Origin of the sequence: Streptomyces sp. NPDC091972, assembly GCF_044756385.1 — a bacterium.
GTDB lineage: Bacteria > Actinomycetota > Actinomycetes > Streptomycetales > Streptomycetaceae > Streptomyces.
In genome coordinates this window covers 1-97,630 of sequence record NZ_JBIVSV010000020.1, presented here as the reverse complement: position 1 = coordinate 97,630, position 97,630 = coordinate 1, and the positions used below count along the sequence as shown (strand labels likewise).

Annotated in this window: 88 protein-coding genes, 11 tRNA genes, 1 other RNA gene and 1 riboswitch; of the genes, 54 read left to right on the top strand and 46 right to left on the bottom strand. The window is 71.2% G+C overall.

The window, feature by feature from the left end:
- Positions 1 to 406: 406 nt before the first annotated feature.
- The 8 genes from ACIQJT_RS39435 to ACIQJT_RS39400 all read right to left on the bottom strand — a co-directional run bounded on the left by ACIQJT_RS39435 (position 407) and on the right by ACIQJT_RS39400 (position 4,891).
- Positions 407 to 1,300: an RNA polymerase sigma factor SigF gene (locus tag ACIQJT_RS39435; protein WP_365464405.1), complete on the bottom strand. Its 894-nt coding sequence runs from the start codon at positions 1,298 to 1,300 to the stop codon at positions 407 to 409.
- A gap of 327 nt (positions 1,301 to 1,627) precedes the next feature.
- Positions 1,628 to 2,458: an RNA polymerase sigma factor SigF gene (locus tag ACIQJT_RS39430; protein WP_365464579.1), complete on the bottom strand. Its 831-nt coding sequence runs from the start codon at positions 2,456 to 2,458 to the stop codon at positions 1,628 to 1,630.
- A gap of 169 nt (positions 2,459 to 2,627) precedes the next feature.
- Entirely contained in the window at positions 2,628 to 2,921 is a 294-nt protein-coding gene (locus ACIQJT_RS39425) for a Dabb family protein (protein WP_053852518.1), read from the bottom strand.
- 12 nt (positions 2,922 to 2,933) lie between these two features.
- Positions 2,934 to 3,104 carry a hypothetical protein gene (locus ACIQJT_RS39420; protein ID WP_365464594.1) on the bottom strand — a complete coding sequence of 57 codons (171 nt, stop codon included), beginning with the start codon at positions 3,102 to 3,104 and terminating at the stop codon, positions 2,934 to 2,936.
- A 111-nt stretch (positions 3,105 to 3,215) separates the two neighbouring features.
- Positions 3,216 to 3,300 (bottom strand) — tRNA-Ser (locus ACIQJT_RS39415).
- Between the two features lie 45 nt (positions 3,301 to 3,345).
- The gene (gene tadA, locus ACIQJT_RS39410) at positions 3,346 to 3,771 is read right to left on the bottom strand and encodes a tRNA adenosine(34) deaminase TadA (RefSeq protein ID WP_402650336.1); all 426 of its coding nucleotides are present in this window, start codon (positions 3,769 to 3,771) and stop codon (positions 3,346 to 3,348) included.
- Positions 3,772 to 3,830: 59 nt separating this feature from the next.
- Positions 3,831 to 4,376 carry a hypothetical protein gene (locus ACIQJT_RS39405; protein WP_365464582.1) on the bottom strand — a complete coding sequence of 182 codons (546 nt, stop codon included), beginning with the start codon at positions 4,374 to 4,376 and terminating at the stop codon, positions 3,831 to 3,833.
- A 332-nt stretch (positions 4,377 to 4,708) separates the two neighbouring features.
- Positions 4,709 to 4,891 (bottom strand): hypothetical protein, encoded by a 183-nt coding sequence (locus tag ACIQJT_RS39400; RefSeq protein WP_053850793.1) that lies wholly within the window; start codon positions 4,889 to 4,891, stop codon positions 4,709 to 4,711.
- A 96-nt stretch (positions 4,892 to 4,987) separates the two neighbouring features.
- Between ACIQJT_RS39400 and upp the strand changes: the two genes are divergently transcribed.
- Positions 4,988 to 5,623 (top strand): uracil phosphoribosyltransferase, encoded by a 636-nt coding sequence (gene upp / locus ACIQJT_RS39395; RefSeq protein ID WP_053850800.1) that lies wholly within the window; start codon positions 4,988 to 4,990, stop codon positions 5,621 to 5,623.
- A gap of 343 nt (positions 5,624 to 5,966) precedes the next feature.
- Here upp and ACIQJT_RS39390 read toward each other — a convergent pair whose 3' ends face one another.
- The gene (locus ACIQJT_RS39390; protein ID WP_402650335.1) at positions 5,967 to 6,608 is read right to left on the bottom strand and encodes a LytR C-terminal domain-containing protein; all 642 of its coding nucleotides are present in this window, start codon (positions 6,606 to 6,608) and stop codon (positions 5,967 to 5,969) included.
- Between the two features lie 99 nt (positions 6,609 to 6,707).
- A complete protein-coding gene (locus tag ACIQJT_RS39385; protein ID WP_003999914.1) occupies positions 6,708 to 7,004 on the bottom strand; it encodes a type II toxin-antitoxin system VapB family antitoxin in 297 nt (98 codons plus the stop codon).
- A gap of 170 nt (positions 7,005 to 7,174) precedes the next feature.
- Here ACIQJT_RS39385 and ACIQJT_RS39380 point away from each other — a divergent pair, with 170 nt between their 5' ends.
- Entirely contained in the window at positions 7,175 to 8,728 is a 1,554-nt protein-coding gene (locus ACIQJT_RS39380; protein ID WP_402650341.1) for a helicase HerA-like domain-containing protein, read from the top strand.
- Between the two features lie 197 nt (positions 8,729 to 8,925).
- Here the strand turns inward: ACIQJT_RS39380 and ACIQJT_RS39375 are convergent, their stop codons facing one another.
- The 5 genes from ACIQJT_RS39375 to ACIQJT_RS39355 all read right to left on the bottom strand — a co-directional run bounded on the left by ACIQJT_RS39375 (position 8,926) and on the right by ACIQJT_RS39355 (position 11,628).
- The gene (locus ACIQJT_RS39375; protein ID WP_365464414.1) at positions 8,926 to 9,243 is read right to left on the bottom strand and encodes a hypothetical protein; all 318 of its coding nucleotides are present in this window, start codon (positions 9,241 to 9,243) and stop codon (positions 8,926 to 8,928) included.
- Positions 9,244 to 9,354: 111 nt separating this feature from the next.
- Positions 9,355 to 10,017: an HdeD family acid-resistance protein gene (locus ACIQJT_RS39370; protein WP_365464417.1), complete on the bottom strand. Its 663-nt coding sequence runs from the start codon at positions 10,015 to 10,017 to the stop codon at positions 9,355 to 9,357.
- Positions 10,018 to 10,075: 58 nt separating this feature from the next.
- Positions 10,076 to 10,672, bottom strand: coding sequence for an HhH-GPD-type base excision DNA repair protein (locus ACIQJT_RS39365; RefSeq protein ID WP_402650334.1), 597 nt, complete (start codon positions 10,670 to 10,672; stop codon positions 10,076 to 10,078).
- Positions 10,673 to 10,697: 25 nt separating this feature from the next.
- Complete coding sequence (locus tag ACIQJT_RS39360; RefSeq protein ID WP_402650333.1) at positions 10,698 to 10,871, bottom strand: hypothetical protein; 174 nt, start codon at positions 10,869 to 10,871, stop codon at positions 10,698 to 10,700.
- A 37-nt stretch (positions 10,872 to 10,908) separates the two neighbouring features.
- Positions 10,909 to 11,628, bottom strand: coding sequence for a siderophore-interacting protein (locus ACIQJT_RS39355; RefSeq protein ID WP_402650332.1), 720 nt, complete (start codon positions 11,626 to 11,628; stop codon positions 10,909 to 10,911).
- 77 nt (positions 11,629 to 11,705) lie between these two features.
- On the opposite strand from ACIQJT_RS39355, the gene ACIQJT_RS39350 reads away from it, so the two are divergent.
- From ACIQJT_RS39350 to ACIQJT_RS39330, 5 genes are all read left to right on the top strand, one after another.
- Complete coding sequence (locus ACIQJT_RS39350) at positions 11,706 to 13,847, top strand: penicillin acylase family protein (RefSeq protein ID WP_402650331.1); 2,142 nt, start codon at positions 11,706 to 11,708, stop codon at positions 13,845 to 13,847.
- An 8-nt stretch (positions 13,848 to 13,855) separates the two neighbouring features.
- Positions 13,856 to 14,467 (top strand): GNAT family N-acetyltransferase, encoded by a 612-nt coding sequence (locus ACIQJT_RS39345; RefSeq protein ID WP_402650330.1) that lies wholly within the window; start codon positions 13,856 to 13,858, stop codon positions 14,465 to 14,467.
- Complete coding sequence (locus ACIQJT_RS39340) at positions 14,457 to 14,924, top strand: cupin domain-containing protein (RefSeq protein WP_365464432.1); 468 nt, start codon at positions 14,457 to 14,459, stop codon at positions 14,922 to 14,924. The genes ACIQJT_RS39345 and ACIQJT_RS39340 overlap by 11 nt, the downstream gene beginning before the upstream one ends.
- Positions 14,921 to 15,673, top strand: coding sequence for an SDR family NAD(P)-dependent oxidoreductase (locus ACIQJT_RS39335; protein ID WP_402650329.1), 753 nt, complete (start codon positions 14,921 to 14,923; stop codon positions 15,671 to 15,673). Before ACIQJT_RS39340 ends, ACIQJT_RS39335 begins: the two co-directional genes overlap by 4 nt.
- Before the next feature lie 123 nt (positions 15,674 to 15,796).
- Complete coding sequence (locus ACIQJT_RS39330) at positions 15,797 to 17,758, top strand: copper resistance protein CopC (protein ID WP_402650328.1); 1,962 nt, start codon at positions 15,797 to 15,799, stop codon at positions 17,756 to 17,758.
- Here ACIQJT_RS39330 and ACIQJT_RS39325 read toward each other — a convergent pair.
- A complete protein-coding gene (locus ACIQJT_RS39325) occupies positions 17,742 to 18,566 on the bottom strand; it encodes a DUF72 domain-containing protein (protein WP_402650327.1) in 825 nt (274 codons plus the stop codon). The two genes, ACIQJT_RS39330 and ACIQJT_RS39325, sit on opposite strands and share 17 nt — an antisense overlap.
- 31 nt (positions 18,567 to 18,597) lie before the next feature.
- Between ACIQJT_RS39325 and ACIQJT_RS39320 the strand changes: the two genes are divergently transcribed.
- The 6 genes from ACIQJT_RS39320 (at position 18,598) to ACIQJT_RS39295 (ending at position 22,619) form a co-directional block, all read left to right on the top strand.
- Positions 18,598 to 19,377 (top strand): SDR family NAD(P)-dependent oxidoreductase, encoded by a 780-nt coding sequence (locus ACIQJT_RS39320; protein ID WP_402650326.1) that lies wholly within the window; start codon positions 18,598 to 18,600, stop codon positions 19,375 to 19,377.
- Positions 19,378 to 19,501: 124 nt separating this feature from the next.
- On the top strand, positions 19,502 to 19,720 hold the full coding sequence (locus tag ACIQJT_RS39315) for a hypothetical protein (RefSeq protein ID WP_402650342.1): 219 nt from the start codon (positions 19,502 to 19,504) through the stop codon (positions 19,718 to 19,720).
- Entirely contained in the window at positions 19,717 to 19,893 is a 177-nt protein-coding gene (locus ACIQJT_RS39310; RefSeq protein ID WP_402650340.1) for a LuxR C-terminal-related transcriptional regulator, read from the top strand. Before ACIQJT_RS39315 ends, ACIQJT_RS39310 begins: the two co-directional genes overlap by 4 nt.
- Positions 19,894 to 19,989: 96 nt before the next feature.
- The gene (locus ACIQJT_RS39305) at positions 19,990 to 20,421 is read left to right on the top strand and encodes a hypothetical protein (RefSeq protein WP_365464450.1); all 432 of its coding nucleotides are present in this window, start codon (positions 19,990 to 19,992) and stop codon (positions 20,419 to 20,421) included.
- Positions 20,422 to 20,731: 310 nt separating this feature from the next.
- Positions 20,732 to 21,061, top strand: coding sequence for a hypothetical protein (locus ACIQJT_RS39300; protein ID WP_402650325.1), 330 nt, complete (start codon positions 20,732 to 20,734; stop codon positions 21,059 to 21,061).
- A 226-nt stretch (positions 21,062 to 21,287) separates the two neighbouring features.
- The gene (locus tag ACIQJT_RS39295; RefSeq protein WP_402650324.1) at positions 21,288 to 22,619 is read left to right on the top strand and encodes a hypothetical protein; all 1,332 of its coding nucleotides are present in this window, start codon (positions 21,288 to 21,290) and stop codon (positions 22,617 to 22,619) included.
- 342 nt (positions 22,620 to 22,961) lie between these two features.
- Here ACIQJT_RS39295 and ACIQJT_RS39290 read toward each other — a convergent pair whose 3' ends face one another.
- From ACIQJT_RS39290 to ACIQJT_RS39280, 3 genes are read right to left on the bottom strand one after another with little or no spacing between them, the layout of a single operon-like run.
- Positions 22,962 to 23,360: a hypothetical protein gene (locus tag ACIQJT_RS39290; protein WP_402650339.1), complete on the bottom strand. Its 399-nt coding sequence runs from the start codon at positions 23,358 to 23,360 to the stop codon at positions 22,962 to 22,964.
- Positions 23,360 to 23,788, bottom strand: a complete 429-nt coding sequence (locus ACIQJT_RS39285; protein ID WP_402650323.1) for an ATP-binding protein — start codon at positions 23,786 to 23,788, stop codon at positions 23,360 to 23,362. Before ACIQJT_RS39285 ends, ACIQJT_RS39290 begins: the two co-directional genes overlap by 1 nt.
- Before the next feature lie 46 nt (positions 23,789 to 23,834).
- Positions 23,835 to 24,242, bottom strand: a complete 408-nt coding sequence (locus ACIQJT_RS39280) for an NUDIX hydrolase (RefSeq protein WP_366635005.1) — start codon at positions 24,240 to 24,242, stop codon at positions 23,835 to 23,837.
- A gap of 109 nt (positions 24,243 to 24,351) precedes the next feature.
- Here ACIQJT_RS39280 and ACIQJT_RS39275 point away from each other — a divergent pair, with 109 nt between their 5' ends.
- From ACIQJT_RS39275 to ACIQJT_RS39230, 10 genes are all read left to right on the top strand, one after another.
- Positions 24,352 to 25,143 (top strand): GntR family transcriptional regulator, encoded by a 792-nt coding sequence (locus tag ACIQJT_RS39275; RefSeq protein WP_402650322.1) that lies wholly within the window; start codon positions 24,352 to 24,354, stop codon positions 25,141 to 25,143.
- A 170-nt stretch (positions 25,144 to 25,313) separates the two neighbouring features.
- On the top strand, positions 25,314 to 25,670 hold the full coding sequence (locus tag ACIQJT_RS39270; RefSeq protein ID WP_402650321.1) for a hypothetical protein: 357 nt from the start codon (positions 25,314 to 25,316) through the stop codon (positions 25,668 to 25,670).
- On the top strand, positions 25,670 to 27,046 hold the full coding sequence (locus ACIQJT_RS39265; RefSeq protein WP_402650320.1) for an FtsK/SpoIIIE domain-containing protein: 1,377 nt from the start codon (positions 25,670 to 25,672) through the stop codon (positions 27,044 to 27,046). Before ACIQJT_RS39270 ends, ACIQJT_RS39265 begins: the two co-directional genes overlap by 1 nt.
- Before the next feature lie 82 nt (positions 27,047 to 27,128).
- Positions 27,129 to 27,758 (top strand): DUF2637 domain-containing protein, encoded by a 630-nt coding sequence (locus tag ACIQJT_RS39260; protein ID WP_402650338.1) that lies wholly within the window; start codon positions 27,129 to 27,131, stop codon positions 27,756 to 27,758.
- Positions 27,759 to 27,770: 12 nt separating this feature from the next.
- Positions 27,771 to 27,962: a mobile element transfer protein gene (locus ACIQJT_RS39255; RefSeq protein WP_402650319.1), complete on the top strand. Its 192-nt coding sequence runs from the start codon at positions 27,771 to 27,773 to the stop codon at positions 27,960 to 27,962.
- Between the two features lie 16 nt (positions 27,963 to 27,978).
- Positions 27,979 to 28,164, top strand: coding sequence for a hypothetical protein (locus ACIQJT_RS39250; RefSeq protein ID WP_062025415.1), 186 nt, complete (start codon positions 27,979 to 27,981; stop codon positions 28,162 to 28,164).
- 34 nt (positions 28,165 to 28,198) lie between these two features.
- The gene (locus ACIQJT_RS39245; protein ID WP_402650318.1) at positions 28,199 to 28,447 is read left to right on the top strand and encodes a SpdD protein; all 249 of its coding nucleotides are present in this window, start codon (positions 28,199 to 28,201) and stop codon (positions 28,445 to 28,447) included.
- A 120-nt stretch (positions 28,448 to 28,567) separates the two neighbouring features.
- The gene (locus ACIQJT_RS39240) at positions 28,568 to 29,908 is read left to right on the top strand and encodes a replication initiator (protein ID WP_402650317.1); all 1,341 of its coding nucleotides are present in this window, start codon (positions 28,568 to 28,570) and stop codon (positions 29,906 to 29,908) included.
- Entirely contained in the window at positions 29,901 to 30,134 is a 234-nt protein-coding gene (locus ACIQJT_RS39235; RefSeq protein WP_311720449.1) for an excisionase family DNA-binding protein, read from the top strand. Before ACIQJT_RS39240 ends, ACIQJT_RS39235 begins: the two co-directional genes overlap by 8 nt.
- A gap of 11 nt (positions 30,135 to 30,145) precedes the next feature.
- Positions 30,146 to 31,387: a tyrosine-type recombinase/integrase gene (locus ACIQJT_RS39230; protein WP_402650315.1), complete on the top strand. Its 1,242-nt coding sequence runs from the start codon at positions 30,146 to 30,148 to the stop codon at positions 31,385 to 31,387.
- 90 nt (positions 31,388 to 31,477) lie between these two features.
- Here the strand turns inward: ACIQJT_RS39230 and ACIQJT_RS39225 are convergent.
- Positions 31,478 to 31,565: transfer RNA gene (locus ACIQJT_RS39225), tRNA-Ser, on the bottom strand.
- 72 nt (positions 31,566 to 31,637) lie between these two features.
- On the opposite strand from ACIQJT_RS39225, the gene ffs reads away from it, so the two are divergent.
- The 6 genes from ffs to ACIQJT_RS39195 all read left to right on the top strand — a co-directional run bounded on the left by ffs (position 31,638) and on the right by ACIQJT_RS39195 (position 40,870).
- Positions 31,638 to 31,736: signal recognition particle sRNA small type (gene ffs / locus ACIQJT_RS39220), an RNA gene on the top strand.
- 121 nt (positions 31,737 to 31,857) lie between these two features.
- Positions 31,858 to 34,227 (top strand): DNA polymerase III subunit gamma and tau, encoded by a 2,370-nt coding sequence (locus tag ACIQJT_RS39215; protein WP_402650314.1) that lies wholly within the window; start codon positions 31,858 to 31,860, stop codon positions 34,225 to 34,227.
- Between the two features lie 160 nt (positions 34,228 to 34,387).
- Positions 34,388 to 35,641 carry a phosphoribosylamine--glycine ligase gene (gene purD / locus ACIQJT_RS39210; protein ID WP_402650313.1) on the top strand — a complete coding sequence of 418 codons (1,254 nt, stop codon included), beginning with the start codon at positions 34,388 to 34,390 and terminating at the stop codon, positions 35,639 to 35,641.
- A 302-nt stretch (positions 35,642 to 35,943) separates the two neighbouring features.
- Entirely contained in the window at positions 35,944 to 37,950 is a 2,007-nt protein-coding gene (locus ACIQJT_RS39205; RefSeq protein ID WP_402650312.1) for a hypothetical protein, read from the top strand.
- 372 nt (positions 37,951 to 38,322) lie between these two features.
- The gene (locus ACIQJT_RS39200) at positions 38,323 to 39,843 is read left to right on the top strand and encodes a N,N-dimethylformamidase beta subunit family domain-containing protein (RefSeq protein WP_365464470.1); all 1,521 of its coding nucleotides are present in this window, start codon (positions 38,323 to 38,325) and stop codon (positions 39,841 to 39,843) included.
- A gap of 127 nt (positions 39,844 to 39,970) precedes the next feature.
- Complete coding sequence (locus tag ACIQJT_RS39195; protein ID WP_365464473.1) at positions 39,971 to 40,870, top strand: phosphoribosylaminoimidazolesuccinocarboxamide synthase; 900 nt, start codon at positions 39,971 to 39,973, stop codon at positions 40,868 to 40,870.
- A gap of 42 nt (positions 40,871 to 40,912) precedes the next feature.
- On the opposite strand, the gene ACIQJT_RS39190 is transcribed toward ACIQJT_RS39195, so the two are convergent.
- The 8 genes from ACIQJT_RS39190 to ACIQJT_RS39155 form a co-directional block, all read right to left on the bottom strand.
- Positions 40,913 to 40,985, bottom strand: a tRNA-Gly gene (locus tag ACIQJT_RS39190).
- Between the two features lie 22 nt (positions 40,986 to 41,007).
- A complete protein-coding gene (locus tag ACIQJT_RS39185; protein WP_402650311.1) occupies positions 41,008 to 41,616 on the bottom strand; it encodes a response regulator in 609 nt (202 codons plus the stop codon).
- Positions 41,613 to 42,827, bottom strand: coding sequence for a sensor histidine kinase (locus tag ACIQJT_RS39180; RefSeq protein WP_402650337.1), 1,215 nt, complete (start codon positions 42,825 to 42,827; stop codon positions 41,613 to 41,615). The genes ACIQJT_RS39185 and ACIQJT_RS39180 overlap by 4 nt, the downstream gene beginning before the upstream one ends.
- A 14-nt stretch (positions 42,828 to 42,841) precedes the next feature.
- On the bottom strand, positions 42,842 to 43,615 hold the full coding sequence (locus tag ACIQJT_RS39175) for an ABC transporter permease (RefSeq protein WP_365464479.1): 774 nt from the start codon (positions 43,613 to 43,615) through the stop codon (positions 42,842 to 42,844).
- Positions 43,612 to 44,550 (bottom strand): ABC transporter ATP-binding protein, encoded by a 939-nt coding sequence (locus ACIQJT_RS39170; RefSeq protein ID WP_402650310.1) that lies wholly within the window; start codon positions 44,548 to 44,550, stop codon positions 43,612 to 43,614. The genes ACIQJT_RS39175 and ACIQJT_RS39170 overlap by 4 nt, the downstream gene beginning before the upstream one ends.
- A 127-nt stretch (positions 44,551 to 44,677) precedes the next feature.
- Positions 44,678 to 44,750 (bottom strand) — tRNA-Gly (locus ACIQJT_RS39165).
- A 79-nt stretch (positions 44,751 to 44,829) separates the two neighbouring features.
- Positions 44,830 to 44,901 (bottom strand) — tRNA-Gly (locus tag ACIQJT_RS39160).
- Between the two features lie 125 nt (positions 44,902 to 45,026).
- On the bottom strand, positions 45,027 to 45,344 hold the full coding sequence (locus ACIQJT_RS39155; RefSeq protein WP_053849474.1) for an Lsr2 family protein: 318 nt from the start codon (positions 45,342 to 45,344) through the stop codon (positions 45,027 to 45,029).
- A gap of 324 nt (positions 45,345 to 45,668) precedes the next feature.
- On the opposite strand from ACIQJT_RS39155, the gene purS reads away from it, so the two are divergent.
- The 7 genes from purS (at position 45,669) to purM (ending at position 53,313) form a co-directional block, all read left to right on the top strand.
- A complete protein-coding gene (gene purS / locus ACIQJT_RS39150) occupies positions 45,669 to 45,932 on the top strand; it encodes a phosphoribosylformylglycinamidine synthase subunit PurS (protein ID WP_003999970.1) in 264 nt (87 codons plus the stop codon).
- A complete protein-coding gene (purQ, locus tag ACIQJT_RS39145) occupies positions 45,929 to 46,609 on the top strand; it encodes a phosphoribosylformylglycinamidine synthase subunit PurQ (protein ID WP_365464486.1) in 681 nt (226 codons plus the stop codon). Before purS ends, purQ begins: the two co-directional genes overlap by 4 nt.
- Positions 46,606 to 48,864: a phosphoribosylformylglycinamidine synthase subunit PurL gene (gene purL / locus ACIQJT_RS39140; protein WP_402650309.1), complete on the top strand. Its 2,259-nt coding sequence runs from the start codon at positions 46,606 to 46,608 to the stop codon at positions 48,862 to 48,864. The genes purQ and purL overlap by 4 nt, the downstream gene beginning before the upstream one ends.
- Positions 48,865 to 48,986: 122 nt before the next feature.
- On the top strand, positions 48,987 to 49,781 hold the full coding sequence (locus tag ACIQJT_RS39135) for a sterol carrier family protein (protein WP_402650308.1): 795 nt from the start codon (positions 48,987 to 48,989) through the stop codon (positions 49,779 to 49,781).
- A gap of 31 nt (positions 49,782 to 49,812) precedes the next feature.
- Entirely contained in the window at positions 49,813 to 50,619 is an 807-nt protein-coding gene (locus tag ACIQJT_RS39130; RefSeq protein ID WP_402650307.1) for an META domain-containing protein, read from the top strand.
- 57 nt (positions 50,620 to 50,676) lie between these two features.
- A complete protein-coding gene (gene purF / locus ACIQJT_RS39125; protein ID WP_402650306.1) occupies positions 50,677 to 52,203 on the top strand; it encodes an amidophosphoribosyltransferase in 1,527 nt (508 codons plus the stop codon).
- A 45-nt stretch (positions 52,204 to 52,248) separates the two neighbouring features.
- The gene (gene purM, locus ACIQJT_RS39120) at positions 52,249 to 53,313 is read left to right on the top strand and encodes a phosphoribosylformylglycinamidine cyclo-ligase (protein WP_365464500.1); all 1,065 of its coding nucleotides are present in this window, start codon (positions 52,249 to 52,251) and stop codon (positions 53,311 to 53,313) included.
- An 89-nt stretch (positions 53,314 to 53,402) separates the two neighbouring features.
- Here the strand turns inward: purM and ACIQJT_RS39115 are convergent, their stop codons facing one another.
- Both ACIQJT_RS39115 and ACIQJT_RS39110 read right to left on the bottom strand, forming a co-directional pair.
- Positions 53,403 to 53,651 carry a DUF3073 domain-containing protein gene (locus tag ACIQJT_RS39115; protein WP_053849467.1) on the bottom strand — a complete coding sequence of 83 codons (249 nt, stop codon included), beginning with the start codon at positions 53,649 to 53,651 and terminating at the stop codon, positions 53,403 to 53,405.
- 281 nt (positions 53,652 to 53,932) lie between these two features.
- The gene (locus ACIQJT_RS39110) at positions 53,933 to 55,036 is read right to left on the bottom strand and encodes a Leu/Phe/Val dehydrogenase (RefSeq protein WP_402650305.1); all 1,104 of its coding nucleotides are present in this window, start codon (positions 55,034 to 55,036) and stop codon (positions 53,933 to 53,935) included.
- Between the two features lie 222 nt (positions 55,037 to 55,258).
- Between ACIQJT_RS39110 and ACIQJT_RS39105 the strand changes: the two genes are divergently transcribed.
- Positions 55,259 to 56,101 (top strand): hypothetical protein, encoded by an 843-nt coding sequence (locus ACIQJT_RS39105; RefSeq protein WP_365464506.1) that lies wholly within the window; start codon positions 55,259 to 55,261, stop codon positions 56,099 to 56,101.
- Positions 56,102 to 56,615: 514 nt separating this feature from the next.
- Positions 56,616 to 56,822 carry a developmental transcriptional regulator BldC gene (bldC, locus tag ACIQJT_RS39100; RefSeq protein ID WP_003949541.1) on the top strand — a complete coding sequence of 69 codons (207 nt, stop codon included), beginning with the start codon at positions 56,616 to 56,618 and terminating at the stop codon, positions 56,820 to 56,822.
- Between the two features lie 391 nt (positions 56,823 to 57,213).
- Here bldC and ACIQJT_RS39095 read toward each other — a convergent pair whose 3' ends face one another.
- The 7 genes from ACIQJT_RS39095 to ACIQJT_RS39065 form a co-directional block, all read right to left on the bottom strand.
- Positions 57,214 to 57,405, bottom strand: a complete 192-nt coding sequence (locus ACIQJT_RS39095; protein ID WP_365464509.1) for a DUF6274 family protein — start codon at positions 57,403 to 57,405, stop codon at positions 57,214 to 57,216.
- 322 nt (positions 57,406 to 57,727) lie between these two features.
- Positions 57,728 to 57,802: transfer RNA gene (locus ACIQJT_RS39090), tRNA-Asp, on the bottom strand.
- 94 nt (positions 57,803 to 57,896) lie between these two features.
- Positions 57,897 to 61,862 (bottom strand): ATP-dependent RNA helicase HrpA, encoded by a 3,966-nt coding sequence (hrpA, locus tag ACIQJT_RS39085; protein WP_365464512.1) that lies wholly within the window; start codon positions 61,860 to 61,862, stop codon positions 57,897 to 57,899.
- Positions 61,863 to 61,957: 95 nt separating this feature from the next.
- Positions 61,958 to 62,031, bottom strand: a tRNA-Phe gene (locus tag ACIQJT_RS39080).
- A 24-nt stretch (positions 62,032 to 62,055) separates the two neighbouring features.
- Positions 62,056 to 62,130, bottom strand: a tRNA-Asp gene (locus tag ACIQJT_RS39075).
- 38 nt (positions 62,131 to 62,168) lie between these two features.
- A tRNA-Glu gene (locus tag ACIQJT_RS39070) sits at positions 62,169 to 62,241 on the bottom strand.
- Between the two features lie 80 nt (positions 62,242 to 62,321).
- Positions 62,322 to 63,917: a metallophosphoesterase gene (locus ACIQJT_RS39065; protein WP_402650304.1), complete on the bottom strand. Its 1,596-nt coding sequence runs from the start codon at positions 63,915 to 63,917 to the stop codon at positions 62,322 to 62,324.
- Positions 63,918 to 64,002: 85 nt separating this feature from the next.
- Here ACIQJT_RS39065 and ACIQJT_RS39060 point away from each other — a divergent pair, with 85 nt between their 5' ends.
- From ACIQJT_RS39060 to ACIQJT_RS39035, 6 genes are all read left to right on the top strand, one after another.
- Positions 64,003 to 64,353, top strand: coding sequence for a metallopeptidase family protein (locus ACIQJT_RS39060; protein WP_041819691.1), 351 nt, complete (start codon positions 64,003 to 64,005; stop codon positions 64,351 to 64,353).
- Positions 64,354 to 64,443: 90 nt separating this feature from the next.
- Positions 64,444 to 64,965: a hypothetical protein gene (locus ACIQJT_RS39055; RefSeq protein ID WP_365464518.1), complete on the top strand. Its 522-nt coding sequence runs from the start codon at positions 64,444 to 64,446 to the stop codon at positions 64,963 to 64,965.
- Positions 64,966 to 65,209: 244 nt separating this feature from the next.
- Entirely contained in the window at positions 65,210 to 67,300 is a 2,091-nt protein-coding gene (locus ACIQJT_RS39050) for a DEAD/DEAH box helicase (protein WP_402650303.1), read from the top strand.
- Positions 67,301 to 67,494: 194 nt separating this feature from the next.
- Positions 67,495 to 69,612, top strand: a complete 2,118-nt coding sequence (locus ACIQJT_RS39045; protein ID WP_402650302.1) for an FG-GAP-like repeat-containing protein — start codon at positions 67,495 to 67,497, stop codon at positions 69,610 to 69,612.
- A 63-nt stretch (positions 69,613 to 69,675) separates the two neighbouring features.
- The gene (locus ACIQJT_RS39040) at positions 69,676 to 71,211 is read left to right on the top strand and encodes an amino acid permease (protein ID WP_365464527.1); all 1,536 of its coding nucleotides are present in this window, start codon (positions 69,676 to 69,678) and stop codon (positions 71,209 to 71,211) included.
- A gap of 98 nt (positions 71,212 to 71,309) precedes the next feature.
- Positions 71,310 to 71,382, top strand: a tRNA-Lys gene (locus ACIQJT_RS39035).
- Between the two features lie 82 nt (positions 71,383 to 71,464).
- Here ACIQJT_RS39035 and ACIQJT_RS39030 read toward each other — a convergent pair.
- A complete protein-coding gene (locus tag ACIQJT_RS39030; protein WP_402650300.1) occupies positions 71,465 to 72,592 on the bottom strand; it encodes a dihydrofolate reductase family protein in 1,128 nt (375 codons plus the stop codon).
- 70 nt (positions 72,593 to 72,662) lie between these two features.
- Here ACIQJT_RS39030 and ACIQJT_RS39025 point away from each other — a divergent pair, with 70 nt between their 5' ends.
- Both ACIQJT_RS39025 and ribA read left to right on the top strand, forming a co-directional pair.
- Positions 72,663 to 73,172, top strand: a complete 510-nt coding sequence (locus ACIQJT_RS39025; RefSeq protein ID WP_365464533.1) for a MarR family transcriptional regulator — start codon at positions 72,663 to 72,665, stop codon at positions 73,170 to 73,172.
- 119 nt (positions 73,173 to 73,291) lie between these two features.
- On the top strand, positions 73,292 to 73,933 hold the full coding sequence (gene ribA, locus ACIQJT_RS39020) for a GTP cyclohydrolase II (protein WP_365464536.1): 642 nt from the start codon (positions 73,292 to 73,294) through the stop codon (positions 73,931 to 73,933).
- A gap of 19 nt (positions 73,934 to 73,952) precedes the next feature.
- Here ribA and ACIQJT_RS39015 read toward each other — a convergent pair whose 3' ends face one another.
- Positions 73,953 to 74,213, bottom strand: a complete 261-nt coding sequence (locus ACIQJT_RS39015; RefSeq protein WP_365464539.1) for a hypothetical protein — start codon at positions 74,211 to 74,213, stop codon at positions 73,953 to 73,955.
- Positions 74,214 to 74,332: 119 nt separating this feature from the next.
- Here ACIQJT_RS39015 and ACIQJT_RS39010 point away from each other — a divergent pair.
- From ACIQJT_RS39010 to ACIQJT_RS39000, 3 genes are all read left to right on the top strand, one after another.
- A tRNA-Met gene (locus ACIQJT_RS39010) sits at positions 74,333 to 74,406 on the top strand.
- Positions 74,407 to 74,724: 318 nt separating this feature from the next.
- A riboswitch (cyclic di-AMP (ydaO/yuaA leader) is annotated at positions 74,725 to 74,882 on the top strand.
- An 11-nt stretch (positions 74,883 to 74,893) separates the two neighbouring features.
- Positions 74,894 to 75,919 (top strand): M23 family metallopeptidase, encoded by a 1,026-nt coding sequence (locus tag ACIQJT_RS39005; protein ID WP_365464542.1) that lies wholly within the window; start codon positions 74,894 to 74,896, stop codon positions 75,917 to 75,919.
- Between the two features lie 146 nt (positions 75,920 to 76,065).
- Positions 76,066 to 77,010 carry an aldo/keto reductase gene (locus ACIQJT_RS39000; RefSeq protein ID WP_365464545.1) on the top strand — a complete coding sequence of 315 codons (945 nt, stop codon included), beginning with the start codon at positions 76,066 to 76,068 and terminating at the stop codon, positions 77,008 to 77,010.
- Between the two features lie 12 nt (positions 77,011 to 77,022).
- Here ACIQJT_RS39000 and ACIQJT_RS38995 read toward each other — a convergent pair whose 3' ends face one another.
- From ACIQJT_RS38995 to ACIQJT_RS38980, 4 genes are all read right to left on the bottom strand, one after another.
- Entirely contained in the window at positions 77,023 to 78,381 is a 1,359-nt protein-coding gene (locus tag ACIQJT_RS38995) for a PrsW family intramembrane metalloprotease (RefSeq protein ID WP_402650299.1), read from the bottom strand.
- A gap of 49 nt (positions 78,382 to 78,430) precedes the next feature.
- Entirely contained in the window at positions 78,431 to 79,303 is an 873-nt protein-coding gene (trmB, locus tag ACIQJT_RS38990; protein ID WP_402650298.1) for a tRNA (guanosine(46)-N7)-methyltransferase TrmB, read from the bottom strand.
- A gap of 177 nt (positions 79,304 to 79,480) precedes the next feature.
- Positions 79,481 to 80,701, bottom strand: coding sequence for an L-2-hydroxyglutarate oxidase (gene lhgO / locus ACIQJT_RS38985; RefSeq protein WP_365464553.1), 1,221 nt, complete (start codon positions 80,699 to 80,701; stop codon positions 79,481 to 79,483).
- 73 nt (positions 80,702 to 80,774) lie between these two features.
- Complete coding sequence (locus tag ACIQJT_RS38980) at positions 80,775 to 82,199, bottom strand: hypothetical protein (RefSeq protein ID WP_053852608.1); 1,425 nt, start codon at positions 82,197 to 82,199, stop codon at positions 80,775 to 80,777.
- Positions 82,200 to 82,881: 682 nt separating this feature from the next.
- Between ACIQJT_RS38980 and ACIQJT_RS38975 the strand changes: the two genes are divergently transcribed.
- Both ACIQJT_RS38975 and ACIQJT_RS38970 read left to right on the top strand, forming a co-directional pair.
- Positions 82,882 to 84,969 carry an asparagine synthase-related protein gene (locus tag ACIQJT_RS38975; RefSeq protein ID WP_365464556.1) on the top strand — a complete coding sequence of 696 codons (2,088 nt, stop codon included), beginning with the start codon at positions 82,882 to 82,884 and terminating at the stop codon, positions 84,967 to 84,969.
- Between the two features lie 406 nt (positions 84,970 to 85,375).
- Complete coding sequence (locus ACIQJT_RS38970; RefSeq protein WP_402650297.1) at positions 85,376 to 88,642, top strand: BTAD domain-containing putative transcriptional regulator; 3,267 nt, start codon at positions 85,376 to 85,378, stop codon at positions 88,640 to 88,642.
- Here the strand turns inward: ACIQJT_RS38970 and ACIQJT_RS38965 are convergent.
- Positions 88,629 to 90,575, bottom strand: coding sequence for a sigma-70 family RNA polymerase sigma factor (locus ACIQJT_RS38965; RefSeq protein ID WP_402650296.1), 1,947 nt, complete (start codon positions 90,573 to 90,575; stop codon positions 88,629 to 88,631). The two genes, ACIQJT_RS38970 and ACIQJT_RS38965, sit on opposite strands and share 14 nt — an antisense overlap.
- A gap of 258 nt (positions 90,576 to 90,833) precedes the next feature.
- The gene (locus ACIQJT_RS38960) at positions 90,834 to 91,616 is read right to left on the bottom strand and encodes a TetR/AcrR family transcriptional regulator (RefSeq protein ID WP_402650295.1); all 783 of its coding nucleotides are present in this window, start codon (positions 91,614 to 91,616) and stop codon (positions 90,834 to 90,836) included.
- A 374-nt stretch (positions 91,617 to 91,990) separates the two neighbouring features.
- On the opposite strand from ACIQJT_RS38960, the gene ACIQJT_RS38955 reads away from it, so the two are divergent.
- Positions 91,991 to 93,370: an NAD(P)/FAD-dependent oxidoreductase gene (locus ACIQJT_RS38955; RefSeq protein WP_402650294.1), complete on the top strand. Its 1,380-nt coding sequence runs from the start codon at positions 91,991 to 91,993 to the stop codon at positions 93,368 to 93,370.
- 221 nt (positions 93,371 to 93,591) lie between these two features.
- The gene (locus ACIQJT_RS38950; protein ID WP_365464571.1) at positions 93,592 to 95,229 is read left to right on the top strand and encodes a SpoIIE family protein phosphatase; all 1,638 of its coding nucleotides are present in this window, start codon (positions 93,592 to 93,594) and stop codon (positions 95,227 to 95,229) included.
- A gap of 77 nt (positions 95,230 to 95,306) precedes the next feature.
- Here the strand turns inward: ACIQJT_RS38950 and ACIQJT_RS38945 are convergent, their stop codons facing one another.
- A complete protein-coding gene (locus ACIQJT_RS38945; protein WP_402650293.1) occupies positions 95,307 to 96,563 on the bottom strand; it encodes an MFS transporter in 1,257 nt (418 codons plus the stop codon).
- Between the two features lie 134 nt (positions 96,564 to 96,697).
- On the opposite strand from ACIQJT_RS38945, the gene ACIQJT_RS38940 reads away from it, so the two are divergent.
- On the top strand, positions 96,698 to 97,246 hold the full coding sequence (locus ACIQJT_RS38940; protein WP_365464576.1) for a MarR family transcriptional regulator: 549 nt from the start codon (positions 96,698 to 96,700) through the stop codon (positions 97,244 to 97,246).
- The last annotated feature ends 384 nt before the right edge of the window (positions 97,247 to 97,630 follow it).

Sequence of the window (97,630 nt, the reverse complement as noted above, 5' to 3'; positions counted from 1 at the left end):
CCGGGGGGGGGGGGGGGGGGGGGGTGTTGGGGGGTGGGGTGGGGGGGGGGGGGGGGGGGGGGGGGGGGGGGGTGTCCGTCCTCGGTCCGGCGGCTCGGCCCCTTGAGTAGTGCTCGGTAACGGACGCCGGCCGCTGCGGGCGGACACCCCCCACCCCGTCCCCTGACCGCCGTACGCGTCTGCACGAGCGTCCACATGACCCACTTAGGGGCGCGGGGAACTGCGCGACCGGCCACGACCGGCCCGCAGCCGTCAGGCGGCCGGTGGATGAGTTGGTTGGCCAACGGTCCGTCGTGGCTTGGGTGACTGTGCCTACTCAGGGGCGCGGGGAACTGCGCGACCGGCCCCCACCGGCCCGCAGCCGTCCCACTACCGAACCCGGCGCCCCTATGGGCGACCGGAGTTCTCAGTCCGAGATGAGGCCATCGCGGAGCTGGGCCAGTGTGCGGGTCAGCAGGCGGGAGACGTGCATCTGGGAGATGCCGACCTCCTCGCCGATCTGCGACTGGGTCATGTTGGCGAAGAAGCGCAGCATGATGATCTGGCGCTCCCGGGGCGGGAGTTTGGCCAGCAGCGGCTTCAGCGACTCCCGGTACTCGACGCCCTCCAGAGCCGTGTCCTCGTAGCCGAGGCGGTCCGCGAGGGAGCCTTCGCCGCCGTCGTCCTCCGGGGCCGGGGAGTCCAGCGAGGACGCGGTGTACGCGTTGCCGACCGCGAGGCCGTCGACGACGTCCTCCTCGGACACGCCCAGCACGGAGGCGAGTTCGGCGACCGTCGGGGAGCGGTCCAGCTTCTGGGAGAGCTCGTCGCTGGCCTTGGTGAGGGCCAGGCGCAGCTCTTGCAGGCGGCGCGGGACACGGACGGACCATGACGTGTCGCGGAAGAACCGCTTGATCTCGCCCACGACCGTCGGCATCGCGAACGTCGGGAACTCCACGCCCCGTTCGCAGTCGAAGCGGTCGATCGCCTTGATCAGGCCGATGGTGCCGACCTGGACGATGTCCTCCATCGGCTCGTTGCGCGAGCGGAAACGGGCCGCCGCGTAGCGCACCAGCGGGAGGTTGAGCTCGATGAGGGTGTCCCGGACGTAAGCGCGCTCGGGGCTGTTCTCGTCGAGTGCGGCGAGCCGCAGGAAGAGGGAGCGGGACAGGGTGCGGGTGTCGATGGCTCCGGACACCACCGGGGGTGCCGGGAGGGCCGGGACCGGCGCGGCCTCGACGGCCGTGACGTCGTCGAGCACGGGCTCAGCCTCGCTCTTCGTGAGCGTGAGCACCTTCGAGCTGCCCTGATCTGCGGACATGCCACCCCCTTTGGGTCGCGGGACGGTCGCGGCGAACGCCCCGTGGTGGAACGTCAGCCTTCACCTGAATACCGGAGCCGAAGCCTCGGCAAACGCGCTTCCGGCAGAATGTCACATGTCGGCAACACGCTGTAGTGACATGTCGACACGTGAGACTCTAATCCGCCCTGGATAAAGGGGGTCTGACGGTTTTTCGGCACAGAAGTGTCAGGAACGGCGCCGGTGAGCGATTCGCTCGCGCCGGTTACGCCTCGACAGGGCTTGCGAACTGCGGTGTTCCGGAACGTGCGACCGTGCGCCCCTTATGCATCCGCTATCCGGCGCGAACTATGCGTCGATCCGATTGGCGGATCGCAGCCGCTGGAAGCTACGCGCGAGTAGCCTCGAAACGTGCATCTGCGAGACGCCGAGTTCCGCGCTGATTTGCGACTGGGTGAGATTGCTGTAGTAGCGCAGCAGCAGGATTCGCTGTTCCCGTTCCGGGAGTTGGACGAGGAGATGGCGGACCAGGTCGCGGTGTTCCACGCCGTCCAGCGCCGGGTCCTCGTAGCCGAGCCGGTCGAGCAGTCCCGGCAGCCCGTCGCCCTCCTGGGCCGCCTCCAAAGAGGTGGCGTGGTAGGACCGTCCGGCCTCGATGCAGGACAGCACCTCGTCCTCACTGATGCGCAGCCGCTCGGCGATTTCGGCGGTCGTCGGAGTGCGCCCGAAGGCCGTCGTCAGGTCCTCGGTCGCGCCGTTGACCTGCACCCACAGCTCGTGCAGCCGGCGCGGTACGTGGACGGTGCGGACGTTGTCGCGGAAGTACCGCTTGATCTCGCCGACGACGGTGGGCATCGCGAAGGTCGGGAACTGCACGCCCCGGTCCGGGTCGAAGCGGTCGATGGCGTTGATGAGCCCGATGGTGCCGACCTGGATCACGTCCTCCATCGGCTCGTTGCGGGAGCGGAAGCGGGCGGCCGCGTAGCGCACGAGCGGGAGGTTGGCCTCGATGAGCGCCGCGCGCACCCGGCTGTGCTCCGGCGTGCCCGGCTGGAGCTCCTTCAACTGGCCGAAGAGCACCTGGGTGAGCGCCCGGGTGTCGGCGCCGCGACTGCGTGGGGCGGCCTCCTGGGGGGCCTCCTGGGGAGGCGCGGTACTGGCCGCCACGGTCAACGCCACCTCTTCGTTGGTCAACTCATCCGTCAAAAGCGGTCATAGCATCACAAGACATGTGCACTGTGTGCAAGCACCGCATAACGTTGGGTTACGCCGTGTTGAGGGGCAACTTGCGCTGGAGGACGCAGAAAAGCCTCCCGCCGTTCCCGGCAGGAGGCTTCGCGGGTCGGACTCAGTACGCGTAGTCCGCGATCACCCAGGTGGCGAACTCCTTCCACAGCGCCACGCCCGCCTGGTGCTCCGGGTGCTCGACGTACGCCCGCAGCGCGGCCTCGTCCTCGAACCCGGAGTTGATGGCGAAGTCGTAGGCGATGGGGCGGTCGCTGAGGTTCCAGCCGAGTTCCCAGAAGCGGATCTCGGGGATCTTGCCGTCCAGGGCGCGGAAGGCCTCGACGCCCGCGACGACGCGCGGGTCGTCGCGCTCGACACCCTCGTCGAGCTTGAAGAGGACGAGGTGACGGATCATCTGAGCTCCCAGCTAGTGCGCGCCGTCGGCCAGCCACGTGAAGAAGTCGCCCACGGCTTTGGCGGCGTCCGATATGCCCTGGAACCCTATCTGCACGTAGTCGGCGGCCTTCTCCGGGTCCGTGATGATCACGTACAGCACGAAGACCACGATCACATAGACGGCGAGTCTCTTGCCGTTCACCGCCACCGCGGCCTCCCCCGCTTGGTACCTCTGTTGCTTCTGGGGCGCGAGTGTAACGGGGGTGATCAGTGAGCACGAAGGGCCCCGTCTCTCGACGGGGCCCTTCTCAAGCGGTAGCGGAGGGATTTGAACCCTCGGTGACTTGCGCCACACTCGCTTTCGAGGCGAGCTCCTTCGGCCGCTCGGACACGCTACCGAGGGAGACCCTACAGCAAGGTGGGGCGTGCTTTGAAATCGGTATTCAGCGGCCCCGGAAGAACTCCGTGAGGAGTCCCGCGCACTCGTCCGCGAGGACGCCCTCGATCACCTCGGGACGGTGGTTGAGGCGCCGGTCGCGGACGACGTCCCACAGGGAGCCGGCCGCGCCCGCCTTCTCGTCCCGGGCGCCGTAGACGACCCGGTCCACCCGGGACTGCACGATCGCGCCCGCGCACATCGTGCAGGGCTCCAGCGTGACGACGAGCGTGCAGCCGGTCAGCCGCCACTCGCCGAGCTCCGCCGCCGCCCGCCTGATCGCGAGGACCTCCGCGTGCGCGGTCGGATCCCCGACCGCCTCGCGTTCGTTGTGACCGGCCGCGAGCACGGTCGTACCGTCCGGGGACAGTACGACGGCGCCCACCGGCACGTCCGGGCCCGCCCGGCCGGCCTCGTCCAGGGCGAGCCGCATCGCGGCCCGCCAGCGGTCCCGTACCGGGTCCGGGACGCCCTCCTTCTCGGTCCCTGCGCTCAGCGGACGGTCTCCAGGACCTCCGAGGCGCCCAGGGACTCGGCGATCTCGGTGAGAGCGTCCTCCGACAGGGCCTTCAGTTCCTTCTCGCTGACGCCCAGGTCGTCGAGGACCTGCGCGTCACCGACCGGGCCGTGCGGCACGGCCTCTTTGGAGCCGCCCGCCTCGGCGGTGACGTCCTCGTCGTCCTCGTCCTCGTCCTCGCCGTCCTCGGTGCCGTCGAGGTCGAGGGCGTCGAGGTCGGGGCCGTCGTCGCCGGGCTCCCTTCCGAGCAGTTCGTCGGTGAGCAGGATCTCGCCGTACGAGCTGCGGGCAGCGGCGGCGGCGTCCGAGACATAGATACGAGGGTCGTCCTCGCCGTCGATGCGGACGACGCCGAACCAGGCGTCCTCCTGTTCGATCAGCACGAGCACCGTGTCGTCCTCGGCCGCGGCTTCCCGGGCGAGGTCGGCCAGATCCGACAGCGTCTCCACATTGTCGAGGAGCTCCGTGTCGCTCGCTTCCCACCCGTCTTCGGTGCGCGCGAGCAGTGCGGCGAAGTACACCGTGACTCTCCCACTGGTCATAGGCGTGCCGGTTGGGGGTCCCCCCGGCGGAGGTTGGGCGGGGAGAGCTCGGCTCCGAGCCCCACCCACTCGGAATCGTGGCAGAAACAAGGCGTTCAGGGGACGTCTTCGGCACCCTGTGTCCGGTGGTTTTGATCGCACGCGCGTCGGCACGTCGGTGAAGTACTCACCAGCGCACTCGTCGCCGCCACGAGCGGGATCGTACGCGGCTTTCCCAAGGCCCCACGCACGGGCACCTGTTCAGCACGCCCCGCGTCCGCCTCCAGTGCGTCTTCCGTGCGTCCCGGGCGCCCCGGGGCGCGTGATCTTTCTTACCAACGGAAGGTCCGCATGCGCATCGCGTGCCGCAGCCGGGCCACCTTCGCGCGGCGCGGCTGGACCCGGTCGCGCAGCTCCCGGGCCTCCGCGAGGTCGCGCAGGAACTGCGCGCGTCGGCGCCGGCGCTCGGCGTCGGTCTCCTGTGACGACGGTTCGTTCTCAGGCAGGTCAGGCATCGGTTCACCACCCCAGTCCGTCCCTCCCACTTTCCCCCGGTCGGGCGGTTTGACGCCAGCGCGAGGGGTTCCGTGGACCCGGCTACTGTTGTGGCCATGCGTCTCCACGTCGTCGACCACCCTCTGGTCGCCCACAAGCTCACCACGCTGCGCGACCAGCGCACCGACTCCGCGACCTTCCGCCGCCTCGCCGACGAGCTGGTCACCCTGCTCGCCTACGAGGCCACGCGCGACGTGCGCACCGAGGCGGTCGACATCCGGACCCCGGTGGCCGCCACGACCGGTGTGAAGCTGTCCTACCCCCGGCCGCTGGTGGTGCCGATCCTGCGGGCCGGGCTCGGCATGCTCGACGGCATGGTCCGGCTGCTGCCCACCGCCGAGGTGGGGTTCCTCGGCATGATCCGCAACGAGGAGACGCTTCAGGCGACCACGTACGCCGCGCGCATGCCGGAGGATCTCTCCGGGCGTCAGGTGTACGTCCTCGACCCGATGCTCGCGACCGGTGGCACGCTGGTGGCGGCGATCCGTGAGCTCATCAAGCGCGGTGCGGACGATGTGACGGCGGTGGTGCTGCTGGCCGCGCCGGAGGGTGTCGAGATCATGGAGCGCGAGCTGGCGGGGACGCCGGTCACGGTCGTCACGGCTGCGGTCGACGACCACCTGAACGAACACGGCTACATCGTGCCGGGTCTCGGTGACGCGGGGGATCGGTTGTACGGGTCGGCGGAGTAGGTGCGGGTGCGGGTTCGGTGGGGGCGGGCGTTTTTGCGCAGTTCCCCGCGCCCCTGAGATGCCTGCGGCGGCCTGCCGCTGTCCGGTGGGGGCTGGTGTAGCGCATACGGCCCGGTGGGTGGGTCGGTGCCGGGGTGGGGGATGTCCGTCCTCGGTCCGGCGGCTCGGTCCATCGAAAAAGGGGCCCGGTAACGGACGCCGGCCGCTGCGGGCGGACACCCCCCACCCCGTCCCCTCACCGCCGTACGCGTCTGCACGAGCGTCCACATGACCCACTCAGGGGCGCGGGGAACTGCGCGACCAGCCACGACGGGCCCGCACCCGTCAGGCGGGCGGGCACGAGTCAGCAGGTCTTCTTGGTTCCCGTGGTCGTCGGCGCGGGGGCGGCCAGTGCGGCCAGGGCCTTGTCGGCTACGGGCTTGCTGCTCAGGGTCTTGAAGCCGTTTCCGATGATCAGGTCGACCTCGGCACCCTTGCGGGTGTCCGTACGGGTCTCCGCGGAGGCGACCTGCGTGCCCAGGACCGGCAGTGAGGTCTTGAGGGCGGACGACGGGCCGAGCAGTACCGCCGTGCCCTTGACCTTCTTGTCGTAGGCCGCCGTCGCGTTGCCCACGTCGCCGATCCGGAAGCCCCGCTTCTTCAGCTCGTCCGCCGTCTTCTTGGCGAGCCCGCCGCGAGGCGTGGCGTTCAGGACGTTGACGGTGATCTGGCCCGGCTTGGGGAGAGGCACCGCGGAGGGGGACGGGGAAGCGCCGGACTTCTTCGCGCAGTCCGTGCCGGAGCCGGCCGCGGAGGCCTTGTCGCCACCGCCCGTGAAGACGTCGATGAGCTGGAGCGTGCCCCAGCCGACCAGGCTCAGCGCGGCGACGGAGGCCACCACCCCGAGCACGAGCCTGCCGCGCCGCCGGGGCCGACGCATCCGGGGGTACTTGTCGCCCGTGATCCGGTACTTACCGCCCATGCCGGGGGGCGTCAGCATGCTCATGGGCGCAGCGTAGTGCGCGCGGGCGGTGATTCCTACTAGATGATCATTGACCGCCGCACAGGAGAACCCGAAAGGGCCAAACCTTTACAGCGCCGTCACTCAGTCCAGCTCGAGCACGCGCGCGTGCAGCACCTGCCGCTGCTGGAGCGCCGCCCGCACCGCGCGGTGCAGACCGTCCTCCAGGTACAGGTCGCCCTGCCATTTCACGACGTGCGCGAACAGGTCGCCGTAGAACGTCGAGTCCTCGGCGAGCAGGGTCTCCAGGTCGAGTTGGCCCTTGGTCGTCACGAGCTGATCGAGGCGGACCGGGCGCGGTGCGACGTCCGCCCACTGCCGGGTGCTTTCCCGGCCGTGGTCGGGGTACGGCCGGCCGTTTCCGATGCGCTTGAAGATCACACGGAAAGCCTACCGGTCAAGACCTTCCGGGCGCAGCCATGGCGAGCGAGTGCGACGCTGGAAAAAGGTGAAGAAAAGGGGCGTAACGGGAGCAGGGGTTTGGTATGAACGAGCGAAAGACCCCGCCGCGGGGCGAGACGGGGGCCGCCTCGGCAACCGCCGGCCGGTCCATGCCGGAGGCACAGTCCCGCTCCGCCGCGCTGCCGCAACAGGCCCTGGAGATCGCCGCCGGCTACGCCTTCACCGGACCCGCGCTCGATCTCGGCGCACTGCTGTGGGACGGCGTCTGCCTCCCCGACGCGCAGGTCAGGATCCCCCTGTCGATGCTCAACCGGCACGGACTCGTCGCCGGCGCCACCGGCACCGGCAAGACCAAGACGCTCCAGCTCGTCGCCGAGCAGTTGTCGGCGCAGGGGGTCCCGGTCTTCCTCGCCGACATCAAGGGCGATGTGTCCGGCATCTGCGAGCCCGGCGCGCGGAACGAGAAGGTGCAGGCCAGGGCCGCGGAAGTGCACCAGCAATGGGAACCCACCGGCTTTCCCGCGGAGTTCTACGCCCTCGGCGGCATCGGGCACGGCATCCCGGTCCGGGCCACCGTCACCAGCTTCGGGCCGCTGCTGCTGTCCAAGGTGCTCCAGCTCAACCAGACCCAGGAACAGTCCCTCGGCCTGATCTTCCACTACGCCGACCGGAAGGGGCTGGAACTGGTCGACCTCAAGGACCTGCGGGCCGTCGTCGCATTCCTCACCTCCGACGAGGGCAAGGCCGAGCTGAAGAACATCGGGGGCCTGTCCACCGCCACGGCCGGGGTCATCCTGCGGTCCCTCACCGCGTTCGAGGCGCAGGGCATGGCCGACTTCTTCGGGGAGCCGGAGTTCGACACCGCCGAGCTGCTGCGCACCACGGACGACGGGCGCGGGCTGGTCTCCGTGCTGGAGCTGGCCGCCGTACAGGACCGGCCGCGGCTCTTCTCGACCTTCCTGATGTGGCTGCTCGCCGATCTGTTCCACGACCTCCCGGAGGTCGGGGACGTGGACCGGCCGAAGCTCGTGTTCTTCTTCGACGAGGCGCATCTGCTCTTCAACGGGGCCTCGAAGGCGTTCCTCGACTCCCTCACGCAGACCGTGCGGCTGATTCGCTCGAAAGGAGTCGGCGTCTTCTTCGTGACGCAGACCGCCAAGGACGTGCCCGCCGACGTCCTGGCCCAGCTCGGCAACCGGGTCCAGCACGCGCTGCGGGCCTTCACCCCGGACGACCAGAAGGCGCTGAAGGCGACCGTGCGGACCTTCCCCGACTCCGCTTACGACCTGGAGGAGCTGCTCACCGGCCTGGGGACCGGAGAGGCCGTGGTGACGGTGCTCAGCGAGAAGGGGGCGCCGACGCCTGTCGCCGCGACCCGCCTGCGGGCTCCCGAGTCCCTGATGGGACCGGTCGACGCCGGTGCGCTGGACGCGGCGGTCAGGGCCTCCGAGCTGTACGGGCGTTACGCACAGGCTGTGGACAGGGAGTCGGCGTACGAGAAGCTCGGCTCCCGCGGCGCCAAGGGCCCGGACGAGACGAAGGCCCCGCCGACCCCGGCCCCGGCCCGCGCGGACGACCCCTCCGTCGTCGAACAGGTCGTCGGCAGCGGCATGTTCAAGTCGCTGGCGCGGTCGCTGGGCACGCAGATCGGGCGGGAGATCACCCGCTCGCTCTTCGGTACGGCCCGGAGGAGGCGGCGGTAGCCCGCGGCCTCCTCCAGGGACTCAGCCGCGCTTCTCCTCTCTCGCCGGCGGCTGCTTCTTCGGGATCTGCGGCTTCGGCGCGCTGCGTGCGGCCTCCGCGCGCAGCAGGGCGCGCAGGACCGCGTACGGGTCGACGGGCATGGCGGTGTTCCTTGTCCTTGCGTGAGTGCTGAGCGGGCCTGGGGAAACCGGCTCTGTCAGCAGCGCAGGACCACGGAACGCAGGACGGGCAGCGCGTACGGCGGCCTCGGGGGCGCGGGCAGGGGCCGCTCCGCCGGCACGCCGTGCACCGTCTCCGGCCACGGCACGGGCCGCAGGGGCACGACCGCACGGTGGACGGCCCGGGCCGGCGGTCGCAGCGCCGTGTCGAGGACGTCGTACTCGACGAGCTCCCCGGCGGGCACGGGCGGCATCGCGTGCGCCTGGAGATGCGCACCGGGCACCAGCAGCGCGAGCAGCAGCACGAGGACCCGCAGCCAGTCACGGCTGCCCGGGGGACGTCGTACGGAACTCACACAGGTCGTCTCCCCCTCCGGCACGCGCGTTTCATCGCTTCGGCCCCGCAGTTCACCCGACCGGAGGGGCGGGCGTGGGGGTCCCGGCGGCGGTGCGCGCGGGCGGTGGGGTCACACCGTGTGCGGGACCCGGTGGGCTCGGCCGCGGAGGCTCAGGGCCGTGACGATCTCGACCGCTCCCACGACGACCAGCCAGATGCCGCCGACCAGGGTGAGGACGGCGACCGACTCGAAGGGGGAGTCGATCAGCACGATCCCGGCGACGAAGGTGAGCACGCCGAGGAGGATCTGCCAGCCGCGGGCCGGCATCGAGCGGTCGGAGGCGGCGGCCAGGGTCTGGGTGATGCCGCGGATCAGCCAGCCGATGCCGATCCACAGGGCGAGCAGCAGGACCGACCGCATCGGCCCGCGCAGGCAGAACAGGCCCAGCAGGATCGACAGGGAGCCGCTGACGAAGGCGAGGACGCGCAGTGCGGTGGTCTTGTGCGTGCCGAAGGCCGCGACCAGCTGGAAGACACCGCTGACCAGGAGGTAGACGCCGAAGAGGACACCGGCCGCGAGCAGGGAGGCGCCGGGCCAGACGAGGACCAGGACGCCGAGGACCAGGGAGGCGGCACCGGTGAGCAGGACGACCTGCCAGGCCGCCTGGGCGAGGGTGTGCAGGGGGCCGTCGAGGGGCGGCTCGGGCGCGTGCGGGGAGGTGCCCGGCGGGTGGCCCGCGTGGACCTTGCGGTCGTCGAAACGGTCGGCGAAGCGGTCGTCGAACTCGGTCATGGTCCATGCTGGGACCGCCGCGCCCACCCCGGCCACCGGGGACGGGCCACCCGGCTGACTAGGACTTCCCGCCCGCTTTCGCCGCCTTCGCCGCCGCCTTCATCTCCTGCTTGTGCGCGCGGACCTTCGTCAGCGACTCGGGGCCGGTGATGTCGGCGACGGACCGGAAGGACTCGGGCTCGCCGTAGGCGCCCGCGGCCTCCCGCCAGCCCCGTGGCCGGACGCCGAGCTGCTTGCCCAGCAGTGCCAGGAAGATCTGCGCCTTCTGCTTCCCGAACCCCGGCAGCTCCTCCAGCCGGCGCAGCAGCTCGCGGCCGTCGTCCACGCCCTTCCAGACCAGCTCGGCCTCACCGTCGTAGTGCTCGACGAGGTAATGGCAGAGCTGCTGGATCCGCTTGGCCATCGAGCCCGGGTAGCGGTGCACGGCCGGCTTCTCGGAGAGCAGCGCGACGAAGGCCTCCGGGTCCTGCGCGGCGATGTCGTGCGCGTCGAGGTCGCTGGCGCCGAGCCGGTCCGCGATGGTGCGGGGGCCCTTGAACGCCCACTCCATCGGGACCTGCTGGTCCAGCAGCATCCCGACCAGCGCGGCGAGCGGGGAGCGGCCGAGGAGCTCGTCGGCCTCGGGGTCCTGGGCGAGGTGAAGGGTGACGTCCATGACTCCGATCATGCCCCCGCCGCGGTCACAGCTCCACGTGAGGGCTGGTCAGCGCCGCTCCGAAGCAGCCCTTGACGCCCTCGACGGGGATGCCGGCGCTCTTTCCGCACAGGTTCACCGAGCCCTTGAGGACCGGCCCCGAGGCCGAGCCGCGGGCGATCCACAGGCAGCCGTCGGTGTTCTCGGTGGGCGCGGCCACGACCGTCAAGGGTTGTGCGCCCGGCGCGGGTGTCCTCTCAGGGCCGCCAGTAGCCCAGTGCGTCGACCCGCTCCTTGGGCACGCCCAGCTCCTTGCGGACGTACGACGACAGGGTCCGGGTCGTGGCCGTGTCGCAGGCGATCCAGACGTACGCGTCCGGGTGGTCCTTCAGCAGTGCGGGCAGGTCCGCCTTCGCCTGGGCGACCAGGTGCGCCCCGGAGTCGAGGCGGAGCACCCGGCGGACCTCGTGGCGGGACGGGTCGGTGCGGAACGGGAGGTCCTCGTCGCCGCCCTCGAACCAGACGGTCGCGGGGGAGGAGTCCAGGGCGCCGAGGAGGGAGTTGAGGGCGGGCAGGGAGGCCGGGTCGCCGAAGGCGAAGACGTGCGTGGGCTCGGGGTCGGGGCGGTCGAAACCGGTGCCGTGGACGGTGGCCTCGATGGTGTCGCCGGGCTTCGCGGTACGGGCCCAGTCGCTGGCGACGCCGTCGTGCAGCGCGAACTCCAGGGCGAACGTGCCCTTCTCGGGGTCCGGGTCGACCAGCGTGTAGGCGCGCTGGTGCGGCTTGCCCGCGGCGGAGAACCACAGGCGCACCCACATCGTCGGGTGGACGCCGGTGGCCGCCAGCATCCCGCCGTCGGTGAGACGCACCCGCCGGTACGCCTCGGTGACGTCCTCGGCGCCGGTCACGGTGAACACGAAGTCCTTCGCCCGCAGCAGTCGGAGGACCGCGCCCTCCCAGCCGTGCCCCTGCCCCATGGTCCTTCACCCTTCAAGTACGATTCCCTCACCAATTAACTTAGGTAAGCCTAACTTAAACGGAAGCGAGTGCGAGGGTGAGTACCGAGATCTACCGCGACGCCTGGGGGATACCCCACCTCCGCGCGGGCAGCGCGCGTGAACTCGCCCGCGCCCAGGGCCGGGTCACCGCCCGTGACCGCGCCTGGCAGCTGGAGGTCGAACGGCACCGCGCGCAGGGCACCTCGGCCGCCTTCCTCGGCGCGGCGGCCCTGTCCTGGGACACCCTCGCGAGACGGGCCCGCCTGGACGACACGGCCAGACGCTGTTTCGCAGCGCTGGAGAGACAGGACCCGGAGACGGCCGACTGGGTGCGGGCGTACGTCGACGGCGTCAACGAGGAACTGCCGTCCGCCTCGGCCCCCGAATTCGCCCGCGTCGGCCTCGCCCCCGGCCGCTGGGAGCCCTGGACGCCGCTCGGCGTCTGGCTCGGCACGCACATCCTGTTCGCCGGCTTCCCGGCCAAGCTGTGGCGGGACGAGGCGATACGGCACCTGGGCCCGGACGCGGTCGGTCTCTTCGCCACCGACGGCCCGGGCACCTCCGGCAGCAACGGCTGGCTGGTCGCCGGCGACCGCACCACCACCGGCCACGCCGTGCTCGCGGGCGACCCGCACCGCTACATCGAGGACCCCGGCGTCTACCAGCAGATCCGCCTGGCCTGCCCCGAGTTCGACGTCGTCGGCCTCGCGGTGCCCGGCGTCCCCGGCATCGCCCACTTCGGCCACACCGGCACGGTCGCCTGGTCCATCACCAACGCCATGGCCGACTACCAGGACCTCTACCGCGAACGGCTGCGCCGCACGGGGGCCGGCGTGGAGGCCCTCGGCCCGGACGGCGTCTGGCACCGCGCCACCCGGCACACGGAGACCGTCGAGGTGGCCGGCGAGGCCCCGGTCGAGATCGAGGTGATCGAGACGGAACGCGGCCCGGTGGTGGCGGGCGGCCCGGAGGGACTGGAGGGCGGAGGAGTCCTGGAGGAGGCCGCCCCGCTACCGCCGGTGGCTTCGGCCGCGGACGCCTCCCGGTCCGGCGCCACCCCCACGGCCGCCCCCGTCGCCCTGTCCCTGCGCTACCCGCCCCGCGTCACCGGGGACCTCGGCTTCAGCGCCCTCCTCCCTCTCCTGCGCGCCCGCCGGACCGCCGACGTGGACCGCGCCTTCGACCTGTGGGTCGAGCCCGTGAACGTCGTGCAGGCCGCCGACACCGAGGGCGGGCTGCTGCACCGGGTCGCCGGGTGGGTGCCGGTGCGGGCGGAGGCCAACCGGCTGCGGCCCGTCCCCGCCTGGGAGCCCGGGCACGAGTGGCAGGGCCGGCACGACATGCCCCGCGCCGGCCTCACCGACGGCATCGCCGTGATGGCCAACCAGCGCAGCCCCGCCACCCCGCTCGGCGTCGAGTTCGCCCCGCCCCACCGGGCGGACCGCATCGCCGCCCTGCTGCGGGAGAAGGAGCACTGGTCGGCCGCCGACATGCCCGTGATCCACATGGACACCCATCTCGCCTCCGCGCAGCCCCTGCTGGACCACATGGCGGCCCTGGACGGTCTCAGCCCCGCGGCCGCGGCCACGAGGGAAACGCTTCTGCGCTGGGACCGCCGCATGACCGCGAGCAGCACGGAGGCCGCCCTGTACGCCGCCGTGCGCAGCGCGGTCGTACGACGGCTCGCCGCCCACCCCGCGTTCGCGGCCCTGACCGAGCCGCCCGCCTACCCCGACGTCCTCCTCCCCTGGCTCGGCCTCGTGCCCCGGGTCGCCTTCGCACTCGAACACCTGCTGCGCGCCGAGGAGTTGTACGGCGTCGACCGGGCCGGGACCGTGCGGGCCGCCCTGGAGGAGGTGGCCGCCGAACCACCGCGGGGCACCTGGGGCGACACCCACCGCCTCGCCCCCTGGCAGGCGCTCCCCGAGCACGACCGGGACGCCCCGGCCCTCTCCGGCGACCACGACTGCGTCCTGTGCACCTCCGCGGTGCCCGGACTCACGGACCTCGCCGCGCGCGGCCCGGCCGCCCGTTACGTCTGGGACCTGGCCCGCCGCGAGGACAGCCTCTGGGTGGTCCCGCTCGGCGCCTGTGGCCTGCCCGGGTCACCCCATCACCGCGACCAGCTCCCGCTGTGGCTGCGGGGAGATCTCGTACCGGTCGTCACCGACTGGCAGCACCTGACGAAGGAAGACTGAGGAGACCGATGTCCGACACCACCACCCGTGAAGCGGTCCACACCCAGACCGTGGACGGCTTCGGCACCGTCCGCATCCTGCGCCTCGACCCGCACGCCGACGCGGCGACCGTGCACGCCTGGGTCAGCGAGGAACGCGCCGCGTTCTGGGGCATGAACGGCCTCACCCCGCAGCAGGTCGCCGAGATCTACGCCCACCTGGACACCCTCGACACCCACCACGCCTATCTGCTGGAGAAGGACGGCGAACCGGCCGGGCTCCTGCAGACCTACGAGCCGGAGGCCGACCGCGTCAGCGAGTGCTACACGGTCGAACCCGGGGACATCGGCATCCACCTGCTGCTCCCGCCCATCGGCCCGCACGGCACCCGGCCGGGCTGGACCTCGGCGCTGCTGTCCGCCGTGGCCAGGTACGTGCTGCTGGTCCTGGACAAGCGGCGGGTCGTGATCGACCCCGACGTGCGCAACGAGAAGGCCATCGCGCGCTTCCTCAAGCAGGGCTTCGTGGCCGGGGACGCGGTCGTGCTGCCGGAGATCGACCTCCCCGACGTGCACCTGCCCGAGAAGCACGCCCAACTGGCTTTCCTGACAAGGGAGGTAGCCTTTCCGGGTGACGCCTGACGACCTCGTCGCCCACTACGGCCTGGAACCCATCCCCCGCGAGGGCGGACTGTTCCGGCAGACCTGGGCCGGAGCCGAGCGTGCCGACGGACGGCCGCACGGCACGGCGATAGTGGCCCTGCTGACCTCGGACGACTACTCCGCCCTGCACCGCCTGCCCAGCGACGAGATCTGGCACCACTACCTCGGCGATCCCCTCGACCTCCTGCTCCTCGCTCCGGACGGCACGGCACGCACCGCCGTCCTGGGCCCGGACGTACTCGGCGGCCAGCACCCGCAGTTCACCGTGCCCGCGGGCACCTGGATGGGGGCCGTGACCCGCGGCGCCTGGACCTTCTTCGGCTGCACCATGGCGCCCGGCTTCACCTACGAGGGCTACGAACACGGCGACGCGGCCGAACTGACGGCGCGTTACCCGGCGGAGGCGGAGCGGATCGCGCGACTGTGCCGCCCATGAGACTCCTTCGAGGACAGGTCGCCCTGGTCACGGGCGCGGGCGGCGGCATCGGGCGGGGCATCGCCCTGCGGTTCGCCGAGCAGGGCGCGGCGGTCGCCCTCCATTGCCGTACGTCCGGGGCGGCGGCCCGTGAGACGGCCGCCCGGATCGAGGACTCGGGCGCCCGGGCCGTCGTACTGGAGGCGGACCTGCGGGACGAGGACGGGTGCCGGCGGCTGGTGCGGGAGGCCGCCGCGTGGGGCGGGGGACTGACCGCACTGGTCAACAACGCGGGCGTGCAGCCCGTCCAGGCCCTGCCCGGGATGACGGCCGCGCAGTGGCGGGACGTCGTGGACACCAACCTGACCGGCGTCTTCGCCTGCACGCAGGCGGCCGCGGAGCTCATGGGGCCGGGCGGGTCCGTCACCCACGTCGCGTCCGTCGAGGCGGGCCACCCCGCTCCCGGGCACGCCCACTACGCCGCCTCCAAGGCTGCGATCGTGACGCACGCGCGGTCGGCGGCCCTGGAGTACGGGCCGCACGGCCTCCGCGTCAACACGGTCTCGCCCGGGCTGATCGACCGCGAAGGGCTGGCGGAGACCTGGCCCGACGGGGTGGAGCGGTGGCTGCGGAAGGCACCCCTGGGCAGGCTCGGGCGCCCCGAGGACGTGGCCGACGTGTGCGTGTTCCTCGCCTCCCCGCTGGCGTCCTGGGTCACCGGGCACGACTTGGTGGTGGACGGCGGGGTGTCCGCCCGGTCCACGTGGTGAGCGCTCGGCGGCCCGCGTCCGTACGTATCCGGGAGACCGCGAACCCAGGTACGGAGCAGTGACGTGAGGTGTGAGCGTGCGCGCAGCAGCACAGGCCGGCGAAGGCGAGGACTTCAGGGTCTGGTGCTGCTGGGAACCGTGCTGGTCCTGCTCCTGTTCGGCGGTGCGGGAGCGGCGTCCGCCCACGCCGCCCTCCGGGCCACCGACCCCGAGGACGGGACCGTCCTCAAGTCCGCCCCCCGTGACATCACCCTGACCTTCACCGAGTCCGTCGGTCTGCTCGACGACTCCTTCCGGGTGCTGGACCCCGACGGCAAGCGCCTGAGGGTCGGGGACGCCGGACACGGACCGGGCGGCTCGGACACGGCCCGGGTCACGCTGCCTGCCGGGCTCGCCCAGGGCACCTACACGGTGGCCTGGCGGGTGGTCTCGGCCGACAGCCACCCGGTCTCCGGCGCCTTCACCTTCTCCGTCGGCAAGCCCTCCCCGGCCGTGGTGGTCGCGGACACCGGCCCGACCGAGGACCCGGCCACGGAGAGCCTGTTCAACATGGGCCGCTACCTGGCCTACCTCGCCGCGGCCCTGCTCATCGGCACCGCCGTCTTCCTCGCCGTCTGCCGCCCCCCGGAACCGTCCCGGCTGCGCCGACTGCTGTGGGCGGGCTGGGGCACCCTGCTCGGCTCGACCCTGTTCCTGCTGGTGCTGCGCGCCCCGTACGAGAGCGGCGCGGGCCCGTCCGCCGCGTTCTCCCTCAAGGCCCTCGAACGCACCCTGGGCACCCGCCCCGGCGAGGCCCTCCTGGTCCGCCTGGCCCTGCTGCTGGTCGCGTACTTCTTCGTCGTACGACTGCTGCGGCCCGGCGCGTCCAGGCTGCCCCGCGGGTGGCAGGCGGCGGGCGGCGCGCTCTCCGTGGGTCTCGCGCTGACCTGGGCCGCCGCCGAGCACGCGTCCGCCGGGATCCAGGTGCCGGTGGCGATGACGTCCGCGGTGCTGCACGTCCTCGCGATGGCGGTCTGGCTGGGCGGTCTCGCGGCCCTGCTCGCCACGCTGTACCGGGCCGAGGCACAGCTCCCGGCCGCCGTCGTCGCCCGCTTCTCCCGGCTGGCCTTCGCCTCCGTGACCGTCCTCGTCGCCACCGGCGTCTACCAGTCCTGGCGCGGCCTCGGCTCCTGGGACGCGGTCACCGGCACCACGTACGGCCATCTGCTCGTCCTCAAACTGCTCGCGGTGACGCTGCTGCTGGCGGCGGCGAGGCTGTCGCGGCGGTGGACGGGCCGGCTGGTGACGGTCGCGGCCCAGGCGGAGGCCGAGGCGGCGGCGGTCGTACGGGAGAAGGTGGCCGAGCGGGTGGGCGGCGGCCCGGCGTCGGCGGAGGCGCGGGGGGAGGCGGAGGCGGTCGTTCGGGCGAAGGTGGGCGGCGGCCCGGTGTCGGCGGAGGCGCGGGGGGAGGCGGAGGCGGTCGTTCGGGCGAAGGTGGGCGGCGGCCCGGTGTCGGCCCAGGGGCGGGGCGAGGCGGAGGCGGTCTTACGGGAGAAGGTGGCCGAGCCGGTGGGCGGGCCGCCGTCGGACGCCGGACCGGCGCCTTCCGCGGCCCGGTCCGCCGCGCCGGCGCACCGGCACGGTCTGCGCCGGTCCGTCCTCGCCGAAGTGGCCGTCGGGGTCGTGGTCCTGGTGCTGAGCACCGTGCTGAGCGGCACGCTGCCCGGCCGGGCGCAGGCCGAGGCGGGCCCGGCCACGGCAGGACTGCCCGCCGCGTCCCTGACCACCGTCCCCTTCGCGGTCGGCGGTGCCACCGGCAGCGTGCAGGTCACCCTTGACCCGGGCCGCACCGGCGACAACTCGGTCCAGGCCATCGTCTACGCGGCTGACGGCGGCCTCGCCACCGTTCCCGAACTCCGGCTGTCCTTCACCCTCCCGGCCCAGCGGATCGGCCCGATCGACGCCCGACTCGAGAACAAGGGCGGCTACTGGGGCACGAACGACCTGACCCTGCCCCTCGCCGGCGACTGGCGGATGAAGGCGACGATCAGGGTCTCCGACGTCGACCAGATCAGCGTCACGAAGACGGTCAGGATCGTGGGCTGAGCAGCTCGGCCATGGTCTCGGCGGCGTGCACGGCGGCGGCTCCGCAGCAGTTGTTGAACAGCACGTGGAGTTCGTCGGACCGTTCGGCCAGGGTCCGCAACCGCGGTACCCACTCTGCCAGTTCGGCGCGTGCGTAGTCGTACCGGAAGCGCTCCTCCTTGCTGCCCCGGCCCCAGGAGGAGCTGCGCCCGTGGAAGCGCACGACGGACAGCCGGGGCAAGGTGACGGGCGTGACCGGCGGCAGGGAGGCGGGCAGCCCCTGGCGCATGTCCACGGCGACGGCGGCGAAGTCGTACTTGCCGAGCAGCGCGCAGGTGAGGTCGTGCTGGTCCTCCTCCCACCAGGACGGGTGCCGGAACTCCACGTGGACGGGCCAGCCGGCGGTCCGTTCCGCGGTCTCCTCCAGGAACCGCTCCGCCCGCGCCCCCGGCCGCAGCCACGGCGGGAACTGGAACAACACCCCGCCCAGCCGCCCGGCCTGACGCAACGGCTCGATCCCGTCCGCGAACCGCGCCCACACCTCGTCCAACGGGACGTCGGCGAGAGCGGCCTGCTTCGCGGGATGCCCGGTCAGCGGCGCGTACGCCTTCACGTCGAACACGAAGGACTCGGGCGTGCGCTCCACCCACAGACGGCTGTTGCGCTCGCTGGGCAGCGCGTAGAACGTGCCGTCCACCTCCACCACCGGGAACCGCTCGGCGTAGTACCGCAACCGTCCTTCGGCGTCCCGCCGCCCCGGCGGGTACCAGCCGCTGCGGACGAGCGCGGGATCGGTCCAGGAGCACGTGCCGACGAGAATACGGGTCATGGGAGACCGGGTACCGACTTAGGGTGCGGGCATGACTTCCCAGGCGTATCTCTCCCGACTCTTCTCGCTGGACGGCCGGATCGCCCTGGTGACCGGCGGGAGTTCGGGCATCGGCAGGGCGATCGCGGGGGCGTTGGCGCGGGCGGGCGCGAGCGTGGTGGTCGTGGCCCGCAGAAGGGCGGAACTGGCGGCCACCGTCGAGGAGTTGACGTCGGACGGCTGCCGGGCGGCCTGGGTGAGCGGCGACTTGAGCACGAGGGACGGTGTCCGTACGGCGGCTCAGGAGGCCGCCGACGTGTTCGGCGAACCGGACATCCTGGTCAACTCCGCGGGGATCAACCTGCGTCCACCGATGAACGAGCTCACCGACGAGGTGTGGGACACCACCATGGCGGTCAACCTGGAGGCGCCCTACCTCCTGGGCCAGCGCTTCGGCCCGGGCATGGCCGAGCGCGGCTTCGGCCGGATCATCCACATCACGTCCCAGCAGGCCCACCGCGCCTTCGTGCAGAGCGGCGCCTACGGCGTCTCCAAGGGCGGTCTGGAGTCCCTGGCCCGCTCACAGGCCGAGGCCTGGTCCCCGCACGGCGTCACCTGCAACACCCTCGTCCCCGGCTTCGTACTGACCCCCCTCAACGCCCGCCTCGCCGACGACCCGGAACAGGTCGCGTCCCTGGCCGCCCGCACGATGACCGGCCGCAACGGCCTCCCCGAGGACTTCGCGGGCGCCGCCGTCTTCCTGGCGAGCGAGGCCTCGGCCTACGTCACGGGCCAGTCGGTCTTCGTGGACGGAGGCTTGTCGGTGCACTGACCGAACGGCCAGCCCCGGGCACGTCGGTCACCCGGCGGGGCGGGGAGCGTCCTTCCGGGTCGTGTGCGGTCATCCGGGCGGGGCGGGGACCGGACCCGACCAGGTTCCGGCGGTGCACGCGTGCGTGGACGAGGTCGCCGCCCGGTTGCCGGCCGTCGAGGCGGGGCTCGACACCCACCAGTCCCGCCCACGGCTCCACCTCGCGGACGGCCTGTGGCTCACCCTGAGCGTGGCCCGCGTCGGCGGCGTCCTGCCCTCGGACCGCCGCCACGGCATCGCCGTCACCCTGGAGGAGACGTCCCGGCGGAACGGCTCTCCCTCTTCGCCAGGTGCTTCGCCCTGACCCCGCGCGAGGCGGACGTACTCGGCAACCTGGCCAAGGGCGGCGACAACCGCACGGCGGCCCACCGCATGTCCCTCGCCGAACACACCGTCCAGGACCACCTCAAGTCGATCTTCGCCGAGACGGCGACGAACAACCGCGTGATGTTGCCGGCTCGGGTGGTGGGGGCGTGAGGGGGCGCACCGTGCCGGGGGCTGCGGTCGCGGTGCCGAGGGATCGCGGTGATCCTGTCAGTGGAGCGAGGCCGCGTCGTCAGGAAGGTGACAGACATGGCAACGACGCCGAGCGAGACCCGGCGAGGGTACGGAAGGCCGGGCGACAACGAAGGACTCAGCGGTGCGTCCGTGTTCGCCGGAGCCGTGATGTTGCTCAGCGGACCGCTCAGCATCCTCATGGGGGCGTCCGGCATCGCGAGCGACAACCTGTTCGCCGCGTCCCAGTACGCCTATCGGTTCGACCTGACCGCCTGGGGCTGGATCCACATCGTGGTGGGACTGGCGCTCACCGTCGCCGGCCTGGGAGTGGTGACCAACCAGAGCTGGAGTCGTGGGGCCGGTGCGGCGGCGGCGGGGATCAGCCTGATCACCCAGTTCATGTTCGTCCCGTACTACCCGCTGTGGGCCATCCCCGTGATGGCACTCGACCTCTTGATCATCTTCGCCCTGACAAGGCTCCAGGCCGGATCGGGCGCGGCCCGCTGAAACAGATGGCCAACGACGAAGGGCCCCGCTGCGAACAACGGCGCCCTTCGACATCGTGCCCGGTGAGGCACTGGCGGAGGATACGAGATTCGAACTCGTGAGGGGTTGCCCCCAACACGCTTTCCAACTGTGTTGGTAGGTGAAGAGGCTTCGGACGGTGCCGTTCACCTGTGTTCATGGCCGTCCGGCCGTGGGAGCGGCTACCGCCTTCGGTCTCGCCTGAACGGCTGTGAACGGCGCTGAATGAGACGGAAACTGAGACGGACGGCGGGCCGGGCTCGCTAGCATCGTCGCTGCTGAAGGGGGTGTCATGGCTCTGGTCCGCAAGGGATCACGACGGATCGTTGTCGACGGCACGGCCTACCGCTGGCGGCTGCGAGGCAGGCCGACGTACTTTCAGGGCATGACCTGGTCGCCGTGCACGTTCGCGGTCGAGCACGCGGACACCCCGGGCATGACGCTCGTGGTCACCACGAACCAGCCGCATCCGAGCAACTGGTTCGGACGCGAGGCCACGCCTGTACTGCCGTTCGATGTTGCCCAGGCCATTCAGCTTGCTCTTCGTGAGTGCTGGGCGCCGACGGCTTCGGGCTCCCCGTTCTACTTCGACCAATCCGACGGCTTCGCACCATCGAACTGACCGGGTCTGAGGGCTTGTTGGTGCTCGTACCTCAGACGCCGACAGTCAGCCACGATGGGGGGTGCGCCGACCGGTAAGGCGCGCATGTGCCTCGCCGTAACCCGACCGGCCTCAGCCACGCTGTTGCGACGCCGTCAACCAGAACAAGCCGCGTCGGCCGGGCTGTAGACGGGGAAGACGAGCAAACGGGTGGCGTCGGCCCTTTAACGGCCTCACACTATTCTTCATGTTGAAGCTCTCAGTGTGGCGTTCAGTCGTTGACTCGCAGCAATCGGGTAAATTCGATGCGATCGAACGTTCGATTCCCAGTGAGTATGTAAGGGTTTTGAGTTCGTCACGTGAGGCGATGGCCCTCGCACTCGGCTTGAGTTCTGCGGATGGGGGCGCTCGGCTCCCAGATAGATTTGGGCGAGCCAGCGCGATCGTAAAGGCAGAGATTTACAATTTCGAGGGAGTCATCTATGTGCTCTCGCTCCGCAGAAGGAGCGGCGTATGGGTCACCGTCGATGATGAGGAAGCACTGAAGGAACAGGCGGGCATCTTTTTTCTGCACGTTCTTTCATCATCGCGCTTCAAGCCGGATGTTTCTGCGTTCCTTCAAGTCGTCAAGGAGCAGAGCGGTGCCGAGTTGAGGGAGTGGGAAGTTCGGCCAAAGAGATTTGTGGAGCTGAAGCAAGAGGGGCGCCAGGAATCTCTATCAATTACGACAGAGAAGTCTAATGCCGCTCGCCTCCTCTCCAATAAAGAGCCGCGAATCCTTGCCACCGCTATCAAATCCGCACCTGGCGGCCTGATCCTTTCTGATGTCGAAAGGCAGTTGAAGAGAGGTAAAGTTGAAGACATTGACGCAACCCTGCTGGAATTGCATGAAGTCGGACTTATAGGCTCAGAGTACGTAGTGGTTTGCGCTAAGCATCAGCACGAGGTCTCTAGATTTTCCGACGCTTCAGTGCTCGAAGAGATGTCCAAATTCGGTGTGCGCTGCGGGTGTGGGCGAAAGATCAGCGACGAACGGCTTGAGGAGGCAGTGGCCATTACGGACCTAGGGCGAGAGCTGCTCGATAAAAGCACCTGGATGTCCATCATGCTAATGGAGGAGTTGCGTGAGCTGGGAGTTCCAGACGATCGAATCATGATCGAATATTCTTCCGGCGGAGATGAAATGGACTGCGTGGCCGACATTAACGGGCAGCTGATCCTTTTCGAACTAAAAGACAAAGAATTCAGCCTGCGTGAAGCGTATTCGTTTGCTGCGAAAATTGGCCTCGTCCGCCCTCACTATCCGGTAATCGTGACAACTGAAAAGGTGGGGGGTGACGCCAGGGATCACTTTGAAAAGGCGGAGATTGCTGGAAGGCGGGGGCAGGTTGGTGCCGATCCTGACGACGCTAAGCCGATCAGGTTTATCGAAGGGCTAGAGAATCTGCGTAGTCAGCTCGATGATCTGGCTTCCACGGTTTATCGAAACGAAGCGACCAAGGTGCTGCGCGAAATCATGCCAATGGGTGCGGTTTCGCCGAATCATCTGCTTGATGGTCTGGCTGCAGGCGGTCGCTGAGGTTGGTGGAGCGGCTTTGGGGTGGCGCTGCTTTGGCGCGAGTGATCATGGCCCCGTAAGCTTCCGGCGCGTCGGGCAGTCTGTGGACCTGCCCGGTAAAGCACGACGTTGGGGCCATGATCTTCGAGGCTCGCGCCAAAGTGGCTCCGTAAAGCCGTGGAGCCGACCGCCCCAGCCACGACGTACCCCTTCTCTGGCATCAGGCGGCTGACTGCTTTGAGCGCGGCACGGGCGCCGGCCGGGCTGGAGCGGGGCGGAGACAGGAGCGCAGGCCCGGCCGGGGGCCGGGCCGCGCGCGGGGAGCGGAGCGAGCCGCCTTGAACCAGTAGAGAAAGTTGTAACTCAGTCGGCCTGCTGGGGTGTGTGAGGCTCTGTGTGCGGTTTGAAGCCCTGAGCGCAGGATGGAAGTTCGGTCTCTTGACGGTGGGCCAGCGGTAGGAAGATCACGGGTCGGATCGTCCAGTTGATGCGAGTACGGGCCTGGGTGAGCGTCACCGTGCAGGGCTCGGCGCGTAGGAGTGCCTTCCTCGTGGTGATGCGGCCGTCGTACAGCCACTCCCACGCCTCCTGAGACGCGTCGGGATCCAGTGCCGGTGAGATCGTGCGCAGTGCAACCGCTACCCATCTGTCGGCCTGTGGTGCCGAGTACGCATCGAAGGATGCCCGGAGGGTCGGCAGTGTCTCGGCGGTGAGGTCTTCGGTCCAGCACTCGCACCAGTAGCCGCGCTGCGGCTTGTCCATCAGCACGGGTGGCCTCCCACAGGCGGGCCCGTGAAGAGCTCCGCGGTGACCGTGTGCCCGCCGTCGCTCTCGTGGACCACGACCCGGTGGGCGATCATGCTGACCATGCCCATGCCCCGGCCGTGCTCGGCGTCCTGGTCTTGGCGCTCGATCTTCGGGGCGGTGCCGGCGCCTCCGTCGTCCGTGACTGACAACGCGATGGCCTGCGCCGATACCGCCAGGGCCAGGTGGAAGCTGCCTGAGTCCTGGCCGCTGGCTGTGTGGAGGATTGCGTTCGCGCTCAGTTCGCTCACGATCAGTTCGGCGTCCTCGGCCAGCGGCGATCCGCGCAGGATGTCGCGGGTCCAGCGGCGGGCCCGGCTGACCTCTTCCGGGAAACCTGGGCAAGTCAGTCCCCAGACCCGGGCTGTACTCGTATACTCGTGCATACAAGTTCCTTCGTGCTGGTAGGCCGCCATGTGCAGCGGGTTCGGGCTAGACGAGTTTCACGCCGTCGTGGGCGCGGATAGCAGGTGGAGACACCGCGTCCATCGCGTCCAGGACGCGGATGGCGTAAGCCTCGTCGGCAAGCTCGGAAACTTCTTCGCGGGTGGCCCAGCGCAGTGCGCGGGTCTCGTCGCCGGTGGTGGGCGTGCCGTCGGCCGCCTGGCAGCGGAAGACCAGGGAGACGATCAGGCCCGTCATGTTCTTGTAGACGCCGGTCAGGGTCGCCGGAAGGGCGATCTTGATGCCGGTTTCTTCGAGGACTTCGCGTTGCAGGGCCTCGGGGATGGTTTCCTCGCGTTCGAGGACGCCGCCCGGGGGTTCCCACTTGCCGTTGTCGCGGCGCTGGATCAGGAGGGCCCGGCCCAGGTCGTCGATGACGACTCCGGCCACGCTCACGGAGTGCGGGCGTTCTGTGCTCACGTTCCTCGGCCCTCTCGGATGGCTAGGCTCTCCACCGTAGCAACAACACTCGCCCACACGTCTAGATACCTAAAGGAGTGCACTCGTGACCCCTGCTCTTCCCTCCGGCCAGCTCGGTGATCTCGACCCCACGAGCGATCGTGCGGTCTTCCGGCAGATCGCCGACCAGCTGCGCGAGGCCATTGACCGTGGGCGATTCAGGGAGGGCGAGAAGCTGCCCTCCGAGGCGGAGCTTGTGGACCACTACGGGGTATCCCGGATGACGGTCCGCAACTCCTTCTCCATCCTCCAGGGGGAAGGACTCGTCCATGCCGAGCACGGCAAGGGTGTCTTCGTCCGGCCTCGTCCGCCCGTGCGGCGGCTCGCCTCGGACCGGTTCGCCCGCCGGCACCGGGAGCAGGGCAAGTCCGCGTTCATCGTCGAGGCGGACACGGTCGGCAGCCATCCTCAGGTCGACAGTCTTGAGGTCAAGGAAGAGAAGGCCAGTCAGGACATCTCTACGCGCCTCGGCTCTGTCCGGCGGGTGCTCGCCCGGCGCCGGCGGTACCTCCTCGACGGACGGCCGGTGGAGTTCGCGACCTCCTACCTGCCCCTCGATATCGCCCGCGGTACGCAGATCGCCGAACCCAACCCCGGCCCCGGCGGCATCTACGCCCGCCTCGAAGAACTCGGTCACCGCCTCGACCACTTCGAGGAGGAGATCCGCGCCCGGATGCCCTCCCCGGACGAGGTCAAGACGCTCCGGCTGGCCTCCGGCGTGCCCGTCATCCACCTCATCCGAACTGCCTTCGACTCCGAGGGACGAGCCGTCGAGGTCTGCGACACGGTCATGGCGGCAGACGCCTACGTCCTGTCGTATCAGCTTCCGGCGACCTGATCGTCATGGTTTGCGGTGGTGCGCGGGGACGCTCTCCCGAACTCGTACAACTCAGCATGCATACTCGTATAGACGAGTGGGCAAGTTGTGTGGCAGGGTGATCGTCGTGAGCCCGAAAGATCGGGTTTCCAGATCGCTACATGTATAGACGAGTAGATAGGAAAACTGCCTTGCGTACCATCCGCGTTGAGACCTCCGCCGCCACGATCCTCCTCACCGAGGCACCTGAACCCAAGGTCCGCGACCGTCAGACCGGCGAGATCGCCAAGGACGCCGTGAGTGGTGAGGCGCTGATGACGCTCGGCGTCGTCTACATCGAGGACGGCGAGTCCTCGCTGATCAAGGTCACCGTGCCCGAGGGCGGTGTCTCCGAGGGACTGAACCTGGGCGCTCCGGTCTCGCTGCCGGGGCTCGTCGCCCGGCCGTGGGAGTCGGTGTTCAACGGCCAGCAGCGTCACGGCATCGCCTTCCGGGCCGCTGCCGTCACCCCGGCCGCGTTCTCGGCCGCCATGGGGGCCACCGCCTGATGGCCGACCTGACGACGCTCCTGGAGGTGGGTGGTGCCCTCGCAGCGCTCGGCGGTGGGGCCGCCTACACCCGGGCCAAGTACCCGGCCGTCTACTGGTCCGCCGTCGGCGGCCCGATATCCACCGCCCGCCTGCTCAGCTCGTACAGCTCCGTCATGGACGCGTGCGGCCTGACCGTCGCTCCGTCCCGGCTGCGGGTCCTCGCCGTCAAGGCCACCACCCGGCGGGAGGTCCGGCCGGTCCCGCCCCGCCGGGGCATCATCCGGCCCACCTCGACCGGGCTGCGCCTCCGGCTGCGGCTCGCCCCCGGTCAGGAACCCGCCGACGTCGCCGCCTCGGTCGAACGGCTGCGGCACGCCTGGGGAGTTCACGCTGTCTACGTCACCACCGTCAAGCCCGGTGTCGTCGAACTGCGGCTCGTCGGCTACGACGTGCTGCGGCGGGTGCGCATGCCTCGCAAGACCGAATCCGGGTTCCTCAAGGTGCCGGTCGCCCTGCGGGAGGATGCCACTCCCTTCGTACGGGACTACCGGACCGTTCCTCACCAACTCACCCTGGGCGCGACCCTGTCTGGCAAGTCCATGTACCTGCGCCACCTCGTTGCCGGACTCGCCCGTCAGCCCGTCGCCCTCGTCGGAATCGACTGCAAGCGAGGCGTCGAACTCGCGCCCTTCGCCGCCCGCCTGTCCGCCCTCGCTACCGACCCGGACGAAGCCGCAGAGCTGCTGCCCGTCCTGGTCAAGGAAATGGAGGATCGATACGACCTGATCAAGGCCAGACAGGGCATCGCGCCCGATACCCCGGACGAGGAGATCACCTCCGACGTCTGGGGCCTGCCCGAGAGCGAACGGCCCACCCCTCTTGCCCTGTTCGTTGACGAGGTGGCCGAACTCTTCCTCACCGCCACCCGCAAGGACGAGGAACGCCGCGACGAGATGGTCACCCAGCTCATCCGCCTCGCCCAACTCGGCCGCGCGGCCGGCATCTACCTGGAGGTGTGCGGCCAGCGCTTCGGCGCCGAACTCGGCAAGGGCGCCACCATGCTCCGCGCTCAGTTGACCGGTCGTGTGTGCCACCGCGTCAACGACGAGGCCTCCGCCAAGATGGCACTCGGCGACATCGCCCCGGAAGCGGTCTCCGCCGCCTGCGCCATCGCCCCCGAAACGCCCGGCCTCGCCGTCGCGGGCGACACCTCCGGCGGCTGGTCCCGCATCCGCACCCCGTACCTCTCCCTCGGCGACGCCGCCGAGATCTGCCGCGAATCGGCGCACCTGGTGCCCGACCTGCCCGCGCTCAAGCCCTTCCAACCCGACGTCCCCGTACGCCCCGCCGAGACCCCGGCCCCGGCAGTCCTGCCGCACCCGGCGACCGACTGACGCTCCCCTCCACCCGGTCGGCGTGACCGCCTCGCGCCATGTCCATACCCCTGCCATGCCCGAAACCGAAAGGAACCGGACCGTGCGCCCCCATCTGGCCCGTGTCGACGCAGCGTTGGTCCAGGCGCTCATCGCCGCCGCACTGTCCTTCGCCCACATCCACGACATCGCCATGGCAGCCGGACAGGACGGATGGAAAGCGTGGGCCTACCCGATCAGCGTTGACCTCCTGCTCGTCGCCACATGGCGTCGACTCCGCTCCGGGACGGCCAAAGCGGCCTGGTGCTGGTTCGTCATCGCCCTCACCGCCTCCCTCGGCGCCAACGTCGCCACCGCCGGACTCCTGGACATGACCGACGTGCCGGCCTGGCTGCGCATCCTGGTCGCGGGCTGGCCCGCGGTCGCCTTCCTCGGCGGAACCCTCCTCGCGCACTCGGCGCCGAAAACGGCCACCGACGAGATAGGCACGGAACTCATCGAGGGCCAGGAGGACGAGCCCGAAACCACCCCCGAAACGCCCGCCCAACCCGCCGCCGTCGAACCAACCCCGTCCACCCCGCCCGTTCCGGTGCCGACCGCCCTGGTCAACCACGCTCGCAAGGTCGCCGCCGAACACCGCACCCGCACCGGAGCACCAATCGACACCCCAACTCTTCGCGCCCGCCTCGGTGTCCCGGCGCCACTCGCCGAAGCCGTCGCCGCTCAACTCTGAAAGGAGACCCGCATGACCGCCAACCGCCGCTTCCGCAACGTCACCCGCATCGGCCCCGTCCAGGTCGCCACCTCATACGACGGCAGGGGCCGAGAAAAGCACACCGCCGCCTGCACCGCCCCGCGCTGCAACTTCTCCGCCGACTACGACAGCCGCGCCGCCGCCGAACTGGCCGCCCGCACCCACCGCTGCCCCGCCCGCTGAAAGGACCCACCACCCCGTGACCGTCAGCCTCCCGCTCGTCGTCGTCCTCGGCTTCTTCGCCTGGGGAGCGGTCAAGTTCCTCGGCGTCCGCACCTGGATCGTCGTCCTGATCGCCCTCTTCGGCTTCTGGCTCTCCCACACCTTCCTGGCCCCCGCCATCGAGTCCGGCACCCGCTCTGGCGTGACCGTCATAAACGGCTAACACATCTAGACGAGTAGATAAGGAGTCTCCGGCCGTGTTCCTGCCCAAGTACCCCGACAACCCGACCCCGCCGCCCGCACACACCCACACCACGACGACCGACCCGACACCGGCCCGCCGCGCGCTGCCCTCGGTGTCCATCGACCAGAAAACGGTCGCCGCCCTGGTCGTCGGCGGAGTCGTCCTCACCGCGCTCCTGGCCGCCGTCGCCGTCACGGCCATCTCGGTAGCCGTGGCCGCCGTGGTCCTGCGCTCCCTGCTCCGCGACCAGCACCGCCGCTAGACCCCACCCGGCCTCCGGGGCGACGGCACACGACCAAGCATTACGCCGCCCCGGGGCCTTCCTCCCGACCGAGCCAGTCAGAAGGGAAACGCCATCTTCACCCGCACCACCCCGGCCCCCGTGCCGGAACTCGCGAACCTGGCCGCCCAGGGCACCCTCCCCGGTATCCTCCGCCAGCTCTCCGGCCTCGGCGGCTGCACCCACCCCATCCGCCTCGACGGCCACCGCACCGAATACGACCTCGACATCACCACCGGCGAGATCGGCCGCGTCCTCCAGCACCTCGACTCGACCAACCTCCCCGCCGGCCAACTCCTCGTCCGCTGCAACAACCGGCGCACCACCCGCTGCCCGGCCTGCGCGGAGGTCTACCGCCGCGACACCTTCCACCTGATCACCGCCGGACTGCGCGGCGGCAAAGGCACCCCCGAACAAGTCGGCACCCACCCCCGCGTGTTCGCCACCTTCACCGCCCCCGGCTTCGGCCCGGTCCACAACCGCCGCACCGACGGCCGCCCCTGCCGCTGCGGCCACCACCACGACCAGGACGACGACACACTCGGCACCCCACTCAACCCCGACACCTACGACTACGAAGCCGCCGTCCTCTGGAACGCCCACGCAGGTCACCTCTGGCGCCGCTTCTCGATCTACCTCCGCCGCGTAGTCGCCAAGCGAGCGGGCCTGAGCCAACGGCGCCTCCGCGACCACGCGCGCGTTTCCTTCGCCAAGGTCGCCGAATACCAAAAGCGCGGAGCCGTCCACTTCCACGCAGTCATCCGCATCGACGGCCCCGAAGGCGGCAACACCCCGCCGCCCGCATGGGCCACAGCCGAACTCCTCACCGACGCCATCGAAACCGCCGCGAGCAAGGTCCGTGTCGACGGTCCGGTCATCGACGGCCGCCCTCACACCTTCACCTTCGGCCGCCAACTCGACGTCCGCACCATCCGATCCGCCGACTTCAACGACGGCCAGGAGCTGACAGAACGAGCCGTCGCCGCCTACATCGCCAAGTACGCCACCAAGGGCGCCGAAACAGCGACTGGCGCCCTCGACCGGCCGCTGAAGTTCATCGCCGAACTCGCCCAGCTCGACATCAGCGACCACGCCCGCCAGCTCATCCGAACCGCCTGGACCCTCGGCGCCCGTAAGAGTCTCGAACACCTCCGCCTGCGCGCCTGGGCCCACATGCTCGGCTTCCGCGGCCACTTCTCCACGAAATCCCGCCGCTACTCCACCACCCTCGGCGCCCTCCGAGACGCCCGCGCCGAATGGCGACGCGCACAGGCGACAACAGCTGCTGATGACCCAACCACCTACGGAAATCCGGAGGTGACCACGACCTTGGTCGTCGCCCACTGGGTCTTCGCCGGAACCGGCCTCTCCGACACCGAAGCCTGGCTGTCCGCATCCCTCGAACCCGCCCCCGGAACGGAAGGAGAACCAACTCGTGGCTGAGCCCCGAGTCCCCGCCAGCAGGCCCGAGCAGCCTGACCCCTCCCTCGTCCTCCTGACCGTCGAGGAAGCGGCCCGGCGCCTCCGCATCGGCCGTACGACATGCTTCCGCCTCGTCCTCGCCGGAGAGATCGAGTCGGTCACAGTCGGAAGACTCCGCCGAGTCCCCGCCGACGCCGTGCCCGCCTACGTCACCAAGCTCCGCCACCGACCCGCCCAAGCGGCCTGAGGAGGGACGACATGGCAGAGAAGAAGACACGCACCCGACAGCCCAACGGCGCCTCCTCCATCTACCTGGGAAAAGACGGCAAGTGGCACGGACGAGTGACAGTGGGCGTCCGCGATGACGGCAAGCCGGACCGCCGCCACATCGAGCGCAAGACCAAGGCGGAGGTGACCAAGGCCGTCCGCGAAATGGAGCGGGCGCGGGACGACAAGAAGCTCAGGAAGCCGGGCCAGGGCTGGACGTTGCAAGCCTGGCTTGAGCACTGGGTCGAGAACATCGCCAAGCCGTACGTCTCCGAGAACACATACGACGGCTACGAGGTCGACGTACGCGTACACCTCGTCCCCGGCCTGGGCGCTCACAAGCTCGACAAGCTGGAGCCCGAACACCTGGAGCGCTTCTACCGACGGATGCAGGAGTCTGGGAGTTCCGCTGGCACCGCCCACCACGCTCATCGCACGATCCGAGTCGCCCTGAATGAGGCCAAGCGACGCGGTCACGTCGCCACCAACGTGGCCGAGATCGCCAAGGCCCCGCGTCTCGAAGAGGAGGACATCGAGCCGTTCACGATCGAGGAGGTTCAGAGCCTCCTCGTCGAGGCCGCCAAGCTCCGCAACAGCACGAGGTGGGTCGTCGCCTTGGCACTCGGCCTCCGCCAAGGGGAAGCCCTCGGCCTTCACTGGGAAGACGTCGACCTGGACACGGGATACGTCCGCATCCGCAAGAACCGCCTCCGTCCCAAGTACGCCCACGGCTGTGGAGACAAGCCATGCGGCCGGAAGGCTGGCTACTGCCCCCAGAAACAGCAGACCCGCCGAGAGCACAAGTCCACCAAGTCCCGCGCCGGACGCCGAACGATCGGCCTCCCCGACCCCCTGATCAAGCTCCTCCGCCAGCACCAGGAGCAGCAGGAGAAGGAGCGGATAGAGGCTGGCGTCGACTGGGAGGACAAGGGATACGTCTTCGCCTCCCCGACCGGCGGCCCCCTCAGCCCGAACACCGACTTCCACACCTGGAAGCGGCTACTGCGAGACGCGAGCGTTCGAGACGGCCGCCTCCATGACGCTCGCCACACCGCCGCCACCGTCCTCCTGATCCTCGGCGTCCCCGACGTCGTGGTCGACGCGATCATGGGCTGGGAGCCCGGGGGAGCGGCACGCATGCGCGCCCGCTACATGCACGTCACCGGAACGCTCCTGCGCAAGGTTGCTCAACAAGTCGGCGACGCCCTCTGGGAGCCGCCGAAGACCGGCTGAAGCCCAACTGAGACGGAAACTGAGACGGACAACGACGAAGGGCCCCACCGCGAACGGTGGGGCCCTTCGACATCGTGCCCGGTGAGGCACTGGCGGAGGATACGAGATTCGAACTCGTGAGGGGTTGCCCCCAACACGCTTTCCAAGCGTGCGCCCTAGGCCTCTAGGCGAATCCTCCGCGGCAAACAATACAAGACGTTGAGGAGTGCTCGCGAACTCGTTCCCACCCCCTGCCATCGGGTACTGTTTGGGCAGCCCCTCACGCGGCGCTATCTGACTGAACTCCCCCAGGGCCGGAAGGCAGCAAGGGTAGGTCGGCTCTGGCGGGTGCGTGGGGGGCGTTCGCGTTCCCGGGCGGAGGCCCTGGGCGGAGAGCCGGGCTGAGTGCCGGGGCCGAGGGGCAGGGCTGAGGGCCAGGGTGAGTGTCCGCGCGGGTCGGGTTGTCAGTGGGCGCCTATAACCTCGTATGCGTGTCGTCTCTCGCGCTGTACCGCCGCTATCGCCCGGAGTCGTTCGCCGAGGTCATCGGGCAGGAGCATGTCACCGACCCGTTGCAGCAGGCGCTGCGGAACAACCGGGTCAATCACGCGTACCTGTTCAGCGGTCCGCGCGGATGCGGCAAGACGACCAGCGCCCGCATCCTCGCAAGGTGCCTGAACTGCGAGAAGGGACCCACGCCCACCCCCTGCGGCGAGTGCCAGTCCTGCCGGGACCTCGCGAGGAACGGCCCGGGTTCCATCGACGTCATCGAGATCGACGCGGCGTCCCACGGCGGCGTGGACGACGCCCGTGAGCTGCGGGAGAAGGCGTTCTTCGGGCCGGCCGGCAGCCGTTACAAGATCTACATCATCGACGAGGCCCACATGGTCACGTCGGCCGGGTTCAACGCCCTGCTGAAGGTGGTCGAGGAGCCCCCGGAGCACCTGAAGTTCATCTTCGCCACCACCGAGCCCGAGAAGGTCATCGGGACGATCCGGTCGCGGACCCACCACTACCCCTTCCGCCTCGTACCGCCCGGCACCCTGCGGGAGTACCTCGGCGAGGTGTGCGGCAAGGAGAACATCCCCGTCGAGGACGGGGTGCTCCCGCTCGTCGTGCGGGCCGGTCAGGGGTCCGTCCGTGACTCCATGTCCGTCATGGACCAGCTCCTCGCCGGCGCGCGCGAGGAGGGTGTGACGTACGCCATGGCCACCTCCCTCCTCGGCTACACCGACGGGTCCCTGCTCGACTCCGTCGTCGAGGCCTTCGCCACCGGTGACGGCGCCGCCGCCTTCGAGGTCGTCGACCGTGTCATCGAGGGGGGCAACGACCCGCGCCGCTTCGTCGCCGACCTGCTGGAGCGCCTGCGGGACCTGGTCATCCTCGCCGCCGTTCCGGACGCCGCCGAGAAGGGGCTCATCGACGCCCCCGCCGACGTCATCGAACGCATGCAGGCCCAGGCCGGCACCTTCGGCGCGGCCGAGCTCAGCCGTGCCGCCGACCTCGTCAACGAGGGCCTCACGGAGATGCGCGGCGCCAACTCGCCCCGTCTCCAGCTCGAACTCATCTGCGCGCGCGTGCTGCTCCCCGCGGCCTACGGGGACGAGCGCTCGGTCATGGCCCGCCTCGACCGCATCGAGCGGGGCGTCAACTTCTCGGCCGGCGGCGGCGCTCCCGCGATGGGCTACGTACCGGGCCCGGAGGCGCACGGGGGAGCCGTCCCGGGCCCCTCGACGGCCGCCGTCCCGCCCTCGGCCCCGGTGCCGCCCGGCGGCGGTCCGGCCGCGGCCCGGGCGGCGGTCCGCGCGCAGGGAGGGGCAGGAGGCTCGGGCGGTCCGGGTGGATTCCCCGGTGCCGCGGCGGACCCGGCGCCCCCCGCTCCGGCCGCCCCCGTCGGCCCGCCCACGGGTCCCTCAGGCCCCTCCGCCGGCCCGGCGCACGCCTCTCCCGCGGGGCAGGTCCCCGCGGCTCTGGCCGGCCCGTCCCCCGCCGCGTCCCCGGAACAGCAACCCCGCCAGCAGCCCCCACAGCCCCACCAGCCCTCAACCCCGGCCCCCGGCGCCTGGCCCACCGCCGCCCCCGCCGGCGGCGGCCGGCGTCCCGGTGGCTGGCCCACCGCTGCCCCCGCGGGCGGCGGTCAGCCTCAGGCTCCCGCGGCGCCCCGCCCCGCGGCCGCCCCGGCACCGGCCCAGCCCGCCCCTGCGGCCCCCGCGGCCTCCGGCCCCGGCCCGGCCGCCTACGCCCCGCCGACCGGCGGTCTCGACCCCCGTCAGCTCTGGCCCAACATCCTGGAAGCGGTCAAGAACCGCCGCCGCTTCACCTGGATCCTGCTCAGCCAGAACGCCCAGGTGGCCGGCTTCGACGGCACCACGCTCCAGCTCGGCTTCGTCAACGCCGGCGCGCGCGACAACTTCGCCAGCAGCGGCAGCGAAGAAGTGCTGCGGCAGGCGTTGTTCGAGCAGTTCAGCGTGCAGTGGAAGATCGAGGCCGTTCTCGACCCCTCGGGCGGCGGCGCGGCACCCCCGGCGTCCGGCGGCTTCAACGGCGGCGGTGGTGGCTACGGCGGAGGCGGCAACTCCGGCGGCTACGGCACCGGCGGCAGCGGAGGCTACGGCGCCCCCGCCCCCCAGGCCCCGCCGTCCCCCCAGTCGGCGTCCACCCCGGCCGCACCGCCCGCCCCGACGCCCGCCCCGTCCGCACCCGCCCCGCAGCGGTCCGCTCCGGAACCCCCGCCGGTTTCCATCGAGGACGACATCCCCGAGGACGACGACCCGGACCTCAACGAGTCGGCCCTCTCCGGCCGCGAACTGATCGTTCGGGAACTCGGGGCGACCGTGGTCGAGGAGATCACCAACGAGTAGGGACGGCCGAGGCGCGACCCGGCCGACGTGACCGGCGTGACCGGCGCGTGCGCCGAGGCCGTGGCGGCGCGAGCCGGACCGCTCGTCTTGGAGGAACCCACGACTCCTCAGCCTCCACCCCTTAGGAACGTGGCACAAAAACCCCGTTAGGCTGACCCCCGTGAAGGTCCTCGTCATCGGTAACGGCGCCCGCGAACACGCCCTGTGCCGCTCCCTGTCCCTCGACCCCGACGTCAGCGCACTGCACTGCGCGCCCGGCAACGCCGGCATCGCCGAGGTCGCCGAGCTGCACCCCGTCGACGCCCTCGACGGCGAGGCGGTGGCCACGCTCGCGCGGCGACTCGGCGTCGACCTGGTCGTCGTGGGCCCGGAGGCCCCGCTCGTCGCGGGGGTCGCCGACGCCGTGCGCGAGGCGGGCATCGCGGTCTTCGGCCCGTCCGGGGAGGCCGCGCAGCTCGAGGGCTCGAAGGCCTTCGCCAAGGACGTCATGGCCGCGGCCGGCGTCCCCACCGCCCGCTCCTACGTCTGCACGAACCCCGAGGAGGTCGCCGAGGCCCTCGACGCCTTCGGCGCCCCGTACGTCGTCAAGGACGACGGTCTCGCCGCGGGCAAGGGCGTCGTCGTGACCAGCGACCTCGAGGCCGCGAAGGCCCACGCCAACGCCTGCGAGCGGGTCGTCATCGAGGAGTTCCTCGACGGCCCCGAGGTCTCCCTGTTCGCCGTCACCGACGGCGACACCGTCCTCCCGCTCCAGCCCGCCCAGGACTTCAAGCGCGCCCTCGACGGCGACGAGGGCCCCAACACCGGCGGCATGGGCGCGTACTCCCCGCTGCCCTGGGCCGACCCGAAGCTGGTGGACGAGGTCCTGGAGACGGTCCTGCAGCCGACCGTCGACGAGATGCGCCGCCGCGGCACCCCCTTCTCCGGACTGCTGTACGCCGGTCTCGCGATCACCTCCCGCGGTGTGCGGGTCATCGAGTTCAACGCCCGGTTCGGCGACCCCGAGACGCAGGTCGTCCTGGCCCGCCTGAAGACCCCGCTGGCCGGAGTCCTGCTCGCCGCCGCGAGCGGCAACCTCGAGGACCTGCCGCCCCTGCGGTGGAGCGAGGAGGCCGCGGTCACCGTGGTCGTCGCCTCGCACAACTACCCGGCCACCCCCCGCACCGGCGACCCCATCACCGGGCTCGACGAGGTGGCCGAGCAGGACGCCCCGCACGCGTGGGTCCTGCACGCGGGTACCAAGCGGGACGGTGACGCCGTCGTCAGCGCCGGCGGCCGCGTCCTGTCGGTCACGGCGTCCGGCAAGGACCTCACCGAGGCCCGCGAGCGCGCGTACCGGGCCGTGGGCCGTATCCGGCTCGACGGTTCCCAGCACCGGACGGACATCGCGGCGAAGGCGGCGTCCGAAGCCTGACAGGCCCGGAAACCGGGGCGAAACCCCCGCCCCCGAACAACCCGACAGGCCCCGGATCCGTCTTAGGATCCGGGGCCTGATCTTTGCTGTCCGTCATCCACCTTTCCCCAAAGCCATTCCATCGAGTGACCGCGACCGCATACGGCTGACGGGGGCCCAGGGCCCAACTAGGGTGCCGCGCAAGCGTTCCGGCACTTGGCCCACCGGCATTGCGATGTCAGTGGCGGGTGCCACAGTGGGGGAGTGAGCAACACCAGGACAGCTCGGCATCCAGGACGGCAGGGAGGGGGTGAGGTCCGGTCATGACCGGTATCGGTGTGGAGGCGGGCGCGCAGGCCGCGCGCTCCCGGGCCCTCGCCGTGCTGCGCATCCGCAGCCGTGCGCTGGCCGTGGCGCTGCTGCCCGCGGCGGTGGCCGTGGTGCTGCTCGCCGGAGGTTCCACCGGCCATCTCGTGGGCGGCGCCTGGGACACCGCCCGCCTGGTCATGAGCGTGCTCGGGACCGTGGTGCTGCTGGCCGCCGGGGCCGTGGCCCTGGTCGTCGCCCGTGCCCGCCCCGCCGTCAGCCCGACCGTCGCGATCGCCGAGGAGTCCGCGCCCGACCTGTACCGCATGGTGCGCGACCTCGCCGACCGCCTGGACGTCCCCGCTCCCTCCGCCATAGCGCTCACCCCGGACTGCGACAGCTGGCTGGAGGACCGCACCCATCCCGCCCACGGCCCGCCCCCGCAGCAGGGCCGGGAGGACGAGATCACAGGCGTCCGCGGCTCCCACCGCGGCGCCCCGGCCGCACCGGTGCTGGTCATCGGCTCGCCGTTCCTGTGGTGGATGCGCGTGGCCGAACTGCGCGCGGTCCTCGCCCCCGTCGTCGCCGGTACGGGCCCCTCGGCCCACCCCGACATAGCGGCGGCCCGCCGTTTCGTACGGGGACTGGACGCCGCGGTGGCCGTCGGTTCCGTCCCCGGCCGCTGTCCGCTCACCCGCGGGATGTGCGCGGGCGTCGCCTGGGTGGCCCGTCTGCTCCTGCGGAGCTGCCGGGAGCACGCGACCCAGATGGAGCGCGGGGTCGCCGCCGCGGCCGCAGAGCGTGCACAGGCCGTGGACTACGGCCTCAGGATCGTGGCCCAGGAACAGGTGGGCCTGGCGTACGCGGGCTGGGACCGGCTGCTGACCCGGGTCGCGCTTCCCGCCTGGCGGATGGGCCGCTGGCCCTCCCGGCTGGACGCGGGAGTGGTGGCCGCCCTCACCGAGCTGTCGCGCCGGGACCGTCTGGCCGAGGGCTTCGCCTCCCGGCTGGGCGAGCGCCCCGCCTGTGACCTGCTCGAGGAGCCCGGCGCGGTCGACGAGGCCGCCTCCCTGCTCGCGGCCCGCCTCTTCCACGGCGGCCCCGCCGAGACCGGCCCGGACTGGTCCCCGGTCGACTGGCAGGAGTACCCGGAAGAGGTCGTGGACCGAAAGTGGCGCCTGGACGCGGCCCGCCTCCACCGAGTCCTCGACGCCCAGGGCGTCCGCCGCACGCCGGAGGCCACCGCGCCGGAAGCCGAGGCCCCCACCCTCTCCCGCGTCCTGGCCCACCTGTCCTCCCCCCAGCCGACGGGCCCCACGGCACAGCCCAAGGGTGCGGAGGAGGCCACCGGTCCGGCAGGGCGGGCGGTCACCGATCCGACGGCACAGCCCACGGCGGCCGACCGACCCGCAGAACCGGCCGTACAGCTCCCGGTCGCGGCCACGGCGACCACGCCTACGGCACCGTCCGCCGCCCCGGCGTCCCCGTCGACGGCGCCGGCCCCGCCGACCGACGTCACAGCCGCGGAGGACACCGATTCCGCACCTCACGGTGCGACCGCCCCCGAGCTCGAGTCCCAGCCCGCCCCCGCTCCCGCCCCCGACGACCACGGCACCCACCGCACCGCCGCCGCCACAGAAGGCGAAGCCGAAACGCTCGCCGCGGCGCTCACCGCCGAACTCGCCCGCGAGGAAGCCGCCGTGCCCCATTCCGGCACCGCTCCCGACGCCGCCCCCTGGGACGACACCGCCCTCCCGCTCTTCCCGCTCCAGCCCCCTCGCAGCGCCCGCGAGCTCCTCACCGACCACGTCACCGCGATGGTCTGCTGCGCCGCGATCGACACCGCCGGCGCCGCCCCGGGCCTGGACTGGCTCGACGGCCCGTCTCTCCTGATCAACGGCGAGCGGGCGGCCGACCTCGCCCCGCGCGTCCTGAGCCTCGTGGAGGACGGCGACCCGGCCCCGCTGCGTGCCTGGCTGGTCAAGTCGGGGATACGCCCCGAGAAGCCGGTCCGCCTCGTCTGACACGGGCGGAAGACCCGCTTCCACTTTCGGCCAATTCGCAACGAGTAGTGACAGGCCAAGTGCGGAATGTGATGTGCTGGGACCGATCGCGCACATGGCAAGGTCGTTCGCCATAGGACAGGCGCACGACACACGCGCAACCACGAGCGACACGCCCGCACCACCGCGCACCGCAGCGCGGCACACTGCGTCACGCCACACCGCACCGCACCGCACCGCACCGCGACAACACAGCACCACACTCAGCACAGCACGACCATGAACACGCACGACCACCAGCACCGCACGACCACCCGCACCGCACCACCGACACCACCAACACCACCGCACCGCGCGGCACGAACGACGGGGGCACGAGGGAGGGGAGCGACCATGGGGCCAGGCCCAGGACCGGGACCGGAGCACATCCGCCGCTGGGAGTCGGGAGCACTCGCGCACGCCGTGACGGACCCCTTCGGCCAGGGCCCCGTCCCCTGGCTGCGCGGCAGTGAGACGTACTTCGACGACACCGGCCAGGTCGTCCCCTGGTACGTCGAGACGGACCCCGCCCACGCCCCGAAGGAAGGCGCCCCCCGCGTCCCCTCCCCCCGCAGCGCCCCCGGGGGCGGCCCCCGCTCCGCCGACGACGTCCGCCGCCAGATCAAGGGCTTCACCTCGACCGGCGCGGTGGCCCCCGGGCAGGCCGTCGACTTCCACATCACCGTCGACCCGCCGCAGGAGTTCGGCGTCGACATCTACCGCATCGGCCACTACGGCGGCGACGGCGCGGCGAAGATCACCACCAGCCCCCGGCTCTCCGGCATCGTCCAGCCCCCGCCGCTGACCGCGGACCGCACGGTCTCCTGCCACCACTGGTGGCTGTCCTGGCGGCTCCAGATCCCGTCGTACTGGAGCATCGGGGCGTATGTGGCCGTCCTCACCACCGCCGACGGCTACCGCTCCCACATCCCCTTCACGGTCCGCGACAACCACCCCGCGGACCTGTTGCTGCTGCTGCCCGACGTGACCTGGCAGGCGTACAACCTCTACCCGGAGGACGGCCGCACCGGGGCCAGCCTCTACCACGCCTGGGACGAGCAGGGCCGGCTCCTCGGCGAGGCCGACGCCGCGACCACGGTCTCCTTCGACCGGCCGTACGCGGGCGCGGGCCTGCCGATGCACGTGGGCCACGCCTACGACTTCATCCGCTTCGCCGAGCGCTACGGCTACGACCTCGCCTACGCCGACGCCCGCGACCTGCACGCCGGCCGGCTCGACCCCACCCGCTACCGGGGCCTGGTCTTCCCCGGCCACGACGAGTACTGGTCGTCGGCCATGCGCCGCACGGTCGAGCGCGCCCGGGACAGCGGCACCTCCCTGGTCTTCCTGTCCGCCAACACCATGTACTGGCAGGTCGAGCTGGGCCCCTCGCCGTCCGGTGTCCCCGACCGCCTGCTCACCTGCCGCAAGCGCAGGGGGCCGGGCAAACCGGCGCTGTGGCGCGAAGTGGACCGCCCGGAGCAGCAGTTGGTCGGCATCCAGTACGCGGGACGGGTACCCGAGCCGCACCCCCTGATCGTCCGCAACGCCGGGCACTGGCTGTGGGAGGCGACCGGCGCCCAGGAGGGCGACGAGATCGCCGGCCTGGTCGCGGGCGAGGCCGACCGCTACTTCCCGCGCGCCCCGCTCCCCGACCACGACGACCGCATCCTGCTCGCCCACTCGCCCTACGCCGACAGCGAGGGCGTCCTCCGCCACCAAGAGACGTCCCTCTACCGCGCCCCCTCCGGCGCCCTGGTGTTCGCCGCCGGCACCTTCGCCTGGTCGCCCGCGCTGGACCGCCCGGGCCATGTCGACCCCCGTGTCCAGCGCGCCACCGCCAACCTCCTGGACCGCATCTGCAAGCGTGACTGAGCCCGGGCGGAGCACCCGCCCAAGGCCGGGGCGGTGCACCCGCCCAGGGCCCCAGCACACCCCAAGTCCAAGGTCAGCCGCCTGTACGGGACAATCGACCCGTTGGACATACCCACGGGGAGGAACCGTGTCCGGATTCGTAGAAAAGCCCGAGCCGCTTCAGGTTCCGGGTCTGGTGCACCTGCACACCGGCAAGGTGCGCGAGCTGTACCAGAACGAGGCGGGCGACCTCGTGATGGTCGCCAGTGACCGCATCTCCGCCTTCGACTGGGTGCTGCCGACCGAGATCCCCGACAAGGGCCGCGTCCTCACCCAGTTGTCGCTGTGGTGGTTCGACCAGATCGCCGACCTGCTGCCGAACCACGTGCTGAGCACGGACGTCCCACAGGGCGCCCCCGCCGACTGGGCGGGCCGCACCCTGGTCTGCAAGTCGCTCCAGATGGTCCCCGTGGAGGCGGTCGCCCGCGGCTATCTCACCGGCTCCGGGCTGCTGGAGTACAACGACTCCCGCACGGTCTGCGGCCTCGCGCTCCCCGAGGGCCTGGTCGACGGCAGCGAGCTGCCCGCGCCGATCTTCACCCCGGCGACCAAGGCGGCCGTCGGCGACCACGACGAGAACGTCTCCTACGAGGAGGTGGCCCGCCGGGTCGGCGCGGACACCGCCGCCCGCCTGCGCCAGGCGACCCTCGCCGTGTACGCGCGGGGCCGGGACATCGCCCGGGACCGCGGGATCATCCTCGCGGACACCAAGTTCGAGTTCGGCTTCGACGGTCAGAACCTGGTCATCGCGGACGAGGTCCTCACCCCGGACTCCTCCCGCTTCTGGCCAGCCGACCAGTGGCAGCCGGGCCGCCCGCAGCCGTCGTACGACAAGCAGTTCGTGCGCGACTGGCTGACCTCGGCCGAGTCCGGCTGGGACAGGAAGAGCGAGCAGCCTCCGCCGCCGCTGCCGCAGGAGGTCGTGGACCGCACCCGCGCCAAGTACATCGAGGCGTTCGAGCGGCTGACGGGCACGAGCTGGTCGTAACGCGAAAGGCCCCCGGGGAACCGGGGGCCTTTGCCTGAACGGAGCGAACGACGAGGTTCGAACTCGCGACCTCAACCTTGGCAAGGTTGCGCTCTACCAACTGAGCTACGTTCGCATGCGCCGTGGCGCGAGAACCACTATACCCAACCTCGCTCCCGTGCGAGCCGCACGGCCGCGTGACGGTTCTCGACCCCGAGCTTGGAGACGGCCGACGAGAGGTAGTTCCGGACGGTCCCCTGCGACAGCGCGGCCCGTTCCGCGATCTCCGCGACGGGTGCCCCGTCGGCGGCCAGTTCCAGCACCTCGGCCTCCCGCGCGGTCAGCGGGGAGTCCCCGGCGGAGATCGCGTCGGCGGCCAACTCGGGGTCGACGTAACGGTTTCCCGCGTGCACCGTGCGGATGATCTCCGCGAGCCGCTGCGCACTCACGGTCTTCGGGACGAACCCCCGCACCCCGGCCTCCAGAGCCCGCTTGAGATGCCCCGGCCGTCCGTGACTCGTGACGATCAGCACCTTGCACGAGGGCAGCTCGGTCCGCAGGAATGTGGCGACCTTCACACCGTCCGCGCCGGGCATCTGGAGATCCAGTACGGCGACGTCGGGCCCGTGCGCCCGGGCCATCGCCAGCGCCTCGGGGCCGGTGGCCGCCTCCGCCACGACCGCCAGGTCGTCCTCCAGCGAGAGCAGCGCGGCGAGCGCGCCCCGGATCAGATGTTCGTCGTCGGCGAGCAGTACGCGCAGGGTCATGCGACGCCCCCCGCAGCCCCCACCGGCACCCGGGCCACCAACCGGAACGCCCCTTCACCCGTGGGTCCCGCCTCCAGCGTCCCGGCCACCGCCGCGAGCCGCTCCCGCAGCCCGGCGAGCCCGGACCCGCCGGTGCCCGACGATCTCAGGGCCCCGTCGTTCTCCACGGTCAGCACCACCCGGTCCTCCTCCCTGTCCACGGCCACCGTGCACCGCCTGGCGTCCCCGTGCCGGAGCACGTTCGTGGTGGCCTCCCGGACCACCCAGCCGAGCGCCGACTGCACCTCGGCGGGCAGCCCGCCCGGGTCCCCGGTGACCTCGCAGTCGATGCCGGCGGCGGTCAGCACCCCTCGCGCTCCCGTGAGTTCGACCCCGAGATCGGCCTCCCGGTAGCCCCGTACGACATCCCGCACCTCGCGCTGGGTCTCGCTCGCGATCCGCTGCACCTCGGTCATCTGGTCCACGGCCTCCTCCCGCCCGCGCCGCGCCAGCTGTACGGCCAGCTCGCTCTTCAGCGCGATCACGGCGAGGTTGCGCCCCATCACGTCGTGCAGGTCCCGCCCGAACCGCAGCCGTTCCTCGGCCACGGCGAGCCGGGCGCGGGTCTCGCGGGCCTCGTCGAGCTCGTAGACGGCGTTGAGCAGCCACACCGAGAAGACGGAGGTGAAGGCGAGGAACCCGGCACCGAGCAGCACGGCCACCATCGTCGCCAGGGTCGCCGCACCGGGCAGCCCCAGCGGGAAGGCGATGACCCCCGCGCCCGCCGCGAACCCGCCGACGAGGGCGAAGACCCGTCTCCGGTCGCGCACCCCCAGCGCGATCACCCCGGCCCCGAAGATCAGCACTACCGCGAAGATCCCGCCGGCCGCGGTCTCGACGTCCTCCCCGCCCGGCCCGTGCTCCGTGATCGCGACAGCCGCCACGGCGACCACCGCGGTGACCGTGCCGAGTGTCCACAGCATGGGGACGGGCTGCTCGCGGCTGCCGCGCGTCCAGTCCAACGCCCGGGACGCGACCACGGCACAGGTCCCCGCGTGCCCGACCAGCATCACCAGCAGCAAGGCGGCCAGCCAGCCCGGCATCGCACCGAACAGCGGCACCCCGACCGCGGCGACCTCGGTCACCGCGAAGAAGTGGAACGACCACCGCGTGTACGTCTCGACCTTCGCCGGCGTGCTCTTCCGCCGCCACCAGCCCCCCGGCTCGCGCATCTTCTCCCCGTACGTCAGCGTCTCGGCTCCCACCGGAACCACCGCTGTACAGCAAACACGGCCAGGACCGTCCAGGCCAGCGCGGTACCGAGGGCGCCCAGGGCCTCGTAGGCGGAGAGCGTGCCCGCCCAGCCGCCGCGGACCAGGGTGATCACGGGGGACAGGGGCAGCAGCTCGCACACCGACGCGAACGTGCCGGGCAGCAGCTCCAGGGGCACGGCGACGCCCGAGAGGACCATCGAGACCATCACGAACGGCAGGGTGGTGACCTGCGCGCTCTCCACGGTCCGGGTCACGGCCGCCGTGACGGCCGCGAGCGCCGCACACATCACCAGTCCCAACAGCAGCCCCAGGGCGGCGAGATGGGGCGCGCGCGGCGCGGGCACGTCGAGCAGTGCGGCGCTCGCGCCCACCAGCACCAGGGACTGAGTGAGCCCGGTCGCGGAGATCGGCAGCGCGGTCCCGCACAGGATCTCGGCATCCCGCAGCTCGCCGGTGCGCAGCCGCTTCAGCACCAGTTCCTCGCGCCGGGCGGTGTAGGTCCCGACGAGGGCGCCGTACACGCCGAACAACAGGGTGAAGCCGACCGCGGCCGGCAAGAGCACCAGGCCGACACTCAACCCGGCCTCCTGGACGTCCATGTCGTCCACGACGGGCCGCAGGCTGAACGGCAGCGCGAGCGGCACCAGGACGGCCGCGACGAGGGTGGCCCTGCTGCGTCCGAGCAGCGTGAACTCGGCGCGGGCCAGGGCGCCCAGCCGGCTCGCGGGGGTGGTGACCGTGCTCATGCCGACACCTCCTCGCGGGCCGCGATCCCCAGGAACGCCTCCTCCAGCGAGGCGGACCGCACATCGAGCCGGCGCAGTTCGACCCCGGCCCGCTCGGCCCACACCAGCAGCCCGGTGGCCGCCCGCTGCAACTCCCGCGTCCGCAGCCGGACGGCGTTCCCGTCGACCTCGTGCCCGCACACCCCCAGCTCCGCGAGCGCGGGCAGGTCTCCCAGGAAGTACCCGTCCGGCAGCTCGAAGGAGATCCGCGCCGGCTGGGCGGCCGTCACCTCGGCCGGGGTCCCGGTGACCGCGATCCGCCCCTCGTGGAGGATCGCCAGCCGCCCGGCGAGGTCCTCGGCCTCCTCCAGGTAGTGCGTGGTCAGCAGCACGGTCGTGCCCCGGTCGCGCAGTGCCCGCACCAACTCCCAGGTGTCCCGGCGCCCTTCGGCGTCGAGGCCGGTCGTCGGCTCGTCCAGGAACAGCACCTCCGGGTCGCCGAGCAGGGCGAGCGCCAGGTCGAGGCGCCGCCGCTCGCCCCCGGACAACTGCTTGACCCGTACGCCGGTCCGCCGGGCGAGCCCGACGAGTTCCAGCACCTCCAGCGGCGGCCGGGCCCCGCTGACGCAGCCGGCCCACATCCGCGCGGTCTCGCCGACGGTCAGCTCGGAGGGGAAGCCGCCCTCCTGGAGCATCACCCCGGTGCGCGGACGCACGGCGGCCCGCTCGGTGTACGGGTCGTGTCCGAGGACGCGGATGCGTCCGCCGGTCGGCCGGGCGAGTCCCTCCAGCAGTTCGACGGTGGAGGTCTTGCCGGCGCCGTTGGTGCCGAGCAGGGCGAAGACCTCTCCGCGGGCCACGGAGAAGCTGATTCCGCGTACGGCCTCGAACCCGCCCCCGTACACACGCCGCAGGTCGGTGACCTCAATCACGTGTTCGTGTTCGTCGGTGTTCATGCAGACAGCGTCCCGGCGGAGCGGAGGCGGCAGCAGTGCGCGCTGTCACCACTCCGTATGACAAATGTCAGTCGGCGCGGAGGGCAAGAAAAAACCCCGGTCCAGGGGACCAGGGTCTTCACTCGAGAGCGGACGACGAGGCTCGAACTCGCGACCTCAACCTTGGCAAGGTTGCGCTCTACCAACTGAGCTACGTCCGCATTGCATCCGACCGGCTCTCACCGATCGGCGCGAGCACCAGCCTACCTGATCCTCAAGGGAACCAGACCGGCGGTGCAGAGCGGGTGACAGGAATTGCACACTGCGCCTTCCCCCTGGAAGGGGGATGTTCTACTACTGAACTACACCCGCGTGTACTCCGTGAGCTGGGCCTTTCCGGCCTCGCCCCTCGGCGTGCTCCAGACTCTAGCTGACCAGGTGGGGTGCAACGCAAGTCGGTTGTCCCGAGGGGCGGGTGACCCGGTGTCGACGGGCTCCTACTGGGCCTCGGCGAACGCCTCGTAGACCTTCTTGGGGATGCGTCCGCGGGCGGGGACGTCCATCTTGTTGGCCTGGGCCCAGGCCCGGACCGCCGCCGGGTCGGGAGCGACCTCGGTCTGCTTGTACGCCTTGCCCGACCTGGACCGCTTGCGGCCGGCCTCCACGTAGGGCTCGAGCGCCTTGCGCAGTTTCTCGGCATTGGCTTGATTCAGGTCGATCTCGTACGACTTGCCGTCGAGTCCGAAGGCGATCGTTTCCGCCGCTTCCGAGCCGTCGATGTCGTCAAAGAGAGTGACCACGACCTTCTGCGCCACGAATATCGGTCCCTTCGTACGGCACGTTGCCAATTCATTTGTACCGTGCCCGACAATGCATTGTGAAGCTCGACTAAATCCTTCCGCGTGTCCAAAAGCAAGAGGGAGCGGAAGCGACTTCGATTGAGGGTGGTGGCGGGAGACGGGCGGGCGCAATAGGTATCGGGTGTCGATCTGGGATCTTTCCCCGAAATTTTCGCGACCGGCCACGTCCGCGATGGTCAGTGATGGCCGTCACGTAGATTCCTACAACTCAACGCGCGTAGAAATTTTGTGCGGGTAGTCTGAAGGAACCTGCTCAGCACCACACCACCGGGAGTGCCAGTGGCACGCGTCGTAGTCGACGTCATGCTCAAGCCGGAGATCCTCGACCCCCAGGGCCAGGCGGTGCAGCGCGCACTGCCGCGACTGGGTTTCGAAGGCATCTCCGACGTACGTCAGGGAAAGCGATTCGAACTGGAAGTTGACGGCCCGGTCGACGAGGCCGCGCTCGCCCGCATCCACGATCTTGCGGAATCCTTCCTCGCCAACACCGTGATCGAGGACTTCACCGTCAAGGTGGAGGAAGTCGCGGAGGCCGTGAAGTGACCGCTCGTATTGGCGTCGTCACTTTCCCCGGCAGCCTCGACGACCGGGACACCCAGCGCGCGATCCGCCTCGCGGGCGCCGAACCGGTCGCCCTCTGGCACAAGGACAAGAACCTCCACCAGGTCGACGCCGTGGTGCTGTGCGGAGGCTTCTCCTACGGCGACTATCTGCGCGCCGGTGCCATCGCCCGCTTCTCGCCGGTGATGGAACCCCTCATCGAGCAGGCGAAGGCGGGCCTGCCGGTCCTCGGCATCTGCAACGGCTTCCAGATCCTCACCGAGGCGCACCTGCTGCCCGGCACGATGCTGCGCAACGACCACCTGCACTTCATCTGCCGCGACCAGAAGCTGCGGGTGGAGAACGCCGAGACCGCCTGGACCACCGACTACGCGGCCGGCCAGGAGATCCACATCCCGCTGAAGAACAACGACGGGCAGTACGTCGCCGACGAGCACACGCTCGACGAGCTGGAGGCCGAGGGGCGGGTCGCCTTCCGGTACCTCGACTTCAACCCCAACGGCTCGCAGCGGGACATCGCCGGCGTCACGAACGAGGCCGGCAACGTCGTGGGGCTGATGCCGCACCCGGAGCACGCCGTGGAGCCGCTCGTCGGCACCGGCCGCACCGACGGCCTCCCCTTCTTCACCTCGATCCTCAAGAAGCTGGTCAACGCATGAGCCGGACGCCTCTGGACACGGTCGAGCACGCGGCCGCGACCCCCGACGTCGAGCTGCCCTGGGCCGAACTCGGCCTGAAGAAGGACGAGTACGAGAGGGTCGTCGAGATCCTCGGGCGCCGGCCCACCGGTGCCGAGCTCGCCATGTACTCGGTCATGTGGTCCGAGCACTGCTCGTACAAGTCGTCGAAGGTGCACCTGCGCCAGTTCGGCGAGAAGGCCCCGCAGTCCGACGCGATGCTCGTCGGCATCGGTGAGAACGCGGGCGTGGTGGACGTCGGCCAGGGCTACGCCGTGACCTTCAAGGTCGAGTCGCACAACCACCCGTCGTACGTCGAGCCCTACCAGGGCGCGGCCACCGGTGTGGGCGGCATCGTCCGCGACATCATCGCGATGGGCGCCCGCCCGGTGGCGGTGGTCGACCCCCTGCGCTTCGGCGCGGCCGACCACCCCGACACCAAGCGCGTCCTGCCGGGTGTCGTCGCCGGCATCGGCGGCTACGGCAACTGCCTGGGACTGCCCAACATCGGCGGCGAGGTCGTCTTCGACGCCTGCTACCAGGGCAACCCGCTGGTCAACGCCGGTGCCATCGGTGTGATGCGGCACGAGGACATCCACCTCGCGAAGGCGTCCGGCGCGGGCAACAAGGTCATCCTGTACGGGGCCCGGACCGGCGGCGACGGCATCGGCGGCGCCTCGATCCTGGCCTCCGAGACCTTCGACGACGCCAAGCCGTCGAAGCGTCCCGCGGTGCAGGTCGGCGACCCCTTCCAGGAGAAGCTGCTCATCGAGTGCACCCTGGAGGCGTTCAAGGAGAAGCTGGTCGTCGGCATCCAGGACCTCGGCGCGGCCGGCCTGTCCTGCGCCACCTCCGAGCTCGCCTCCAACGGCTCCGGCGGCATGCGCGTGGACCTGGACGACGTACCCCTGCGCGACTCGACGCTCTCGCCCGAGGAGATCCTCATGAGCGAGTCGCAGGAGCGCATGTGTGCGGTCGTGGAGCCGGAGAAGGTCGACCGGTTCCTGGAGATCTGCGACAAGTGGGACGTCATCGCCACCGTCATCGGTGAGGTCACCGACGGCGACCGGCTGGAGATCTACTGGCACGGCGGCAAGATCGTCGACGTCGACCCGCGCACGGTCGCGCACGACGGCCCGGTCTACGAGCGCCCGTACGCCCGCCCGTCCTGGCAGGACGAGCTCCAGGCGGACGACGCGAACAAGCTGCCCCGGCCCGCCTCGGGCGAGGAACTGCGGGACCAGGTCCTGAAGTTGGTGTCCTCCCCGAACCAGGCCTCCAAGAAGTGGATCACCTCGCAGTACGACCGCTTCGTGCAGGGCAACACCGTGCTGGCCCAGCCGGAGGACTCCGGCATGATCCGCATCGACGAGGAGACCGGCCTCGGTGTCGCCATCGCGACCGACGGCAACGGCCGCTACGCCAAGCTCGACCCGTACGCGGGCGCCCAGTTGGCGCTCTCGGAGGCGTACCGCAATGTCGCCACCACCGGCGCCAGGCCGCTCGCCGTCTCCGACTGCCTGAACTTCGGCTCGCCCGAGGACCCGGCCGTCATGTGGCAGTTCGCGGAGGCCGTCCGCGGACTCGCGGACGCCTGCCAGCAGTTGGGCACCCCGGTCACCGGCGGCAACGTCTCCCTCTACAACCAGACCGGCGAGGTGGCCATCCACCCGACCCCGGTCGTGGCCGTGCTGGGCGTCATCGACGACGTGGCCCGCCGCACCCCGGTCGCCTTCCAGGAGGAGGGCCAGCTCCTGTACCTCCTCGGCGACACCCGTGAGGAGTTCGGCGGTTCGGCCTGGTCCCAGGTCGTCCACGACCACCTCGGCGGTCTGCCGCCCAAGGTCGACCTGGAGCGCGAGCGGCTGCTGGCCGAGATCCTGATCTCCGCCAGCCGCGACGGCATGATCGACTCCGCGCACGACCTCTCCGACGGCGGCCTGATCCAGGCGGTCGTGGAGTCGGCCCTGCTCGGCGGCAAGGGCGCCCGGCTGATCGTCCCGGACGGTCTGGACGCGTTCACCCTGCTGTTCTCGGAGTCGGCCGGCCGCGCGGTCGTGGCCGTCCCCCGCTCCGAGGAGGTCCGCTTCAACGACATGTGCGGCGCGCGGGGCCTGCCCGTCACCCGCATCGGTGTCGTCGACGGCGACTCGGTCGAGCTCCAGGGCGAGTTCGAGCTGCCCCTGGAGGAACTGCGGACGGCTCACGAGGAGACGATCCCGGCCCTGCTGAAGTAGCCGGCAGCCGTACGACTCCGCAGGCCCCGCCCGCCGCTGCGCCGGGCGGGGCCTGCGCCATGCCGTCCCCGCCGACCACCACGCCCGGCGCCTCGCCTGCCGCGCCGACTAGGCTCACCGCCATGCCTCCGGCCAAGAAGCGCGCCCGCGCGTACGACTCCGTCAAGATCCGCGCGGCTCTGAAGAACCAGTTCGGACACGTACGGGAGGCCGTGGGCACCCTCACCCCCGAGCAGCTCGCCCTGGGGACCCGGCTCGGGGACTGGACCGTGCGGGACCTGGCCGCGCACATCACCATGGCCGTGGAGACGGTCAGCCGGAACCTCGCCCGCGACGAACCGCCGGCCCCCGAACTCACGCTGCTGGAGTGGCCCTTCGCCACCGCCGCCCGTGCCGGTGACATCGCCGACGGCACCCGGGACCTGGCCGCCGCCCACCCGGACCTCGACGCGCTGTACGCCCGTACCGAGGAGCGGTTCCTCGCAGCGCTGACCGCTCCCGGCTCGCGTGTCCTCGCCGCCCGCACCGGGGCCATGACCCTGTCCGACTACCTGGTCACCCGGACCGTCGAGCTCGTCGTCCACACCGACGACCTGAACGCCGCCGTTCCCGGCCTCGACGTCCCCTACGACCGCCAGGCGCTCGCCGCCTGCACCCGTCTCCTCGCCGACGCCCTCGCCTCCAGGGCGCCCGGCGGTTCCACCGAGGTGCGGGTCCCGCCGTTCGCCGTCGTGCAGTGCGTCGAGGGGCCGAAGCACACCCGGGGCACCCCGCCGAACGTCGTCGAGACCGATCCGCTGACCTGGATCCGGCTCGCCACCGGGCGGCTGACCTGGGAGGAGGCGCTCCACGCGGCCAAGGTCAGCGCGAGCGGGGAACGGGCGGACCTGGGCGGGCTGCTGCCCCTGATGAAGTGAACCCTTCACGCCCCTCGTGCGTCCAAGGGTCATGAAGCGGACGACACGTGTGAAATGCGCCGCCACCCTGGCCGCCGTGGGCACCGCGCTGCTGGCCGCCTGCGGCACGGAATCCGGCGCCGGAGGCGACTCGGTGAAGAGTGCCGCCGACATCGCGGGCATCGACTGGCTGCCGCAGAAGGTGACCGTGGACGGCAAGGAGTACGTCCTGCCGAAGGACGCCGAGACCGTCCAGGACGCCCGCATCGTCTTCAAGCCCGACGCCGGCGCCTCCCGTGAGGACGGCGGCGAGTCCGGCGGCTCGGTCGGCTGCAACAGCATCGGCTCCGACGCAGAGATCGACGGCGACACCGTGCGGATCACCGACCTGGTCCAGACGCTCATCGGCTGCCCCGACCCGCTCGGGGAGTTCGAGGAGCGGTTCGTCGCTGTCTTCCAAGGCACCCACAAGGCCAGGGTCACGGAGCGGAACGGCGTCAGCGCCCTGACCCTGACCAGCCCCGGCGGCGACAGCATCACCTTCCGCGAGAAGGAGCCCCTCGCCCTGAAGGGCACCCGTTGGTCCCTCGGCGAGAACGCCTACCTCACCCTCACCAAGGACGACACGGTCACCGGCAGCCTCGGCTGCAACACCTTCCACGGCAGGGCCACCGTCAAGGACGGCACCATCGAGTTCGGGCGTCTGGCGACCACGCGCATGATGTGTGCGGGCCCGGTGATGAAGACCGAGCGCGAACTCGCCGGAATCCTCTCCGGGAAGGTCTCCTACCAGCAGGAACACGATTCCCTGAAGATCACCAAGGCCCCCGGCAGGAGCGTTACGGCCCGGGCGGAGTAAGAAAGCCCACTCTCCACGAATTCGGACCAGTGGTCGATCTCGCCTACACTCGGAGCCGTGCCACGTGGTGACGGTCGACTCAGTCATGATCTGCTCCCCGGCGAGAAAGGTCCTCAGGACGCCTGCGGCGTCTTCGGGGTCTGGGCTCCCGGTGAAGAGGTCGCCAAGCTCACTTACTTCGGGCTCTACGCCCTCCAGCATCGGGGTCAGGAATCCGCGGGAATCGCGGTCAGCAACGGCTCCCAGATCCTCGTCTTCAAGGACATGGGCCTCGTGTCCCAGGTCTTCGACGAGACCTCTCTCGGTTCGCTCCAGGGTCACATCGCGGTCGGTCACGCCCGCTACTCGACCACCGGCGCCTCCGTGTGGGAGAACGCCCAGCCGACGTTCCGCGCCACCGCGCACGGTTCCATCGCGCTCGGCCACAACGGCAACCTGGTCAACACGGCCCAGCTCGCCGAGATGGTCGCCGACCTGCCCAAGCAGGAGGGGCGCAGCCCCCGGGTGGCCGCCACCAACGACACCGACCTGCTCACCGCGCTCCTCGCGGCCCAGGTCGACGAGGACGGCAAGCCCCTGACCATCGAGGAGGCGGCCCACTCCGTCCTCCCGAAGGTGCGCGGCGCGTTCTCGCTCGTCTTCATGGACGAGCACACCCTCTACGCCGCCCGCGACCCGCAGGGCATCCGCCCGCTGGTCCTCGGCCGCCTGGAGCGCGGCTGGGTTGTCGCCTCCGAGTCCGCCGCCCTCGACATCTGCGGCGCCAGCTACGTCCGCGAGATCGAGCCGGGCGAGTTCGTCGCCATCGACGAGAACGGCCTGCGCACCTCCCGGTTCGCGGAAGCGAAGCCCAAGGGCTGTGTCTTCGAGTACGTCTATCTGGCGCGCCCCGACACCGACATCGCCGGCCGGAACGTCTACCTCTCCCGCGTGGAGATGGGCCGCAAGCTCGCCAAGGAAGCGCCCGTCGAGGCCGACCTCGTCATAGCGACCCCGGAGTCCGGCACCCCGGCGGCCATCGGCTACGCCGAGGCGTCCGGGATCCCCTTCGGCGCGGGCCTGGTGAAGAACGCCTATGTCGGCCGTACGTTCATCCAGCCCTCGCAGACCATTCGCCAGCTCGGCATCCGCCTGAAGCTGAACCCGCTCAAGGAAGTCATCAAGGGCAAGCGGCTGGTCGTCGTCGACGACTCGATCGTGCGCGGCAACACCCAGCGCGCCCTGGTCCGCATGCTCCGCGAGGCGGGCGCCGCCGAGGTCCACATCCGGATCTCCTCGCCCCCCGTGAAGTGGCCCTGCTTCTTCGGCATCGACTTCGCCACGCGCGCGGAGCTCATCGCCAACGGCATGACGATCGACGAGATCGGCACCAGCCTGGGCGCCGACTCCCTGGCGTACATCTCCATCGACGGCATGATCGAGGCGACCACCATCGCCAAGCCGAACCTCTGCCGCGCCTGCTTCGACGGCGAGTACCCGATGGAGCTCCCGGACCCCGAGCTGCTCGGCAAGCAGCTCCTGGAGACCGAGCTGGCCGCCGGGCCCGCCGCCACGGCCGCCGCCGACGCGATCCGCCGCCCGTAGGCAGCCCGCCATACCTGCCGTACGACACGAAAGTTCTCTACTGCCATGTCTGAGACAACTGGTGCCAGCTACGCAGCCGCGGGCGTCGACATCGAGGCGGGCGACCGCGCCGTAGAACTCATGAAGGAGTGGGTGAAGAAGACCCAGCGTCCCGAGGTCCTCGGCGGCCTCGGCGGTTTCGCCGGTCTCTTCGACGCCTCCGCCCTCAAGCGCTACGAGCGCCCGCTGCTCGCCTCCGCCACCGATGGTGTGGGCACCAAGGTCGACATCGCGCGCCAGTTGGGCGTCTACGACACGATCGGCCACGACCTGGTCGCGATGGTCATGGACGACATCGTGGTGTGCGGCGCCGAGCCGCTGTTCATGACCGACTACATCTGCGTCGGCAAGGTCCACCCCGAGCGGGTCGCCGCGATCGTCAAGGGCATCGCCGAGGGCTGTGTGCTCGCCGGCTGCGCCCTGGTGGGCGGTGAGACGGCCGAGCACCCCGGTCTGCTGGGCCCGGACGACTTCGACGTCGCCGGCGCCGGTACGGGCGTCGTGGAGGCCGACCGGCTGCTCGGCGCGGATCGCATCCGTAAGGGTGACGCGGTCATCGCCATGGCGGCCTCGGGTCTTCACTCGAACGGGTACTCGCTCGTACGGCATGTGCTCCTGAACCAGGCGGGCCTCGCCCTGGACGCTCGGATCGACGAGCTGGGCCGCACCCTCGGCGAGGAGCTCCTGGAGCCCACCAAGATCTACTCGCTGGACTGCCTGGCCCTGATCCGCACGGCCGAGGTGCACGCCTTCTCGCACGTCACCGGCGGCGGCCTGGCGGCCAACCTGGCCCGGGTCATCCCGGACGGCCTGCACGCCGTCGTGGATCGCACCACCTGGACCCCGGCCCCGATCTTCGACCTCGTCGGGAAGACGGGGCAGGTCGAGCGCCTGGAGCTGGAGAAGACCCTGAACATGGGCGTCGGCATGATCGCGATCGTCCCCGAGGAGTCGGCGGACGTCGCCCTGGCCACCCTGGCCGACCGCGGGGTCGAGGCCTGGGTCGCGGGCGAGATCACGGACCGCGGCGACCACGCCACGGGCGCCGAGCTCGTGGGCGACTACGCCTAGGACCGACAGCGCCGGGGAGCCGACAGGCAGCGCAAAACCCGGTCCGGTGGTGTGGACCACCCCGGACCGGGTTACGCACAGCTAGGTCGTCAAGCTCCGCGGCGTTGAGACGCAGGACCGGACTCGTCGTCCTCGTCCTCGTCGTCGTTGTAGAGATCCGCGTACTGGGCGTACGGGTCGTCTTCCTCGTCGTCCTCGAACGGCTCGCCATTCGGCGGCTGGCTCGAAGTCGAAGCGCCCAGCTCATTGGCCAGACGCGACAGATCAGTCCCGCCGCTGCTGTACTTCAGCTGGCGGGCGACCTTCGTCTGCTTGGCCTTTGCCCGGCCGCGCCCCATGGCTCGACCCCCTCGGATACGGGGCTCGGTGGCCCCAGAGTCTTGACACGCGTTCATGATCTGGAACGGGCTCTCCGCAGAGAGACCGGTCCGTAGGGCTTCCACGGTACCTGAGCCCACGCCCATACGGTACGTCGCCCGCACCACGGGCCCGGCCCCAGGACCCTCGGAGAGCCCCGTCCCCGCTGGTCAACCGCGATTTTAACCACTTCTTCGCGGCCGACCCGCCGACGAACGTGAGAGTTCTCTCTAAGTGTGCGCCGACGGGTACCGGTCAAACGTCAGTGCGCCCTCTTCATGGCCGCCTCGTGCATCCGCTGCTCGGCGATCCGGTCGGCCGCGGCGGCCGGCGGAATCCCGTCTTCCTTCGCACGTGCGAATATGGCGAGCGTGGTGTCGTAGATCTTCGCGGCCTTCGCCTTGCACCGCTCGAAGTCGAACCCGTGCAGTTCGTCGGCGACCTGGATCACCCCGCCGGCGTTCACGACGTAGTCCGGCGCGTAGAGGATCCCGCGGTCGGCGAGGTCCTTCTCGACGCCCGGGTGCGCGAGCTGGTTGTTGGCGGCGCCGCACACGATCCGCGCGGTCAGCGCGGGCACGGTGTCGTCGTTGAGGGCCCCGCCGAGCGCGCAGGGGGCGTAGATGTCGAGGCCCTCGGCGCGGATGAGGGTGGCGGTGTCCGCGACGGCCGTGACGCCCGTCGGGTGCGCGGCGAGGATGCGGCCCACGGCCTCCTCGCGCACGTCCGTGACCAGGACCTCGGCGCCCTCGGCCCGCAGGTGCTCGACCAGGTGGTGCCCGACCTTGCCGACGCCCGCGACGCCGACCCTGCGGCCGGCGAGCGAGGGGTCGCCCCACAGGTGCGCGGCGCTGGCCCGCATGCCCTGGTAGACGCCGAAGGCGGTGAGGACGGAGGAGTCGCCGGCGCCGCCGTTCTCCGGGGAGCGGCCGGTCGTCCAGCGGCACTCCCGGGCGACGACGTCCATGTCGGCGACGTACGTGCCGACATCGCAGGCGGTGACGTAGCGGCCGCCGAGCGAGGCGACGAAACGGCCGTACGCGAGGAGCAGTTCCTCGCTCTTGTCGCGCTCGGGGTCGCCGATGATCACGGCCTTGCCGCCGCCGTGGTCGAGCCCGGCCATGGCGTTCTTGTACGACATCCCGCGCGCGAGGTTCAGCGCGTCGGCGACGGCCTCCTGCTCGCTCGCGTACGGGTAGAAGCGCGTCCCGCCGAGGGCGGGGCCGAGCGCGGTGGAGTGGAGGGCGATGACGGCCTTGAGGCCGCTCCTGCGGTCCTGGCAGAGCACGACCTGCTCATGACCGCCCTGGTCCGAGTGGAAGAGGGTGTGCAGCACATCGGCTGGGGCGCCGGTTACGTCGGTCACTGTGGTGACTCCTGGGTCCAATGCGGCGATGGGACACAGGCGCCCGTAAGGGTGGCGGGGCCTGTGGGCACGAGATTAGAGCCTGTGGCGGCCCCTGACCGTGCAGTGCTCAGGATCACTCTCCCCGGGGGTGCCGGCGTGCGACGATTTGCATAGTTTTCCCGCGCGTTTGTGTGCGGGTTTCGCAGGTTTTCCCGGCAGGCGGCGGGGGAGAGAGCAGGCGTGCCCAAGGTGTCCTCGGTGATCGTCCCGTACGCGACCTATCTGCGCGTGTACGAACCGCTGGCCGCCTTCCCCGAGCCCGAGCGCACCCACTGGGCCCGCTACGCCCGCCGTCCGGACCGGCCCTCGTACCAGGACGAGCTGCGCCGCTCCCTGGCCGACCTGCTGCCCACCCCGCCCGTCCCGGTTCCGGTGCACGAGAGCGGTGACGCGTTCGTGCTCGAGGCGGACGGCGTGGTGTGCGTGTGCCCCTGGCGGACCCGGCTGCGCGGCTGGCTGGCCCTGGAGGAGCTCGGGGAGGAACTGCCGGGGCCGGTCCTGGACGCGGTGCTGCCCGAGGTCGTACGCCGCCAGACCGCCCAGGACTACGAGCGCTGGCTCGCCCGCAACCCGGACGCCCGGCCCTGGATCCGCACCGCGACCTGGCAGGTGCCGCTGAACTGGTTCGTGCTCGTCTCCGACGAGGAGCGGCGGTTCGACAAGGGGTCCGGAGAGATCCCGCCGATGCTGCGCTACCGCACGCCCATGGTGCAGGCCCGGCGGCGCGTGGCGCGGGCGCTGCGGGCGCTCAAGGACGCCATCGACGAGGGGCCGCTCATCGACGGCCTGATCGATGTCGGGCGCTGGCTGGAGGAGTTCCACCCGCGCTCGCTGGTCGAGCTCGACTACGGCGGTCTGGTGCATGTGCTGCCGCCGGGCGAGCTGGAGGACGACCACTCGGCGGCCGACGTGGCCGAGGGCATCGAGGCGCTCCGGCACGGTGACGGGGTCGCGGCGGGCGAGGCCTACGGGCGGCTCGTGGAGCGCTGGCGGGCCGTCAGGGACCGTCGCTCGGCGAACTGAGCGTGCGCCATGTCACGAACAGGCGTTTGACCTGACGCCCGTTTTGGGGTTTCGTCCTCGCTCAAGGTGTTCAACATCCCCTGATGTCTCACCGACAAGGGACGTAGGTTCCGATCCGGGCGTACGCCTCACGGAGTGTCAAGCGTGACGGACCGCACGTACCCGGCTCTTGCATCTCTTGCCCCTCCTCATGCCAAAATAGGACAAGGGGCCCGGGGGAGGTTCCGCTTTGGGGGGTCTGGTGACTCCTGATCGCCCTGTGACTGATCGTCACAGTGGCGTGACTGTCCGCTATGGCATGGTCCATCGGCTTCCGTCGCCGATGAACACCTGGGGGGCAATTCCATCGGTTTGGCCGACGCGGCTGGACAGATGGTGTAGTTGTAGTGCCGAGGACAAGCCGTTCGTCCTATAACCGACTCGACCCGCATCCGCCATTTCGGGCAACGCGGGTCAAGGTGCAGAATTTAGAGGAAAGAACCGAGAAGGTTCGGTTCTCCCGAGGAGGCCGCTCATGACCGCTCGCACCCCTGATGCCGAGCCGCTGCTGACCCCGGCTGAGGTCGCCACGATGTTCCGCGTGGACCCGAAGACGGTCACGCGGTGGGCGAAGGCCGGCAAGCTCACGTCGATCCGCACGCTCGGCGGGCACCGCCGTTACCGCGAGGCTGAGGTCCGCGCTCTGCTCGCGGGCATCCCGCAGCAGCGCAGCGAGGCCTGACAACTGAATAACCGGGCAAACCGGTCGGCCCCCCAGTCGGCCGCGACGCCCGAACCCTGGCTCCAAGCGACGCGGGTCCTGCCCCAACAGGGCCCATTCTCAACCTCGTCGTCGATCGCGCTGGACTCCGCCGAGTCCAGCGCGATCTTTTTTGTGCGCGGACTGTGGGCGGCCGGTGGCCCCTGTGAGCGGGCTTGTCGGAGTCTGGGGAGGGGTGTCGGATCTCCTGTGCGGCAGCCCCTGGCCGACGTGCTGTCAGGGGTGCAATTGCACATATTAAATTGACCTGTTGTAGGACAGGGGTAAGTTCCACGGTTTCAAAAACTCATGCGGTGACTCCCGTCACATGCCAGAGTCCTTGTTACCGTCGCTCCCGGTGCGCTAGAGAGCGTCAGGCCGGAGAAGGGGTCTCGTCCTCCACGGTCTCCTCCGGGGGTGCGCCGGCCGCCGGGGCGGAGTCCATCGCCAGCCGCAACAGGCGGTGGCAGATCGGGCAGTGGCGGGTCACATGCCGATACGACGACGCGGCCGACAGATGCGCGCGGAGCAGCGCCCGCGTCTCGTGCCTGACCGATGCCGTCATACGCCACCTCCGGGCTCCGTTGGGAACGGGGGCCTGGTTTCTGGGTACCGGTGCTTCGAGACGCCGTCAAGACGGCGTGAGGCCCCGTGGAGCCCCCGCACCCCGCCTGACCACCCGTCACGCCTCACGCGCCACCTGGGCCCCGTGGATGCGCCGGGGTGGCCTCTGAGAGCACGGGGGCACGCTGCCCGACCACTTGGACCCCCGGACGCGGCGGCGCGTCCACCGAGTGCAGGGGGCAGATCCATGACGGACCCCTTGGCCGCGACAGCACGAAGAAGGCCCGCTCCCCGTTGCCGGGATGCGGGCCTTCTTGACTGTGCGGTCCTGACGGGATTTGAACCCGCGGCCTCCACCTTGACAGGGTGGCGAGCACTCCAAACTGCTCCACAGGACCAGGTTTCGCGGCGCTTATTGCTGCGTTGCGCTGCGAGAAGGACTGTACAGGAGCAGGGAGGTCCTGGTCGAACTCACCCTCCGTGCAGGAGTCGTCACGGCGCCAGGGTGTCGATCGCCTTCACGATCCGCTTGTCGGAGATGGGGTACGCCGTGCCCAGCGCGTGGGCGAAATAGCTGACCCTGAGCTCCTCGATCATCCAGCGGACGTCCAGGACCTGCTGGGGCACGGGCCGGCCCTGCGGGAGCTGCTCCAGGAGCCAGGCGTACTCGTCCTGCATCTCGTGGACCTTCTCCATACGGGTCGTGTCCCGCTGGACGTTCGTCGGCATCTGCTGGATCCGGCGGTCCGCGGCGACCAGGTAGCGCATGAGGTCCGGGAGGCGGCGCAGCCCCGTCGCCGTCACGAACCCCGGCTTCACCAGCGCGTCCAACTGCGCCCGTACGTCCGCCAGGTTCGCCAGCAGCGCGGGGCTCCGTACGGCCTTCAGGCGCCGTTCACAGGCCTGCCAGGCGGCGAGCACCTGCTGCACCTGTCCGACCGTACGGACCGTGGTGTCGACGATCTCGGCGCGCACCTTGTCGTACAGCTTCCGGTACGACTCCTCGTCCCACGCCGGTCCGCCGAAGTCCCCGATCAGCTTGTCCGCGGCCGCCGTCGCGCAGTCCTCGAACAGCGCCTGGATCGAGCCGTGCGGGTTCGCCGACAGGGCCAGCTTCTGGGGGTTGGTCAGCTTCTCGGATGCGAACTTCGCCGGGCTCACCGGGATGTTGCGCACGATCAGCCGCCGTGTGCCCTTCCACATCGCCTCGGCCTGCTCGGCCTCGGTGTCGAAGAGGCGGACGGAGACGGTGTCGCCGTCGTCGACCAGCGCCGGGTACGCCTTCACCGGCTGGCCCGCGCGGCGGGTCTCGAAGACGCGCGTGAGCGTGCCGATCGTCCAGTCCGTGAGGCCCTTGCGCTCCAGGGACTCGCCGCCCTCGCGGGACGCGGTCGCTGCCGCCGCCTGCGAGAGGGCCTGGCGCGCCTTCGGCCTCAGTTTCAGGCGCAGCGCCTCCAGGTCCTTGTCCTCGGCCAGCTTGCGGCGCCGCTCGTCTACGATCCGGAAGGTGATCCGCAGGTGCTCCGGGATCCTCGACCAGTCGAAGTCGTCGGCCTCGAAGGGGACCCCGACCATGCGCTTGAGCTCGCGGGCCATGGTCGTCGTCAGCGGCTCCTGCAAGGGGACGGCCGTGTCCAGGAACCGCTTCGCGAAGTTCGGGGCCGGCACGTAGTTGCGGCGGATCGGCTTGGGCAGGGAACGGATCAGCTCCGTCACCAACTCCTCGCGCAGGCCCGGGATCTGCCAGTCGAAGCCCTCGTCCTTCACCTGGTTCAGGACCTGGAGCGGGATGTGGACCGTCACACCGTCCGCGTCCGCGCCCGGCTCGAACTGGTAGGTCACCCGGAACTTCAGCGGCCCCTGGCGCCACGAGTCGGGGTAGTCGGCCTTGGTGACCGCCTCCGCCGACTCCCGGATGAGCATCTCCCGCTCGAAGTCCAGGAACTCCGGCTCCTCGTGCCGCTTCCGCTTCCACCACGAGTCGAAGTGGGCGCCGGACACCACGTGTTCGGGCACCCGCTGGTCGTAGAAGTCGAAGAGGGTGTCGTCGTCGACCACGATGTCCCGGCGTCGGGCGCGGTGTTCGAGCTCCTCGACCTCGCTCAGCAGCTTGCGGTTGTCGGCGAAGAACTTGTGGTGGGTGCGCCAGTCGCCCTCGACGAGGGCGTTGCGGATGAAAAGCTCGCGGCTCGACTCGGGGTCGATACGGCCGTAGTTGACCTTCCGCTGGGCGACGATCGGCACGCCGTACAGCGTGACCTTCTCGTACGCCATCACCGCGGCCTGGTCCTTCTCCCAGTGGGGTTCGGAGTACGTCCGCTTCAGCAGGTGCTCGGCGAGTGGCTCGACCCACTCCGGCTCGATCTTCGCGTTGACGCGGGCCCACAGGCGCGAGGTCTCCACGAGCTCCGCCGACATGACGAACCGCGGCTGCTTCTTGAAGAGCGCCGAGCCCGGGAAGATCGCGAACTTGGCGTTGCGGGCGCCGAGGTACTCGTTCTTGTTGCCGTCCTTCACGTCCTTCATGCCGATGTGCGAGAGCAGACCGGCGAGGAGGGAGACGTGGACGGACTGGTCGGGCGCGTCGTCCTCGTTGAGGTGGATGCCCATCTGTTTGGCGACGGTCCGCAACTGCGTGTAGATGTCCTGCCATTCGCGGATGCGCAGGAAGTTCAGGTACTCCTGCTTGCACATCCGGCGGAAGGACGACGAGCCGCGCTCCTTCTGCTGTTCGCGGATGTACCGCCAGAGATTCAGGTAGGCGAGGAAGTCGCTGGTCTCGTCCTTGAAGCGGGCGTGCTGCTGGTCGGCCTGGGTCTGCTTGTCGGCCGGCCGCTCGCGCGGGTCCTGGATGGAGAGCGCGGCGGCTATGACCATGACCTCGCGGACACAGCCGTTCTTGTCGGCCTCCAGGACCATGCGCGCGAGCCGCGGGTCGACGGGCAGCTGGGCGAGCTTGCGGCCGGTGTCCGTGAGCCGCTTGCGTACGTCCTTCTGGGCCGGGTCCAACGCGCCCAGTTCCTGGAGGAGCTGGACGCCGTCACGGATGTTGCGGTGGTCCGGCGGGTCGATGAAGGGGAACTTCTCGATGTCGCCGAGGCCGGCCGCGGTCATCTGGAGGATGACGGAGGCGAGGTTCGTCCGCAGGATCTCGGCGTCCGTGAACTCCGGGCGGGCGTTGAAGTCCTCTTCGCTGTACAGCCGGATGCAGATGCCGTCGGAGGTACGGCCGCAGCGGCCCTTGCGCTGGTTGGCGCTGGCCTGCGAGACCGGCTCGATGGGCAGCCGCTGCACCTTGGTGCGGTGGCTGTAGCGGGAGATGCGGGCGAAGCCGGGGTCGATGACGTACTTGATGCCGGGGACGGTCAGCGAGGTCTCGGCGACGTTGGTCGCCAGAACGATCCTGCGCCCGGTGTGCGGCTGGAACACGCGGTGCTGCTCGGCGTGCGAGAGCCGGGCGTAGAGGGGGAGGACCTCGGTGAAGCGGTAGTTCTTCTTCACCAGCGCGTCCGCGGTGTCGCGGATCTCCCGCTCGCCGGAGAGGAAGACGAGGATGTCGCCCTTGCCCTCGCCCTGGAGCTCCTCGACGGCGTCGCAGATCGCGGTGATCTGGTCGCGGTCGGAGTCGTCCGAGTCCTCTTCGAGGAGCGGCCGGTAGCGGACCTCCACGGGATACGTACGGCCGCTGACCTCGACGATCGGGGCGTCCCCGAAGTGCCGGGAGAAGCGCTCGGGGTCGATGGTGGCCGAGGTGATGACGACCTTGAGGTCGGGACGCTTCGGCAGCAGCTGGGCCAGGTACCCGAGCAGGAAGTCGATGTTGAGGGACCGCTCGTGGGCCTCGTCGATGATGATCGTGTCGTAGGCGCGCAGCTCGCGGTCGGTCTGGATCTCGGCGAGCAGGATGCCGTCCGTCATCAGCTTCACGAAGGTCGCGTCCGGGTTCACCTGGTCGGTGAAGCGCACCTTCCAGCCGACGGCCTCGCCCAGCGGGGTGTCCAGCTCCTCGGCGACCCGCTCGGCGACGGTACGGGCGGCGATCCGGCGGGGCTGGGTGTGCCCGATCATGCCCTTGACGCCCCGGCCGAGCTCCAGGCAGATCTTCGGGATCTGGGTGGTCTTGCCGGACCCGGTCTCACCGGCGACGATCACGACCTGGTGATCGCGGATGGCGGCCGCGATCTCGTCCTTCTTCTGGCTGACCGGGAGCTGCTCGGGATACGACACGGCGGGCACCCGCGCCCGGCGCGCGCCCACCCGCTCCTCGCCCTTGCCGATCTCCGTCTCGATCTCGGCCAGCACGGCGGCCCGGGCCTCCGGCTTGCGGATCTTGCGCGCGCCTTCGAGCCTGCGCCCGAGCCGGTGCGCGTCGCGCAGGGAGAGCTCGGTCAGGCGGGCGGCGAGGTCCCCGAAGGCCGGGGCCGGGGTGCCGGGGGCGGGGGCAGGGTGCGTAGACATACGCGATCCAGGATCTCATCCCCGGGAAATTACTGGCGAACGGTTTTGTCCCGGCATACAACAAGACCCCGATCCGGGGATCGGGGTCTGTGCTGTGGCTGGGGCCGGGGTCGAACCGGCGACCTACCGCTTTTCAGGCGGTCGCTCGTACCAACTGAGCTACCCAGCCGAGAGGCTTCCGGGGAAACCTCAGCGGTCCTGACGGGATTTGAACCCGCGGCCTCCACCTTGACAGGGTGGCGAGCACTCCAAACTGCTCCACAGGACCAAGCTTTGTGCACGAACAGTGTCGCACACGGTGTTGCGTGCCCCCAACGGGATTCGAACCCGTGCTACCGCCTTGAAAGGGCGGCGTCCTAGGCCGCTAGACGATGAGGGCTATCGGCCCGCCTGGGCGCTTCTCAGCGCGTCGGGGACGTGAGAAGCATATGGGATGCCGGGAGGTATCGCCAAAACAGTTCAGGGGCCGCCCGTGGGCGAGGCCGTGGCGGAACCCGTGTCCGGGGCCGTGGGGGAGGGCGTGGCTCCCGGCTGGTTGTCCTCGGGGAGGTGGCGGCTGACCTCCGCGGTCGTGAGGCCGAGGCCGCCGAGCTTGATCTCGTCCCAGGCCTGGAGGCGGCGGGTGCCGCGGTCCATGTAGAGGATCGAGGCCTCGATGGGGTCGGGGTACTTGCCCTCGACGGCCCGCAGTCCGCTGCCGCCCGTCGAGCCCTCGACGCGCAGCCGTGTGCCCTTCTCCATGACCTCCATCTCCTGGTGGTGGAGGTGGCCGGAAAGGATCATCGGGACCTCGCCGTCGACCTCGCGGGCTGCCGAGGGCTCGTGGGCGATCGCGAGGTCCACCGGGGTGCCGGCGGCCCGCTGCGCCCGCAGGGCCGCGGCCAGCCGGGCGCCCGCCGCCTCCTGCGACTCGTCGGCCCCGGGGTTGGTGGAGCGGTCGGGGGTGAACTGGGGGTCGCCGATGCCCGCGAACCGCAGCCCGGCGATCGTCCGCGCCTCGCCGTTGTCGAGGACGTGGACGCCCTTGAGGCCCTCCATGTACCGCTGGGTGGTCAGGGAGTCGTGGTTGCCGCGGACCCACACGTAGGGCGCGCCGAGGTCGGGGATCGGGTCGAGGAAACCGTTCTCCGCGGCCGTGCCGTGGTCCATGGTGTCGCCGGAGTCGACGATCACATCGACCTTGTACTGCTTGACCAGCGAGGCGATGATCTTCCAGCTCGCGGGGTTGAGATGGATGTCGGAGACGTGCAGGACCCGGATGGTGGTGGGGTCCGGCCGGTAGGCGGGGAGGGTGGACGTGACGTCGTAGAGCTTCGTCACGTTCGTCACCAGGCGGGCCAACTCCTTCTGGTAGACGTCGAACTCGGTGACGATGCTGCGCGCGTTGCCGACCAGGGAGGGGGCGGAGGAGAGCAGGCCCGAGAACTTCGGCTCCAGGACCGACTCCGGGTTCCAGGTGGCGTACGCCGTGCCGCCGGAGGCCGCCAGGAGGGTGAGGGCGAGGCCGCCGGCCGCGAGGGCGCGGCGGGGGCGGCGGTAGACCGCGAGGCCGAGTGCGGTGGCGCCCACCACCACGGCGACGCAGGAGCGCAGGGCGAGGTCGAGGGTGCCGTGCTCGACGTCCGCGGCGACCTCGTCCTGGAGGCCGGAGAGGCGCTCGGGGTGGTCGACCAGGGCCTGGGAGCGTTCCGGGTCCAGCTGGTCGACGTTGACGTCGAGGCGGACGGGGGCCTGGTGGCTGTCGAGCTGGAGCGCGCCGAGCGGGGAGATGTTGATCTTCGTGCCGCCGGTCAGGGACGGGCGCAGGGTCATCGTCGTGTTCATGGGGCCTACCGGGACCCGTACGTTCCCGACGATCAGCAGACCGAGCCAGGCACCCAGAAGGACGACGGCCACCAGGCCCAGTGCGCGGGCCCAGGGGTGCGGCTGGTGGACGAGCTCGACGGACGGGTGGGAGCGACGCCTGCCGTAGTGGCGGGCGAGGGCTCGCGGGGGCTTGCGTAGGGCGTTCAGGATGCTCCGGGCGTTCAGGACTGCGGCGGGGACGCGGGCCATTGGTCCCGTATGCCCAAGTCCGACCGCGGATATGCGGACGTGCTCATGCCTCTCGTACGGCGGGGTCGTACCGGAGAATGGGCGTGTGCTGGAGATGACGCGCGAGGAGTTCGAGGAACTGGTCGCCGAGGCGCTGGACCGGATTCCGCCGGAGTTGACGCGGCTGATGGACAACGTCGCGGTGTTCGTCGAGGACGAACCGCCCGCGGACGATCCCGAGCTGCTCGGGCTGTACGAGGGCACGCCGTTGACCGACCGGGGCGAGTGGTACGCCGGGGTACTGCCGGACCGCATCACGATCTACCGGGGGCCGACGCTGCGGATGTGCGATTCCCGCGAGGACGTGGTCGCGGAGACCGAGGTGACGGTCGTTCACGAGATCGCCCACCACTTCGGGATCGACGACGCGCGGCTGCACGCGCTCGGGTACGGGTGAGTGGGTTTCGAACGGGGCGCGTGTCCTCTTGTGGGCGGCGGGAGTTGGGCACGTTGACTCTTTGACGACCGCCCTCGGAGGTGGCTGCTCGTGCGCCCCTTGTACGTACCCGTCCGTCTGGCCGCCACGGTCATGGCCGTCGCCGCCGCAGCGGGCTGCATGAGCGTGGGCGGGGACGAGGGAGGCGGCGGCGCCAGGCCCTCGCACTCCGCCGGTGAGCGCGGTGGGGAGGCGCCGGACGGGGGTTCGGCGGGCTCGGGCGGTTCCGTGGGGCTCGGCGGCACCGGCTCGGACGGCAAGCACGGCAAGCACGGCAAGGGCAAGCACGGGAAGGAGTCCGCCTCGCCCTCGGCGTCCGCCTCCGCGGGAGCCGGTGCGTCGGCCTCGCCCGGAGCGAAGCCGGGACATTCGGTGAAGCCGGTGCCCTCGGCGCCGGGGACCGACCCGGCGCCCACCCGTACGCCCGACCCGGAGCCGCCGGCCCCGAGCGAGCCGCCCGCCTCGCCCACGCCGTCGCCGCCGCCCGCCGAGCCGTCCTCGTCCGCGCAGCCGGAGACCGGCACCCAGCTCAGCCAGCGCGAACCCGCGCCCACGGCCGGGTCGCCGGTGTGACGGGGCGGGGCCCGAGCAGGTCCCCGAGTGACCTCGGATACATGCGGGGGACTTGGTTTGCCTTCGAGGGTGGGGGGTGCGTATGGTGGTAGATCGTTTGATCCCATTGCCCGGCGCCATTGCAGAGAGCGCCGTGTGGCGCGTTCTCTCCCTTGCCGTGGCTGACCGCATCGAGGCGGTCGTATTGCGAATCACGGAGTTGACGGGCGCGTGCCGACGAGACTCCGGAAGGTTTCGCTTACGCATGTCCATTTCCAGTACTGATCACGTCGTCGTGCCCGAGAACGAGGGCACCGAGGACACCGTCGAGGTCACCTTCGCGGACCTCGGTCTCCCCGAGGGCGTCGTGCGCAAGCTCGCCCAGAACGGCGTGACCACCCCCTTCCCGATCCAGGCCGCGACCATCCCGGACGCCCTGGCCGGCAAGGACATCCTCGGCCGTGGCCGCACCGGCTCCGGCAAGACCCTCTCCTTCGGTCTGCCGACCCTGGCGCGTCTCGCCGGCGGCCGCACCGAGAAGCACAAGCCGCGCGCCGTCATCCTCACGCCGACCCGTGAGCTCGCGATGCAGGTCGCGGACGCCCTCCAGCCCTACGGCGACGTCCTCGGCCTCAAGATGAAGGTCGTCTGCGGCGGTACGTCGATGGGCAACCAGATCTACGCCCTGGAGCGCGGCGTCGACGTCCTCGTCGCCACCCCGGGCCGCCTGCGCGACATCATCAACCGCGGCGCCTGCTCCCTGGAGAACGTCGAGGTCGCTGTCCTCGACGAGGCCGACCAGATGTCCGACCTGGGCTTCCTGCCCGAGGTCACCGAGCTGCTCGACCAGGTCCCGGCCGGCGGCCAGCGGATGCTGTTCTCCGCGACCATGGAGAACGAGATCTCCACGCTGGTCAAGCGCTACCTGAGCGAGCCGGTCACCCACGAGGTCGACAGCGCCCAGGGCAACGTCACGACGATGTCCCACCACATCCTGATCGTGAAGCCCAAGGACAAGGCGCCGGTCACCGCGGCCATCGCCTCCCGCAAGGGCCGCACCATCATCTTCGTCCGCACCCAGCTCGGCGCGGACCGCATCGCCGAGCAGCTGCGCGAGGCCGGCGTGAAGGCCGACGCGCTGCACGGCGGCATGACCCAGGGCGCGCGCACCCGCACGCTGGCCGACTTCAAGGACGGTTACGTCAACGCGCTCGTCGCCACCGACGTCGCCGCCCGCGGCATCCACGTCGACGGCATCGACCTCGTGCTCAACGTCGACCCGGCCGGCGACCACAAGGACTACCTGCACCGCGCGGGCCGTACCGCCCGGGCGGGCCGCACCGGCACGGTCGTGTCCCTGTCCCTGCCGCACCAGCGCCGCCAGATCTTCCGGCTGATGGAGGACGCGGGCGTCGACGCCGGGCGTCACATCATCAACTCCGGTACGGCCTTCGAGCCCGAGGTCGCCGAGATCACCGGCGCCCGCTCGATGACCGAGGTCCAGTCCGAGTCCGCGGCCAACGCGGCTCAGCAGGCCGAGCGCGAGGTCGCCCAGCTCACCAAGCAGCTCGAGCGGGCGCAGCGCCGTGCGACCGAGCTGCGCGAGGAGGCCGACCGCCTGGTCGCCCGTGCCGCCCGCGAGCGCGGTGAGGACCCGGAGACGGCGGTCGCCGAGGCGCAGGCCGCGGTGGCCGAGGCCGCGTCCGTGCCAGAGCAGCCGGTCGCCCAGGACGTCGACAAGGCGGACGCGCCGTCGTACGAGCGCCGTGACGACCGCGGTGGCCGCAGCTACGAGCGCCGTGACAACGACCGTGGTGGCTTCCGCCGTGACGACCGTCGTGACGACCGCGGTGGCCGCACCTTCGAGCGCCGTGACAACGACCGTGGCGGTTTCCGTCGCGACAACGAGCGCCGTGACGACCGTGGCGGCTTCCGCCGCGACGACCGTCGTGACGACCGTGGCGGCCGCACCTTCGAGCGCCGTGACAACGACCGTGGTGGCTTCCGCCGCGACGACCGTCGTGACGACCGTGGCGGCCGTTCCTTCGAGCGCCGTGACGACCGTGGCGGCCGCACCTTCGAGCGCCGCGACAACGACCGTGGCGGCTTCCGCCGCGACGACCGTCCGGCCGGCCGTTCCTTCGAGCGCCGCGACGAGCGGGGCGGCCACCGCGGCAGCGACCGCCCGTTCAACCGTGACCGTCAGGGCGACCGCCCGGGCTTCCGCTCCGGCGGCCACGACCGCCCGAGCCACGACCGCCCCTACGGCCGTCGTGACGACCACCGCGGCACCGGCACCGGCACCGGCTCCTTCGGCCGCCGCGACGACAAGCCGCGCTGGAAGCGCAACGGCTGACGCACGCTGATCCCCCAGGGATCCGGAAGGGCCCGTACGACTTCGGTCGTGCGGGCCCTTTTCGCATGTCCAATCGACTACCGAAGCCTGTGTGACGGTTGTTAACATCCGTTGCATCGCGTGGCGGAGTGTGGCCCAGGGGGACCGACAAGGCCTGCCGGCACGCCTTTTCTGACTTCCCTGGGGAGGGACCCTTGACCCGGCGTGCCCGGATCGCACTCGCTCTTGCCTCGCTGGCCGCTCTGAGCGCCGGCACCCTGACGTCCGCGGGCCCGGCGGCCGCGGACACCAGCCCGACGCCGATCGCCACGGACGGCGTGTGGGGCATCGACTACGCGGGCGGTTATCTGACCAGCGTCGAACACCGGCCCGACGGTGAGCAGTACGTGGTCGGCCGACAGCTCTCGCCGGACGGCACCACCGTGCTGGAGCAGGCCACCCGCGGCTTCGCCGGCACCTATGCGAACGGCACCCACCTTCAGCGGGTGCCGTGCGACGCGGGCGGGTGCGTACCGCTGCGGTCCCTCAGCACGCAGAGCGTCGGCTACTTCCGGGTCGACGCCTCCGGCAAGGAGCGCGCCCAGATCTGGGTGGAGCCGAACGGCTACCGCTCGGACGAACCGGATGTCACCGGGGGCCGTTTCGTGGACGCCACCGGCCGCTACTACGTCTACAACGCGGCCTCCACCGGCAAGCAGTACGTCGACGCCGTGAACCGGTACCGCTCCGAGGACGTCCGGCTGACCCGTTCCGTCACCGCCGCCTCCGTGTGGGGCTCGGCGCTGTGGACACCGGGTTCGGGCAACGGCGTGGTCACCCAGTACGACCTGGAGGGGAAGAAGACGGTCGCGACCGTCTCCACCGGAGCCCCCTGCACGGTCAAGGAGCTCCAGGTCGTGGGCCGCTGGATCTACTGGAACTGCGGCCCGACGGGCGCCGCGGGCGTGTACGACCGCACGGCGAAGAAGAACATCACGGTGCCCTCGGGCCCCGCGCTCGTCGGCGACGGCTACCTCGTCCAGCACGACCGCAACGCCGGAAAGCTGAAGCTGACGGACTATCACGCCGGTACGGCCGCCGCCGCGCGCGAGATCGCCGACCTGCCGGCCGGGAACACCGCCGACCAGCGGCGGCTGACCTGGTCGGTGGACAAGCTCGGCGGGGGCATCGCCTACGTGGGGACGGACCACGCGATCCGGATCGTGCCGAGCGGGGTGCCCACCCAGTCCCTCGGGAAGACCGAGTCGGACCTGGACGACGAGCTCTTCGACGCGGCCGGCCGCAACAGCGGCAACATGGAGTGGAACAGCACCTTCCAGCTGAACAAGCCCGCCGACTGGACCTTCACGGTCAAGAACGCCCAGGGCCGTATCGACCGCACCCTCAAGGGCAGCGGTGCGGCGGTCACCGTCGCCTGGGACGGGAAGACGGCGTCCGGCGCGTACGCGTACAACGGTCCGAAGACCTGGACCCTGACCGCCACCGCCGCCGACGGCGGGGGGACGTACACGACCAGCGGCAAGTTCTCGCTCACCGGCGGCCGCCAGGGCCACCACGACCAGGGCGGGTACGCGTACGGGGAGCTGGTGACCCTCAACTCCTCGGGCAACCTGGCCCTCCAGTACACCGACGGCGGCGGCACGTTCGACCGGAAGCAGAACGGGACCGGCTGGCCCGCAGGCACGGTCGCCGTCCCCTTCGGCGACATGGGCAAGGACCGCTGCGCCGAGATGCTGGTCCGCATGCCCAACGGCGAGCTGCGGCGCTACGCGGGCAAGTGCGGGGAGGCGTCGTACGCCCCGGCGAGCAGCCACACCTCCCTCGGCACCGGCTGGAACGCGTACAACGTCCTGACCGCCCCCGGCGACCTGACCGGCGACGGCCGTACCGATCTGCTCGCCCGCAAGGCCTCGACCGGTGACGTCTACCTGTTCGCCAACGACGGCGCGAGCAAGCTCAAGCCGGGCGTGAAGATCCGCAGCTGGGCGACGTACAAGAAGATCGTCGGCGCCGGTGACCTCAACGGCGACGGCTTCGGTGACGTCCTCGTGCAGGACAGCGCAGGGACGCTGTGGCGCTACGACGGCACCGGGTCCGGCCAGGTCAAGGAGCGGGTGAAGGTCTTCTCCAACTGGGGGACCTCCTACAACGTGGTCGTCGGCGTCGGTGACATCACCGGGGACGGGAAGAACGACCTGGTCTCGCGGGACACCGCGGGCAACCTCTACCGCAACAACGGCGACGGCAAGGGGTCGTTCGGGGCGCGCACGAGGATCGCCACCGGCTGGCAGGGCTACAAGGGCCTTTTCTAGAGGGGCACTTCTCGGCCAAGTTGTGACGTGTGTCACGCCCCCGGTGTGGGAATCGCTGGGGGCATGACAGATGACGACACAGCGAGTGGGCTCTCCGACGAAGAACGGCTTGCCCAGCTCGGCTACACGCAGGTCCTCGCCCGCCGCATGTCGGCGTTCTCCAACTACGCGGTCTCCTTCACGATCATCTCGGTCCTGTCGGGCTGTCTGACCCTCTACCTCTTCGGCATGAACACGGGCGGCCCGGCCGTGATCACCTGGGGCTGGATCGCCGTGGGTCTCATGACGCTGTTCGTCGGCCTGTCGATGGCCGAGATCTGCTCGGCGTACCCGACCTCCGCGGGCCTGTACTTCTGGGCCCACCGCCTGGCCCCGGCCCGGACCGCGGCCGCCTGGGCGTGGTTCACGGGCTGGTTCAACGTGCTGGGCCAGGTGGCGGTGACGGCGGGCATCGACTTCGGCGCCGCGTCCTTCCTCGGGGCCTATCTGAACCTGCAGTTCGACTTCGAGGTGACGGCCGGCCGGACCGTGCTGCTGTTCGCGGCGATCCTCGTCCTGCACGGCCTGCTGAACACCTTCGGCGTGCGGATCGTCGCGCTGCTGAACAGCGTGAGCGTGTGGTGGCACGTGGTGGGCGTGGCGGTGATCGTCGGCGCCCTTACCTTCGCCCCCGACAAGCACCAGTCGGCGTCCTTCGTCTTCGGCGAGTTCGTGAACAACACGGGCTGGGGCAGCGGTGTCTACGTGGTCCTGCTCGGCCTGCTGATGGCCCAGTACACCTTCACCGGCTACGACGCCTCGGCCCACATGACCGAGGAGACCCACGACGCGTCCACGGCCGGCCCCAAGGGCATCGTGCAGTCGATCTGGACGTCGTGGATAGCGGGCTTCGTCCTGCTCCTGGGCTTCACGTTCGCGATCCAGTCCTACGACGGCGCCCTCAACTCCCCGACGGGCGCGCCCCCGGCCCAGATCCTCCTCGACGCGCTCGGCGCCACCGCCGGCAAGCTCCTGCTGCTGGTCGTGATCGGCGCCCAGTTGTTCTGCGGAATGGCCTCGGTGACCGCCAACAGCCGCATGATCTACGCCTTCTCGCGCGACGGTGCGCTGCCCTTCTCGCACGTCTGGCACACGGTGAGCCCGCGCACCCGCACCCCGGTCGCGGCGGTGTGGCTGGCGGCGGGCGGAGCGCTGGTGCTGGGCCTGCCGTACCTGATCAACGTGACCGCGTACGCGGCGGTGACGTCCATCGCCGTCATCGGCCTCTACATCGCCTACGTCATCCCGACCCTGCTGCGGCTGCGCAAGGGCGACGCCTTCGACCGGGGGCCCTGGCACCTGGGCCGCTGGTCCCGCGCGATCGGCGTGGTCTCGGTGACGTGGGTCGCGGTGATCACGGTCCTCTTCATGCTCCCGCAGGTCTCCCCGGTCACCTGGGAGACGTTCAACTACGCCCCGGTCGCGGTCCTGGTGGTCCTCGGCTTCGCCTGGACGTGGTGGGCGGTCTCGGCCCGGCACTGGTTCCTCAACCCGGAGCACGAGCGCACCAAGGCCCGCGAGGCGGCCCGCGCGAACGCGCCCGAACCGGTCGATCCCTGATCTTCCCGCCCGTTCCGTCCGTCCGACGCGGCCGTGTCCCCGATACCCGATCGGAGACACGGCCACGTCCGGCTATGCTCGGGGAGGCAACATCGCCTGGGCCCTTAGCTCAATTGGCAGAGCAGTGGACTTTTAATCCATTGGTTGTGGGTTCGAGTCCCACAGGGCCTACCGGTGGCAGGTGGCGTCCGGGTCGGCTTCGGTCGGTTCGGGCGCCGCTTCGTTTCCGGGGACCCGCACCGCGGTCCCCGCGTCACGCCAGGTGGCGGTTGGGGGCCTTCGCCCGCTCCTCGTGCTCGTCCAGCACCAGCACGTCCACGCCCTTTCCCGTGAGCAGGCCCGTTCCGTCGGCCCCCGCGACGAAGGTGTCCGGTTCCCGCCAGGCCGTCACCACCCGGCGCACTCCCGCGTCCAGGATCAGCCGGGCGCAGGGGGCCGGCCGGGAGGCGCGGTGGGTGCAGGGCTCCAGACTGGTGTAGACGGTGGCCGCGGCCAGCCGGGGATCGGCCGGATCGATCTTCGCCAGCGCCGCCTCCTCCGCGTGGACGACCGGGTCGCCGCCCTCCCTGGAGTGGCCGCGCGCCAGCTCCGTGCCGTCGGCGGCCACCACCACCGCGCCCACGCTGAACGCCGTCCGCGAGGGCGGGCACTGAGCCGCCAACTCGCAGGCCAGCGCGAGCCAGTGGTGGTCCGCGGCGACCGGGACCAGGCCGGTGCCGGGGGCCGTGGGCTCGTAGCGCATCAGCACCACGTCCTCGATCCGGCGGGTCTCCACCAGGCGCAGCCGGCCGGGCTGGTAGGTGCCCGGGCCGAAGAGGCGGGGGGCCTGCGGGCTGCCGACGAAGAGGGGGGCCAGGACGAGCTGCACCTCGTCCGCGAGGCCCTGCTGGAGGAGCTGGGTGTGGATCCGGCCGCCGCCCTCCACCATCAGCCGCTCCACACCGCGCTCCCCGCGCAGGTGCTCCAGCAGGCGGCGCCAGTCCAGGGCGGGGCCGAGGGAGACCACGTCGGCCGCCAGGCCCAGGGCGCGCGCCCGTGCCGCGCCCTCGTCCGTCGTGAAGACGAGCTTGTCGCCGCCGGTGTGCCAGAAGTTGGCGGCCGGGTCCAGCTCGCCCGAGCCGCTGACCGTGACCTTCAGGGGGTACGGCGGCTTCCCGGCGGCGACCCGGGCCGCGCGGCGGGTCTCGGAGTTCACCAGCAGGCGGGGGTTGTCGGCGCGGATCGTGCCGGCGCCGACGAGGATCGCGTCCACGGAGGCGCGGACCTCGTCGACTCGGTCGAAGTCGGCCGGGCTGGACAGGAGGAGGCGGTCGGGGCCGGTGTCGTCGAGGTAGCCGTCGAGGGAGACCGCGGCGGAGAGGAGGACGTAGGGGTGGGGCATGAAGGGGCTCCCCGGCGTGTCGAGAAACATCGGTCTTGGTTCAAGTTTGAAGCAAACCTACACTGGGAGCATGACGACCCGCTGGCTCAGCCCCGACGAGCAGCGAGCCTGGCGTGCCTACATCGCCGCCTCGCTCCTCCTGGAGGACACCATCGACCGGCAGCTCCAGCAGGAGGCCGGCATGCCCCACCTGTACTACTCCATCCTTGCCAACCTCTCCGAGACCCCGGAGCGCCGGCTGCGGATGACCGAACTCGCCGAGGGGCTGAAGATCACCCGGCCCCGGCTGACGTACGCGGTCGCCCGGCTGGAGAAGGACGGGCTGGTGCGGCGCGAGAGCTGCCCCTCGGACAAGCGGGGCAGCGTCGCGGTCCTCACGGACGAGGGTATGGCGGTGCTGGAGCGGGCGGCGCCGGGACACGTGGAGACGGTCCGTGGCGCGCTGTTCGACCGGCTCACCCCGGAACAGGTGGGGCAGTTGGAGGAGATCTTCACGAGTGTCACCGCGGGACTCCAGGGGGAGGGCGGACCCGCCGAGGAGGTTCCGTGGCGCCGGCGGTCCTCCCCGTCCTGCTCCTGAGGGTGCGTGTGACGAGTGCCATAAAGGCGTTGCTTCAAATTTAAAGCATGAGGTAGGGTCTCGATCAGTAGGACTGCTTCAAAACTGAAGCAGATATGCCCACGGAGCGGAGTACCCGCATGCCCGACCTGCCCGCCGCCACCCAGCGCTCCCGCGTCCACGTCCCGCTGCGCTTCGGGGACGGCTACCGCGTCGACGCCGAGCTCGTCACCTTCCACGGCCTGGCCGACGGGCGGGAGCACCTCGCCGTCGTCCTCGGCGACCCCGCCCCCGGCACCGTCCCGCTGGTGCGGCTGCACTCCGAGTGCCTCACCGGTGACGTCTTCGGCTCCGCCCGCTGCGACTGCGGCCCGCAACTGCGCGAGGCGGTCGAGCGCATAGCCGAGCGCGGCGGCGTCCTGCTCTACCTCCGCCAGGAGGGCCGCGGCATCGGCCTCTACAACAAGCTCGACGCGTACGCCCTCCAGGACCAGGGTCTCGACACCTACGCCGCGAACACCGCGCTGGGCCTGCCCGAGGACGCCCGCGACTACACGGCGGCCGCGCAGATGCTGACCGCCCTGGGCATCGGCGAACTCGACCTGCTCTCCAACAACCCCGACAAGGCGGGTCAGTTGAGGGACCTCGGGATCGGCGTCCACGACCGCGTCCCGACCGGCGTCTTCACCACCGCCCACAACGTCCGCTACCTCCGCGCGAAGGTCCTCCAGACCCAGCACACGCTGCCGCTGGGCGAGTTGACGGAGCTCGGGGTCGGCTGACGGCCGCCCGGGCGGGTGCTCACTCGCCGGAGCCGCCCGCACCGCCCTCGTGGTCCCGCACCCAGTTCCGGTGGGCGCCCGAGCCCTCGCGGCCGGGCGAGAGCCTCAGCACGGTCCCGTCGTCGATCTGCTCCAGGCTCGTCACCACGTAGCGGGAGCCCGTGTGCACCGCCAGCCTGATGCTGCCGTTGCCGAACTCCGTCACCCGCAGCGTCCGGCCGCCGGAGAGCGGGATGTCCCGCTTCCCGATCTCCGCCGGCCGCCCGTCGGCTGCCGTCATGTCCCCTCCTCGTTCCTGTGAGGAGCGCCACGGTACGCCGCTCCGCGCGGCCACCGGGGCCCCTGGAACAACCCTGGCGCGAACCACCTCGCGGATGACGTATGCTGGTCACACAACGACGCGGGGTGGAGCAGCTCGGTAGCTCGCTGGGCTCATAACCCAGAGGTCGCAGGTTCAAATCCTGTCCCCGCTACTGAAGGCTCAGGGCCGGAATCCAGTGAATGGGTTCCGGCCCTGAGTGTTTGTGCGTCCGCGCCCGGCCGGAGGGTTCGCAGCGGCCTTCGTCACGCCGGGTGAGCGGATGGGCGCCCTCCGCATAGCGACTGACACACCGTCAACACCCCTGTGCCGTCTGAGTCGTGGTCAACTCGCCCGTTTTTCACCGTTCATGGGCCGTAAGTCCAGCGGGATTTCGTTAATGATCAAGCGGAACAGCTTGGAATCGGGCCCCCGGGTCTATTAACGTTCGATAACGCAGCGCGGTCGTCCCAGCCGTCACAAGAGACGGCTCCGTGCTCACGCGCCGAATTCCGCAAGGGAACCGGGGAACCACCACCTTGGGGTGAATCGCTCGTAGTCCGCCGTGGCAGCACGGTGGATATACGCGCGTAGGAGACCTTCCTGCTCCGAACCCGTCAGCTAACCCGGTAGGCGAGAAGGAAGGAAAGGAGTGCGCCCACGTGGCGTCCAACCCGCCTGCCCCCGAGGCGCCGTACGTTCCGAGCGACACCCTCGTGTACGGCGGCTACCGTGCCGACGACGAGGCTCCGCTCGGCGAGTGGAACCCGACCGCGGACTCCCTCGCTCCCGTACGAGGCCGGCATCGCGTAGCAAAGCAGCGTGGCGGCGGATTCGCCCGTAGCTCCACCGTCCTGGGCGTCGGCGTCATAGCCGCGGTCAGCGCGGGCGGGATGGCCAGCGCCAACACCGGCAAGCCGCCGGTCTCCATCTCGATGCCGGACCTGCCCAACGTGGGCTCGCTCATCTCGGACGACTCCGACCCGGCCGCCGCCGACACGAGCGCCTTCAGCAGCGTCGGCGCCACCACCGCCGGCACCGCCGAGGGCGCCTCGGACGCCGGTGAGGCACTGCGCTCGCGCATCCTGGCCCAGGCCGAGGTGCAGCAGGACCAGATCGACACCAAGGCCGCCCAGGCCGTCGCGGACGCCGCCCAGAAGGAGGCCGACGCGGCCGCCGCCAAGGCGGAGAAGGAAGCCCAGGAGAAGGCCGCCGCCGCCAAGAAGAAGGCGGAGGAGGAGGCCGCGAAGAAGGCCGAGGCGGAGCGCCTGGCCGAGCTCGCCAAGCAGTACACGCTGCCGACCTCGTCGTACACCATCACCTCGACCTTCGGTCAGGCCGGTTCCCTGTGGTCCTCCGGCTACCACACGGGCCTCGACTTCGCCGCCCCCACGGGCACGCTCATCAAGGCGGTCCACAGCGGCACCATCACGGAGGCCGGCTGGGCCGGCTCCTACGGCTACCGCACGATCCTCACCCTCGACGACGGCACCGAGCTGTGGTTCTGCCACCAGTCCTCGATCAGCGTCAGCGTCGGCCAGAAGGTCGCCACCGGTGACGTCATCGGCCGCGTGGGCGCCACGGGCAACGTGACCGGCGCGCACCTGCACCTGGAGGTCCACCCGGGCGGCTCCGCCGACGGGATCGACCCGATGGCGTGGCTGCGCGGCAAGGGTCTCAACCCCTGACCCTCCCCCGCGAACTCCGACAGCCCTGACGACGTCCCCCCGACGTCAGGGCTGTCGGTGTGTCGGAGCAGCCGACCCCGCTTGTTTGCGAGGACTTTGCGGCCGTGCCGGAAGGCCGGCGTCCGGCACTGGCGTTGACGTATGGCATGACTTCTCTTCGCAAGCTCGGCTCCTCCGGCCTCGAGGTCTTCCCGCTCTCCCTCGGCGGCAACGTGTTCGGCTGGACCGCCGACGAGGCCACCTCGTTCGCCGTCCTCGACGCCTACACCGCGGCCGGCGGCAACTTCCTCGACACGGCCGACTCGTACTCGGCATGGGTGGACGGCAACTCCGGTGGCGAGTCCGAGACCATCATCGGAAAGTGGCTGGCGGCCCGCGGCAACCGCGACGACGTCCTCATCGCCACGAAGGTCAGCCAGCACCCCGACTACCCGGGCCTGAGCGCGGCGAACATCAAGGCGGCGGCGGACGCCTCGCTGCGCCGCCTCGGCACCGACCGCATCGACCTGTACTACACCCACTACGACAAGCCGGAGACACCCGTCGAGGAGATCATCGGCGCGCTGGACGAGCTGGTGAAGGCGGGCAAGGTACGGGCGATCGGAGCCTCCAACATCTCCGCCGCGCGCCTTGCGGAGTCCCTCGACTTCTCCGACCGCGAGGGCCTCGCGCGCTACACCGCCCTCCAGCCCCACTACAACCTCGTCTCGCGGGACACCTACGAGGGCGAACTCCAGGCCGTCGCCTCCCGGCAGGGTCTCGCCGCCGTCCCGTACTTCGCCCTCGCCTCCGGGTTCCTCACCGGCAAGTACCGCGTCGGCGAGACCGTGGAGAGCCGGCGCAGCGCGGGTGCCGCCAAGCACCTGGAGACCGAGCGCGGCCGGAAGGTGCTCGCGGCGCTCGACGACATCGCCGAGTCCCACACCGTCCCGGTCGCCACGGTCGCCCTCGCCTGGCTCGCCGCCCAGCCGACGGTCGCGGCCCCGATCGCGTCCGCCCGCACGGTGGAGCAGCTCCCGGCGCTGCTGAGGGTGGCGGAGCTGACCCTGACGGAGGAGGAGCTGGGGCGCCTGACGGAGGCGTCGGCGTAAGGGGAGGCCGGCCTACGTCCGGTACGGGTTGTACGCGGGGTAGGGCACCGCGTGCGCCGGGTGGACCGGGTGCGCCTGCTGGGCGGGGTGGGGCGGGTGGCCGTACACCCCGTACACCGGCCAGGGCGGCGCGGCCACCGGTACCGGGGGTGCCGTCGTCCGGGCCGCGTGGTCCAGGGCGGGGCGGGCCACGTCCCGCCGGCGCCACAGCTCGTGCAGCAGCTCCCGCTCCCGTACGACGAAGTCGGCGTTCGCCCGGCCGAGCCGTCCCCGGCGCCGCAGGAACGCCAACGACGTCGCGTACGCCTCGTACTGCGCGACCGCCCGCGCCGCCGCCCGCCCGCCGAACTGCCGCCGCGCGTACTCCCGCGCTATCCGCCGGGCCCGCATCGAGCCCAGTACGTACGGCTCGGCCGGCGTCAGCCACCCGGCGGCGGCGTACGCGGGCAGTTCCTCGCGCACGGTCCGCAGCTCCCGCTGCCGCGTCCAGATGACCAGCCAGGTCAGCAGCGCGAAGGCCGGCACCATGAACGTCGCGTACACCGCGAAGAAGCCGTACTCCCCGAACGTCGACGAACCGTTCCACATCGCGTGCATGCCCATCGCGAGCAGCAGTCCGGACAGCGGGACGAGAACCCGCCGTACGTGCTGGCGTTCCGCCGACAGCGCGGAGATGCCGAAACCGATGCCGGTGAGGACCGTGAACAGGGGGTGCGCGAAGGGGGACATCACCACGCGCACGAAGAAGGTGGCGGCGGTGACGGAGGCGATGCCGCTGTCGCCGGTGAGCTGGTCGGTGCCGAAGGCGGTGCCGAGGTAGAGGATGTTCTCGGTGAAGGCGAAGCCGGTGGCGGTGACCCCCGCTATCACCACGCCGTCGACGATCCCGGTGAAGTCCCGTCTGCGGAACAGGAAGACGAGCAGGACGGCTGCGGCCTTGGCCGACTCCTCGACGACCGGCGCTATCACGGTCGCGCCGAGGGTGTCCGCGCCCGTCGGGTCGGCGGTCGCCGTCGCTATCCACTTCGTCGCGAAGCTGTTGGCGATGATCGCTATCAGCGCGGCCGCGCAGGCGCCCCAGGCGAAGGCGAACAACAGATTGCGCCAGGGCCCCGGTTCGACCCGGTCGAGCCAGCGGAACGCGGCTATGAGCAGCGGTACGGGCAGGACGGCGAGCCCCAGCCCGACCAGGAACCCCTCGGTGCCGGTCTGCTGACGGACCAGGGCGAGGATGACGAGCCCGGACAGCGCCAGGAGCGTGGTGAGCGCGCCGTAGCGCACCGACTTCCGCTGCCACCAGTGCGCGTGCCGCAGACCACCGCCCGCGGCGGGGTCACCGGGATACGTCGGATACGGGGGACAGGTGGCCACAGCATCGACCTTAACGAGACAGAGGCCCCGCCCGCAGGAGGGCGGGTGCTCAGGCGCCGGTGGGGGACTGGTCGGGTCGGTCGCCGTGCTGTACGCGGCGGAACAGCAGGTCGTTCACGACATGTCCCTTGTCCAGTCCCTGTCCCTCGAAACGGGTCAGCGGCCGGAAGTCGGGACGCGCCGCGAAACCGCCGCCGGCCTGGGTGTTCTCGAAGTCCGGGTGCGCGGTGAGCACCTCGAGCATCTGTTCGGCGTACGGCTCCCAGTCGGTCGCGCAGTGCACCAGCGCGCCGGGCTTGAGGCGGGTCGCGGCCAGGTCCAGGAACTCGGGCTGGATCAGCCGCCGCTTGTGGTGCCGCTTCTTGGGCCAGGGGTCGGGGAAGTACACGCGCAGTCCGTCGAGCGAGTCCGGGGCGAGCATCTCGCGCAACAGGATGATGGCGTCGCCGTTGCCGACCCGGATGTTGGACAGCTTGTGCTGCTCGGCGAGATTGAGCAGGTTGCCCTGGCCCGGGGTGTGCACGTCGACGGCGAGGATGTTGGTCCCGGGATCGGCGGCGGCCATCTGCGCGGTGGCCTCGCCCATCCCGAACCCGATCTCCAGGACGACGGGGTTGTCGTTCCCGAACAGCTCGCCGAGGTCGATCGTGCGCTGTCCGTCGATGTCGAGGCCCCACGTGGGCCACAGGCGCTGCAACGCGTCCGCCTGCCCCGCCGTCACCCGGCTCCGCCGGGGCTGGAAGCTCCGGATCCGCCGCTCGAAGTGCGACCCCGCCGGATCGGCACTGGGCCCGTCGGGAAACCGCGGCTCCCCTTTGGCCCGGGTGTGCCGAACGGACACACCAGGAGCATGCGGAGCGGCCTCGCCGGAGTCGGTGGACCGGGACCGGGGGGCTTCGGAGGCGTTGAGGGAGTCAGACACAGTGGGGTCGATTTTACGGTGAGGCGGGGGCGGGGGCGTCATGGATGTGCGGAGGTGCCTCGGGCGGTGGGCGGGGGTGGGTTCTGGGGTCCGGGGGTGTGGTCGGTTGGGGGGCTCCCATGGGGGGCTCCCAGTGCCTGGGTCCCGGTGCCCCCGGCCGTCGAGCCGTCCGGTCTCTCACGCCGAGCGCAGGGTCTCCAGGGCGCGTCTGGCCACCTCTCGGCCGATCGGGAGGGAAGCGGTCGCCGCGGGGGAGGGGGCGTTCAGGACGTGGACCGTCCTCGCTCCCTCGCGGATCAGGAAGTCGTCCACCAGCGTCCCGTCCCGGAGGACCGCCTGTGCGCGTACTCCGGCGGCCGCGGGGACCAGATCGTCCGGTGTGACGGCGGGCAGCAGTCTTCGGACCGCCGCGGTGAACGCCCTGCGGGACACCGAGCGCCGCAGCTCCCCCGTGCCGTACCGCCAGTGCCGCCGGGCTATCTGCCAGGACCCGGGCCACGCCAGGGTCGCGCCGAGCTCCCGCGGTCGTACGGTCCCCCAGTCGTACCCCTCCCGGGCCAGGGCCGGCACCGCGTTGGGTCCGATGTGCACCCCTCCGTCGATCCCGCGCGTGAGATGCACCCCGAGGAACGGGAACGCCGGGTCCGGCACCGGATACACCAGGCCCCGCACCAGCTCGGGCCGCGCGAGCGAGTAGTACTCGCCCCGGAACGGCACGATCCGCATACCGGGGTCGTCCCCGGTCAGCCGCGCCACCTCGTCGCAGTGCAGCCCGGCGCAGTTCACCAGCACCCGCGCGCGTACGACGTCCCCCGCGCCCGTCAGGACGGCGACCCCGAGCTCCGGGCGCCGGTCGATCCGCCGCACCTCGGCGCCGTAGCGGATCTCCGCGCCCGACGCCTCGGCCAGCCGGCGTGCAACCCCGACGAAGTCGCACACACCGGTCGTCCCGACGTGTATGGCGGCGAGCCCCTCCACCTCGGGCTCGTACTCCGCGATCTGGGCGGCGCCCAGCTCCCGCACCGGAATGCCGTTCTCCCGGCCGCGCTGGACCAGGCCGTGCAGTCGCGGCAGCTCGCTCCGCTCGGTGGCGACGATCAGCTTGCCGGTGACGGCGTGGGCGATGCCGTACTCCGCGCAGAACTTCACCATCTCGGCGGCCCCGCGCACGGCGTACCGCGCCTTGAGCGAGCCCGGGCGGTAGTAGATCCCGCTGTGGATCACCCCGCTGTTGCGCCCGGTCTGGTGCCGGGCGGGCCCGGCCTCCTTCTCCAGCACCACGACCCGGGTGCCGGGCGCGCTGCGCGTGATCGCGTACGCCGTGGACAACCCGACGATGCCCCCGCCGACCACGAGCACATCGCAGTCGTAAGCGATCCCGGACAGCACCTGCACCACCTCCCACCCCCGATAGTGCACTGCACCACTGACAGTCACTTCAAACGCGGGAGGCGGGGCCGCCGTCCGGGTCTCACGCCGGAGCCATCAGAAGCGGCCGGGCCCGCTCCCGGAGCTCCACCACCCGGGGCTCGTCCCCGTACGGCTCCAGCCGGTGCAGGAGGTCCTTCACGTATTCGGTGGTGCGGGCCGAGGAGATGCGCCCCGCGACCTCCACCGCCCGCACGCCCTGCTCGCACGCCGCGTCGAGATTGCCCGACTCGAGTTCGGCGACCGCGGAGACCACGAGCCGCAGCCCGTGCGAGCGTACGAACTCCTCCGTCGGCTTCGACAGCGCCTGCTCGGTGAAGCGGCGGACCTGGCGCGGGGCCTTCAGGTCGCGGTAGCACTCGGCCGCGTCGGCGGCGAAGCGGTCGTAGGAGTAGAAGCCGAGCCACGACGGGTCGTTGTCCCCGTCCCGGGACCGCTCCAGCCACCCCTCGGCCGCCTTGAGCGCCGCTCCGGCCGCGGCCGCGTCGCCGGCACGCGCGTGTGCCCGCGCCTCGACGAGCCGGAAGAAGCTCATGGTGCGGGCCGTCGCCAGCCCCCGGTTCCGCTCCAGCGCGGCCTGCGCGAGGTCGACGCCCTCGTCGCCGAAGCCCCGGTAGGTCGCCTGGAGCGACATCGACGCCAGCACATAGCCCCCGAGGGGGACGTCGGCGGCCGCGCGGGCCAGCCGCAGTGCCTGGATGTAGTACCGCTGCGCCGCCTCCTGCTGGCCGGTGTCGAAGGCCATCCAGCCCGCGAGCCGGGTGAGTTCGGCGGAGGCGCCGAACAGGGCCCGGCCCACCTCGTCGGAGTACGAGCCGAGCAGCAGCGGTGCCGCCTCCACCCGTAAGCACTCCGGCACCATGGACGAACGCCAGTCGCCGCCTCCGTACTTGGAGTCCCAGCGCCTGGCGTCCTCGGCGGCCTCCCGCAGCTTCTGCACGTCGCTGTGGCCGACTTTGAGCGGTGCGCCGGAGGCTTCCGCGGAGTTCACCTCCCGCGCGACCGAGCTGTCGGCCGGGGTTATCAGCCACCGCGAGGCGGGCGTTGCGTATGCGCTCACTGCGAAGGAACCGGCGAGCGACTGCCAGATGCCGCCCGCGCCGGACCGGCGCCCGGCGAGGTCCAGGCGGTACAGCTCCGTGGCCGACCTGACGGCCTGGCCGACGTCCCTGGGGAAGGCGAGGCCCACCTCCGGCGCGGGGTCCGCGTCCGCCAGGCCGATCTCGTGGAGCGGCACCGGGCGGCCGAGCTTCTGGCCGATGGCGGCGGCGATGAGGTGCGGGGCCGCTCCCTGCGGCACCATCCCCTTCGACACCCAGCGCGCCACCGACGTCTTGTCGTAGCGAAGAGTCAACCCGCGTTGAGCGCCAAGATCGTTGACGCGACGCGCGAGTCCTGCGTTGCTGATTCCCGCGAGGGCGAGAACGGCGCCGAGTTTTTCGTTCGGCCCGCGTTGCTCCCTGGACATGCGCCACCCCTCGACACAGACGGCTGCCGCGCTGGCATAACCACGCGGCATTCGTAAACCCAGCGTAGTTCGCCGCATCCCAAGCGTTAAGGGGCATTGTTCCGGATGGCGGGATTGTGGTCCGTACTGAAGTGCGGGTCCGATACGCGCAGTTGCGTCGTGCTCCTGATGTGTGGCCGTGCGCCCGTCCGTGCGCTCTTCTCCGGCCACCGGGGGAGCGCTTCCATGGATGGTGCGTGGGTCGGCCCGCTGTACTGGATCCAGTGGGCTGGGGGACACCGCCGCCTCCATCCCCGCGGGCGGCGGACCGGCCCGGGGGGCGAAGTGGCGTCTCCCGGGCTGCGCGCCTGTCGTGCGGCGCGCGGGTGTGTACGGAGCGTGCGCGAGCCTGTGTCCAGGTCGCCGATTTGGCCGAAAACCGACCCTCTTCCCTGCGGGCGATCAGCCCTCCCACCATGGCAGTTGAGGGCGCGTTAGGCGTTTTTGGGGAGCGTATCGGGGGCGCATTCGCGTCGCACGCTCCTTGCCCAGCAGGCCTGTTCACAGGCGTACGCGGGTGTTCCCGGGGGCGCGTTCCCCGCATCCCGAGCGGCCCCACCGGCCCTCCGGCACGCTTCCTTCATGGCAGCATGGTGACCGGTTCGAACGGTGCACTGGTTGTCCACAGCCTGTGGAGGCGTCGATGCGGTGGTTGGTGGGATGGAGCAGCACCGCCGCGGGTGTCTCCGGAATCGGGACGGCGGGAGCCACCGGAAGCGACGGCGAGACCGTGCACCCGGTGGGTTCGCACCTCCTGTGGGGAGACCCGGACCCGCTGTGGGCGGTCGGCGACTGGCGCCCGGACGAGGTGCGCGTGGTCACGGTCGACGCGCAGACCCGGATCGCGGTCCTCGGCACCTGCGGGGCCTCCGACGAACAGCTCCGGATCGGACTGCTCGCCGCGCGCGGAGGAGCACTTCGGCATCTGACGGCCTGGTCGGGCGCGTACACGGCGGTGGTGCAGGTGGGCCGCCGGATCACCGTCGGCGGCGATCTGGCGGGCGCCCGGCCGGTGTTCTACACCCCCTGGGCCGGCGGCACGGCCTACGCGACCGCGGCCCTGCCCCTCGCCGACCTCATCGAGGCCAACCTCGACTTCGGACACCTCGCCGCGCTGCTCGCCGCCCCCGACGTACCGGCCGCCCTCCACGACTCCACTCCCTACGAGGGCGTACGGCGCATTCCGCCGGGGCACGCGCTGATCCTGCGCAACGGCGCCCGTGAGATCGCCGGCTACGAACCCGTCGCCTCCCTCGCCGTCGCCGCGCCCTCCGCCGACCCGGACAGCGCGGTCGACGCGGTGCGGGACGCGCTCGTCGAGGCGGTCCGCGCCCGGCTGTCCGCGCCCCGGCACGTGCCCGACATCGACCCCGGCCCGGTGCCCGGCATGGGGCCCGCCGAACGGCGTGCCGCGCGCGGGATGCCGGTACCGGGGATCGGGGCCGACCTGTCCGGGGGGCCCGCGTCCGGGACGCTCGCGCTGCTGGCCGCCGGGCTGCCGGGGATGCCGGGAACCGTCCTCGGACACGGCACCGGGGCCGGTGAGCGGCTGCTCGCGGTCACCTTCAACGACCTGGCCGTGCGCGGGCGGGAGGCCGAGGTGGAGCGGGCCGGCACGCTCGCGGCCAATCCCCGGCTGCACCACGTGGTGGTGACCGGCGGCGAGGAGACACTCCCGTACGCCGAACTCGACGGGCCCCTGACCGACGAACCCGGTCCGTGCCTGGTGACGGCGGCGCGGCACCGGGCCCGGCTCGCCGCCGGCAGCGCCGACCACTTCACCGGGTACGGGGCCCGGCAGGTGCTCGACGCCCACCCGGCGCGCCTCGCGGACCTGCTCATGGACCGCAAGCGGCGCCACCTGGTCCGGCCCGTGGCCGCCCTGACCAAGGCGGACGGTTCCGTGCTCGTCCCCGCGCGCGTGTACGGCGCCGCGCGGAAACTGGCCCGCACGCCGTACCGGGTCGGTCTGGAGATGCTGGCCGACCGGCTCATGCACCAGCGCTTCGACGAGCCCGGGGGTGCGGTGGGGGCGTCCCTCGCCGCGCTCACCTGGGCCAGACCGGGGCCCGCGGCGCGGTGGCTGACGGGGGAGGCGCTGGCTGAAGTATCGGTTCGCCTCCAGGGGGCCACGCAGCGCTCCGGGGTGGGTCCCGGGCAGCATCCCGGCGACTTCCGCGCGCGTGCGGCGCTCGCCCGTCACGCGTCCGACCTGCGGGTCCTGGAACAGGCCGTGGAGATCCGCTCCCAGCGGCTGCACGCGCCCTTCCTGGACAACCAGGTGGTACGGGCCTGCCGCGCCCTGCCCGAGGCGCTGCGGGTCCGGCCGGGGGCCCGCGCGGAGATCCTCCGTACGGTCCTGGAGGGCGCGGGCGTCTCCGACCTCCCGCCGGGCTGGGGCGCCCCGTCCCACGCCTCCTCGGCCGCGGCGACCCGTACCGGGCTGCGGGTGGCGGCGGACTCGCTGATGTCCCTGTTCGGCACGCCGTTGCTGGCGCAGGCGGGGCTGGTCGAGGCCCGGGTGGTGCGCAAGGCGCTGCGGGCGGCGGCGGAGGGTGAGCCGCTGCCGTTGGACGGGCTGGCGGACCTGGTCTCGCTGGAACTGTGGCTGGGGCGGTTGCTGGCGCGGCGGGGGACGTGCTGGACGGGAACGCCGGCACGCGCGCGTGCGGTGCCGGCGGGGATTCGGCCGCAGCGGGGGGCGTTGGGAGCGGGTGCCTCCGGCGGTTGAGCCGGTTCTTGTGCGGGTGTGGGTGTGGGTGCGGGTTCGGTGGGGGCGGGCGTTTTGCGCAGTTCCCCGCGCCCCTGATGCCTGCGGCGCAGCCGCCTGTTCGGTGGGGGCTTGGGTAGCGCGTGCGGTGTGGTGGGTGGGTCGGTGCCGGGGTGGGGGGTGTCCGTCCTCGGTCCGGCGGCTCGGTCTCTTGAGCAGGGCTCGGTAACGGACGCCGGCCGCTGCGGGCGGACACCCCCCACCCCGTCCCCTGCGCGCCGTACGCGTCTGCACGAGCGTCCACATGACCCACCCAGGGGCGCGGGGAACTGCGCGACCAGCCCTCACCGGCCCGCAGCCGTGCACGGACCCCACGCGGAACTCTGCTTGGCATCCGGGGGCGGGTCGTGCCGGTGACAATGAGTCGGTGCGGTACAGGATTCTGGGTGTTGCTCAGGCGGTGGGCGATGACGGCGGCGTCATACCCCTCCGTGGGGCCCGCCTGCGCACGCTGCTCGCCGCGCTCGCCCTCAGGCCCGGCCGCACCGTGGGGTCAGGGACGTTGGTCGACGAGGTCTGGGGTGAGGACCCGCCGCAGGACGCCCCGGCCGCCCTCCAGGCTCTCGTCGGCCGCCTCCGTCGTACCGTCGGCAAGGACGCGATCGTGTCCGGCCCGGGCGGCTACCGGCTGGCCGCCGCCGAGGACGACGTCGACCTGTACGTCTTCGAGCGGCTCGTACGCCGGGGCACCGCGGCCCTGGCCCACGGCGACGCCCGCACGGCCGCCGAGGACCTCACCGCGGCCCTCGCCCTGTGGCGCGGGGACGCCCTCGCCGACCTGCCCGACCGCACCGCCGCGACCCGCCCCGAGGCCCTGCGCATGGAGGCCGTCCGGGCCCGTGCGGAGGCGGATCTGCTGCTCGGCCGCGCCCAGGACGTCGTACCGGAGCTGAAGGAGCTGACGGGAGCGCATCCGTACGACGAGCCGCTGCACGTCCTGCTCATCCGCGCCCTGCGCGACAGCGGCCGGGGTGCCGACGCCCTCGCCGCCTACGAGACCGCCCGCCGGACCCTCGCCGACGGCCTCGGCACCGATCCGGGGCCGGAGCTTCGGGACCTGCACCGTGAGCTGCTCACGGCCCCGCTCGGTCGCCCTCGTCCCGGACGGACCGGCAACATCCGTCCGCGTCTTACCTCTTTCGTGGGCCGGGAACCCGAACTCGACGCCATCCGTTCCGAATTGCACAGGGCCCGCCTCGTCACCCTCACCGGACCGGGCGGATCCGGAAAGACCCGTCTCGCCGAGGAAGCCGCCGCCGGGCTCCCGCAGGCGTGGCTCGTCGAGCTCGCCCCGCTCGACCGGCCGGAGGCGGTGCCCGGCGCGGTGGTCAGTGCGCTCGGTCTGCGCGAGACCGTGCTCAGGACCGCCGAGTTCAGGGCCGCGCAGGACGACCCGCTCGCCCTGCTCGTCGAGTACTGCGCCCCGCGCAGCCAGCTCCTGATCCTTGACAACTGCGAACATGTCATCGAGGCGGCGGCCCGTCTCGCGGAGGCCCTCCTCACCCGTTGCCCCGGGCTCACCGTCCTCGCCACCAGCCGTGAACCCCTGGGCGTGCCGGGCGAGTCCGTGCGCCCGGTCGAGCCCCTCCGCCCCGAGCAGGCTCACCGGCTCTTCGCCGAGCGCGCCGTCGCCGTCCGCCCCGACGCGGACGCCGTGCTCGCCGACCGGGAGGCCGTCGCCGAGATCTGCCGGCGCCTCGACGGACTGCCCCTCGCCATCGAACTCGCGGCGGCCCGCCTGCGCCTGCTCACCCCCCGCCAGATCGCCGACCGTCTCGACGACCGCTTCCGCCTCCTGACCTCCGGAAGCCGTACCGTCCTGCCCCGCCAGCAGACCCTGCGGGCCGTCGTCGACTGGTCCTGGGAGCTGCTCGACGAGCGGGAGCGGACCCTGCTGCGCGAGGTGTCGGTGTTCGCGGGCGGCTGGGACCTGGAGGCGGCGGAGGCGGTGTGCACCGGGCCGGCCGCCGAGCTCCTCGGCGCTCTCGTGGACAAGTCCCTGATCGTGGCCACCCCGGGCGGGCGGGACGCCTCCGGCGGCATGCGCTACCGCATGCTGGAGACCATCCACGAGTACGCCGCCGAACGCGCGGCCGAGCGCCCCGAGCTGCGTGCCGCCGCCGAGCTCCGGCACCGCGCGTGGGTGCGCGCGCTCGTCGAGGAGGCCGAACCGGAGCTGCGTTCGGCCCGGCAGCTCCCGTGGATCTCCCGCCTGGAGACCGAACTGGACAACATCCGGGCGGCCTTCGACCGCACCCTCGTCGCGGGTGACGAGACGGAGGCCACCGCCCTGGCCCTCGGCATGGGCTGGTTCTGGTGGCTGCGCAACTACCGCCGCGAGGGCATCTCCTGGGTGGACCGGGTCCTGCGCCTGGGGGTGGTCCTGGACAGGGCTGAAGGGCAACCGGCCCTGTCCGCAGGGGAGGGCGAGGACCCTGTCGACGCCTACCTCGCCAGCGCCCGCACCGAGACCGGCCACCCGGCCCACCGCCCGCGCATGAACCTCCGCATGCTCCATCTCTTCCTCCGGGCCGAGACCGAGCCCATGGACGGCGACCTGGACCCCCGCCTGCGCCGCTATGTGGAACTCGTCCAGAACCACTTCGCGAAGGGCGGCCCCGACGCCGCCCGCCTCCCCGGCGTCGTCTGGCCCGTGATCGGCATCAGGCACACCGATCCGGTGGACATCCGCCCCCTGCTGGACACCTCCGTCGCACACTGCCGTGCCCACGGCGACGACTGGGCCGTGGCCGCCGCCCTGATGCTGCGCACCCACCTGGTGGTCGACTCCCCGGGCGGCATGACCGGTGTCGACGACGACCTGGCGGAACTCCGCGTCCTCAGCCGCCGCGCGGGCGACCGCTGGCTCCGCGCCCAGGTCAGCAGCGCGGCCGGGGAGGCGGCCATGGCCCGGGGCCGCCCCGCCGAGGCCAGGGCGGAGTACGAGGAGGCGCTGCGTCTCGCCCACGAGGTGGGGGCGTACGCCGAGACACCGTTCCTCATCGCCCGGCTCGCCGAGGTCGCCTACCGCACCGGCGACCGCGCGACCGCGCTGACCACCCTGGACGAGGCGAGCGCCGCGGGCGACCGGTACGGCGTGCCGGAGACCCGGGCGTTCGTCGACCTCATGCGAGCGCACATCGCCCTGGAGGACAAGGACCTCGCCCGCGCGCGCGAACTGCTCGACTCGGTGCGCGAGCAGATCGGCCAGTCGCCCCCGCCACCCCAGTTCACGGTGATGCTGAACTCCATCGCCGCGATGCTGGCGGCCGCCGAGTCGGGCCCCGAGCACGGACTGCCCCTGATGGCGGAAACCGTCCGTGAGGCGATCGACAAGCGGTGTTCCGACTCCCTCGTGGCGGCCCTCGTCGACGGCGCGGCGACCCTGCTCCGCGACCTCGGCGACCTGCCGCGCACGGCCCGGCTGCTGGCCGCCGCCGAGCGGTGGCGCGGCGGCGACCCGCGTCCCGACCCCGAACGCCTGGAGGCGGAGCGCGCCGAGGCCGCCGCCCGCACCGGCCTCGGCCCCGAACGCTACGCGGCGGAACACGCCCGGGGCGCGGCGCTCACCCCGGCCGAGGCCCTCGCCGAGCTCGACGAGGTGGCGCGGGAGCGGCGCCTCATGAGCACCTGAACTTCGACTCCGCCCAGTCCGCGAGCATCAGGTCGTCGAAGGGGCTGTGCGGCTCGACCACCAGCCGTACGGTGCGGTGCCCGGTGAGGTTCACATGGACGGGCACGGCCGGGTCACCGCCTCTGACCAGCCCCGACCTCCACAGCCGGGCCCCGTCGGCGTACACGGAGAAGTAGACCTTGCCGAGGCCCAGTGTCATGTCGTCGACGCCGACCATCGCGTCGTAGGAGGAGCAGGCGCGGTTGAGGTCGATCGTGACGGAGGAGCGGCCGTGCACGGTCACGCCGTGGGCGTACTTCCGGTCGGCGACCGAGACGCCGTAGCGCTGCCAGACCCAGGTGCTCTCGCCGATCCGCATCTCGGGCCCGCTGCCGTCACCGGAGACGTCGTAGGCCAGCTCGCTCCACTGGTAGACGGCCGGCGGTGGCGGTGGCGGAGGCGGGGGAGTCGGCGTCGGGGTGGGTGTGCGGGTCGGTGTCGGTTCGGGGGTGGGGGGCGGCACGGGTGCCGGGGGCGTCTTCGCGGGCGGAGCAGGCGTGGGGGTGCGAGCCGGCGCCGGTGTGGGCGTGGGGGTGGCGGTGGGGGACGGTGCGGCCGCGGCGACCGGGACCAGCGGGGGTTCCGGCCTCTTAGGGGTAGGCGTGGGCGCGGAGTCGGCCGGTACGACGACCGGAGCGGAGGCCGGCGGCTTGGCGTCGGGCTTCCTGGCCGGGCTGTCGTCGCCGATCAGCGCGAGCGCGACCGCGGCTGCGGCCACCGCGACCACACCGGCCGCGATACCGGCCTTCACCGGCGCGCCGAGCCCCTCCGAGGCCGCGGCGCCGCCCGCTCCCGCCCCGCCCGAGGAGCTCCCGCCCGCCGCGACGGCCGCGCCCGCGGCTCCGGCCGCTCCCGCCCCGGCGCCGCCCGCGATGAGCCCGGCGGCCTTGGCGTACCCGGCGGCCCCGAACCAGCCGATGACCGCGACCGGTACGACGGCGGGGATGCCGCCTGCGACTTCCTTGATCTGGCCCGCGGCCAGCCGGCACTTGGCGCACTCCTCCAGGTGCTTGCGCAGGCCGCGTTCGGCACGGGTGCGCAGACCGCCCCGGGCGTAGGCGCCGAGCCGGTCGGCGTAGCGGGCGCACTCCTCGTCGTCGGCGAGGGCCGCGCTGACGTGGGCCTGGAGATAGGCCTGCTTGAGCCCCTCGCGGGCGCGGCTGGCGAGCACGCGCGTGCCGTTGGCGTCGAGCCCGAAGAGGGTGGCGACCTCGCTGGGCGACTCGTCCTCGACCTCGGTGTGCCACAGCACGGCCTGCCAGCGCTCGGGCAGCGACCGGAACGCCTGCATGGCCATGGACTGCTCGGCCACCTGCATCGCGCGCACGTCGGCGCCCAGGTCGAGGGTGTCGTCGTCGGAGACCTCGTGGGTGCGCGCGGCCTGGGCGGCGAACACCGCGAAGTCGTCGACGAGTTGCTCCCGCTTCGCCGACTTCGTCCAGTTGGCGGCGACGCGGCGGACGGTGGTGAGCAGGTAGGCGCGTACGGCGTGCTCGGGGCCGTGGCCGCCGCGCACCGCCTGGAGCATGCGGGCGAAGACCTCGGCGGTGAGGTCGTCCGCGGTGTGGCCGTCGCGGCAGCAGGTGCGGGCGTAGCGGCGCACCGCGTGCGCGTGGCGGCGGTAGAGCACCTCGTAGGCCGTGTCGTCGCCGGAGCGCATCCGCTCGATCAGGTCGGCGTCGGACGGCGGCATCTGCCGGGGCGGCGGCAGGACACCGCCGTCCTCGCGACGGTCGCGCTGGGCCGGAACACCGCCCTCGACCGGTTCGCCGCCCTGGGCCGGGATGCCACCCTGCGGGATGCCCGCGCGGCCGCCCTGGCCCGGCACCTGAGGGGTGCCCCCGGCTTCCCCGTCGCCCTCGCCGAGGGGTTCGTTCCGCCCGTCAACACTCATCGCGGAATGCCCCCGCCGTCGGCCCAACCAGTCCCGAACACCGGGTCAGAGTGCCATATTGGCTTTTGGTCAGTGCCCCGCGGTACGGGGCATCCACTCATCCGTGGGGAGTTCCCGCACGGCAGTACTGAGCATCACCCGGATGGGGAAGACTCAACTGTCACGGCGGTGCGGCGGTCGGCCCGGGCACCCGGAGAACGCCGGAACATGCCGGGGTGCGGACGTCAGCCGCCCGCACCCCGCTGTCACCCTTTCGAGTCACGCCGGCCGGGACCGCAGCCCTTCCAGCAGGATGTCGAGCAGCCGCGCCGAGGCCGCCGCCTGCTGCGCCGCGTCCGGCAGCGAGGGCGCCGCGGTCGCGATCACCAGCAGGACGTCCGACACCGACACGTCGGTCCGCAGTTCACCGGCGGCCCGCGCCCGGTCCACGAGCTGGCCCACGACCTCCAGCAGGGCCGCCGCCCCGGCGTCGTCGTCGGCGGAGACCTGCGGCGCCTCCTCCGGCACCAGCCGCAGCTCGCCGCCGCCCGGAGTGGTCCGCTGCTGCGGCACCCGCGTCGCGTCGTAGCCGTCGGACACCTCGTCGGCGACGCCGACCCGCAGCACCTGCGGCGGCAGCAGCCGCCCGGCACCGGACGCGACCGACGTGCGCAGGAAGCGCGACAGCGCCGACCACGGCTCGTCCTCCTGGCCGAGCGCCGCCCGCGCCTGGTCGGTCAGCCGGGAGGTCTCCTCCTCGGCTATCCGCCGGACCAGGACGTCCTTGCTCGGGAAACGCCGGTACACCGTGCCGACACCGACCCGGGCGCGCCGCGCCACGTCCTCCATCGGCGCGCCGTAACCCAGCTCGCCGAAGACCTCGCGCGCCGCGCGCAGTACGTGTTCCAGGTTGCGCTGTGCGTCCACGCGCAGCGGGGCCGAACGCGATCCGTCCCGTCCGTTGCCCGCCGTGCTCATCGCCGAGCCCATCGCGCCGCCCATCGCACCGCCACTGGGTGCGATGGCTGACGCGGTGGACCAATGAGTGTCCTGAATGTGCATAAATGTTCCCCCGGTAATGACGTCTCCCCCCGGAGACTCTCCCCGCCATCGAAAGCCGGAGCGTACGGAACAAGCCCGTTTCGCGAGTCCGCCCGTCGCGGACCCGGAGCGCATCCCCCTACACCCCGTCGACACACGAACATAGTTGAGTGGGGGTCAATTCAGAAGGGGCAGGTTCCGCACGGAGCGCCCCCCGATCGGAGTACGGGTGACAATCGCCCCGATTGCACCCCCTGCGCCCGCCCGGCGCACACCCATTGACCTGCGGACCTTCCGCGCCCCCGGACGATTCGGCCAACCCGGCGCGCCGACGACTTCCAGTCACACAAATTGTCGAGGCTGTGGACAAACTCAAGCGACGGGTGCGTCATGGGATGGTGAAGGAACGTGCGCGCATTCTGGTTGTCGGCGGTGGCTACGTCGGGATGTACACGGCTCTGCGTCTGCAGCGGAAGCTGAAACGGGAACTCGACCGGGGTGACGTCGAGATCACCGTCGTCACCCCCGACCCGTACATGACCTATCAGCCGTTCCTGCCCGAGGCGGCCGCCGGTTCCATCTCCCCGCGCCACGTCGTCGTACCGCTGCGCCGCGTCCTCGACCGCTGCCGCGTCCTCGTCGGCGAGGCCACCGCGATCGACCACGGCAGGCGCACGGCCTTCGTCACCACCCTCGCCACCGAGGAGGAGCGCACCGGCGGCGAGAAGCTCTCCTACGACGAACTCGTCCTCGCCCCGGGCTCGATCGCGCGCACCCTGCCGATCCCCGGGCTCGCCGACCACGGCATCGGGTTCAAGACGGTCGAGGAGGCCATCGGCCTGCGCAACCACGTCATCGAACAGATGGACATCGCCTCCTCCACCCGCGACCCCGCGATCCGCGACGCGGCCCTCACGTTCGTCTTCGTCGGCGGCGGCTACGCGGGCGTGGAGGCGCTCGGCGAGCTGGAGGACATGGCCCGCTACACCGCGCGCTACTACCACAACGTCCGTCCCGAGGACATGAAGTGGATCCTGGTCGAGGCCTCCGACCGCATCCTCCCCGAGGTCGGCGAGGACATGGGCCGCTACACGGTCAGCGAACTGCGCCGCCGCAACATCGACGTACGGCTGAACACGCGCCTGGAGTCCTGCGTGGACCGCGTCGCCGTCCTCAGCGACGGCAACCGCTTCCCCACCCGTACGGTCGTGTGGACCGCCGGCGTGAAACCCAGCCCGCTGCTCGCCGCCACCGACCTCCCGCTCAACGAGCGAGGTCGGCTGAAATGCACCCCCCAGCTCACCGTGGAGGGCACCACGCACGCGTGGGCGGCCGGAGACGCTGCCGCCGTCCCCGACGTCACCGCCGAGGAGCCCGGCAGGGAGACGGCACCCAACGCCCAGCACGCCGTACGCCAGGCGAAGGTCCTCGGCGACAACATCGCGCACGCGCTGCGCGGCGAGCCCCTGGAGACGTACTCCCACAAGTACGTCGGCTCGGTGGCCTCACTGGGCCTGCACAAAGGCGTCGCGTTCGTCTACGGACGCAAGCTGAAGGGCTACCCTGCCTGGTTCATGCACCGCGTCTACCACCTCAGCAGGGTCCCCACCTTCAACCGCAAGGCCCGCGTCCTGGCCGAATGGACCCTGTCGGGGCTCTTCAAGAGGGAGATCGTCTCCCTGGGTTCACTCGAACACCCCCGAGCGGAGTTCGAACTCGCGGCCGGTGGAAAGCATCCTCACGACCCGACGAACGACCCGAAGGGGTCGTCCTGACCGGACCGAGGAACTCCACGGACCGCCCCGGCGTCTGACGGATGTCGACCCGGTCGGTCACCCTGCCAGACTGGTGCCCGACTTCGGACGGGCAGCCGCCCGCCCCTCGAACCCAGAGGTTTTCCCACCGTGCTGCACCCCCGGGCTGCCGTCCCCAGCCCCCCGGCCGGGCCCGGAGCCGGCCCGAAGACGCCGAAGACGACGACACGAGGCAAGGATTCGTGAACTTCACGCGCTGGAGCGCCCGCCTCCCCGGAACGCAGCGCCGCGCCGCAGCGCGGACCGACGACCTGGTCACCGAGGACCGCCTGAGCGAGGGAGCCGTCCCCGCGGCCCGCGCCGAACAGCTGACCGTCCCGGTCCCCGCCGTCGAAGAACTCCCCGTCCGCGAAGTCCTCGACCGTGTCCCCGCCCTCGTCGCCCTCGTCCACGGCCCCGACCACCGCCTCGCCTACGTCAACGACGCCTACGTGGTCGCCTTCGGCCTGCGCCCCACGGGCGAACCGGCCCGCGAAGCCCTCCCCGAGCTCCACGAGATCGGCCTCCTCCCGCTCCTCGACCAGGTCCTGCGCAGCGGCAGACCGCGAACGGTCAAGTCCCGCAAGGCCCCCGACGGCCGCTCCTACACCTTCACCTGCACCCCGGTGACGGAAGCGAACGGCGGGGCGGGCGGGGTCCTGGTGTTCGCGACCGACGTCACCGACCACGCCGAGGCCGCCGAACGCCTCAGAGCCAGCGAGCGCCGCCAGCGCGAGACCGCCGTCACCCTCCAGCGCAGCCTCCTCCCGCAGGAACTCGAGGAACCCGACGACCTGCGCATCGCCGCCACCTACCACCCCGGCGGCACGGAGGCCGCGGTCGGCGGCGACTGGTACGACGTCATCACCCTCGGCGGCGGCCGCACGGCCCTGGTCATCGGCGACGTCATGGGCCGCGGGGTACGCGCGGCGGCGGTCATGGGCCAACTCCGCACCGCGGTCAGGGCCTACGCCCGCCTGGACCTCCCGCCGCACGAGATCCTCCAGCTCCTGGACGGCCTCGCCATGGAGATCGACGCCAACCAGATCGCCACCTGCGTGTACGCCATCCACGACCCGAACGAGGGCAAGCTGGTCTACGCCTCGGCCGGCCACCTGCCGATCCTGGTCCGCGACGAGAGCGGTGTCGTCATGCGCGCCGACGAACCCACCGGCCCGCCGCTCGGCACCGGCGGCTGGATGCACGCCTCGGGCTCCATCGCGCTCGGCCCCGGCTCCACGGCCGTCCTCTACACCGACGGCCTGGTCGAACGCCGCAACGAGGACCTCGACGAGGGCATCGCCGCCCTGGAACGCGCCCTGGCCGGCGCCACCGGCACCCCCCAGGTGATCTGCGACCGCCTGGTCCGCTCGGCCGGCGTCACCGCCGAGCACGACGACGACGTGGCCGTCATGGTCCTCCAGCACCCGGCGCACACGGGCCCCGACGCCGAACTCTTCCGCAACGCCGCGCTGGAACTGCTCGGCGGTGTCGAGGCAGCTCCACGCGCGCGTGCGTTCGCCTCCGGCGTCCTGACGAGCTGGCGTTTCCCGGTCGAGCTGCACGACCTGGGCGTGCTGGCGGTGAGCGAACTCGTGGCGAACTCCTTGCAGCACGGCACCCCGCCCATGCGCCTTCGGCTCCGCCGCACCGATCGGCGGCTCATCGTCGAGGTGACGGACGGGGACGACCACCTGCCCCGCCGCCGACGGGCGGAACCCGGTGACGAGTCCGGCCGCGGGATCGCCATCGTGGCGACCATCGCGTCGAACTGGGGGTCGCGGAGGACGCCCGGGGGCGGCAAGGCGGTCTGGTGCGAGTTCGTGCTGCCCAAGGGGTAGCGGCCTGAGGGAGCGGGGCGGCTGCGGGTCGGTTGTGCCCTGTCGCGCAGTTCCCCGCGCCCCTGGCCGCGTTGCAGTCAGGCGGCCAGCGACTTCGCCGTTGCTCCACCCTGTGCCACCACACGGCTCTTCCGCAGCGACGGCTGGTTCTGCACGGGGGTCAGGTGCCTGCCCAGTCGTAGGGCCAGGTACGTGATGCCCAGCGAGAACAGCAGGAACGTCACGATGTACGGCGTGTGCAGGGACGCTCCCAGCGGGCCGCCCACCGCCGGACCGACGGCCAGGGCGAGCTGCTTCACCAGGGCGAAGGCGGAGTTGTACTGGCCCGCCATCCCCTCCGGCGCCAGATCGGCCACCAGCGGGGCCACGGTCGGCGACAGCATCGCCTCACCCAGTCCGAAGAGCGCGTACGTCGACACGAAGGCGGCCGTGGCCATCTCCTGGCTGCCGTGGCCGAGACCCGCATAGCCCGCGGTGAGCCACGCCACGGCCCAGATGAGCCCGACCAGCGCGATCACCCGGGACCGCCGGCGCCGCTCGACGAACCGCAGGACGGCGAACTGCGCGACGACGATCATCGCGGTGTTGGCGGCCAGTGCCGTGCCCAGCGCGGAGGTGGAGATACCGGCGGCCTCGACTCCGTACGCGCTCAGGCCCGACTCGAACTGTCCGTAGCAGGCGAAGAACAGCACGAAGCCCAGGACGCACAACTGCACCATGGCCCGGTTGCCGAGCAACTCCTTCCAGCTGCCCCGTGCGGACTGGCTCGGCGCGCCCTCGATACGCGGGGCGTGCGGCAGCCGCAGCGTCGTCATCACGACCACCAGCAGCAGGAACATCGCCGCCTCGATCGCGAACAGCAGGGTGAAGGACGCCGTGCTCGACGTGTCGACGAGGTGCCCGCCGATGAGACCGCCGACGCCCAGACCGAGGTTCTGCAGGAAGAACTGCGTGGCGAAGGCCCGGGACCGGGTCTCCGCCACGGAGCAGTCCACGATCATCGTCGCCAGCGCCGGCTGCATCACGGCCTGACCCGCGCCGAGCGCGGCCGCCGACAGCAGCACGGTGGAGGCGTGGCCCGCGAGCCCGAGGCTCAGCGATCCGACCGCGGCCATGACCAGAGCGGTGAGCAGCACCGGCAGCGGGCCCCGCCGGACGATGGCCCGTCCGGCGAACGGCAGCACGATCAGCGCCGCCACCGCGAAGACGGCGAGGACCAGCCCCGCCGTCATGGCTCCAAGGCCCCGCACCTGCGCCACGTAGACATACAGATACGGGACGGTGAAACCGAGCCCGAACGCGCTGAGTGCGTTGCCCACGTGGATCCGACGCATCGCTGCGCCCCTCGCCCTGGTCACGTTCACCTCTCTCACTAGTTAGGAGTGAAGACTTCAAAGCTAAAGTTCGAAGCTAAAGAGTACATACTGAAGGACTTCAAGGCAAAGGAGGTGCGTGCCATACTGCGCCCATGGCCGAGACCCCCGGCATGCCCGAGCCGACGCTCGAAGAGCAGATCGCCGCCTACCAGCGCGAGTTCCAGGATCTCGACCCCCAGGTCGAGCAGATCGTCTCGGCGCTCTCCCGCCTGAACCGCCGTATGAACGTCGCCTACAGTCGTCAGACCGCCGACCTGGGCATCAGCAACACCGAGTGGGAGGTCCTCAAGGCACTCGTCCTCTCCGGCGCCCCCTATCGGATGGGTCCCAGCGAGCTTGCCAAGCGGCTCGGCCTCACGCCGGCCGCGATGACCCACCGGATCGACCGCATGCTCGCCGAGGGACTGGTGACCCGGGAGCGGGACGAGTCCAACCGGGTCCGCGTGATCGTGGAGCTGACCGCCGAGGGCCGCGAGAAGTGGCTGGAGGCGATGCGCCTCGCCACGGTCTTCGAGGAGGACCTGCTCCAGGACCTGTCCCAGGAGGAGCGCAACACCCTCGGGGACGTCCTCACCCGGCTCCTGCGCAGGGTGGAGCACGCACAGCCGGACGCCGGCGGGCGACTCAGCGACCTCGACTGAAAAGATCTTGACAGCGGGTGCTTGACACGCCCCTGGCGGATCCGTAGAGTTCTTCGGGTTGCCGCGGGGCCGTAACGGTTCTGCGGTGGCACCTCCGCCGCGACAGCGGCCACTCAAACCACCAGAACGATCTCCCAGCCGGGATGAATTCCGCGTGCCGGAATTCAATTCGATTTGGGTGCGGCCCCTCGATTTGGGACCGCAGCGAGAGTCCGCTAAGGTTTGAGACGTCGGAACGGCCCAACAGCCGGGAAGGCAAGCCCCTCTGACTGGGAATCAGGCCCGAAAGGATCTGATAGAGTCGGAACCGCCGGAAAGGGAAACGCGGAAGCGGGAACCTGGAAAGCACCGAGGAAATCGGAACCGGAAACGGTCTGATAGAGT

Coding starts and splice junctions, on each gene's coding strand:
- ACIQJT_RS39435 (WP_365464405.1), bottom strand. CDS start 1,300: ATGTCCGCAGATCAGGGCAGCTCGAAGGTGCTCACGCTCACGAAGAGC.
- ACIQJT_RS39425 (WP_053852518.1), bottom strand. CDS start 2,921: ATGATCCGTCACCTCGTCCTCTTCAAGCTCGACGAGGGTGTCGAGCGC.
- tadA (WP_402650336.1), bottom strand. CDS start 3,771: ATGCGGCTCGCCCTGGACGAGGCCGGCCGGGCGGGCCCGGACGTGCCG.
- ACIQJT_RS39400 (WP_053850793.1), bottom strand. CDS start 4,891: ATGCCTGACCTGCCTGAGAACGAACCGTCGTCACAGGAGACCGACGCC.
- upp (WP_053850800.1), top strand. CDS start 4,988: ATGCGTCTCCACGTCGTCGACCACCCTCTGGTCGCCCACAAGCTCACC.
- ACIQJT_RS39390 (WP_402650335.1), bottom strand. CDS start 6,608: ATGAGCATGCTGACGCCCCCCGGCATGGGCGGTAAGTACCGGATCACG.
- ACIQJT_RS39380 (WP_402650341.1), top strand. CDS start 7,175: ATGCCGGAGGCACAGTCCCGCTCCGCCGCGCTGCCGCAACAGGCCCTG.
- ACIQJT_RS39370 (WP_365464417.1), bottom strand. CDS start 10,017: ATGACCGAGTTCGACGACCGCTTCGCCGACCGTTTCGACGACCGCAAG.
- ACIQJT_RS39365 (WP_402650334.1), bottom strand. CDS start 10,672: ATGGACGTCACCCTTCACCTCGCCCAGGACCCCGAGGCCGACGAGCTC.
- ACIQJT_RS39355 (WP_402650332.1), bottom strand. CDS start 11,628: ATGGGGCAGGGGCACGGCTGGGAGGGCGCGGTCCTCCGACTGCTGCGG.
- ACIQJT_RS39345 (WP_402650330.1), top strand. CDS start 13,856: ATGTCCGACACCACCACCCGTGAAGCGGTCCACACCCAGACCGTGGAC.
- ACIQJT_RS39335 (WP_402650329.1), top strand. CDS start 14,921: ATGAGACTCCTTCGAGGACAGGTCGCCCTGGTCACGGGCGCGGGCGGC.
- ACIQJT_RS39325 (WP_402650327.1), bottom strand. CDS start 18,566: ATGACCCGTATTCTCGTCGGCACGTGCTCCTGGACCGATCCCGCGCTC.
- ACIQJT_RS39320 (WP_402650326.1), top strand. CDS start 18,598: ATGACTTCCCAGGCGTATCTCTCCCGACTCTTCTCGCTGGACGGCCGG.
- ACIQJT_RS39305 (WP_365464450.1), top strand. CDS start 19,990: ATGGCAACGACGCCGAGCGAGACCCGGCGAGGGTACGGAAGGCCGGGC.
- ACIQJT_RS39300 (WP_402650325.1), top strand. CDS start 20,732: ATGGCTCTGGTCCGCAAGGGATCACGACGGATCGTTGTCGACGGCACG.
- ACIQJT_RS39295 (WP_402650324.1), top strand. CDS start 21,288: ATGTTGAAGCTCTCAGTGTGGCGTTCAGTCGTTGACTCGCAGCAATCG.
- ACIQJT_RS39290 (WP_402650339.1), bottom strand. CDS start 23,360: ATGGACAAGCCGCAGCGCGGCTACTGGTGCGAGTGCTGGACCGAAGAC.
- ACIQJT_RS39285 (WP_402650323.1), bottom strand. CDS start 23,788: ATGCACGAGTATACGAGTACAGCCCGGGTCTGGGGACTGACTTGCCCA.
- ACIQJT_RS39265 (WP_402650320.1), top strand. CDS start 25,670: ATGGCCGACCTGACGACGCTCCTGGAGGTGGGTGGTGCCCTCGCAGCG.
- ACIQJT_RS39255 (WP_402650319.1), top strand. CDS start 27,771: ATGACCGCCAACCGCCGCTTCCGCAACGTCACCCGCATCGGCCCCGTC.
- ACIQJT_RS39230 (WP_402650315.1), top strand. CDS start 30,146: ATGGCAGAGAAGAAGACACGCACCCGACAGCCCAACGGCGCCTCCTCC.
- ACIQJT_RS39205 (WP_402650312.1), top strand. CDS start 35,944: ATGACCGGTATCGGTGTGGAGGCGGGCGCGCAGGCCGCGCGCTCCCGG.
- ACIQJT_RS39200 (WP_365464470.1), top strand. CDS start 38,323: ATGGGGCCAGGCCCAGGACCGGGACCGGAGCACATCCGCCGCTGGGAG.
- ACIQJT_RS39185 (WP_402650311.1), bottom strand. CDS start 41,616: ATGACCCTGCGCGTACTGCTCGCCGACGACGAACATCTGATCCGGGGC.
- ACIQJT_RS39180 (WP_402650337.1), bottom strand. CDS start 42,827: ATGCGCGAGCCGGGGGGCTGGTGGCGGCGGAAGAGCACGCCGGCGAAG.
- ACIQJT_RS39175 (WP_365464479.1), bottom strand. CDS start 43,615: ATGAGCACGGTCACCACCCCCGCGAGCCGGCTGGGCGCCCTGGCCCGC.
- ACIQJT_RS39170 (WP_402650310.1), bottom strand. CDS start 44,550: ATGAACACCGACGAACACGAACACGTGATTGAGGTCACCGACCTGCGG.
- purL (WP_402650309.1), top strand. CDS start 46,606: ATGAGCCGGACGCCTCTGGACACGGTCGAGCACGCGGCCGCGACCCCC.
- ACIQJT_RS39135 (WP_402650308.1), top strand. CDS start 48,987: ATGCCTCCGGCCAAGAAGCGCGCCCGCGCGTACGACTCCGTCAAGATC.
- ACIQJT_RS39130 (WP_402650307.1), top strand. CDS start 49,813: ATGAAGCGGACGACACGTGTGAAATGCGCCGCCACCCTGGCCGCCGTG.
- purM (WP_365464500.1), top strand. CDS start 52,249: ATGTCTGAGACAACTGGTGCCAGCTACGCAGCCGCGGGCGTCGACATC.
- ACIQJT_RS39115 (WP_053849467.1), bottom strand. CDS start 53,651: ATGGGGCGCGGCCGGGCAAAGGCCAAGCAGACGAAGGTCGCCCGCCAG.
- bldC (WP_003949541.1), top strand. CDS start 56,616: ATGACCGCTCGCACCCCTGATGCCGAGCCGCTGCTGACCCCGGCTGAG.
- ACIQJT_RS39095 (WP_365464509.1), bottom strand. CDS start 57,405: ATGACGGCATCGGTCAGGCACGAGACGCGGGCGCTGCTCCGCGCGCAT.
- hrpA (WP_365464512.1), bottom strand. CDS start 61,862: ATGTCTACGCACCCTGCCCCCGCCCCCGGCACCCCGGCCCCGGCCTTC.
- ACIQJT_RS39065 (WP_402650304.1), bottom strand. CDS start 63,917: ATGGCCCGCGTCCCCGCCGCAGTCCTGAACGCCCGGAGCATCCTGAAC.
- ACIQJT_RS39050 (WP_402650303.1), top strand. CDS start 65,210: ATGTCCATTTCCAGTACTGATCACGTCGTCGTGCCCGAGAACGAGGGC.
- ACIQJT_RS39040 (WP_365464527.1), top strand. CDS start 69,676: ATGACAGATGACGACACAGCGAGTGGGCTCTCCGACGAAGAACGGCTT.
- ACIQJT_RS39030 (WP_402650300.1), bottom strand. CDS start 72,592: ATGCCCCACCCCTACGTCCTCCTCTCCGCCGCGGTCTCCCTCGACGGC.
- ACIQJT_RS39025 (WP_365464533.1), top strand. CDS start 72,663: ATGACGACCCGCTGGCTCAGCCCCGACGAGCAGCGAGCCTGGCGTGCC.
- ribA (WP_365464536.1), top strand. CDS start 73,292: ATGCCCGACCTGCCCGCCGCCACCCAGCGCTCCCGCGTCCACGTCCCG.
- ACIQJT_RS39015 (WP_365464539.1), bottom strand. CDS start 74,213: ATGACGGCAGCCGACGGGCGGCCGGCGGAGATCGGGAAGCGGGACATC.
- ACIQJT_RS39000 (WP_365464545.1), top strand. CDS start 76,066: ATGACTTCTCTTCGCAAGCTCGGCTCCTCCGGCCTCGAGGTCTTCCCG.
- ACIQJT_RS38980 (WP_053852608.1), bottom strand. CDS start 82,199: ATGTCCAGGGAGCAACGCGGGCCGAACGAAAAACTCGGCGCCGTTCTC.
- ACIQJT_RS38975 (WP_365464556.1), top strand. CDS start 82,882: ATGCGGTGGTTGGTGGGATGGAGCAGCACCGCCGCGGGTGTCTCCGGA.
- ACIQJT_RS38965 (WP_402650296.1), bottom strand. CDS start 90,575: ATGAGTGTTGACGGGCGGAACGAACCCCTCGGCGAGGGCGACGGGGAA.
- ACIQJT_RS38960 (WP_402650295.1), bottom strand. CDS start 91,616: ATGCACATTCAGGACACTCATTGGTCCACCGCGTCAGCCATCGCACCC.
- ACIQJT_RS38955 (WP_402650294.1), top strand. CDS start 91,991: ATGGTGAAGGAACGTGCGCGCATTCTGGTTGTCGGCGGTGGCTACGTC.
- ACIQJT_RS38945 (WP_402650293.1), bottom strand. CDS start 96,563: ATGCGTCGGATCCACGTGGGCAACGCACTCAGCGCGTTCGGGCTCGGT.
- ACIQJT_RS38940 (WP_365464576.1), top strand. CDS start 96,698: ATGGCCGAGACCCCCGGCATGCCCGAGCCGACGCTCGAAGAGCAGATC.